Genomic DNA, 115343 nt, shown 5'->3' on the forward strand with positions numbered 1-115343 from the left:
AGACAAGCTTGCCGCCGCTTTCAGGAAAAACGCCCGTTTGCCGCACTGTTCGTGCGGCGCGCGGGCGCCGTTCCGGAACCTGCTTCCCGCCTCCTTCGCGCATCTCGCGAAGAAAACGTCTGACAAAACCACTCTGACCGCCGCGCATCGTTCGACGCGCGGCGCGCCAATCACTTCTTCTTCTTGGGCGAGAGCACCATGATCATCTGGCGCCCTTCCATCTTCGGCATCTGCTCGACCTGACCGACTTCTTCGAGGTCGGTGCGCAGGCGCTCGAGCATGCGCATGCCGATTTCCTGGTGGGCCATTTCGCGGCCGCGGAAACGCAACGTGATCTTCGTCTTGTCGCCGTCGTCGAGGAAGCGAATGAGATTACGCAGCTTGACGTTGTAATCGCCGTCGTCGGTACCCGGGCGGAATTTGACTTCCTTGACCTGGATGACCTTCTGCTTGAGCTTGGCCTCGTGCTGCTTCTTCGATTCCTGATACTTGAACTTGCCGTAGTCCATCAGGCGGCACACGGGAGGCACCGCCTGCGGGGCAATTTCAACCAGATCGACGTCCTGCTGTTCCGACATGCGGAACGCATCGGCCAGCTTTACGATGCCGAGCGGCTCGTTCTCGATTCCGACGAGACGCACCTCGGGTGCAGTGATTTCACCGTTGATGCGATGCGACTTATCCGTAGCGATGTTACGTTTCCTCTAAAAATTAAAAAAACGAGCCGCGCTGCCAAGTGGCTTACTTGAACGTCTTGACGTCTTGCGCCAGACGCTCAGCAAAGGCTTCGACGGGCATGACACCCAGATCGACGCCGCCACGGGCACGCACGGCTACCGTTTGTGCTTCACGCTCTTTGTCGCCGACAACCAGCAGGTACGGGACCTTCTCAAGCGTGTGCTCGCGTATTTTATAGCTAATTTTCTCGTTGCGCAAATCCGCCTGCACTCTAACCCCTTGTTTTTGCAACGATTGGGCCAGATTTGCCGCGTATTCGGCCTGACTTTCGGCAATATTCATCACAACTGCCTGCACCGGAGCGAGCCAGGACGGCATTGCACCCGCATGGTGCTCGATCAGAATGCCGAGGAAACGCTCCATCGAGCCGAGGATGGCGCGGTGCAGCATGATCGGGCGGCGGCGGCTGTTGTCTTCCGACACGTACTCGGCGCCAAGGCGCTCCGGCAGCACCATGTCGAGCTGCAGCGTGCCGCACTGCCACGAACGGCCCAGCGCGTCCTTGATGTGGTACTCGACCTTCGGACCGTAGAACGCGCCCTCGCCCGGCAGCTCTTCCCACTGCAGGCCGCAGGCCGTCAGCGCGTTGCGCAGGCCCTGCTCGGCGTGATCCCACGTCTCATCCGTCCCCGCGCGCGAATCGGGGCGCAGCGAGAGCTTGATGTCGATCTGATCGAACCCGAAATCCTTGTAGACGCTCATCGCGAGCGTGTTGAAGGCGATCGACTCGCTGATGATCTGGTCTTCCGTGCAGAAGATGTGCGCATCGTCCTGGACGAAGCCGCGCACGCGCATCAGGCCGTGCAGCGCGCCCGACGCCTCGTTGCGGTGGCACGAGCCGAATTCCGCGTAGCGCAGCGGCAGGTCGCGGTACGAGCGCAGGCCGTGGTTGAACACCTGGACGTGGCCCGGGCAGTTCATCGGCTTGATCGCGTAATCGCGCTTTTCCGACTCCGTCGTGAACATGTTTTCACGATAGTTCTGCCAGTGACCCGACGCTTCCCAGAGCGAGCGGTCCATGATCATCGGCGTCTTGATCTCGTCGTAGCCGGCGTCGCGCAGACGGCCGCGCATGTACTGCTCGACCTGCTGCCAGAGCGTCCAGCCCTTCGGGTGCCAGAACACCATGCCCGGCGACTCGTCCTGCATGTGGAACAGGTCGAGCTGCTTGCCGAGCTTGCGGTGGTCGCGCTTCTCGGCCTCTTCGAGCATGTGCAGGTACTGGTCCTGATCTTCCTTCTTCGTCCAGGCCGTGCCGTAGATGCGCTGCAGCTGCTCGTTCTTCGCGTCGCCGCGCCAGTAGGCGCCCGCGACCTTCATGAGCTTGAAGACCTTGAGCTTGCCCGTGGACGGCACGTGCGGGCCGCGGCACAGGTCCGTGAAGCCGCCGTGCGCGTACAGCTTGATGTCCTCGGCGCCCGGAATCGACTCGATGATCTCGGCCTTGTACTTCTCGCCGATGCTCTTGAAGTAATCGACCGCCTCGCCGCGCGAGACGACACGGCGCGTGACCGGCTCGTCCTTCTTCGCGAGCTCCTGCATGCGCTTTTCGATCTTCTCGAGATCTTCGGGCGTGAAGGGACGGTTGTAGGCGAAGTCGTAGTAAAAGCCGTTGTCGATGACCGGCCCGATCGTGACCTGCGCTTCCGGATAGAGCTCCTTCACCGCGTAGGCCAGCAAGTGCGCCGTGGAGTGACGGATGATGTCGAGGCCGTCGGCATCCTTGTCCGTGACGATGGCGAGCGACGCGTCGCGATCGATCAGCGTCGACGTATCGACCAGCTCGCCGTCGAGCTTGCCGCCGAGCGCCGCCTTGGCGAGGCCGGGGCCAATCGAAGCCGCCACTTCGGCGACCGTGACGGGATGATCGTACTGTCGAACCGAACCATCGGGCAGACGTATCGCAACCATGTTTTTCTCCAGAAGTGCCGTGGAGGCACATCGTATCGTTCGTGGGAACATCCCCGCGAAAAGCTCGCGGCGAAAAAAAATGCGGCCCCGCTTTCGAGGGGCCGCATTCACTTTTCAAACCAGATTGCAGGGCGAAAGAGGTCCTCGACTAGCGTCGCTCCGAAGTGGTTTCGGTGAACGTTCGCGGTGTCATAACCGTATTCGCCTGTTGCGCTGAGCGCTTTTACTGCACTGAAGCCTCGCCGATACGCTGACGCGGCCTCGATTTCGTTGGTAGGCTCGATTGGACTCGAACCAACGACCCCCACCATGTCAAGGTGGTGCTCTAACCAGCTGAGCTACGAGCCTGAAGAAGGAAGATTGTATGTTGCCCCTGCGGACTTGGCAAGCCTTTTTTGCGGCGGGGCACAAAACGCCGCCGCACACGGCCCACGTCTTGCGCCTGTCGGCCCTTCTGCCAGCCCGCCTCTCAGCCCTTGCGCACCGCCCTGAGCACGCCGCCCACCTCACCCAGCAGCACGCAGGCACGCTGGATCTGCGCCGAATTCGAGACCTCGACTGTGAACTGCATGAATGCGGCATTGCGGCGCGACTGCGTCTTCACGCCGATCACGTTCATCTTCTCGCGCGCGAACACTTCGGAGATGTCGCGCAGCAAGCCCTGGCGGTCGGTGGCCTCGATCGAGATATCGACCGGATAGACGGACTGGCCGCGCCCGCCCATCACGTCGGCGGACCAGGTGGTGTGCAGCACGCGCTCGGGCGCGCGGCCGGCCATGCGCAGGAAGGTCGGGCAGTCGCTGCGGTGAATCGACATGCCCTTGCCGCGCGTGACGAATCCGCAGATATCGTCGGGCGGCGCCGGCCGGCAGCAGCGCGCGAGTTGCGTGAGCAGCGCATCCACGCCCACCACGAGCACGCCCGACGAGCCGCCGTGCGTCACATTCGCACCGCTCGCGCGCTTGGTGAGCTGCTCCGGCGTCTCTTCCTCCGGCTCGGCGGCGGGCGCGTCGTGCAGTGCCTGCTCGACGTTGCGCAGGCTGAACTCTTCCTTGCCGACCACGCTGAAGAGCTCGTCCGGCGACTTGAAACCAAGCTTGGACGCGAGCTGATCGAGATTGACGGACGTGCGCCCCTCGCGCTGCAGCGTCTTTTCCACCATCGCGCGGCCGTTGGCGATGTTTTCCTCAGCGTCGATGGCGTTGAACCACGCCCGCACCTTCTGCCGCGCACGCGTGCTGTGCAGATAGCCGAGCTGCGGATTGAGCCAGTCGCGCGAGGGGCCGCCCTCTTTCACCGTGACGATCTCGACGGTCTGTCCGTTGTGCAACTGCGTGTTGAGCGGCACCATCGCACCGTCCACGCGCGCACCGCGGCAACGATGGCCGAGCTCGCTATGCAGGTGATACGCGAAGTCCAGCGGCGTCGCGCCCTGCGGCAGCGCGATCACGCGCGCCTGGGGCGTGAGCACGTAGATATGGTCGTCGTCGAGCGTCGCCTGGCGCAGCTGCTCCCACGGCTGACGGCCATCGGCTACGTCGTCCTTCCAGGCGAGCAGTTGACGCAGCCACGCGATCTTCTCGTCGTAGGCGCTGCCCGCGTTGAACTGGCCGCCGTAGCCCTTCGAGCCGGCTTCCTTGTAGCGCCAGTGCGCCGCCACGCCGTACTCCGCGAATTGATGCATGTCCTGCGTACGGATCTGCACCTCGAACGCGCGGCCGTCGTCGCCGACCACGACCGTATGCAGCGAGCGATAGCCGTTGGGCTTGGGCCGCGAGATGTAGTCGTCGAATTCCTTCGGCACCGGCTGCCAGAGGTTGTGCACGATGCCGAGCACCGTGTAGCAATCCTTGATATCGCGCACGATCACGCGAAACGCACGCACGTCGTAGAGCTCGGAGAAGTCGATCTCCTTGCCGCGCATCTTCTTCCAGATGCTGTAGATGTGCTTGGGCCGGCCGCTCACCTCGGCTTCGATATGCGCGGAGGCGAGTTCGTGCTGCAGCCGCGCGATGGCCTCGGTCACGTAGCTCTCGCGCTCGACGCGTTTTTCGTCGAGCAGCTTCGCGATGCGCTTGTAGGTGACCGGCTCCTCGAAGCGGAACGCGAGGTCTTCGAGCTCCCACTTCAGTTGCCAGATGCCGAGCCGGTTGGCGAGCGGCGCGTAGATCTCGAGCGTCTCGCGCGCGATCTCGGGCGCGGGCGTGACCTTGGCCGCCGCGTAGTAGCGCAGCGACTGCACACGCGACGCGAGCCGGATCAGCACCACGCGAATGTCTTGCGCGAACGCGAGCAGCATCTTGCGCAGCGACTCCACTTGAGCGCGGCGCGCGGCTTGGGCGTCGCGCCCTTCGCGGCCGGTTTCCGGCGCGGCGTTCTGTGCCGCCGCGCGCAGGCTCACGCTGCCAAGGCGCAGCAGCTTGCGCACATCGAATACGAGCTTCACGACCTCGGCGCCGAAGCGCGCTTCAAGCGTGCGCTCCGGATCGTCGAGGTGCGGCGCGATATTGAAGAGCGCCGCCGCCAGCACCGCCGGCGGATCGACGTTCAGGCGGCTCATGATGGCCGCTGTGCCTTGCGCGTGCTCGATGAGCGGCTCGCCGGTGGACAGGCGTGCTTCGCCCGCATGCTCGCGCACGAATGCGAGTGCGTCGTCGAGCGATGGGAGTGCGGCGCTCGCAGGAGCTTCGGCGGAAACGGGAGGTACGGTGTCGCTGCTCATGAGACGGCGCCCGCCGGCATACCGGACGGGCTGCAAACTACAACAAGACGATAGATGGCGCGTTCAATCGCGCTGCGCAGCCACCACGACGATTTCGACGAGGCATTCCGGATTGGCCAGCTTCGCTTCGACGGTCGCGCGCGGCGGCGTGGCGCCCTGTGCCACCCACTTGTCCCACTCGGCATTCATGCCCGGAAAGTCCTTCATGTCGGCGATATAGATCTGCACCGAGAGCAGCAGCGACTTGTCGCTGTTCGCTTCGCCGAGCAGACGGTCGATGTGGCCGAGCACTTCGCGCATCTGGCCACCGATGTCCTGCTTCGTGTCCTCGGCGATCTGGCCCGCCAGATAGACCGTGCCATTGTGAATGGCGGTTTCCGAAAGACGCGGGCCGACGTGGTGACGAATGACTGCCATGTGAATTCCTGTTGAGGTAAATGTCTGGATGCGCCCGGTGCGCCCGTCTCGCGATGCCATCGATGTAGCCGCGAGGCACTGGTGCACCGGAAAATCCCGATATTATGACCCGCCGACGGGCCCTCCGTCGAAGAAACGCCGCGCAATCTCGATCTGGTCGGCCGAGAGAAATGCCGGCGCATGCCCGACGCCCGCGATCTCGACGCTCGATACCTGCTGGCCGGTCTCGACCATCCTGGCCACGGTCTCGCGCGAGAGCAGATCCGAGAGCGCGCCGCGCACCGCCAGCACCGGCCCGTTGAACGCAGCGAACGAGCGCCACAGGAACTGCTCGCCCTGCTCGTTCTGTTCAGGCGTGACACCCTTGAACCCTTCGGAGATGCGCGGGTCGTAGCGGTAACGCCATGCCCCGTCCACCTCGTGCAGCAGCGGCGTGTTGATCTCGCGCCATTCCTGCGCAGTGAGCGGGCCGAACGACGCCGCGAGCAGCGCGGCATTGTCGATGCCTTCCTGCAGCGAGCCGAAACGCTGGTCCTGGCCCACGTATTCGCCGATGCGCCCGAGCGCCGCCGGTTCGATATGCGGGCCGATGTCGTTGAGCAGCATGCGACCGATGGGGGCATCGGGCAGCCCCGCCAGCGCCATGCCGATCAGGCCGCCCATCGACGTGCCGAACCAGTCCACCTGCTCGACACCCGTGCGCGCGATGAGCGTGACCATGTCCGCGACGTATTGCGCGACGCCATAGCCACGCGGATCGACGAGCCACGACGAGAGGCCGCGCCCAACGACGTCGGGGCAGACCACGCGATGCGTGCGCGACAGCACTGCCGCGAGTCTGTCGAAATCGCGGCCCGAGCGCGTGAGGCCATGCACGCACACCAGCACGCGCGGATTGGCGGGGTCGCCCCATTCGGTGTACGCCATGCGATGCAGTCCCGAAGGACTGAGGCACTGGACGTAGTGCTGACGCGGCACGGCAGAGGGTTCGGTCATCGCTCAAGTCTCGCTGGTAGTGCCCGCAGGCTGTGAGGCCATTGTAAACGGCTTTGCGGCACGGGACCGTCGCGTGCGCCGCCGCTCGAGGCGCGTTGAGACACATGGAGCGCAGGCGGCGCCCGCTTGCGATGGTCAGTGCAGCGCCCCCACCCCGGCCATCCGGCATAGGCCACCCGGCCGAGGTTTCAAATGCGCACGATCGCGCAAGAATGGATCCATCCCAAAACGCAAACGGGCGGGACCGAAGTCCCGCCCGCCGCCATCATGCTTCAGCCAACCACTACCGCGTTGCCGCGATCACTGCACCGCGCTCACGTCGAGCGGCGCGCCGGTCTTGGCCTGAATCTCGTCCGCCGTCACGCCGGTCGCGAGCTCGGTCACCTTCAGGCCCGCGTCGGTCACCTCGATCACGCCGAGGTCGGTGATGATCAGATCGACCACGCCCACGCCCGTGAGCGGCAGCGCGCACGCATCGAGAATCTTGTGCTGGTCGCCCTTGGCCACATGCTCCATCAGCACGACCACGCGCCCGACGCCCGCGACGAGGTCCATCGCGCCGCCCATGCCCTTGATCATCTTGCCGGGGATCATCCAGTTGGCCAGGTCGCCCTTCGCGCTCACCTGCATCGCACCGAGGATCGCGAGGTTGATGTGGCCGCCGCGAATCATCGCGAACGAGTCCGCCGAAGAGAAGATCGACGAGCCCGGCAGCGTCGTGACCGTCTGCTTGCCGGCGTTGATCATGTCGGCGTCCACTTCTTCTTCGGTCGGGAACGGGCCGATGCCGAGCAGGCCGTTTTCCGATTGCAGCCACACTTCCATGCCTTGCGGCACATGGTTGGCCACGAGCGTCGGCAAGCCGATGCCGAGATTCACGTAGAAGCCGTCCTGCAGTTCCTTCGCCGCGCGGGCGGCCATTTCGTCACGATTCCATGCCATGGTCGGTCTCCTTTCTTACTTGCCCGCGGGGATGCCAGAGGCGGCGCGCACGGTGCGTTGTTCGATGCGTTTCTCGGGGTGCGCATTGAGCACGATGCGCTGCACGAAGATGCCCGGCGTATGGATCGAATCCGGATCGAGTTCGCCGTTCTCGACGATCTCCTCCACCTCCACCACGGTGATCTTGCCCGCCATCGCGCACATCGGGTTGAAGTTGCGCGCCGTGCGGCGATAGATCAGGTTGCCCGACTTGTCGGCCTTCCAGGCCTTCACGAGCGCCACGTCGGCCGTGAGCGAATGCTCGAGCACGTAGTGCTTCTCGCCGAACTGGCGCGTTTCCTTGCCTTCGGCGATGAGCGTGCCGTAGCCGGTGTTGGTGAAGAACGCCGGGATGCCCGCGCCGCCCGCACGCAGCTTTTCGGCCAGCGTGCCTTGCGGCGTGAATTCAAGCTCGAGCTCGCCTGCGAGATACTGGCGCTCGAATTCCTTGTTCTCGCCCACATAGGACGAGATCATCTTCTTGATCTGGCGCGTCTCGAGCAGTTGGCCGAGGCCGAAGCCGTCCACGCCCGCGTTGTTGCTGATGCAGGTGATGCCCTTCACGCCCGAATCGCGCAGCGCGCCGATCAGCGCCTCGGGAATGCCGCAGAGCCCGAAACCGCCAACCGCAAACGTCTGTCCGTCCTTGACGATGCCTTCGAGCGCGGCAGCCGCGCTTTTATAGACCTTGTTCATCAGTGTGTCCCTTCCTCGTATGGAAATACGTCGATGCGCTTGTTCGCTGATTTTGTTCGTCGACCAAGTTCGTGCGGGCCGGCGCACAGCTGCAGCGAACGCCCGGACGCCTCATTCTAGTCGTGCCCGGGTGGCGCTGCCGTGAACCCGGCGCGGCGCCCGAGCGACCCTCCAATGGTTGCAAAGCGTACGCTGGGCGGGCATTGCGGCACAATACGCAAAACTACATAAAGCCATACCCGTATCACGTCACCTGTCATGCCCGAACCCGCTACCGCCACCACCGCGCTCGACTATCAGACCGCCTTTCACCTCGCGCCCATCGGGCTCGTGCTCGCGCGCGAGCGCATCATCGAGGACTGCAACGAGGAGGTTTGCGCCATTTTCCGCTGCCCGCGCGAGGCGCTCATCGGCCAGTCGTTTCTGGTGCTGTATCCGTCTGAGGTCGAGTTCGAGCGTATCGGCGAGCGCATTCCGCCGATCATGACGGCCCAGGGCAGCTACGCCGACGACCGCATCATGAAGCGCGCCGACGGCGAGCTCTTCTGGTGCCACGTCACGGGCCGCTCGCTCGACCGCGCGGAGCCGCACGCCGCGGGCGTCTGGACCTTCGAGGACCTGAGCGCGACGCGGCGCGTGGCGGTCGAGCTCACGCCGCGCGAGCGCGAAATCGCGGCGCAACTGGTCACGGGCAAGACAAGCAAGCAGATCGGGAAGATTCTCGACATCAGCTCGCGCACGGTGGACATCTACCGCGCGCGGCTCATGCGCAAGTACGACACCGGCAACGCCACCGAATTGCTGCAGCGGCTGCTCGGCAATTGAAACGGCATTGAAGCGGCAATAAAACGGGCTAGAAGCGGGCTCGACGCGGACTTCAGCCGGGCTAGAAGCGGTGTTGACACCGCACATTGAAGCGGCGCGCGCGGAAGGCACGTACGCCGCAGGTCGGTCAAGAAAGCTATCAGCGCGCCTTCACGAGCGGCGCATTCTCGATGGTCGCGCGCAGGCTGTCGGGAATCGGCACGGATTTACCCGCTTCATAGTCGATCCAGACGCAGCGCGCATTGCCGCGTGCGTAGACCGTCTCAGGCTCGTCCACGCGGCGCAGCTCGAAACCGGTATCGAAGCTGCTGCGGCCCGGCTGACCCACCGTCATCGTGCAGACGATGTCGCCCGGGTAATGCAGCTGCTTCAGGAAATCCATCGACGCATTGATGATGACCGGCCCCTGCCCGTTGCCGAGCTCGCGGCTCTCGCCGTACACGCCGATCTGCTCGAACCAGGAGATCCGCACCTGCTCCATGTAGCGGAAGTAGACCGTGTTGTTCACATGGCCGAACGCGTCCATGTCGCCCCAGCGGATCGGCATGGTCATCTCAAAAACGGGATGGTATTCACTCATTGCGCATTGCAGTCTTTGACTTCGACTTCGTGTTACTCGAAAGGCGCGAGTCTACGTCGCGCCGCGGATTGGCGCAGCGAAGCCGGCGCGCGCGTCCATCACCGGCGACTCACATCAGGGCGAAGCCATCGTCGGCGGTGATGATCGCTCCGTTCATGAAGGCCGATTCGTCGGCGGCCAGCAGCAGCAACAGCCCGTCGAGATCTGCGGGCGTGCCCACCCGGTGGCGCGGCAGCATCGAAATGAGCTTCTGGCCCTGCTCGGTCGCCCAGTGATGGTGATTGATCTCGGTGTCGATATAACCGGGACAGATCGCATTCACGTTGATGCCGTGCCGCCCCCACTCGAGCGCCATGGCCTTCGTCATGTGCACGACGGCCGCCTTGCTGATGGCATAAAGGCCGATCTGCGGCAGCACGCTCAAGCCCGCCACCGAAGCGATGTTGATGATGCGGTACGCCGGCTTGGAGCCGCCGCTGCCGCGCATGATCATGCGCTTGGCCACTTCCTGGGCGACGAAGAAGGCGCCTCGCGTGTTGGTGTCGAACACGTATTCGAAGTCGGCGGGCGTGACTTCCGCGAGCTTCTGGGTGGTCGAGACGCCCGAATTGTTGACGAGAATGTCGATCGTCCCGGCCTCGGTCTCCGCATGCGCGACCGCCGAGCGGATGCTCTGGTAATCCGTCACGTCGAGCGACACCACGTGCGCGGCGCCGCCGCCGGCCTCGATTTCGGCGCGCAACTCCTTGAGGCGCTCCACGCGCCGGCTCGCCAGCACGACCTTCGCGCCAGCCTGCGAGAGCACCTGGGCAAAACGCTTGCCCAGACCGCTCGAGGCGCCGGTGATCATCGCCACCTTGCCTTCCAGATTGATCGAACGGCCCATGTTCGCTTCCTGTTCAAGGATGAAAGAGCACCGGAATGCGCCACCGGCAGCACGCCGGGCATTCTGGCATAAAATAGAACGATCGTGCTAAAGTTGGCCCGTTGGGTTGCGGCCCGGGGAACGTTACCCGACAATACGAACCCGAAAAAGTATTCTAATGGCAAGAGGAGCTTTGATGACCCCCGCAAGTCTTTTGGAGCAATACGGCCCACGCGAGTCGATGGAATACGACGTGGTGATCGTAGGCGGCGGCCCGGCGGGCCTGTCCGCGGCGATCCGCCTGAAGCAGCTGGCAGCAGAGAAAGGCGTCGAGATCGGCGTATGCGTGCTGGAGAAAGGCTCGGAGATCGGAGCGCATATCCTCTCGGGCGCGGTGATGGACCCGCGTGCCATCGACGAACTCATTCCCGACTGGAAGGAACAGGGCGCGCCGCTGAACGTGCCCGTGACCGAAGATCAATTCCTGTTCCTCACGGAAAACGGCGCGAAGGCCGTGCCCAACTGGGCGCTGCCGGACAATTTCAAGAATCACGGTAACTACGTGATCAGCCTCGCGAACGTCACGCGCTGGCTGGGCCAGCAGGCCGAGGCGCTGGGCGTGGAGATCTTCCCGGGCTTTCCGGCCGCTGAAGTGCTCTACAACGACGACGGCTCGGTCAAGGGCGTGGCCACCGGCAACATGGGCGTCGGCAAGGATGGCGAGCCTACCGAGAACTTCCAGCTCGGCATGGAGCTGCACGCCAAGTACACGCTGTTTGCCGAAGGTTGCCGCGGGCACCTGGGCCGGCAGCTCAACGAAAAGCTCAAGCTGGGCAAGGATGCGGACCCGCAGGTCTACGGCATCGGCATCAAGGAGCTGTGGGAGATCGATCCGGCCAAGCACAAGCCGGGTCTGGTGATTCATACGGCGGGCTGGCCGCTCGAGAAGGACACCTACGGCGGCTCGTTCCTCTATCACATCGACAACAACCAGGTGATGGTGGGGTTTGTCGTCGGTCTCGCATACCAGAACCCCTATCTCTCGCCGTTCGAGGAGTTCCAGCGCTACAAGACGCATCCGGCGATCCGCAAGTATCTGGAAGGCGGCAAGCGCGTTTCGTATGGCGCGCGCGCGATGACGGCGGGCGGCCTGATGTCGTTGCCGAAGCTGGTGTTCCCGGGCGGTGCACTCGTTGGCGACGACGCGGGTTTCCTGAACGCGGCGCGCATCAAGGGCAGCCACGCGGCAATCAAAACCGGCATGCTGGCCGCCGAGGCAGCCTTTGAAGCAGTGCAGGCAGGCCGCCAGAGCGACGAGCTCACGGCTTACCCGGAAGCGTTCAAGCAATCGTGGCTCTACACCGAGCTCTACAAGGCGCGCAATTTCAAGCAGTGGATGAGCAAGGGCCTGTACCTGGGCACGCTGATGGTGGGCATCGAGCAGAAGCTGCTGGGCGGCAACGTGCCCTGGACGCTCCATCATCAGCATCGCGATCACGAGATGCTGCGTCCGGCGTCACAGTGCAAGCCGATCGAGTATCCGAAGCCCGACGGCAAGCTCACGTTCGACCGCCTCTCTTCCGTGTTCATCTCCAACACGAATCACGAAGAGAACCAGCCCGCGCATCTGACGCTGAAGGACGCAAGCGTGCCGGTGAACGTGAATCTGCGCACCTATGCGGGCCCTGAAGGGCGCTTCTGCCCGGCCGCGGTCTACGAATTCGTGAAGAACGACGACGGCAGCGAGCGCCTGCAGATCAACGCGCAGAACTGCGTGCACTGCAAGACCTGCGATATCAAGGACCCGACGCAGAACATCGTGTGGGTCACGCCCGAAGGTGGCGGCGGGCCGAACTATCCGAACATGTAAGCCCGGAAATCGACAAAAAAACCGCTCCTCGGAGCGGTTTTTTCATTTCATGCGTGCGCGGCAGGTGTTGCCTCCCGCGCGGCAATCAGGCGTCGCTGGCCGGGATCTTCGGCGTCGTCACGACGACATCGCCGTTTTGTGCGCGATGACGCAGCGCATGGTCGATCAGCACGAGCGCGAGCATCGCCTCGGCGATGGGCGTCGCGCGGATGCCCACGCAGGGGTCATGGCGGCCAAAGGTCTCGACCGTGGCCGACTCGCCCGCCTTGTCGATCGAGCGGCGCGGCGTGCGGATGCTCGAGGTCGGCTTGATGGCGATCGACACGGTGATGTCCTGCCCCGTCGAAATGCCGCCGAGCACGCCGCCCGCGTGATTGCTGTGAAAGCCACCGGGCATCAGTTCGTCGCCGTGCTCCGAGCCGCGCTGCGCCACGCTCGCGAAGCCCGCGCCGATCTCGACGCCCTTCACGGCATTGATGCCCATCATGGCGTGCGCGATGTCGGCGTCGAGGCGGTCGAACAGCGGCTCGCCCCAGCCCACCGGCACGCCGCTCGCCACTACGTCGATGCGCGCGCCGATCGAGTCGCCGTCCTTGCGCAAAGCGTCCATATAGGCCTCGAGCTGCGGCACGACATCCGCGTTCGGGGCGAAGAACGGGTTTTCGGGCACGTGCTTCCAGTCGACGAACGGCACGTCGATCTCGCCGAGCGCGCTCATGCAGCCGCGCACTTCCACGCCAAAGCGCTCGCGCAGCCACTTCTTCGCGACGGCACCCGCCGCGACCGTCGGCGCCGTCAGACGCGCCGACGAGCGGCCGCCGCCGCGATAGTCGCGGATGCCGTACTTCTGCCAGTAGGTGTAATCGGCGTGGCCCGGGCGGAAGGTCTCCGCGATGTTGCCGTAGTCCTTGCTGCGCTGGTCGGTATTGCGGATCAGGAGCGCGATGGGCGTGCCCGTCGTCACGCCCTCGAACACGCCCGAGAGAATCTCGACCTTGTCCTCTTCCTGGCGCTGCGTGACGTGGCGCGAGGTGCCCGGACGGCGGCGATCCAGGTCGATCTGGATGTCAGCTTCGGTGAGCGCCATGCCGGGCGGGCAGCCGTCGATGACACAGCCGATGGCCGGGCCGTGGGATTCGCCGAAGGTGGTGACGGTGAAAAGCGTACCGAGCGTGTTGCCGGACATGGCGGTCGTCCAAAGTGAATCGGGGAATCCAGCATTATGCCAGCCCGCGCGGCGGGCCGCCCGGGTCGCCCGTGCGCGGGACGCGGGTTGGCTCCGGCGGCGGGCGCACTTTGGGCCGGGCGTGGGCCACGCCTCGCCCTTCCCTGGGCCACATTCGGGGGACGCCTATGCCGCACTTGTGCCACCCGTCTGTCGCGACCGGGCACCTTTCCGACGTCCCTGAGCCGCCTCTGCGAGCGAGCGGGCGTACCTGCTGCGCTCAGCGCCGCGCGCCCCTCAGCTCGGCCACCGTGCGCTGGAGTTCGTCGACCGTTACCTCGCCGGGCGCCACCGGCTCGCCCACCGCCAGCGTGAGCCGGCTCGTCAGCCCGCGCCGCATCGGCCGCTCCTGCCCCGACGCCGCATGCCGCGAGAACACGCTGCCCCACAGGCCGCGCAGCGCCATCGGCACGACCGGCGCGGGGTGGCGCTTGAGGATTTCCGTCACGCCGTGGCGGAACGGATTCATGTCGCCGGTTTTCGTCAGCTTGCCTTCGGGAAAGATGCAAACGAGATCGCCTTCGGCGAGCGCTTGAGCGCACGTGTCGTAGGCCGTCGCGAGCATCGCCGCATCCTCGTGCGCGGGCGCGATCGGGATTGCCTTGGCGTGCCGGAACAGCCAGCCGAGCAGCGGCGAGCGGAAGATCTGGTGATCCATCACGAAGCGGATCGGCCGCGGGCTCTCGGCCATGATGACCACGGCGTCGACGTAGCTCACGTGATTGCAGACCAGCACGGCCGCGCCCTCGGCCGGAATGCGCTCGGCATGAACGAGCCGCACGCGATAGACGGTATGCACGAGCACCCACGCCACGAAGCGCAGCAGGAACTCGGGCACCAGTGTATAGATGTACGCGGCCACGACGATGTTGAGCAGCGCGGTCGTGAGAAAGATGCCTGGAATGCCGACGCCCGCGGCCGTCAGCGCCATCGCCATGAGCGCCGAGACGATCATGAACAGCGAGTTGAGAATGTTGTTCGCCGCGATGATGCGCGCGCGGTGGCTGGGCGCGCTGCGGCTCTGGATCAGCGCGTAGAGCGGCACGCTGTAGAGGCCGCCGAACATCGCGAGCAGGAACAGATCGGCGAGCACGCGCCAGTGCGCGGGCGTGCGCACGAACTCGCCCACCGAGAGCAGATGCGGCGCCGTGGGCAGCGCATGGCTCGCGAAGAACAGGTCGATGCCGAACACGCTCATGCCGATCGAGCCAAGCGGCACGAGGCCGATCTCGATGCGCCGCCGCGACAACTTCTCGCACAGGAGCGAGCCGAAGCCGATGCCGAGCGAGAACATCGCGAGCAGCAAGGTCACGACGTCGGGATTGGCCGACAGCACGTCCTTCGCGAAGTTGAAGAACGAGGCCAGAAAGGTCGCGCCGACGAACCAGAGCCACGAAATCCCGAGCAGACTCAGGAACACCGTGCGATTGCCATGCGCAAGGCGCAGGTTGCGCCAGGTCTCGGAAAACGGATTCCAGTTGATCTGCAGGTCCGGCTGCGGCGCTGCGCAGGGCGGCACGAACGCGCTGGCCACGCGGCCGATCAGCGCGATGCCGATGCACATCCCGCCGAGCCACCACGCGCCTACCGGCGGCCCGGCCAGGGCCTGGGTGGAAGCAGCATCGGACGCGCCAATGCCGGCCGCGATGCCGCCCACGATCGTCCCGATCAGGATCGCCACGAAGGTGCCCATCTCCACGAGCCCGTTGCCGCCGACGAGTTCGTCTTCCGCGAGTTTTTGCGGCAGGTACGCGTACTTGATGGGCCCGAATACGGTGGAATGCACGCCCATCAGGAAGGTGCACAGATAGAGCAGCGGCGCGCTGTGCATCCAGAAGCCCGCGGCGCCGATCAGCATCACCGCGATCTCGAAGGTCTTGACCCAGCGCGTGAGCACGGCCTTGTCGAATTTGTCGGCGATCTGTCCCGACGTAGCCGAGAAGAGCACGAACGGCACGATGAAGATGGCCGAGATCAGGAACGCCACCGTCTTCGGATCGACGCCCGAAAAGCGTGCCGCCTGATAGGTCACGAGCGACGTGAAGCCGATCTTGAAGACGTTGTCGTTCATCGCGCCGAGGAACTGCGTCCAGAAGAACGGCGCGAAGCGGCGCTGGCGCAGCAGCGCGAACTGCGAGCCATGGTTGCTTGCTTCACGGGCCGCGCGCTGCGCGACGGGCGTCGGACTTTCGCTCATCGAATCGGATTTATGCTGTAGGAATTGGAAGCCAGACGTGAAAAAGCGCGCTTGACGCGCGCTTTTCAAGCGGGTGGGTGCGGATTCGCCTCGCTGTGCGCCTCGCGCGTGCTTGCGCGCGCGGCACCAGGATCAGCGCCCCGAATGTTGCTCCTCTTCGGGCCAGTCGCGAATATAGGCCTTCAGCAGCTTGTTCTCGAAGCCCTGTGCCTCCACTACCGCCTTCGCGACGTCGTAGAACGAGATCACGCCCATCAGCGAGCGGCTTTCCATGACGGGCAGATAGCGCACGTGATGCTCGAGCATCATGCGGCGCACTTCGTCGACCTCGGTTTCGGGCGTGCAGGTAATGGGATGGTCGTCCATGACCTTGCGGATCGTGGTGGTGCCGACGCTCCCGCCGTTCGTGCGCAGCGTAAGAATGATCTCGCGGAACGTAAGCATGCCGACAAGATCGCCATACTCCATGACCACGAGCGAGCCGATATCGTGCTCGGCCATGGTGTTCACCGCGTCATGCAGCGACGTCTCGGGCGTAACGGTGTAGAGCGTATTGCCCTTGACTTTGAGAATGTCGCTCACACGCATGATGTGTCTCCTGTGCCGATGGGCCCGGTAGCGAAGCGCCGGGCCTCATCCCATGCAAAAAATGTTGTCGGCGCTAGCGCCAATCGTTGGGGGAGATGCTGAAAAGAAATTCCTGCCTGTTTTCGATGCTATCGGAAAGGCCTGCAAAAGGAAAGACGCGCCAAAGCGGGCCGAAAGGCGCGAATCTGGCCAGAAACGGCCTGCTCCAGCGCTCAAACACCGGCTTTTTCGCAAAACGGGCAGTGTCTTGCCGCCCATTTGCCCTATGTCTTGTGGCCAGCAAGCGACGCTCCCGAGCGCCCGTGCGGCGCGCCCCGCAAGCCGGAGCCCCCCGCCGCCCGCCCCGGCGACGCGTCCCCGGCGCGCACGGGCCGATGTTACGATGCCTGCACCTTTCACCCGACGCCGGTTCGCGCCGGCTGTGCTGCCACGATGTCCGATCCACGCTTCGACACGCTCGCGCTGCATGCCGGCGCCGCACCCGACCCCGTCACCGGTGCCCGCGCGACGCCGATTTATCAGACCACGTCGTTCTCGTTTCGCGACACCGACCACGCCGCGGCGCTCTTCAACATGGAGCGCGCGGGCCACGTGTACTCGCGCATCTCGAACCCCACGGTGGCCGTGTTCGAGGAGCGCGTGGCCGCGCTCGAGGGCGGCGCGGGCGCGATCGGCACCGCGAGCGGCCAGGCGGCGCTGCATCTGGCCATCGCCACGCTGATGGGCGCGGGCGCGCATATCGTGGCCTCCACGGCGCTCTACGGCGGCTCGCACAACCTGCTCGACTACACGCTGCGCCGCTTCGGCATCGAAACGACTTTCGTTAAGCCCGGCGACCTGGACGCCTGGCGCGCGGCGCTGCGCCCCAACACGCGCCTGCTGTTCGGCGAGACGCTGGGCAATCCGGGGCTCGATGTGCTCGATATCGCCGGCGTCGCGCAGATCGCGCACGAGCACCGCGTCCCGCTGCTCGTCGACTCGACCTTCACGACGCCGTATCTGCTGCGCCCGTTCGAGCACGGCGCCGATTTCGTCTACCACTCGGCCACGAAATTCCTGGGCGGCCACGGCACGACCATCGGCGGCGTGCTGGTGGACGGCGGGACCTTCGACTTCGAAGCCTCGGGCCGGTTTCCCGAATTCACCGAGCCCTATGCGGGCTTTCACGGCATGGTGTTCAGCGAGGAAAGTAGCGTCGCGCCGTTCCTGCTGCGCGCGCGCCGCGAAGGCCTGCGCGATTTCGGCGCGTGCCTGCACCCGCAGGCCGCGTGGCAACTACTGCAAGGCATCGAAACGCTGCCGCTGCGCATGGAGCGGCACGTGGCGAACACGCGGCGCATCGTCGAATTTCTCGACGCGCATGACGCCGTGCAGTCGGTGGCCTACCCCGAGCTGCCGCAGCATCCCGACCACGCACTCGCCAGGCGCCTGCTGCCGCGCGGCGCGGGCGCCGTGTTCAGCTTCGATCTGGCTGGAGGGCGCGAGGCCGGCAAGCGCTTCATCGAGTCGCTTTCGCTCTTCTCGCATCTGGCGAACGTGGGCGACGCGCGCTCGCTCGTGATCCACCCCGCTTCCACCACGCACTTCCGCATGGACGAAGCCGCGCTCGCCGCGGCGGGCATTGGCGCGGGCACGATCCGTCTGTCGATCGGCCTAGAAGACCCCGACGATTTGATCGACGATCTCAAGCGCGCGCTCAAGGCGTCGCAGAAAGCGGCCCCCGCCGCCAAAGCCGCAGCGGGCAAGGAGGCGTCATGATCGTCGACGTCGCGGGCAAAACCGTCTACGCCTACACGGGCGGGCGCCCGTTCGATCCGGCCCGGCCAGTGGCCGTGTTCGTCCACGGGGCGCAGCACGATCACAGCGTGTGGGCGCTGCAGTCGCGCTACTTAGCGCATCACGGCTTCAGCGTGCTGGCCGTCGATTTGCCGGGCCATATGCGCAGCGCGGGTCCGGCGCTCACGAGCATCGGCGCGCTCGCCGACTGGCTCGACGCCTTGCTTGCGGCGCTGAAGGTCGACAAGGCGTTCGTCGCCGGGCATAGCATGGGCTCGCTCGTGGCGCTCGAATTCGCGGCGCGCCACCCGGAGCGCGCCGCGGCCATCGCGCTGCTCGCCACCGCCATTCCGATGGCCGTCTCCCCCGCGCTGCTCGAGGCCGCGCGCGAGCGCGAGCCGGAGGCCATTGCGCTCGTGAACGCCTGGTCGCATTCGACGCTCGCGGCCAAGCCTTCGAGCCCCGGCCCCGGCTTCTGGCTGCGCGGCATGAACCGGCGGCTGATGGAGCACGTCGCGGCGTCAGGCGAGCCGCAGCTCTTTCACACCGACTTCGCGGCCTGCAATGCCTACGCGGACGGCCTCGCGAGCGCGGCCAGGGTGCGCTGCCCGGTGCGCCTGATTGTCGGCCAGCGCGACATGATGACCCCGCCGCGCGCGGCCGGCGCGCTCGCGAAGGCGCTCGCTCAGGCGGGCGTCACGGTCGATACGGTGACGCTGGACGCAGGGCACGCGCTGATGACGGAGCAGCCCGACGCAACGCTCGACGCGCTCTATGGTTTTGCGGTGCAGCATGGGCCGCGGATTGTGGGGAACGGCTGACTGGACTGCGCCGGGGCCGGCCGGCGCGAGCCGCGCGCAGCTATGGCAGCGCTTGATGCCGCGGCCTAAGCCGGAGAGTTGGGCCGCAAGGTCCATCCGGCGAGTTGGGCCGCAGGGTCGGTCCTGCAGAGCGGCCCGGCGGCCGGGCTAGCGGCAACGCGGTTGTCCCCGCACTCGTGTCAGTCCGGGTTGCACGGTCGTTCGGATCGCCGGAGAATGTGCGCATGAGCGACCCTTGCGCGGCAGGATTCGATGCGCGAAGGAGGAGACGATGAGTCACCCCATCCATACCGAGCAGCACTTCGCGAATTTCGCGCAGTTCTATCCGTTCTATCTGAGCGAGCACAGCAATCTCATGTCGCGGCGGCTGCATTTCATCGGCTCGCTGGGCGTGATCGGCTGTGTCGCCATGGCGATCGCCACGGGCGACTGGCTCTGGCTGCCCGCCGCCGTGCTATGCGGCTATGGGTTTGCCTGGATTGGCCATTTCGCGTTCGAGAAGAACCGCCCGGCCACCTTCCGCCATCCCATCTACAGCCTGATGGGCGACTGGGTCATGTTCTCGGATATCTGCCGCGGAAAGATCACGATCTAGCCGATCGTTGTGTCCAATGGCCGCCGCCCGGCTGGATCACGGGCGGCGCCCGATTCCCCTCAAGCCGCCGGATGTGGCAGCGCCGGCGACTCGCCACCCGCCTCTGCACGACGAACCAGCTCGCGCCGCGCCGCCAGCAGCGAGGCGAGCGAGATCGAGAGTTTGTCGTTTTCGAGCGCGCCGAGCAGCGTGGCCGCGTCGATATCGCTCGATTTCAGTTGATACGCCAGCTCCTTGCGATCGATCACGAAGCGCGCGTAAATGCGCTCGACCGAGATGCGTGCGGGATTCGCGACGAGCACGTAGTGCGGCTTCTCGCCGTCCTTTTCCAGCCGCCCGATCAGTTCGTCCTCTTCCAGATCCGCCACGATCCGCGTGACGGTCGCAAGTTCGCGCCGCAGCAGTTGCGCGAGCTGCTCGGCGGTGCTGCCCGGCTGGCCCGCATCGCGCGCATCCGCGAGCCCCGCGAGCAACTCGAGCGCGTCCAGCAGATCGCTGCCCGGAAAGCGCGGCCGGTTGAAGCGCCCGGTGCGGATCTCGGGCAACGCCGACGTGATCATCGCGCCCACGAGCGTGATGAACCAGCTCAGATACATCCACAACAGGAACATCGGCGCCGCCGCGAACGCGCCGTACACCGCCGTATACGTGGGGATGCGCCGCACGTACAGGCCGAAGCCCCGCTTGGCCAGCTCGAACGCGACGGCCGCCGCCACGCCGCCCACCACCGCATCGCGCCACTCCACGCGGCAGTTCGGCAGATAGACGTAGAGCATCGTGAACGCGAGCGCCGTGAGCGGCACCGAAGCGCTGATGAGCAGCCAGTCGAACAGCATCGACACATGCTGCTCGGTGGCCAGTGCGGCCGAGCGCGTGAACAGATACGACGAGATCGAGAGGCTCACGCCGATCAGGATCGGCCCGAGCGTGAGAATGGCCCAGTACACGAGCACGCGCTGCGCGAGCGGACGCGCCTTGCGCACGCGCCAGATCACGTTGAACGCCGACTCGACGGTCATCATGGTCATGACCGAGGTGACGAACAGCACGATCATGCCCATCGTCGTGAGGCCCTTGGCCTTCGACGCGAACTGGTTGAGGTACATGAAGATCTGGCTGTTGATCTGCGCCGGCATCAGATGGTCGGCGAGAAAGCCCTGCAGCGAATTCTGGAACGACGCGAAGATGGGGAACGCGGTGAACAGCGCGAACGCGACCGTGGCGAGCGGCACGAGCGAGAGCAAGGTCGTGAACGTGAGGCTGCCCGCCACCTGCGGAATGCGGTCTTCGCGGCTGCGCCGCGCCGCGAAGCGCGCGAGGCGCTTCACGATATCCAGATCGATCCGTAATGTCGACAACACGTCCATTGGCCTGCGTTCTCCAGTCGGCGCGCCCCATTTCCTGTGTAAATCTCGCGGAAAACTGGCGGCGAACCCAACCCCTATAATATCTCGTCCACCGACGAGGCCCGATGAAACCGATTCTTGTGCTCTACTACAGCCGCCATGGCGCCACCCGCGAGCTCGCACGCGCCATCGCCCAGGGCATCGACAGCGTGCCTGGCGCCGAAGCGCGCGTGCGCACGGTGCCGCCCGTATCCACGGTCTGCGAGGCCAGCGCGCCCGACATTCCCGATGACGGCCCGCCCTACGTGGAGTTGCGCGATCTCGAGGAGTGCGCCGGCCTCGCGCTCGGCTCGCCCACACGCTTCGGCAACATGGCCGCGCCGCTGAAGTATTTCCTCGACGGCACCACGCCGCAATGGCTCTCGGGCGCGCTCGCCGGCAAGCCCGCTTGCGTCTTTACATCCACCGGCAGCCTGCACGGCGGCCAGGAAAGCACGCTGCTCTCGATGATGCTGCCGCTCCTGCATCACGGCATGCTGCTCGTGGGCATTCCCTACACCGAAAGCGCGCTCACCTCGACGCAAAGCGGCGGCACGCCCTACGGCGCGTCGCATCACGCGCGCGCCGACGGCCGCAGCCACGGCCTCACCGCCGACGAAAAAGCGCTCGCCGTGGCGCTCGGGGTGCGGCTCGCGCGTGCCTCGCTGGCGCTTTCGCAAGGCGAGCGGCCGTGACTGGCGGCCCGCGCGACGCCGCCGAGCCGCAAATGGCAACGACAACTTCGCCGACACACATGCCAGCCGACATTGCCGGGCGCCGTCCCGCCGCATTGGGCGCGTTCGTCACGCTCGCCGCGCTCACGCTCCTGTGCATCGCGTGGGAATGGCGGCTCGCGCCGCTGCGTCCCGGCGGCAGCGCGCTGATCCTCAAGGCGCTGCCGCTTGCCGCGGCGCTGCCCGGCGTGCTGCGGCGCCGTCTCTACACGCTGCAATGGGCGTCGATGCTCGTGCTACTCTACTTCGCCGAAGGCATCGTGCGCGGCATGACCGACCCCGCGCCCGGCAACCTGCTCGGCTGGGTCGAAGTCGCGCTCGCACTCGGGTTCTTCGGATGCGCGCTCGCCTATGTCGCGCCCTTCAAGCGCGCCGCACGGCGCGCGAAGCGCGAAGGCGCGTGACTGCGTAGAGGCGGGCGCCGCGTGAAGGCGCTTCGCCGCGCAGTCGGACATTGGCGTCCGTCGTACGTGCCCGACTTAGGGTCTGCCGTTCGCGTTCGACTCAGGGTCCGCCGCTCGATCCGGCAAATCGAGCCGGCTCGAATCGGCAACCAATCGCAAACCCGGCCGCCCGCGCCCTCCCGCAGCCCCTGTCCGCGTCTCCCCCACCCGGTCACCCGGCGTGTCAAACTAACTGTTTAGCCACGAACGACATCCGTGTCCCGGCTGCCGAGCGCAGGCACGCTATCGCGCCGCCGCCTCGCGCCGGAGACACCTCACCCGCCATGACCGCAAGCACCGCAATCGCCCCGCAACGCTTCCTCGACGCCTGCGCCGCCGCCATCGGCGCGCAGCACGTGCTGACCGACGCCCACGATACCGCGCCCTACCTCGCCGACTGGCGCAAGCGCTACCAGGGCGCCGCGTGCGCCGTGCTCTGCCCCGCGAACGCTGAAGAAGTCGCCGCCATCGTGAAGCTCGCACACGAGCATCGCGTCGCGCTCGTGCCGCAGGGCGGCAACACGGGCCTCGCGGGCGGTGCGACGCCCGACACGAGCGGCCGCGAGGCCGTGCTCAGCCTGCGCCGCCTGAACCGCGTGCGCGAGATCGATGCGCACAACAACACGATCACCGTCGAAGCGGGTGTGATCCTCGCCGAGATCCAGGCGCGCGCCGCCGAGGCCGGTCGGCTGTTCCCGCTCTCGCTCGCCGCCGAAGGCAGTTGCACGATCGGCGGCAATCTCTCGACCAACGCGGGCGGCACCGGCGTGCTGCGCTATGGCAACACGCGCGAGCTCTGCCTCGGCCTCGAAGTCGTGACGCCGCAAGGCGAGCTCTGGGACGGCCTGCGCGGCCTGCGCAAGGACAACACGGGCTACGATCTGCGCGATCTCTTCATCGGCGCCGAGGGCACGCTCGGCATCATCACCGCCGCCGTCATGAAGCTGCACCCGCAACCGGCCGCGCGCGTCACGGCGCTCGCGGGGCTCGCATCGGCCCACGCCGCGCTCGACTTCCTCGCGCTCGCGCAACGCTTCGCGGGCCCGCTCCTCACCGGCTTCGAGCTGATGTCGGACTTCTGCATGCAACTGGTCGGCCGGCATTTCCCGCAGTTGCGCTACCCGTTCCAGCAGCGCCACGCGCAAGTCGTGCTGCTCGAACTGTCCGATAACGAGAGCGAGGAACACGGCCGCGCGCTCTTCGAGCGCCTCATGGAAACGGCGCTCGAAGAAGGACTCGTGGAGGACGCCGTCGTCGCGGAAAGCCTCGCGCAGTCGCAAGCGTTCTGGAACATCCGCGAGCACATTCCGCTCGCACAGGCGCAGGAAGGGCTGAACATCAAGCACGACATCGGCGTGCCGATCTCGCGCATCGGCCATTTCATCGAGGAAACCGACGCCGAGATCGCGCACGCGGTGCCGGGCGCCCGCATGGTCACGTTCGGCCATCTCGGCGACGGCAATCTGCATTACAACGTGCAGGCGCCCGAGGGCGGCGACCCGCAGGCGTTTCTCGCGGAAAACGAGAAAACCCTGAACCGCATCGTCTACGACAGCGTCGCGCGCCACCGCGGCACGATCAGCGCGGAGCACGGCCTCGGCCAGCTGAAGGTCGACGAGAGCGCGCACTACAAGAGCGAAGTCGAGCTCGCGCTGATGCGCGCGGTCAAGACAGCGCTCGATCCGCTGAATCTGATGAATCCGGGCAAAGTGTTGCGCTGAGCGCGCAAGGAGGCGAAGTGAAGGTCCGCGTGCTATCCGACCTGCATCTGGAATACGACGAGCCGGACACGATCCCGCACGCGCAGGCCGACCTCGTCGTGCTTGCGGGCGACATCCACAATCACGGGCTCGGCTTGCGCTGGGCCGCCGAAACGTTCGACCCGCAGGTGCCCGTGATCTATGTGCCGGGCAATCACGAGTACTACGACGGCGAACTCGGCGCGCTCGAAGCGGCCATGCGCGACGCCGCCGCGACGCTCGACAACGTGCACTATCTGAACAACGGGACTTATGTCGATCCGGCGGGCCGCTTTCGGGTGCTCGGCACGACGCTGTGGGCGGATTTCACGCTCTACGGCGCCGACGATGCGGCGCGCGATGCGGCGATCGAGGCGGCGAAGCGCGTGATGCTCGACTTTCGCGGGCTGATTCAGGTCTCGTGGCCCACAAGCCCCGAGGCCGCCGCGCGCGACTTCACGCCCGCGGACTCGATCGCCCTGTACGCGCACGCACGAGCATGGCTCGAAGCGGAGTTGGCCAAACCGTTCGCCGGCAAGACGATCGTCGTCACGCATCATGCGCCGCATCGGCTGAGCCTCGCGGCGCGCTACGCGGACGATCTGGTGTCGGCGGGATTCGTGAACGACCTGCGCGCGCTGCTGGGGGCGCCCGCCGCGCTCTGGGTGCACGGCCACACGCATACGTGCTTCGACTACACGGTGGACGGCACGCGCGTGGTGTGCAACCCGCGCGGCTATCGCGACCGGCGCACCGGCCAGCCGGAGAATCCGGCCTTCGCGTGGGACAAGGTGGTGGAGATCTGAGCGCCGCGCGGCCCGTTGGCAACGGCCTGGCAGGCGAAGCGGGCGCCGCCGGAGGCAGCGCCCGTTCAAGAAGACGATCGGCGGACGATCAGCGCTGGCCGCGCGAGCGGTCGGCGGCACGCTGCGCGCGCAGCGTGACGGGCTGAAGCTGGGCGCGGCGCATGCGCAGCAAGTCGCGTGACGCGGCGATGCCGATCAGGCCCATCATCACGGCGATGCCGAACATCAGATGCGTATCCATGGAAAACCTCGGGTTCTGGCGGATTGACGTTTCAGTTCCGCTACCTTATCAAGCCGCCGCGCTGGCGTGCGTAAGGAAGTGTTGCCATAACCCGAAGCTGTAACAGGCTGTCACAGCGCACTGCCAGCCTTGCATGCGCCGTCGGTCAGGTCCGCGCGAACTGGCGCAACTCGGCTTGATCTTCCGCCAGCGTCGCGGGCAGGTTCTCGCGCAACAGCTCGACCCACGTGCGGATCTTCGCATCGAGATACTGGCGCGACGGATACATCGCGTAGACATTCATCTCCTGCGACTTGTACTCGGGCAGGATCCATACGAGCTCGCCGCTGCGCAATCCGCTGATGGCCGAGTAGATCGGCAGCAGCCCGATGCCCATTCCCTCGCGCACCGCCACCGCCAGCGCTTCGGCGACATTCACCTGGAACGTGGCTGGGCCAAGGTCGATCGTTTCGTCCCCCGCGGGGCCCGCGAAATCCCACTGCGCCGCCGGGAACACCGGCGTCACCATCTGCAGGCAGCGATGATTCGCGAGGTCGCGCGGCGTCTGCGGCACGCCGTGGCGCTCGAGGTAGGACGGTGACGCGCACGCGATGCTGAACGCGCTCGTCAGGCGCTGCGAGACGAAGCCCGAATCCGGCAGATCGGTGGCCAGGACGAGCGCAACGTCGTAACCCTCGTCGAGCAGGTCCGGCATGCGCTGGGCGAGCGTGAGGTCCACATGAACGTCCGGATAGCGCTGCTGATACTGCCCCACCGCCGGCACCACGTAGTGCTGGCCGAAGCTCGTCATGGCATGGACCTTGAGCTTGCCCGAGGGACGCGCATGGGCGTCGCCGGCTTCGGCCTCCGCCTGGTCCACATAGGCCAGGATCTGCTCGCAACGCTGCAGATAGCGCTCGCCGGCCTCGGTGAGCGCGATGCGGCGCGTCGTGCGATTCAGGAGCCGTGTGCGCAGATGCGCCTCCAGATCGGAGACCGCGCGCGACGCGTAAGCCGTCGTCGTATTCAGGTACTGGGCGGCGCCGGTGAAACTGCCGGCCTCGACCACCCGCACGAATACCCGCATGTTCTGAAGCGTATCCATAACAATCCTCTGCTTGACGGACGAATTGTTACACATTTCGCAAAGTCGATTATCTCACATCGCGTAAGAATGCCTTGCATCTTTACCAGTTATTCGCCAATCCGGCAAAAAATATAATGTCGTACGTCAATCTACGCATGGAAAAGGAGTAAATCGTGCAGTCTCCGGTACCGAAAGGACTAGCCGCACTCACGGTTCTTACGTTCTCGTTGATAATCGCGGGCTGCGCCAGTACCGGGGGAATCGCACCGCAAGCGAAGCACACGGACGCGTCCGAACTCGACGCCGGCTCGGCCATCCGCGCCGCCAACACGGACGCCCAATGGCCCGTCAGCGACTGGTGGAAGAGCTACAACGACCCGCAACTGAACGCCTGGATCGAAGCCTCGATCGCGGGCAACCCGTCGCTCGCGGCCGCGCAGGCGCGCGTGCGTGAAGCGCGTTCGATGGCAGGCGTTGCGCAAGCGGGGCTCCTGCCCCAGATCAACGGCAGCATGTCCGTGCAGCGCCAGCAATGGGCCGACAACGTCTATTACGGACCGGGCCCGCTCGCCGGCGCGAACACCTGGAACAACACGGCCACGCTCGGCCTGTCGTACCACCTCGACCTCTGGGGCCAGGACAAGAACAATGCCGAGCGCGCGCTCGACATGGCGCACGCGAGTGCCGCCGACGCGCGCGCCGCGCAGCTCGAACTCGAAGTGAACGTGACGCGCGCGTACATCGACCTCTCGATGAACTACGCGCTGCTCGATATCGCCAAGCAGACGCTCGCCGAGCAGCAGAAGATTCTGGTGCTCGCACAAAAGCGTCTCGCGGGCGGCATCGGCACGCAGCTCGAAGTGAGCCAGGCCGAAACACCGCTGCCCGAATACGAGCGCCAGATCGACGCGCTCGAAGAAGACATCGCGCTCGGCAAGAACCAGCTCGCCGCGCTTGCGGGCAAGGGCCCCGGCGCGGGCGAGTCGATCCAGCGCCCAGCGCTCTCGCTCGCCGCGCCCGCGGGCCTGCCTTCGGCGCTGCCGGCCGAGCTGATCGGCCATCGCCCCGACGTGGTCGCGGCGCGCTGGACCGTCGCCGCGCAGGCGCGCGGCATCGACGTCGCGAAGGCCGACTTCTACCCGAACGTCAATCTGCTCGTCTCGATGGGCGGCTATGCGGCGGGCGGCCCGCTGTTCCAGTTCCTCAAGTCGATGAGCGGCAGCTACGCGGGCGGCCCCGCCCTCTCGCTGCCGATCTTCGACGGCGGACGCCTGCGCGCGCAGCTCGGCGCGCAATCGGCCGCTTATGACATCGCCGTCGAGCAGTACAACCAGACGATCGTGACCTCGCTCAAGGAGATCGCGGACCAGGTCGTGCGCATGCGTTCGCTCGCGACGCAGGAGGACGACGCGCATCGCTCGGTCGCGGCCGCGCAGCGCAACTACGACCTCTCCGAAGCGGGCTTCCGGCGCGGGCTCACCGACTACGTCAACGTGCTGATTGCACAGACCCAGCTGCTGCACGCGCAGGAAGGTGTCGCGCATATCCAGGCCGAGCGGCTGGCCGCGCATGCCACGCTCGTGGCGGCGCTGGGCGGCGGCTTGATCGACCCGGCGGGCGATCCTGCAACGGCGGGACCGACGCAAGCCGAACAGTTGCCCGCGCACGGCAAGAAGACGCGCGACGTGCCGCTGATGCCCGCTGCGCTGCTCGCGCCGAAACTGCCTGATGTGGACACAGAGGTGGATGCGGATGCAACCAGCGCCGCCAAGGCTGCCAACGCGCCGCAAGCAGGCGCGGATCGCACCGCGGCCGGCACAGGCGCCCCAGCCAACGCCGCGGCCAGCACGCACTGAGGCACGCGAAGATGCAAGCATCCTCTCCCTCCTCGGCGCAAGCGGGCGCCCAGCGCATCCTCCAGGCGTTCGCCGACTGGGCGCGCACCGACGGCCTCGTCTGGATCTATCTCATCAAGACGATCGCCGCCGCCCTGCTCGCCCTCGGCGTCGCGATGAAGCTCGATCTGCCCGGGCCCCGCACGGCCATGACGACCGTGTTCATCGTGATGCAGCCGCAAAGCGGCCCGGTGTTCGCGAAGAGCTTCTACCGGCTTTGCGGCACGCTGGTCGGCCTCGTGGTCATGCTCGCGCTGATCGGCCTGTTCGCCCAGCAGCCCGTGCTCTTCATCGCCAGCACGGCGCTGTGGGTCGGCATCTGCACGGCGGGCGCCGCACGCAACCGCAACTTCCGTTCGTACGGCTTCGTGCTCGCGGGCTATACGGCGGCGCTGATCGGCATTCCGGCCTCGCAGAACCCCGACGGCGCCTTCATGTCGGCCATGACGCGCGTGGCCGAGATCTCGATCGGCATCCTCGCCTCGGGCTTCGTGAGCGCCGTGGCGTTTCCGCAATTCACCGGCGAGGCGCTGCGCTCGACCGTGCGCCGCCGCTTCTCGTCGTTCGTCGACTACGTGTCGGCGGCACTCGGCGGCCGCGTCGATCGTTCGCAGATCGAAGCGACCAACGCGCGCTTCGTGGTCGATATCGTCGGCCTCGAGGCCAGCCGCAGCAACGCCGTGTTCGAGACGCCCGACTCGCGCATGCGCTCGGGGCGTGTCGCGCGCCTGAACACCGAGTTCATGGCCGCATCGACACGCTTTCACGCGCTGCACCAGTTGATGAACCGCCTGCGCGACCATGGCTCGACGGTCACGGTCGACGCGCTCGAACCGTACTTCCGGGAGATCGCGCCGCTCTTCGACAAGGCAGGCGAGCCCGTGCTCACCGCAGCCGATGCGGTGCATGTGTCGAAGCAACTCGAGGACTATCGCGCGACGCTGCCCAAGCGCGTGCGCGAGACGCGCGTGCAGCTCGAAGCCGATCTCGACAGGCAAGGCAAAGACGCGGACATCCGCGCCGCGCGCCTGCTCGACTTCGACACGGCCACCGAGCTCCTCTACCGCTTCGTGGCGGATATGAACGAGTACACGGCGACCTACGCCTCGCTCGCCGTCGACACCCATTCGCGCGAGAAGTGGGTCGCGCGCTACGTGCCGAAGACCGACCTGGTCGCGGCCGGCGTGTCGGGCCTGCGCGCGGCGATCGTCATCGGCCTGCTTGGCGCGTTCTGGATCGCCACCGCGTGGCCGAGCGGCACGACGCTCGTGCTCACCGCCGCGGCCACCTGCGCGCTCGCCTCCTCCTCGCCGCAGCCCGCCCGCATGGCGGCCCAGATGGCGGGCGGCACAGCGCTCGCGACGCTCGTCGGCATGATCCTCACGTTCGGCGTGTTCCCGCACATCGACGGCTTCCCGCTGCTGTGCGTCGCGCTCGCGCCGGCGCTGGCGTTCGGCGTGTTCCTCACGACGCGCCCCGCGTACGCGGGCTACGGCGTGGGCTACTGCATCTTCCTGTGCTTTCTCGCCGGCCCGGACAACGTCGTCCAGTACAACCCGATCAGCTTCATGAACGATGCGCTCGCACTCGTGCTCTCGATGATCGTCACGGCGCTCGCGTTCGGCGCGATCCTGCCGCCGTCCGCGCCGTGGCTGCGCAAGCGCCTGCTCGCGAGTCTGCGCGGCCAGGCCGTGCACGCATGCCGCGCTCGCCTCACCGGCCTCGCGGGCCTGCGCAACCGCTTCGAGAGCGGCGCGCGCGACCTCGTGTTCCAGTTGCACGCGCTCGCCGGCAACGATCAGGCCATGCGCCAGGACACGCTGCGCTGGATGTTCGCGACGCTCGAGATCGGCAATGCCGCGATCGATCTGCGCGAGGAGCTGGCCGCGGTATCGGCAGAATCGGTACACCCCGCCACGCATACGGGCACGACAGACCCGCTCGCGGCGAACACCGCATGGCGCGACGCCACCACGGCGACGCTCAAGGCCGTGAGCGCACTGTTCGCGCGCCCCGACGCGAACCGCCACGCCACCGCGCTCGCCGCGACCCGCGCGGCCATTGCGGCCTGCCAGCGCGTGCTCGAACAGATCGTGCGCGACGACGCGCCGCGCGAAACGCGCCATCGGCTGCAGCGCATCCTGAGCCATCTGCATTTCATCCGCACCGCGCTGATCGACCCGCAATCGCCGTTCGCGGCGTACGTGGACCCGCGCGCGAGCCACGGTGCGGACAACCCTCCCGACAACACGCAAGGAGCGAATCATGCCGCGTGACGTTGCGTTTCTCGACGCCTACATTCCGGCGATCGTCCTGCTCTTCATCCTGGGCGCGGCGCTCACCTGGGTGCTCGATTCCGTGCTGGCCCGAACCGGCCTCTACCGGATCGTGTGGCACCCCTCCCTCTTTCGCGTGAGCCTGCTCGTGGTCGTGTGCTGCGTGCTGGGACTCGCCGTATACCGCTGAAACACGCTGACATAGCGCTGAAAAACGCTGAACCGGATTCAAACGCATCATGACTATCCGAAACATCATTGGCTTTATCGCGACGGCCATCATCTTCGCCGTCGCCATCCTGGTCGGCCGCGTCCTGTGGGTGCACTACATGGACGAGCCCTGGACCCGCGACGGCCGCGTGCGCGCCGAAGTGGTCAACATCGCGCCCGATGTCTCGGGCGCCGTGGTCGAGCTGCCCGTGAAGGACAACCAGTTCGTGCACAAGGGCGACCTGCTGATGCAGATCGACCCGTCGCACTACCAGATCGCCGTGGAGCAGGCACAGGCGGCCGTGGCCGCGCGCAAGGCCGAGCTGACCATGCGTCAGGACGACGCGCGCCGCCGCGCCGACCTCGACAGCGAGGTCGTCTCGCAGGAAAACCGCGAAAACGCCTCGCACACCGCCAATTCGGCGCAGGCGCAGTACGAGCAGGCGCAAGCCGCGCTCGACGCCGCGAAGCTGAACCTCGAGCGCACCCGTGTGATCTCGCCAGTGGACGGCTACATCACCAACCTGCAGGTGTTCCAGGGCGACTACGCAACGGCCGGCCAGGCCAAGCTCGCGGTGGTGGACAGCCACTCGTTCTGGGTCTACGGCTACTTCGAGGAAACCAAGCTGCCGCGCGTGAAGGTGGGCAACAAGGCCGACATCAAGCTGATGAGCGGCGGCACGCTCGAAGGTCATGTGGAAAGCATCTCGCGCGGCATCTACGACCGCGACAATCCGCAAAGCCGCGAACTGCTCGCCGACGTGAACCCCACCTTCAACTGGGTGCGGCTCGCGCAACGCGTGCCGGTGCGCATCCACATCGACAAGGTGCCGGACGGCATGATCCTCTCGGCGGGCACGACCTGCACCGTGGTCGTGAAGCCGGGCGCATGAGGTCCATGAGGTCCATCAAGCCGGCAGGAGGCGGGATTACAAATTGCGCCTCCGACGACTGGCTGAAAGGCAAACGTGACTGAAAAAGAGCGCCCTGGTGGCGCTCTTTTTTATTGGTGCGTCTAAACATTGCTTGAGACTTTTAACCATATACCAGGCATTGCCTGACGGCCAATCTCTTGAACCTGCAAAACTTCTCGTTGCGCCTGGACAAATTCCTACTAACTTGACATACCTCAACACAAAAATGCGCGTCACCTAAGAGTATTCTGAGTTTTGTCTCTTTCGAAAGTGATTCGCGTGGGCTTTCTCTACGAACACGTCCCGTTTATCTTCGCGCGCTCCCTTGCAGCGCCGACCCAAGCCGCCGCGCGCACGCCCGCGCTGCCGCGCATCGTCGTGCTGGGGATCGGCAACGTGCAATGGGGCGACGACGGGTTCGGCATGCGCGCAATCGAGCGGCTCAAAGCCGGCTGGCAATGTGCGTCGCATGTGGAGTTCGTGGCGGGCGGCACGCAGGGGCTCGCGCTCCTGCCGCTCGTGGAATCGGCGCAACGCATGCTCGTCTTCAACTCGGCCGACTTCGGGCGCGCGCCCGGCACGCTATGCGTGCGCGAAGGCGACGATGCCGCACAGCATCTGCATACGCGTCCCGTGAGCCTGCATCAGATGGATTTCGCCGACGCGCTCGCCTGCGCGCAGCTCAAAGGCCACTATCCGCGCGAGCTGGTGCTGATCGGCGTGCAGCCGCTCGCGCGCGACGATTACGGCACGGGTCTCGGCGCCACGGTGAGCGCGCAGCTCGACCCCGCGGTCGCGATCGCGTGCCGCTGGCTGCGGCGCTGGCATGCGCAGCCGCGTCCGCTCGCGCAGCCCGATGCCGGCCTCGAAGCGCCGCTGCGCTCCGGATCGCACACAGACGTCCCGCGCCGTTGATGCCGCCATTCATGCACTGGGTGCGCTTGATGCGCCCGCCCCTCAGGCGCGCCCGCGCATAGTGGTGAACCCGCGTTGCCCGCGCCCGTTGCACTGCACTATCCTCGACCCTTCAGAGCCGGATCCGGCCGCCACGCGGGGCCTGCCCAACGCGCAGAAGCCCGCGACACCGCACGGGAGGATGGACGTCATGCGCCGTTATCGCGAGTTCCACCGCGAGTCGATCGATCGACCTGAAGACTTCTGGCGCCGCGAAGCCGCGCGCATTCATTGGGAGACGCCGTTCACCGAGGTCCTCGACCGCTCGAATCCGCCCTTTGCGCGCTGGTTCACGGGCGGGCGCACGAACCTGTGCTTCAACGCCGTCGACCGGCACCTCGCCACCCACGCCCAGCAGAACGCGCTCGTCTACGTGTCGACCGAAACCGGCATCGAGCGGCGCTACTCCTATGCCGATCTGCACGCCGAAGTGAACCGCATGGCCGCGGTGATGCGCTCGCTCGGCGTGAAGCGCGGCGATCGCGTGCTGATCTACCTGCCGATGATTCCCGAGGCCGTGTTCGCGGTGCTCGCCTGCGCGCGCCTGGGCGCGATTCATTCGGTCGTGTTCGGCGGGTTCGCGGCGCCCAGCCTCGCCGCGCGCATCGACGACGCCAGGCCCGCGCTGCTCGTGAGCGCCGACGCCGGCGCGCGCGGCGGCAAGGTGATCGACTACACGCCGCTCGTCGACGAGGCCATGGCGCGCGCCGAACATGCGCCGCCGCGCGTGCTGCTGATCGACCGCCAGCTCGCGCCCGAGCGCCTGAGCGCGCCGTATCTGGTCGACTACGAACCGTTGCGCGAGCAGCATTACGACGCGCAAGTGCCCTGCGAATGGCTCGAATCGAACGAGCCCTCGTACATCCTCTACACCTCGGGCACGACCGGCAAGCCCAAGGGCGTGCAGCGCGACGTGGGCGGCTACGCCGTCGCGCTCGCCGCCTCGATGGACTACATCTTCGAGGGACGCGCCGGCGACACCATGTTCACGGCATCGGATATCGGCTGGGTCGTGGGCCATAGCTACATCATCTATGCGCCGCTCATCGCGGGCATGACCACGGTGATGTACGAAGGCACGCCCATCCGGCCCGATGGCGGCATCTGGTGGCGCCTCGTCGAGCAGCACGGCATCAATCTCATGTTCACCGCGCCCACCGCGATCCGCGTGCTCAAGAAGCAGGACCCGGCGCTGCTGCGCGCGGCCGATCTCTCGAGCCTGCGCACGCTCTTTCTCGCGGGCGAGCCGCTCGACGAGCCGACGGCCGTCTGGATCGGCGACGCGCTCGGCAAGCCCATCGTCGACAACTACTGGCAGACCGAGACCGGCTGGCCGATGCTCGCGATCCAGCGCGGGGTGGAAGCGCTGCCGCAGAAGGTCGGCTCGCCTGGCGTGCCGTGCTTTGGCTACAATCTCGTGCTGCGCAACGAGCATACGGGCGAGCCGTGCGCGCAAGGCGAAAAAGGCGTGATCACGCTGTCGTACCCGTTGCCGCCGGGCTGCATGCAGACCGTCTGGGGCGACGACGCGCGCTTCGTGAAGACGTACTGGGAGAGCGTGCCGGGCCAGCAGGTGTATTCGACCTTCGACTGGGGCGTGCAGGACGAGAACGGCTACGTGACGATCCTCGGCCGCACCGACGACGTCATCAACGTGGCGGGCCACCGGCTCGGCACGCGCGAAATCGAAGAGGCGATCTCGTCGCACGCGGCGGTCGCCGAAGTGGCCGTGGTGGGCGTGAACGACGCGGTGAAGGGCCAGGCCGCGCTCGCCTTCGTGGTGCTGCGCGACGCGGCCGCGGCCGCGGACCCCGCCGCGGCGGACCAGCTCGCCGCCGCGATCGCGGCTACCGTGGACCGCCAGCTCGGCGCGATCGGACGGCCCGCGCGCGTGCACTTCGTCTCGATGCTGCCGAAGACGCGCTCGGGCAAGCTGCTGCGCCGCGCGATCGCCGCGCTCGCCGAAGGGCGCGATCCGGGCGAGCTGCCGACCATCGAGGACGCGGCGGCGCTGCAGCAGATCCGCGAGGCGGTGGCGCTGGCCAGCAAGGCCTGACGCGCCGACGCTGATCGGCTGACCGGCCGACGAGTCTCAGGCGGGCAGTTCACGGGCAGGCCCGGCGCCTTCAGGATAGCTGGGCGCCGCGATCGGCGGCTTCTCGCGCAACGGCATGCTCCTCCGCCGCCTCTCCGCCCTCGCCCGCCTCAACGCGCGCACGCGACGGCAATGCCGCGACCGCCAGCGCCGCTACGAGTCCCGTCACCGCGAAGGCCACGAAATTCCACGACCAGTCCGCGCCGACGCTCGCGATATAGCCGCCCATCAGCGGCCCGCACATTGCCCCGAAACGCGCGAAGGACAGCGCCCAGCCCGTGGCCGCGCCCCGCGCATGCGCCGGGTAGAAGTGCGTCAGGTGCCCGGTGAGGATCAGCGAAGCGGAGATGCTGCCGATGCCCGCGAGCGCCACGAGCGCATAGCTCACGAAGAGCGCGTGGCGCGTCATCAGCGCGGCGATCGCGAGCGCGCCGATGCCATAGGCCAGCACGACCGTCGCGCGCACGCCGAAGCGGTCGGCGAGCTTGCCGAGCAGCACGCCGCCGCACGCGGAAGTCAGGCTGAACACGAACAGGAAGGCGAGGCTGGAGCCGAGGGCGTAGCCCTGCTTGCGCATGATCATCGGCAGCCAGGTGTTGAGGCCGTAGACCAGCAACATGCCGCAGAACAGCGCGATCCAGAAGCAGGCCGTCGCGCGCAGGCGCCGCTGCGCAAAGATGGCCGTCACGACGTCGCGCAGGCTGGCCCGCTCGTGGGACCCGGAGCCCTGCGCCGCAGTGAGTTCGCCCGTCACGCCGAGCCGGGCGGCGAGCGCTCTCGCCTCGTTGACACGCCCACGCGCAGCCAGATAGTCGAGCGACTCGGGCAATACGCGCGCCATCGGCACCAGCGCGAGGAACGGCAGCGCGCCCACCGCCATCACGCCGCGCCAGCCCCATGCGGGCAACAGCGCCATCGCCACGAGCGCCGCGCACAGGATGCCGAGCGAGTAGCCCGAGTACATCATCCCGTAGTTGAAGCTGCGGCGCGCCAGCAGCGAATACTCGATGGTGAGCGCGGCGGCCACCGGAATCACGCCGCCGAGGCCAAGGCCGCCGAGGAAGCGGCACAGGCCGAACCAGAACGGCGTGGGCGCGAGCGCGGCGCCGGCCATCGTGAGCGAGAACAGCGCGACGCAGCCGAGCAGCATGCGCCGCCGCCCGAGCAGGTCGCCGAGCGTGCCGATCGCCATGCCGCCGAAGAACATGCCCGCGAGCGCGTAGCTGCCGAGCGCGCCGAGCTGCATCGGCGTCAAGCTCCAGTGGCGGTCGGCGGCGAGCGCGGGCAGCACCGCGCCGAGGCTGCCGACGTCGTAGCCTTCGAAGAGGACGGACAAGCCGCAGACGAGCAGGACGGCGCGCGTCGTGCGCGCGGGGATGGAGCGTGCATCGGACATGGGCAGGCACGGCGCCTTCCCGCCCGGGCATCTCCAGACGCCTCGAGGTGGCTCAAGGCGTGGGCACGGGCTTTCGGGCGCAGTCGGTCAAGGGCGGTTGAACGGCTTTGCGGACGAACGGCTCGCGCCAGATTACTTTAGACATAAATAATTTCACAGTCATTGTTAACCCGTGCCCGCGGGTTGCCTGCTGCCTGAATAGCTGCTTGGCTGCCTGCGTGACTGTCTATTGCCTATGCCCCGCCGCTCGACTGCGGGCCGGCCAGACCGGCTCCGCTCAACGCTGCGCCGGCGTCCAGGAAGCGAGAAAGCGCCGCAGAATGCCCGTCGAATAGGTCCCGGCGATCTCGGTGAGGAACGACGAGAACGACGTGCTCGCGTGCTCGTCGGCGGTATCGGAGATGGTGCGCACGACAGCGCACGGCACGTCGTACTCGTAGCAAACCTGGGCAAGCGCGGCGCCTTCCATCTCCACGGCCAGAGCATCGGGCAACGCCGCGCGCAGGTCGCCCACGGCCGCGGCGCTCGCCACGAACTGGTCGCCGCTGATCACAAGCCCGCGATGCACGCGCGGCAATGCGGTTGCGAAGCGCGGCAGCGCGGCGCTGAAGCGCGCCGCCAGCGCCGTGCCCTCTTCCTCGATGAAGCGTTCGCACGCGGCGGCCAGCGCGGCGGCCAGCGCACGGTCGGCGTCGAAGCGCGAGCGCGCGAGCAGCGGGATCTCGTGGCGCGGGAACAGCGGCTCGGCGTTCATGTCGTGCTGGAGCAGCGTCTCGCCCACCACCACGTCGCCGACATGCACGTCCGGCCCCACACCGCCCGCCACGCCCGTGAACACCACCGCTTGCACGTCGAATACGTGGATCAGCGCGCTGACCGTGGCCGCCGCGGCCACCTTGCCGACGCGCGCGAGCGTCACCACGCAGGGCACGCCGTAGACCGTGCCGATGTGATAGTCGCGCCGCCCGAGCGTGCGCGTCACCACGCCCGATTCGGCCTGCATCGCGGCGATCAGGTCGCCGAGTTCCTGGGGAAGCGCGGCGAGCACGCCAAGCGGACGCGCCGAGGTTTGGCCGGCGGCGCCGGGCTGAGTGGACGATGGGTTCATGGCTTCGAAGTCTTGCCGAATTGCGTCAATGAATTACGTGGGAGGCGTCGATGCGTTACATCAACGCGTTGCGTCGTGGCCTGCGGGCCTGGCGCCGTTCACTCCACCGCCTGCAGCTTCGCCACGGCCAGTGCGAGCCACTTCTCGCCGTGGCGCTTGAAGCGCACCTGCGCCTTGGCGTCGGTGCCGCTGCCTTCGAGCGCCGTGATCGTGCCTTCGCCGAACTTCGTGTGGAACACGGCCTGGCCCACGCGGAAGCCCGTCTCGGCCGCGCGCTGCTCGTTGGCGAACGCGGGCGCGGGGCTCTTGTCCGCGATATAGGCGTCGCGCTCGCGGCGGCCACCGCCGCCGTTGCCATCCCCCCCGCCCGGACGCGCGAACCAGTCGCGGCCCCAGCCGGCGTTGTCGGAACGGCCGCCCCAGCGCGAGCCCGCTTCGACTTTGGGCGTGAGCCACTTGAGCGTCTCCTGCGGCAGCTCGTCGAAGAAGCGCGAGCGCACGTTGTAGCGCGTCTGGCCGTGCAGCAAGCGGCTTTGCGCAAACGAGATATAGAGCCGCTCCTTCGCGCGCGTGATCGCCACGTACATCAGGCGGCGCTCCTCTTCGAGGCCATCGGCTTCCATCGCGCTGTTCTCGTGCGGGAACAGGCCCTCTTCGAGACCGGTGATGAACACCGCCGTGAACTCGAGGCCCTTCGCCGCGTGCACGGTCATCAGTTGCACGGCGTCCTGGCCCGCCTGCGCCTGGTTGTCGCCCGCCTCGAGCGACGCATGCGAGAGGAAGCCCGCGAGCGGCGTCATGAGGTCGGGGTTCTGCGCGGGATCCGTGATCGCGGGCGCGTCCAGCACTTCGATCTCGCCGTCCTGCGAAACGATCTCCGGCGCCGTGCTCGCGCCCGGGCGCAGCGGAATCGAACGCGCGGGCGTGTCCATACCGTAGCCTTGCTCGCTCACGAACGCGGTGGCCGCCGTCACGAGTTCCTGCAAGTTCTCCAGACGGTCCTGGCCCTCGCGCTCGTTCTGATAGAACTCGGCCAGGCCGCTCATGCGCACCGTGTACTCGACGGCTTCGGGCAGGCTCATCTGCGCGGTTTCGGCGCGCATCTTCGCGATCAGGTTCGCGAACGAACCGAGGCTCGAGCCGGCCTTGCCCGTAACGTAGGGAATGGCCGCCGCCATCGAGCAGTTGTAGAGGCGCGCGGCATCGGCGAGCTGCTCGATCGAGCGCGCCCCGATGCCGCGGGTCGGGAAGTTCACGACGCGCGCGAACGCGGTGTCATCGTTGGGGTTGTCGATCAGGCGCAGATACGCGAGCGCGTGCTTCACTTCCAGGCGCTCGAAGAAGCGCAGGCCGCCATACACCTTGTACGGCACGCCCGCGTTCACGAGCGTGTGCTCGATCGTGCGCGACTGCGCGTTGCTTCGGTACAGAATCGCGATCTCGTTGCGCGCGAGGCCCTGATTGATCAGCGCGCGGACTTCCTCGACGATCCAGCCCGCTTCTTGCGAGTCGGTGGCCGCCTCGTAGACGCGCACCGGCTCGCCATGGCCCGCATCGGTGCGCAGGTTCTTGCCCAGACGCCGGGAGTTATGCGCGATCAGGTAGTTCGCCGCATCGAGAATATGGCCATGCGAACGATAGTTCTGCTCCAGCTTGATCATGTGCTTCACGCGGAACTCGTTCTCGAAGTCGCGCATGTTGCCGACGTTCGCGCCGCGGAACGCGTAGATCGACTGGTCGTCGTCGCCCACGGCGAAGATCGCGTTGCCCGGACCCGCGAGCAGCTTGAGCCACGCGTACTGGAGCTTGTTGGTGTCCTGGAACTCGTCGACGAGGATGTCGCGAAAGCGCGCCTGATAGTGCGCGCGCAGCGGCGGGTTGTACGCGAGCAGCTCGTAGCAGCGCAGCAGCAGCTCCGCGAAGTCGACCACGCCCTCGCGCTGGCACTGCTGGTCGTAGGCTTCGTAGAGCTCGACGAACTTGCGGTTGAAGTCGTCCGTGACGTCGACGTCCTTCGGCCGCAGGCCTTGCTCCTTCGCGTTGTTGATGAAGTACTGCAGGTTCTTCGGCGGGTATTTCTCGTCGTCGATGTTCAGGCCCTTCATCAGACGCTTGATGGCCGAGAGCTGGTCGGCCGTGTCGAGGATCTGGAAGGTCTGCGGCAGGCCGGCGTCGCGGTAATGCGCGCGCAGCATGCGGTTGCACAGGCCGTGGAAGGTGCCGATCCACATTCCGCGCGTGTCGATGGGCATCATCGCCTGAAGGCGGCTCATCATTTCGCGCGCGGCCTTGTTCGTGAAGGTCACGGCGAGGATCGTCATCGGCGAGGCGAGGCCCTGCTGGATGAGCCACGCAATGCGCGTGATCAGCACGCGCGTCTTGCCGCTGCCGGCCCCGGCCAGAATGAGCGCCGGTTCATTCGGCAACGTGACGGCGGCGTGTTGTTCGGGGTTCAGGTTCGCGAGCAGTTCGGGCATGAAATGAGGGGCGCAAGAAGGCCGCAAGCAAGGACACAGCAGGGCCACAGGCGCGGCGGGCTTCGAAGTAGACCGTCATTATAAAGGCCATGCCGGCCATAGACGGCCGGGCGTCCTGACTTGACGGCGCTTCCCCTTATAATCGAAAGTTTTCAGCATCTTTTTTCGGCAGATTCCACCCATGAGCGACAGCACGCTAGCGAAAAGCTTCGAGCCGCAGACGATCGAAGCCCACTGGGGCCCCGAATGGGAGCGCCGCGGCTACGCCGCCGCGACCTTCACGCCCGGCCGCGCCAACTTCTCGATCCAGTTGCCGCCGCCCAATGTCACGGGCACGTTGCACATGGGGCACGCGTTCAACCAGACGATCATGGACGGCCTCGCGCGCTACCACCGCATGCTCGGCGAGAACACCCTGTGGGTGCCGGGCACGGACCACGCGGGCATCGCCACGCAGATCGTGGTCGAGCGCCAGCTCGATGCGCAGAAGGTCTCGCGCCACGACCTCGGCCGCGAGAAGTTCGTCGAGCGCGTGTGGGAATGGAAGCAGCAGTCGGGCTCGACCATCACGGGCCAGGTGCGCCGTCTGGGCGCCTCGATCGACTGGTCGCGCGAGTACTTCACGATGGACGACAAGATGTCGGCCGCCGTGCGCGACGTGTTCGTGAAGCTCTATGAACAGGGCCTGATCTACCGCGGCAAGCGCCTCGTGAACTGGGACCCGGTGCTGCTCACCGCCGTTTCGGACCTCGAAGTGGCGAGCGAAGAGGAAAGCGGCAACCTGTGGCACCTGCGCTATCCGCTCGCGGACGGCTCGGCCACGCTGACCGTCGCCACGACGCGCCCGGAAACCATGCTCGGCGACACGGCCGTGATGGTGCACCCGGAAGACGAGCGCTATGCGCACCTGATCGGCAAGATGGTCAAGCTGCCGCTCACCGACCGCGAAATCCCGGTGATCGCCGACGAATACGTGGACCGCGAATTCGGCACGGGCGTCGTGAAGGTCACGCCCGCGCACGACTTCAACGACTATCAGGTGGGCCTGCGCCACGGCCTGCCGATGATCGAGATCCTCACGCTCGACGCGAAGATCAACGACAACGCGCCCGAAAAATACCGCGGCCTCGACCGCTTCGAGGCGCGCAAGCAGGTGGTCGCCGATTTCGAGGCGCTGGGCCTGCTCGACTCGGTGCAGCCGCACAAGCTGATGGTGCCGCGCGGCGACCGCACGGGCGTGGTGATCGAGCCGATGCTCACGGACCAATGGTTCGTGGCGATGACGAAGCCCGCACCCGAGGGCACCTTCAACCCCGGCAAGTCGATCACCGAAACCTCGCTCGACGTGGTGCGCAGCGGCCAGATCAAGTTCGTGCCGGAGAACTGGACCACGACCTACTATCAGTGGCTCGAGAACATCCAGGACTGGTGCATCTCGCGCCAGCTCTGGTGGGGCCACCAGATCCCGGCGTGGTACGGCGAAAACGGCGAAATCTTCGTTGCGAAGAACGAGGAAGAAGCGCGCGCGCAGGCTGATGCAAAGGGCTACACGGGCGCGCTCAAGCGCGACGAGGACGTGCTCGACACGTGGTTCTCGTCGGCGCTCGTGCCGTTCTCGTCGCTCGGCTGGCCCGCCGAGACGCCTGAGCTGAAGGCCTTCCTGCCCTCCTCGGTGCTGGTGACGGGCTTCGACATCATCTTCTTCTGGGTGGCGCGCATGGTCATGATGACCACGCACTTCACCGGCAAGGTGCCCTTCGACACGGTCTACGTGCACGGCCTCGTGCGCGACGCCGAAGGCCAGAAGATGTCCAAGAGCAAGGGCAACACGCTCGACCCGATCGACATCGTCGACGGCATCGAGCTCGAAGCGCTCGTTGCCAAGCGCACCACGGGCCTCATGAATCCCAAGCAGGCCGCGACCATCGAAAAGAAGACGCGCAAGGAGTTCCCGGACGGCATTCCCGCCTTCGGCACCGACGCGCTGCGCTTCACGATGGCCTCGATGGCCACGCTCGGTCGCAACGTGAACTTCGACCTCGCGCGCTGCGAGGGCTATCGCAACTTCTGCAACAAGCTCTGGAACGCCACCCGTTTCGTGCTGATGAACTGCGAAGGCCACGACTGCGGCTTCTCCAAGCCCGGCGACTGCCAGCCGGGCGATTGCGGCCCGGGCGGCTACACCGACTTCTCGCAGGCCGACCGCTGGATCGTCTCGCTGTTGCAGCGCGTGGAAGCCGAAGTCGCGAAGGGCTTCGCCGACTATCGCTTCGATAATGTGGCCAATGCCCTGTACAAGTTCGTCTGGGATGAATACTGTGACTGGTATCTGGAACTGGCGAAGGTGCAGATCCAGACCGGTACGCCCGAGCAGCAGCGCGCCACGCGGCGCACGCTCTTGCGCGTGCTGGAGACGGTGCTGCGCCTCGCGCACCCGGTGATTCCGTTCATCACCGAAGCGCTGTGGCAGAAGGTGGCGCCGCTCACCGACGCGTACCCGGAAGGCGCGGCGGAAGGCGAAGCATCGATCATGATGCAGTCCTACCCGCTGGCCGAGCAGAAGAAGATTGACGAAGCCGCCGAGCAATGGGCCGCCGACCTGAAGGCCGTGATCGACGCCTGCCGCAACCTGCGTGGCGAGATGAGCCTCTCGCCCGCCACGAAGGTGCCGCTGCTGGTGACGGGCAACGCCGAACGGCTCGCCTCGTTCGCGCCGTATGCGCAGGCGCTGGCGAAGCTCTCGGAGGTCCAGATCATCGCCGACGAAGCGACGCTCGACGCCGCCTCGGCGGGCGCGCCGGTTGCTATCGTCGGGACAGACAAGCTCGTGCTGAAGGTGGAGATCGACGTGGCAGCCGAGCGCGAGCGTCTCTCCAAGGAAATCGCGCGACTGACGAATGAAGTGACGAAGTGCAATGCCAAGCTGGGAAATGACAGTTTTGTTGCAAAAGCCCCGCCGGTGGTAGTTGAGCAGGAGCAGAAGAGGCTGGCAGAATTCCAGGCAACACTGGGCAAGCTGACCGCGCAACTCGCGCGGCTGCCTGCCTGAATCGGCTAAGGTGGATTCTGGCGGCGCGCACGGCGCCTGAATCCACCAGGACCAGGACCAAAGACATGCTAAAAGTGACTAAAGCGGTATTCCCGGTGGCGGGCCTCGGCACGCGCTTCCTTCCGGCCACCAAGGCCAGCCCGAAGGAAATGCTGCCGGTCGTGGACAAGCCGCTGATCCAGTACGCGGTCGAGGAGGCCGTCGCGGCTGGCATTACCGAAATGATCTTCGTGACGGGCCGCAGCAAGCGCGCGATCGAAGATCACTTCGACAAGTCTTATGAGATCGAGGCCGAGCTCGAGGCGCGCGGCAAGGCCAAGCTGCTCGAGCTGGTGCGCAGCATCAAGCCGAACAACGTCGACTGCTTCTATGTGCGCCAGCCCGAAGCGCTGGGCCTCGGGCACGCCGTGCTGTGCGCGGAAAAGCTCGTGGGCGACAACCCGTTCGCCGTGATCCTGGCGGACGACCTGCTCTACGGCACGCCGCCGGTCATGAAGCAGATGGTCGAGGTGTTCGACCACTACCACAGCTCGGTGCTCGGCGTGGAAGAGATCCCGCCCTCGGAGACGCGCTCGTACGGCATCGTCGACGGCAAGGAATGGGAAGACGCGATCGTCAAGCTCTCGGGCATCGTCGAGAAGCCGGCCCCCGAAGTCGCGCCGTCGAACCTCGGCGTGGTGGGCCGCTACGTGCTCAAGCCGCGCATTTTCGAGCATCTGAAGTCGATCAAGCCGGGCGCGGGCGGCGAGCTTCAGCTCACCGACGCAATCCAGTCGCTGCTCGCCGACGAACAGGTGCTCGCGTACAAGTATCACGGCACGCGCTTCGACTGCGGCAGCAAGCTCGGCTACCTGAAGGCGACCGTGGAGTTCGCGCTGCGCCACCCGGAAGTGGCCGAGGACTTCGCGGAATATCTGCGTACGCGTAAGCCGGAGCTGGAGGGCTAGGCGCCCCCGACTAAGCGCCCCCGGCTGCGCCCCTGCGGCCACGCGCCCTCTCGCGAGGGCCGCTGGCCGCCTGCCGGCGCCTCACGCCGGCAATGAAAATGGCCCGCAATCTCACGATCGCGGGCCATTTTTTATGCATTGCGCTTAAGCGCGGCGCGAGCCGCTTCAGCGGCGGCGCATCAGAAACACAAAGGTCTTGTCCTGCTGCGAGCTTTCGACGATCTCGTTGCCCGTCTGCTTGGCGAAGGCGGCGAAATCGCGCTGCGAGCCGGGATCGGTCGCGAGAACCTTGAGAATCTGGCCGCTTTCCATGTCGGCGAGCGCCTTCTTGGCGCGCAGGATCGGCAGCGGGCAGTTCAGCCCGCGCGCATCCACTTCCTTGTGAACCTGAATTTGCATCGGGTTGGATCCTTCGTTGGCGCGCCGCCGCTTTCGGGCAGCGCTGGGTACGTCACGGATAGCAGCGATTTTACCGCAGCCGCATACAAGGACGCTTGCGCCCTCTTTGCGGCCGCCTTGTACCCGCTTTGTACCTGCCTCGTCCGCCTCGCTGCGCTCCGGCGCCGCCCCGCGCCTCAGAGCGTCACCGCCTGCCCCGTGCGTAGCGACTCGCGTAGCGCGAAGCCGATTCGCGTGGCCTCCAGCGCATCCTCCAGCGTCGCGCCTTGCTGCGCGTGCTCCGCCGCGCCGGCCTCGCTGCCACGGCGCGCCCACACCGCCGCGACGAACGCCTGCGCCTCGATGAGGAAGGCCTCCTCGAAGCGGTCGAAGAAGGTCGGCGTGCAAACGCTGCGCACGCCGTGCGTGTCGTAGATCTCCACGCGGTTCGCACGCGGCAGACGGCCGATCGCAAGCGCGCCGGCCGTGCCGATGACCTCGCTCGACGTATCGTTGCCATGCGCCATGGTGCGCGACGCATAGAACATCGCGAGCTTGCCGCCCTCGAATTCGCAGATCGCGACGCCGTTGTCGACATCGCCGTACTCGCGCAGGCCTTCATGCAGTGCGACCGCGCCCGCCGCAAAGACGCGCGTGGCGCGCGGCTTGCCGAGGAGCCAGCGCGCGACGTCGATGTCGTGCACGGTGCAGTCGAGAAAGATGCCGCCCGAGCCCGGCGCGAAGCGCACGAAGAAGCCATCGGGGTCATTGAGATCGCAGGTCTGCGAACGCACGAGAAACGGCCGGCCGATCGCACCCGCGCGCACCTGCGTAAATGCGTCGTGATAGCTCGGATCGAAACGGCGCATGAAGCCGATCGTCACCTGTTGGTCCGGAAAGCGGCGCGCCTCTTCGACCACGCGCTCGCATTCGGCCACGTCGAGCGAGAGTGGCTTCTCGCAGAACACGTGCTTGCCCGAACGCAATGCGTCGACGATCTGCTGCGCGTGCAGCGCCGAGGGCGTCACGAGCCAGACGGCGTCCACCGACGTGTCGGCGAGCAGTTCGGCGTAATCGCGGTAAAGCCGCGCCTCAGGTAGCGCACCGCGCGCCCATGCGAGGTCGTCTTCGAGCGGGCTGCATGCGGCCGCCAGCGTCGCGCCTGGCACGCGATACGCGAGATTGCCCGCATGCCGCCGACCGAGCCGCCCGAGTCCCGCCACGCCTACGCGCAACGGCTGGGCACGTTCATTTGCCTGCATTGTCCGTCTCCTGTGTCGATCGCGCCTGACGCTCAAGCGCATAGCGCGGTGCCATGCAAAGCCGCTACTTCCTTCGGTATCCTGCCTGATTCATAAGCGCCGCCTCGCGCGGCGCCATCTCGATCCTCACCTGCGCGGCCGGATCATGCGCCTAACTTCACCACACGGCCTTCGCGCCACGAGAGCGCCGCCGCTTCCGCAAGCTCGAGCGCCTTGAGGCCGTCGGCCACGCTCGTGCGCACCGGCGTGCCCTGCGTCACAGCCTCGTAAAAATGCGCCATCTCGCGCGCGTACGCCGCCCGGTAGCGCTCGAGGAAGAACGCCTCGGGCACGTCCTGCGCCACCGCGTGCTTCGTCCACGCCACCACTTCCGTGGGCTTCATGTTGCCCGCCTGAAGCATGCCGTCGCTGCCGAGAATCTCGAAGCGCTGGTCATAGCCATAGGCCGCGCGGCGCGCCGTGTTGATCTGGCATAGGCGGCCGCGCTTCGTGCGGATCGTGACGGCCGTCGAGTCGATGTCGCCCGCATCGGCGATGGCCGGATCGGAGAGACAACTACCCGTGGCGTGCACGGTCTCGGCTTCGTCGTCCAGAATCCAGCGGAAGATGTCGAAGTCGTGGATCAGCATGTCCTTGAAGATGCCGCCCGAGTGCTTGATGTATTCGACTGGCGGCGCGCCCGGATCGCGGCTCGTCACGATCAGCATCTCGGGCGTGCCGATCTCGCCCGCGTCGAGGCGTGCCTTGAGCGCGGCAAAGGTGGGATCGTAGCGGCGCTGGAAGCCGATCATGGCCACCACGCCCGCGCGCGCAACAGCCTCGGCGCACTCTCTCGCGCGCCCGATGGTGAGATCGACGGGCTTCTCGCAGAAGATAGACTTGCCCGCCGCCGCCGATTTCAAGATCAGTTCGGAGTGCGTATCGGTGGATGAGCAGATCACTGTCGCATCGATCGAGGCGTCGCCGAACGCGCCGTCCACGTCGGCCACCTGCGCGCCGTGCTGCGCCGCGAGCGCGGCAGCAGCCTCGCGGTTCACGTCGATCACATACTTCAGACGCACGCCGGGCTGGCGCGCGAGGTTCGCCGCATGAATGCGGCCGATGCGGCCCGCGCCGAATACCGCCACGTTCAGCGTCCTTGCTTCAGTCATCGTATCCTCCAGGGTCGGTCGATTCTTCCACGTTGAGTTCGAGCCGGTACGCGAGCGCGACGAACAGCGCCTGGCACAGGCAAAACGTGCTGGTCAGCGAGCGGAACGCGAAGGCGCTCCCCTCCTTCACATAGAGCTGCGCATCGGCGTGACGCGCGAGCGGCGAGAGCTGGCTGTCGGTGATGACGAGCGTCTTCGCCTGGTGTTGCTGCGCGACGCGCAGGCAGTACTGCGTCTCCTTGCCGTAGGGCGCGAAGCTGATGGCGATCACCACGTCGCCCTTCTTCACGCTGCGGATCTGCTCGTGATACATGCCGCCGAGACCCGAGATCAGATGCACGCGCTTTCTCGTGTGCTGCAGCGCGTAGACGATATAGCTCGCCACCGCGAACGAGCGCCGCACGCCAATCACATAGATGTTGTCCGCGTGCTCGAGCATCTTCACCGCGGCGTCGAACTGCGCGTCGTCGAGCCCGGCCTCGAGCTCGTCCAGGCCGCTGCGGCACGCGCCGATGAATTCGCGCGCCACCGCGCCGCCGAGATCCGGGCTCGCGTTGCCATCCTTCGCCTCGATCAGCTGGCGAATGCGCTGTTGATAGCTGGTGGCCGACGCCCCCTGCCCCGCGTAGGCCTGGCGGAACACCGCCTGCAGATCGGAGAAGCCCGAAAAGCCGAAGCGCTGCGCGAAACGCACCACCGCCGACGGATGCACCCCGCAGCTCGCGGCGATGTCGCTGGTGCGATCCATCATCACGCTCGCGCGGTTCTGCTCGATATAGGTCGCGACATTCTTCAACTGCCGCGGCAGCGCCTCGTACTCGTGTGCGATGCGCTGCATCAATTCGTCTACGCCTGCTACGGCGTCGCTGGTTTCATCCGCCATGATGGTTTTTCCCTGATGCTTGCCGCAGTGCCGCAAACCCTTGCCGGGCCTGCCGTCGACGGAATCGATTATAGGTAGCGCCGCACGTGATTGGAACAGATTTTCCATTTTTATTTGCAATGAAATTTTTGTTGCAACTCGCCAGGCGATCGCCTACTCTTGTCGATGAGCGAGGCAGCAAAGCGGGCCGTCACGCGCACGCTGTCAATCGCAGGTCAAAACGCGCGCCGCGCTCACCCCAAGAACGAACGACAGACCGAGAAAGGTGGAGACTATGACGCAACGCAAGGGCAAGACCATGCTCCGAAGGTTGGCCGCGGCGCTCGCGCTGGCAGCGGGACTGAGCGGCTTGAGCGTGCTGGGCGCGCAGACGGCGCAGGCTGCCGACGCGCACTTCGTGTTGATCAGCCACGCGCCCGATTCGGACTCGTGGTGGAACACCATCAAGAACGCCATCAAGCAAGCGGACGAGGACTTCAACGTCGAGACCGACTACCGCAATCCGCCCAACGGCGATATCGCCGACATGGCGCGCCTGATCGAGCAAGCCGCCGCGCGTAACTACGACGGCGTCATCGTCACCATCGCCGACTACGACGTGCTGAAGAACTCCATCGGCAAGGTCACGGAAAAGAAGATCCCGCTCGTCACGATCAACTCAGGCACCGAGGAACAGAGCGCGCAGCTCGGCGCGATCATGCACGTGGGCCAGCCCGAGTACGTGGCGGGCCACGCGGCCGGCGAAAAGGCCAAGGCCGCGGGCGTGAAGTCGTTCCTCTGCGTGAATCACTTCGCGACCAATGCCGTCTCGTTCGAACGCTGCCGTGGCTTCGCGGACGCGCTGGGCGTGGACTACAAGACCTCGACGATCGACTCGGGCCAGGACCCGACCGAGATCCAGTCGAAGGTGAGCGCGTATCTGCGCAACCATCCGAATACCGGTGCGATCCTCACGCTCGGCCCGGTGCCAGCCGCGGCCACGCTCAAGGCGATTCAGCAAATGGGCCTCGCCGGCAAGATCTACTTCTGCACCTTCGACTTCTCCGACGAGATCGCCAAGGCGATCCGCGCGGGCACGATCCAGTTCGCCATCGACCAGCAGCCGTATCTGCAGGGCTATATCCCGGTGGCCGTGCTGGCGATCGTGAAGAAAGACCATACGACCGATCCGGCCAAGATCCGCCAGATCCTCGAAGCCAATCCGAAGTTCAAGCAGCGCCTCGAGACCTATGGCCTGCAGCCGTCCTATGGCCCGAAGAACATCCGCTCGGGTCCGGGCTTCATCACCAAGGAGAACCTCGACAAGGTTGTGAAGTACGCGGGTCAGTACCGCTGATCCCGCTCGTTTAAAGCGTCTTTTCGTCAGCCACGCGCGGCGACGGCTCGCTTCGAGCGACACCGACTCGCCTCACGCCTACCGCGCCGCGCATCAATTACCGGGCACGACACGCCGCTTGCGGCCCACGCGCACCGGTTATTCTGGAGACATCATGGGTGTAGCCGGCAAACACTTCCCCTCGCATGCAACGGACGGCGCGCAAGACTCACGCGAAGGCCAACCGTCGCCGGCGGGACCTCGCGCCACCGACGAGCGCGTGCGGCGCGAATCGTGGTTCGGGCATCTGCTCGGCCGCCCCGAATTTGCCGCGATTTCCGGCACCGTGCTCGTGTTCGCCGTGTTCGCGATCGGCGCGGGCGGCTCCGGCATGTTCGACCTCGACGGCGTGATGAACTGGTCGCAGGTCGCCGCCTATTTAGGCATCCTTGCTGTTGGCGCGTGCCTGCTCATGATCGCCGGCGAATTCGACCTCTCGATCGGCTCGATGATCGGCTTCGCCGGCATGATGGTGGCCATCCCCACCATGTACTTCCACTGGCCCATCGCGCTGTCCATCCTGTTCGCGTTCGTGGGCTGCACGGCGCTCGGCGCACTGAACGGCTACCTCGTGATGCGCACGCGGCTACCCTCGTTCATCGTCACGCTCGCGTTCCTGTTCATCCTGCGCGGCCTCACGCTTGCGCTCTCGATCATGTTCGCCGACCGCACGATCGTCTCGGGCGTGGGCGACGTCGCGAAAGCCGACTACGTGACCAACCTGCTCTTTCACGGCACGGCGTTCAAGGGCCTCTTCGTGGCGCTCGCGCACATCGGCATCGGCAAGATGCTCGACAACGGCCAGCCGCTCGTGCCGGGCGTGCCGAAGGTGATCCTCTGGTGGATCGCGCTCGTGGTCATCGGCGCATTCACGCTCGCCAGGACGCGCTACGGCAACTGGATCATGGCCGTGGGCGGCGACGCCAACGCCGCGAAGAACGTAGGCGTGCCGGTCAAGCGCGTGAAGATCTCGCTCTTCATGCTGACCGCGTTCTGCTCGTGTCTCTTTGCCGTGCTGCAAGTGTGCGACATCGGCTCGGCCGCCGCGGACCGCGGCCTGCAAAAGGAATTCGAGGCGATCATCGCGGCGGTGATCGGCGGCACGCTGCTCACGGGCGGCTATGGATCGGTGATCGGCGCGGCGTTTGGCGCGCTCATCTTCGGCGTCGTGCAGATCGGCATCACCTATACGAACATCGACTCGGACTGGTTCCGCGTCTTCCTCGGCGTGATGCTGCTGATCGCCGTGCTCTTCAATCACTATGTGCGCCGCCGCGTCGCGCAATCGTAAGCCGGAGGCCGACATGACCGAATCACTCAACAGTGCAGCAAACGGCGCCGTCGAGCAGAGCGAGAGCGAGAACGGCGACACGATCCTCGCCCTGGAAAACGTCAGCAAGTACTTCGGCAAGGTGATCGCGCTCAACGGCGTCACGCTGCGCCTGAAGCGCGGCGAAGTGCATTGCCTGCTCGGCGACAACGGCGCAGGCAAGTCCACGCTGATCAAGACGCTGGCCGGCGTGCATGCGCCCACCTCGGGCGAGTATTTCGTCGATGGCAAGCCCGTGCGCTTCGAATCGCCGCGTGACGCGCTCGACCTCGGCATCGCGACCGTCTACCAGGATCTCGCGCTGGTGCCGCTGCTCTCGGTGGCGCGCAACTTCTTCATGGGCCGCGAGCCGCAGAAGAAGTTGTTCGGGTTCCTCAACGTCATGGATCTCGAGTCGAGCGCGAAAATCGCCCAGGAACGTCTCGCGGAAATGGGCATCAACGTGCGCGACCCGCATCAGGCCATCGGCACGATGTCGGGCGGCGAGCGCCAGTGCCTCGCGATCGCGCGTGCGATCCACTTTGGCGCGCGCGTGCTGATTCTCGACGAGCCGACCGCCGCGCTCGGCGTGAAGCAGAGCTTCAATGTGCTCAGGTTGATCCATAGCGCCCGCGCGAAAGGCATCTCGGTGATCTTCATCACGCACAACGTGCACCACGCCTACCCGATTGGCGACTCGTTCACGCTGCTCAATCGCGGCCGCTCGCTCGGCACGTACACGAAGGACACCATCAGCAAGAACGAGGTGCTCGACATGATGGCCGGCGGCGCGGAAATGCAGAAGATGATTGCCGAGCTCGACGGCGCGACCATTTGAGGCGCGCGTCGACTCCGGATTGAGTCTGTATAGAGACCGAACTGAGACCGCATACGACAGGAATGCTCATGGCCCTCCCCCGCACCCACCCTTCACGCTTCGCGTCCGGACGCAGCCGCGACATCGTCTGCCTCGGCCGGCTCGGCGTCGATCTCTACGCCCAGCAGGTCGGCACGCGGCTCGAAGACGTCTCCACCTTCGCCAAGTATCTCGGCGGCTCGTCGGCGAACATCGCCTTTGGCTGCGCGCGGCTCGGCCTGAGCTCGGCCATGCTCACGCGCGTCGGCGACGACCACATGGGACGCTTTCTCACCGAAACGCTCACGAAAGAAGGCTGTGACACGAGCCACGTGCGCATCGACCCGGAGCGGCTCACCGCGCTCGTGCTGCTCGGCCTGAAAGACCGCGACACGTTCCCGCTGATCTTCTATCGCGAGAACTGCGCTGACATGGCCGTCGATGCGGGCGACTTCGACGAGGCGTTCATTGCCTCGTCCAAGGCGCTGCTCATCACCGGCACGCACTTCTCGACCGAACAGGTGAATCGCGCGAGCCTTCAGGCGCTCGACTACGCGCGCCGCAACAACGTGCGCGCCGTGCTCGACATCGACTATCGTCCGGTGCTCTGGGGGCTGACCGGCAAGGCCGACGGCGAGACGCGCTTTATCGCAAGCGCAAGCGTGAGCGAGCATCTGCAGCGCATCCTGCCGCTGTTCGATCTCGTGATCGGCACCGAGGAGGAATTCCTCATTGCGGGCGGCAAGGAGACGCTCGTCGATGCGCTCAAGCGCGTGCGCGAAGTCACGCCCGCCACGCTGCTCGTGAAGCGCGGGCCGCTCGGCTGCCAGATCGTCGAAGGCGCGGTGCCCGACTCGCTCGATGACGTGCCGCTGCAGCGCGGCGTGGAGGTCGAAGTGCTCAACGTGCTCGGCGCGGGAGATGCGTTCGCCTCGGGCTTTCTTTCGGGCTGGCTGCGCGATGCGCCGCTCGAGGACTGCGCGCGCGCGGCCAATGCCTGCGGCGCGCTCGTGGTCTCGCGCCACGGCTGCGCGCCCGCGATGCCCACGCCCGCGGAGCTCGACTATTTCCTGCGCGAAGCCGCCGCGGACCCCGCGCGCATGCGCCGCCCCGACCGCGACGCCACGCTCGCCCGCCTGCACCGCGTAACACCGGCGCGCAAGCACTACGACGAGGTGCTGGGCTTCGCGTTCGACCATCGCAACCAGTTCTTCGATCTCGCCCAGCAGACCGGCGCCAGCGAAGCGCGCATCTCGTACCTGAAAAACCTGTTCGTCGACGCCGTGGCGCAGACGGAAAGCGCGCTCGGCCTGCAAGGTTGCATCGGTGTCCTGATCGACGATCGCTATGGCCAGGACGCGCTCAACGCCGCGACCGGGCGCGACTGGTGGATCGGCCGCCCGGTCGAGTTGCCGGGCTCGGTGCCGCTCGTGTTCGACCATGGCCGCTCGATCGGCACGACGCTCGCGGCCTGGCCCATCGGGCACACGGTCAAGTGTCTCGTGCAGTTCCATCCCGACGAGCCGATCGAGCAGCGCCTCGAACAGGAAGCGCAGCTACGCGCGCTCTACGACGCCGTGCAGGCAAGCGGCCACGAACTGCTGCTCGAAGTGATTCCGCCGAAGCTCGACGGCCGGCCGAATGCGCCCGACACCGTCTATCGCGCGCTCAAGCGGCTCTACAACATCGGCCTCTACCCCGAGTGGTGGAAGCTCGAGCCGATGGACGCGGCGCAGTGGCGCGACATCGACGCGCTGATTGCCGAGCGCGATCCGCATTGCCGCGGCGTGGTGCTGCTCGGTCTCTCCGCGCCCATCGAGCAGTTGACGAACGGCTTTCGCGCGGCGGCGGCTTCCCAGACGTGCCGCGGCTTCACGGTGGGCCGCACCATCTTCTACGAGCCGAGCCTCGCCTGGCTCGCCGGTGAAATCGACGACCAGGAATTGATAGCGCGCGTGCGCCGCGCCTTCGAGACGCTGATCGCCGCATGGCGCGCGGCGCGCGGCCAGGCGCAAGGCCAGACACCTCACGATGGCCATACCCCGCGCGAGGAGAAAGCAGCATGAATCAGCGCATCGCTCCCATTTCCGGTGCTTCACTCGAGGGACAGCCGAACGGCGTACCGAATCCGCCCGCCGCCACGGTGCGCCTCACCGCGGCGCAGGCGCTGGTGCGCTTTCTCGCCGCTCAGCGCGTCGCCTGCGAAGACGGCTCGGGCCGCACCGAGCCGCTCTTCGGCGGCGTGTTCGCGATCTTCGGGCACGGCAACGTGGCGGGCCTCGGCGAGGCGCTCTATCACTATCGCCACGAACTGCCCACGCTGCGCGCGCACAACGAGCAGGCGATGGCGCATAGCGCGATCGCCTACGCAAAGGCGCATTTCCGCCGCCGCATGATGGCCGTGACCACGTCGATCGGCCCCGGCGCCACCAACCTCGTGACGGCCGCCGCGCTCGCGCACGTGAATCGGCTGCCGCTCCTGCTGCTGCCCGGCGACATCTTCGTCTCGCGCGAACCCGACCCGGTGCTGCAACAGATCGAAGATCCCCATGACGGCGGCCTTTCCGCCAACGACGCGCTCAAGCCCGTGTCGCGCTACTTCGACCGCATCGTGCATCCCGCGCAATTGCTCAGCGCGTTGCCGCGCGCGCTGCGCGTGCTCACCGACGCCGCGCTGTGCGGCCCGGTCACGCTCGCGCTGCCGCAGGACGTGCAGGCCATGGCGTGGGACTATCCCGCGAGTTTCTTCACGCCGCGCCTCGTGAGCTTTCACGCCCCCGCGCCCGTGCAGAGCGAGATCGATGCGGCGCTCGCGCAACTGCATCGCGCGAAGCGTCCGCTCATCGTCGCGGGCGGCGGTGTGCTCTACTCGCGCGCCGCGCCTCAGTTGCAGGCGCTCGCCGCGGCGCGCGGCATTCCGGTAGCGGAGACCCAGGCCGGCAAAGGCGCGCTCGCGTGGGACGATCCGCTCAATGTGGGCGCGATCGGCGTGACCGGCTCGCCCGCCGCGAACGCACTGGCACGCGACGCCGACTGTATTCTTGCGGTGGGCACGCGTCTGCAGGATTTCACGACTGGCTCGAATTCGCTGTTCGCACACGCGCACGTGATCGGCGTGAACGCAAACGGCTTCGATGCGCTCAAGCACAACGGGCTCGCCGTGGAGGCTGACGCGAAGCTCGCGCTCGCGGCGCTGAGCGACGAGCTGATCAACTGGCGCGCCGACGCGAACTGGACCGCGCATGCACGGCGCCTTGCCGACGAATGGCGCGCCAGCGTCGAAGCGCTGACGCACGCGCCACAGGAACGTCACAGCCTGCCCTACGACGCCGACGTGATCGGCGCCGTGCAGCGTTCGTCTAGCCGTTCGTACACCGAAGATATCGTCGTGTGCGCGGCCGGCACGCTGCCCGCCGAGTTGCACAAGCTCTGGCGCGCCGGCCAGCCGGGCGCGTATCACGTCGAATACGGCTACTCGTGCATGGGCTACGAGATCGCGGGCGGGCTCGGCGCGAAGCTCGCGCGGCCCGATCGCGAGGTCGTCGTCATGGTCGGCGACGGCAGCTACCTGATGATGAACAGCGAGATCGCGACCTCGGTGATGCTCGGTGCCAAGCTCATCATCGTCGTGCTCGACAACCGCGGCTATGGTTGCATCAACCGGCTCCAGCAGGCCTGCGGCGGCGCGCCGTTCAACAACCTGTTCGAGGACTGCGCGCAAGGGCCGCTTGGCGCGCCGCGCATCGACTTCGCCTCGCACGCGCGCTCGCTGGGCGCGCAGGCCGAGCACGTCGCCAGCATCACCGAGCTCGAATCTGCGCTGCAACGCGCGCGCGCGGCGTCACGCACTTACCTCATCAGCATCGACACCGATCCGGCGCGCACGACCGAAGACGGCGGCTGGTGGTGGGAGGTGGCCGTGCCCGAGGTTTCGACACGCGCCACCGTGCGCGAGGCGCGCGAACGCTACGACGCGCATCTGGCGCAACGCGGGCGGCGCGGGCGCCGTGCCGACGCGCCGTCCGCGACGAAGTCAGCGCCCGACGCGGAAAATGAAAGCGGCAACGAAGGCGATGACGCGGCCGACCCAACCGAGGCATGAAGAGACACACGTTTGCAGATATCGAGGAACGCACATGAGTGCATTTGAAGTACGCATCGGCATCAATCCGCTGTCGTGGATGAACGACGACCTGCCCTCGCTCGGAGGCGAGACGCCGCTCTCCCAGGCGCTCACCGAGGGGCGCGAGATCGGCTATGAAGGCTTCGAGCTCGGCAACAAGTTTCCGCGCGAGCCGCAGGCGCTCAAGGCATTGCTCGCGCAATACGATCTTTCGCTCGTGTCCGGCTGGTACTCCGGCATGCTTGCGCGGCGCAGCGTGGCTGAAGAGATCGCGGCGGTGGACAAGCATCTCGACCTGCTCGCGCAGAACGGCGCCACCGTGATGGTGTACGGCGAAGTGGCCGATTCGATCCAGGGCGCGCCGCGCCCGCTCTATCAGCGGCCGCGCTTTTTCAGCGAGCCGCAGTGGGACGAATACGCCGCGCGCGTGGACGCGTTCGCGCGCCATACGCTCTCGCGTGGCGTGCGGCTCGCCTATCACCATCACATGGGCGCCTATGTGGAAACGCCCGCCGACGTCGACAAGCTCATGGCGCGCACCAGCGACGCCGTGGGCCTGCTGTTCGACGCGGGCCATATCACGTTCGCGGGCGGCGACCCCGTCGTGGAGCTCGACAAGCACATCGCACGCGTATGCCACGTGCACTGCAAGGACGTGCGCCCCGCCGTGGTGAAGCTCGCGCGCAACCGCAACTGGAGCTTTCTCGACGCGGTGCTCGCGGGCGCGTTCACGGTGCCCGGCGACGGCGCCGTCGATTTTCCGGCGATCATCGCGCGTCTGAAGCGGCACGGCTACCGCGGCTGGCTGGTCGTGGAAGCCGAGCAAGACCCCGTGATCGCGCCATCGTACGCGTACGCGCAGAAGGGCTATCGCACGCTGCGCTCGCTCGTCGATTCGGATAGCGTATCAAGCAATACCAGCAAGGAGGCAGCATGAGCCTGCTAGTCAAGGCCGCGCGCGAAGGCCAGACGATCGCGCGCGTCACGCCCGCCACGGCGGGCTGGCGCTATGTCGGCTTCGCCGCGTACCGCATGGACGCCGACGATGTCGTCTACGTACACGAAACGGACCGCGAGAGCTGCATCGTCGTGCTCTCGGGCGCCGTGGACATCGAGGTTGGCGGCAAGCGTTATTCGGGCCTCGGCTCGCGTGACAGCGTATTCGAGGACGCCGCGCCCTATGCGCTCTACGTGCCGCCCAGCGTGAAAGCGGTGGTGCGCGCCACGCGTGAAGCCGAGTTGGGCGTGGCGAGCGCGCCGGCGCTTGGCACGCTGCCCGTGCGGCTCATCGAGCCCGCGCACATGAAGCGCTCCACGCGCGGCAAAGGCGCGAATACGCGCTACGTCTGCGATATTCTTCCGCAGACCGAGCCGGCGGAGTCGCTGCTCGTGGTGGAAGTGCGCACGCCTTCGGGCCATTCGTCGAGCTATCCGCCGCACAAGCACGATGCCGACCGCCTGCCGCACGAGAGCGCGCTGGAAGAGACCTATTACCACCGGCTCAATCCACAGCAGGGCTTCGCGTTCCAGCGCGTCTACACCGACCTGCGCGACCTCGACGAAACCATGGCCGTGGAAGACCACGACGTCGTGATGGTGCCACGCGGCTATCATCCGGTGGTCGTGCCCTACGGCTACGACTCGTATTACCTGAACGTGATGGCGGGCCCCACGCGCGAATGGCACTTCCACAACGACCCGGCGCACGAGTGGATCATCGAGCGCGACGCGAAGTAAGGCTAAACAATTAGCACCACGTAAAACGCCGCGCTGCCCCATCAGGCAGCGCGGCGTTTTTGCATGCAGCGTGGTCGAAAATCAGGCGAGCTGGAACTTGCCCACGAGGCGCTTGAGCACCTTGGCCTGGTCGTCGAGCGATTGCGCCGCGGCCGTGGCCTCTTCCACCAGCGCCGCGTTCTGTTGCGTGCCCGCATCCATCTGCGTGACCGCGCGGCTGATCTCCTCGATGCCGGCGCGCTGCTCGCTCGATGCCGCCGAAATCTCGCCGATGATGTCGTTCACGCGCTTCACGGCCTTCACGACTTCTTCCATGGTCTGACCCGCGTCGGTGGCAAGCGTCGAGCCGTTCGCCACGCGAGCGACCGAGGCGGAGATCAACGTCTTGATCTCCTTGGCCGCCGCGGCGCTGCGCTGCGCGAGATTGCGCACCTCGCCCGCGACCACCGAGAAGCCGCGCCCCTCTTCGCCTGCCCGCGCGGCCTCGACCGCCGCATTCAGCGCCAGAATATTGGTCTGGAACGCGATCCCTTCGATCACGCCGATGATGTCGGCGATGCTCTTCGCGCTGTCGTTGATCTCGTTCATCGTGGCCACCACGCGGCCCACCACGGCGCCGCCCTTCTGCGCGATCTGCGAGGCGTTGCCGGCCAGCGTGCTCGCCTGCTGCGCGTTCTCCGCGTTCAGGCGCACGGTGGACGTCAGTTGCTCCATGCTGCTCGCGGTGCGCTCGAGCGCGACGGCCTGCTCTTCCGTGCGGTGCGAGAGGTCGAGATTGCCCGTCGAGATCTGGCCCGATGCGGCGGCAATCGCCTCGGCGCTCGCGGCGATCTCGGCCACCGTCGTCGACAATCCGTCCTGCATGTCGCGCAGCGCGCCGAGCATGCTGGCCCCGTCGCGCGCATGCACCTCGACCGGCTGCGCGAGATCGCCCGAGGCAATGCGCGCCGCAATGGCCTTCGCATGCGCGGGTTCGCCGCCGAGCTGGTGCGCGAGGCGCCGCACGACCCATTCGCTCACCACGAACGCGAGCACGAACAGCGCCAGCGTGGCCGCGGCGATCATCACGAACGACGACTTGTAGATGAACGCCGAAGCCGCGATCGTCGCCTTGGCGGCAGCGCCGCGCTGCGCGACGAGCTGATCGACGAGCTTCTCGAGCTTGCCCGTTTCCACGAGCAGCGAAACGTCCTGCATGCTGACCTGCCAGCTCATCTGCGAAAGATCGAGCGGCTGCGCCTTCATGAGCGTGACGAAGTCACGCAAATGGCCGCTCCATGTTTGCGCCAGCGCCGCGAACTGCTTTTGCTGCGCGAGCGCATCGGCGCCCGGCGCATCGGCGCCCGATTGCGACGAGTATTGCTCGAGCACTTTCATCTGGACCACGAGCGCAGCGAGGTCCTTCTCGATGTCCTCACCCAGTTCGTCGCGCTCCTTCGCCGTAGTCGCGGTGAGCAGCATCTTTTGCCCGCGGCTCGCACGCAGCACATGCCCACGCACTTCCTCCGCGGCGCGGCTGGCGATATGGCCCTGCTCGTAGATCGACTCGGTGGAATCGTTCAGGCGGCTGATCTGCGTGAGCGAGAAGGCGCCGATGGCCAGCGTGCCGACCAGCACCACCGCGAAAGCGACGCGCAGCATCGTCTTCACCGAGAGCGACCTGCCCTCTGCGCCTGCCGAACCCCTTGCGCCTTTGCTGTGCTTGCCGCCGCCCACCGCACCGTTTGCTCCGGCGACCGCCCCAAACTCCTCCTGCACGAAACTCGTGTGCCCGGCAGGTTCTTTCATTGCTCTCATCGTTATCGGTCTCCAGTGTCTGTGCACGCACCCCTTCGATCCGCCCGCAATCGACTCGTATGCGCAACGCCTCAACCCCGGTCAACGGCACGGCGCCGCGCATTCTTTAACGGCGCGCGGGCGCGGGTTGTGCTCCAGCCCGTGGCTTCGGCGTGCGCGACGGCACCCACTTGGCCGATTCTCGACAAAAGATGTCCGGACTGTTCAGTCCAGACACATTACACTGCGCTTCATAACTCCTATACATGACCTTTTCATGCCATCGCCGCGTTGGGTTCTTGATGCCTTCATGGGCCCAACGTTCGTCGCGGCGCCCGCGTGAAGCCTTTTTGCTTATCGACAATATGGAAACCAGCCTCGACAAGCGCGCCGCGCCTGGCGCCCCGTCTGTGTCCGCCGCCTCCCCGGCCTCCACCGGTGTGCAGCGCACCGTGTACTCCGTGCTCGGCGCGATCAGCTTTTCGCATCTGCTCAACGACATGATCCAGTCGTTGATCCTGGCCATCTATCCGATGCTCAAGGACAACTTCTCGCTGTCGTTCACGCAGATCGGCCTCATTACGCTCACCTACCAGATCACGGCTTCGATGCTGCAGCCGCTCGTCGGCGTCTATACCGACAAGCGTCCGCTGCCGTACTCGCTGCCCGTCGGCATGGGCTTCACGCTCTGCGGCCTGTTGCTGATGTCGGTGGCGCCGAGCTTCGCCGTGCTGCTCGTCGCGGCGGCGCTCGTCGGCTGCGGCTCCTCCGTGTTCCATCCGGAGTCCTCGCGCGTCGCGCGCATGGCCTCGGGCGGCCGCCACGGCCTCGCGCAATCGCTGTTCCAGGTGGGCGGCAACGCCGGCTCTTCGCTCGGACCGCTGCTCGCCGCCGTGATCGTCATTCCGCACGGCCAGCGCAGCATCGCGTGGTTCTCGGTGGCGGCGCTCCTCGCAATGTTCGTGCTCACGCAGATCGGCCGCTGGTACAAGGCCCATCCGGCGCTGAAGAAAAAGCGCGTCGAGACCCCGCACGTCACGCTCTCGCGCGGCCGCGTGGCCACCGCCATCGGCATTCTCGTGCTGCTCGTGTTCTCGAAGTACTTCTACCTCGCGAGCATCAACAGCTACTTCACGTTCTATCTGATCGACCGCTTCCACCTGCCCGTGCAGGCCGCCCAGGTGCACCTGTTCGTGTTCCTCGCGGCCGTTGCGGCGGGCACGATCATCGGCGGCCCGGTGGGCGACCGCATCGGCCGCAAGTACGTGATCTGGGGCTCGATTCTGGGCGTCGCGCCGTTCACGCTGCTGCTGCCCTACGCCAATCTGTTCTGGACCAGCGTGCTGACCGTGATCATTGGCGTCGTGCTCGCCTCGGCGTTCTCGGCCATCCTCGTCTACGCGCAGGAGCTGATCCCCGGCAAGGTGGGCATGGTGGCGGGCCTGTTCTTCGGCTTCGCATTCGGCCTCGGCGGCATCGGCGCGGCGGTGCTCGGCCAACTGGCGGACGCCACCAGCATCGCGTTCGTGTACAAGGTCTGCTCGTTCCTGCCGCTGATCGGCATCCTCACGGTGTTCCTGCCCGACGTCGAGGGCAAGCGCGCGGCAAAGACAGCCTGAGCGGGTGAGGCACGCCTGACCTTGCGCGCCAAAGCGCGTCAGGCATGAACAACGGCCGGTTGCCCTACGTGGCGCCGGCCGTTTTCCATTGCGACGGCCCGCGCGGCGGGCCTCGCCTTGGACGCGCCGCGACTTCGTACTAGTCTTCTTGAACCACGCCTCCGCACGCGCCTGAACGTCGAGCGACGGAGGCCATCGAGACGCCCCGCGCGAGGTCCGCCATGCAACTGTCCACGGTAGAGATCGTCAAGCCCGAAGCCACCAACTTCATCCTCGGGCAAACGCACTTCATCAAATCGGTCGAAGACCTGCACGAGGCGCTCTACGGCGCGGTGCCGGGCATCCAGTTCGGCCTCGCGTTCTGCGAGGCCTCGGGCAAGCGTCTCGTGCGCCGCTCGGGCACGAACGACGCACTCGTCGAAATGGCCACGAGCAACGCGCTGCGCATCGCGGCGGGCCACAGCTTCATCGTCTTTCTCGGCGACGGCTTCTTCCCCATCAACGTGCTCAACATCGTGAAGGCCGTGCCGGAGGTGTGCCGCATTTTTTGCGCGACCGCCAATCCGACCGAAGTGCTGATCGCCGAAACGGACAAGGGGCGCGGCATTATCGGCGTGGTGGATGGCGAGCCGCCGCTCGGCGTCGAAGCCGAAGAGGATGTGCGCTGGCGCCACGACCTGCTGCGCGCGATCGGCTACAAGGCTTGAGCGCCGATGGCCGCGACCACGCTCACGGCCCGCACGCTGCGCGACGCGATCGCGCAACGCACGCGCGACGCTTTGCAGTGCGGCGCGCTGCAGCCGATCGAAACCGCGCTCACGCACATCGACGATGGCGGTGTGCGCTTTGCCGTTCGCGAGGTGTCGAGTCTTGCGCGCAAGGAGGCGGCGCGGCGCAAGGATGAGCCTGCGCGGGACGGGCCGCAGACGCCGCGGCGCAATCCCTTCCTGCCTTACGACGACGATCTGTGCGTGGGCGAACTCTCTTCGACGCATGTCGCGCTGCTCAACAAGTACAACGTGCTCGACGAGCATCTGCTGATCGTCACGCGCCGCTTCGTGCCACAGGAGGCGCTGCTCGATCATGCCGACTTCGCGGCGCTGCTCGTCGTGCTGCACGGCTTCGATTCGCTGGGGTTTTACAACGGTGGGCCGGAGGCCGGCGCCAGCCAGGCGCACAAGCATCTGCAGGCTGTGCCGCTGCCGCTCGATGCGGCGGGGACGGCGGTGCCCGTCGAGACGCTGCTCGACGCGGCGCAGGCCGATGCCGCGGGAGCCGATGCCGGAACTGCGGATACCACGGCGGCTGATATCGCGGGAGCCGATGCCGCAGCGGCCGATACCACGGCGGCTGATATCGCGGGAGTTGATGCCGCAGCGGCCAATACCACGGCGCCCGCTGCCGCAGCGGTCGATATCGTGCGCGTGCCGGGGCTACCTTTCGCGCACGCCTTCGCGTGGCTCGATCTGGCTGGGACCTCCGTTGGAGAACGCGCAGACCGGCACGCATTGAGCGACGCACAACCCGACGCCCAACGCGCACTCGACACCTACCGGGCGCTGCTGCATGCGGCCGGTATCGGGAGCGTCGAAGTCGAAGGCGTGCCGCATCAAGCCGCGCCCTACAACCTGCTCGTCACGCGCCGCTGGATGCTCGTGGTGCCGCGCGAGGCAGAGCGCGTCGAGGGCATCTCCGTGAACGCGCTCGGCTTCGCGGGCTCGCTCTTCGTACGCGACGCCGCGCAACGGGACACACTCGCGCGCATCGGGCCGATGACGGCGCTCTCGCGCGTCGCCAAACCGCTCGCGCCGCAGGCCTCAGCCCACGCCTAGCCAGTCGCGCACGACGTCTTCGCGCTGCACGAGCGCCTGCGGCGTGCCCTCGAACACGATGCGCCCATGCCCCATCACCGCGACACGGTCCGCCAGTCCCGGCGCCAGCTCGAGCCGCTGCTCGATGAGCAGCAGCGCGACACCGCGCTCGCGCAGCGCGTGCAGGCACGCGCCCACGCGCGCGGCCATCTGCGCGGACAGCCCTTCGGCGGGCTCGTCGACGATGAGCAGATCGGGGTCGCCCACGAGCGCGCGGGCCAGCGCAAGCATCTGCTGCTCGCCGCCTGAAAGCACGCCCGCGCGTGCGCTGCGGCGCTCGAGCAGGATCGGGAAAAGCGCGTGAGCGTCGTCGATGGTGAAGCGCGGGGCGCGGCGCAGTGCACCTCGCGGCGAAGCCCGCAGCGCGCCCGCTCGTGCACCTGGACCGCGCTTTGCGAGACCGAGGCGCAAGTTCTCGTCGACGCTCAACGCCGGGAACACGTCGCGCTGCTCCGCCACATAGCCCAAGCCCAGCCGCGCGATCTCGAACGTGCGCAGCGGCGCGAGATCCACGCCGGCGAAACGGCGCGCGCCGTCGGCTTCCACCATCGACATCAGCGCCTTCGCAAGCGTCGAGCGACCGGAGCCGTTGCGGCCCGCGAGCGCGACAACCTCCCCCGCACCGACGCGCAGATCGACGCCGTGCAGCACCTGGCTCGCGCCATACCACGCGCGCAGATTTTCGATTTCGAGGAGCGCGCTCATGGCGAGCGCCTCATATGCCCTGGGGCGTTGAAACGCGCATCGAAATGCGCGCCTAGATACGCGTCGCGCACGGCGGGATCGGTGCGTATCGCCTCGGGCGTGCCCGTGGCGATCACGCGCCCCTGCACCAGCACCGAGACGCGGTCGGCCAGGCCGAACACCGCATCCATGTCGTGCTCGATCAGCAGCACCGTCTTGCCCGCGGTGGTCGCGCGAATCAGATCGACGGCGCGCGCGGCTTCGGCACGGTTCATGCCGGCCGTGGGCTCGTCGAGCAGCAGCGTGTGCGCGCCGCCCGTGAGCGCGAGGCCAAGGTCGAGCGCGCGCTGCTCGGCGTAGCTCAGCGCCGCCGCCTCGCGCGCTGCGGCGTGCGCGAGGTCGAGGGCGTCGAGCAATTCGCCCACGCGTGCGTCGGCGCGCGCCGAGCCGAACCAGCGCGCAGCCAGCCCCGCGCCACCACGCAGCGAAGCCAGCACCGCACAGCGCAAGTTCTCGCGCACCGTGAGGCGCGCGAACACGCTCGTAGTCTGGAAGCTGCGCGCGAGGCCGCGTCTTGCAAGCACGGGGCTCGCAAGGCGCGTAACGTCCTCGCCGTGCAGCACGATGCGGCCCGCGCTCGCGCGGCGCTCGCCCGCGATCACGCTGAACAGCGTGGACTTGCCCGCGCCGTTGGGGCCAATCAACGCGTGTCGCTCACCGGGGCGCACGTCGAGATCGACGCCGCGCAGCACGGCCGTCGCGCCAAAGCGCTTCTCGACGCCGATGAGCCGCAGCGCGGACGTCATGCTGCCTCCTTGCGCGGCGCGACCCGCTCCAGCCGTTCGAGCGCGCGCGCCGCTCGCCGCGCGCGCCATCCTGTCCAGGCCGCCAGGGCCGACAACGCGACGATCGCCACGGCGAGCCCCGCCGCCGCGCGGGTCGACAGCGTGCCGAGCCATGCGCCGGGATCGTCGTCGCCGAAGCGCAGGGCGTAGGCCCATTGCACCGCCAGCACGAGCGCGAACCCGCCGCACGAGGCCGCCAGCGCCGCCATCGTCCAGTACGTGCCGCAGCGCCGCCAGCCGTGCCGCGCGAGCGCCGCGCGCTGACGCGCCATCAGGCCCGAGAGCCCGTCGGGCGCCGCCAGCACCACGGCGATGAAAAAGAGCCCCACATAGAGCATCCAGGCCCGCGAGACGCTCGCCACGCCCACGCTGAACGCCACCCACACCAGCGCGCCGAGCACCGGCCCGAAAAACGACGCGGTCCCGCCCGTGACGGTCGCGATGAGCACGGCGGCCGAGCGCATCATGCCGACGCTTTCGGCCGCGGCCAGTTCCACGTTGATGAGCGTGAGCGTGCCCGCGACGCCGGCAAAGCCCGCGGCGAGGACGATCATCGTGGCCCGCACGCGCGCAGGCGATGCGCCCAGCGCCGCGGCGCGCACCGGGTTGTCGCGCACGGCGTTGGCGAGGCGCACGAATGGCGCGCGCGCAAGCACGTAGATCGCGGCGCTCGCGACGAGACACCACGCGGCGATGACCCAGTACGCCTGACGATCCGGCCCGAAGGTCCAGGCGGCCCCAGGCACGATGGCCGGCCCGCTCGTGCGGTCGATGGCGACGCCCGCCTCGCCGCCGAACCAGTCGGGCAACGCCCACGCGGCCGCGGCGACGAGCTCGCCGAGCCCGAGCGTGATCATGGCGAACGCGGTGCCCGCGCGGCGCGCGGCGACGAGCGCAATGAGCCCGCCGACCGCCGCCCCCGCGATGCCGCCCACGAACGGCAGAAGCGGCAGCGGGATCGCGTAGTGATTGAAAAGCTGCGCGGCCACTAGCGCCCCGAGCCCGGCGGGCGCCGCGTGCCCGAACGACAGCAGCCCGGTCTCGCCGAGCAGGAGGTTGTACGAGAGCGCGAAGACGATCATCGTCGCTGCCTGGGCCAGGCACGCGAGCAGCCAACCCTGCGGCACGCCCGCGGGCGAGAGCCACGCCGAAACGAGCGGCGGCAAGCCGAGGAACGCCATCAGTCCGAGCCAGGGTGCCAAGCGGAATACCGGCCAACGACGCCATTGCGTCAGCCCGCGTGACTCGGGCGCATGAGGCTCCAGGTGACGGCCAGCCGCGTCCATCTGTGCGCGAGATTTATCGGCTTTCATGGCGCGTCAGGCGTCCTCGCCGCGTTGGCCGAAGAGCCCTTGCGGGCGCACTGCGAGCATCGCGACCAGCAGCAGATACGGCAGCAGCGGCGCAATCTGCGCGAGCGTGAGCGCGCGCCACGCGGGCGCGAGCGTCACGCCGAGGCTCGTGGCCAGGCCGCCCAGCGACACATCGCTCGACACCGCGAAGGTCTGCAGCAAGCCCACCGCGAGCGAGGCAACGAACGCGCCCGAGAGCGACCCGAGGCCACCCGTCACGACCACCACGAACACGATCGAGCCGACCGACTCGGCCATCGCTGGCTCGACCACGAAGAGCGGCGCGGCAACCACGCCCGCCAGTGCGGCGAGCGCCGTGCCGAGCGCGAACACCATCGTCTGCACGCGCGGCACGTCGTGGCCGAGCGCCTCCACGGCCCCTCGATGCGTGAGCGCCGCGCGCACCACGAGGCCCGTCTGCGAGACGCGCAACATCACGTGGATCGCACCGAGCATCGCCAGCGCCACGAGCATCGCAAAGGCGCGATAGCGCGAGAACGCTGCGCCGCCGAACCGGAACAGCGCACCGTCGAGCCACGCGGGCACGGGCGCCGCGAGCGGCTGGAGTCCCCATACGAGCTTGACCAGCTCGCCGATCGCCCAGGCCGCGCCGAACGTCAGCAGCAGCGCATTGAGCGGATTGCCCGAGCCGCCCAGCCGGCCCGCGAGGGCCACATGCGTGCGGCGCAAGAGCGTGGCTTCGAACGCCGCGCCCGCAAGGCCGGCGGCAAGCGGCGCGAGCACGAGCGCGCAGCCGAAGCCCAGCGTGCCGCCAAGCGTGACGCCCATATACGCGCCGAGCATGTAGAAGCTCGCGTGCGCGAAGTTCAGCACGCCGAGCATGCTGAAGATCAGCGTGAGCCCGGCGGACAGCATGAACAGCAGCAGGCCGTAGCTTGCGCCGTTGAGCGTGTCGATCACGAAAGCCTGCACGGTGGGCGCCTTGGGGGTTGCAGCGGGTGAGCGCGCGAAAGCGAAACGCGCTCGTTCAGACCGGCGGCGCGCCAGCGCCGTCGACCACGAGCGGCACGAGCGCGGCGCGCAAGGCCTCGGGCAGCGCGCTCACGGGGCGGCGCGTCGCGCGCTCGACGTAGACGTGCACGAAGTGCCCCTGAGCGGCGGGCGCGGACTCGCCTTCGCGAAAGAGGCCGACCTCGTAGCGCACGCTCGACGCACCGAGCCTTGCCACGCGCAGCCCAGCCTCGACGCGCTCGGGAAACACGAGCGGCGCGAAGTAGTTGCACTGCGTCTCGACCACGAGCCCGATGGTCGAGCCGTGCTCGATATCGAGGGCCTGGGCGCGAATCAGATACTCGTTCACGACGGTGTCGAAGTAACTGTAGTAGACGACATTGTTGACGTGGCCGTAGACGTCATTGTCCATCCAGCGCGTGGTGATGGACAGGAAATGGCGATAGTCGGAGCGCGCAACGGCGACGGGTCGGTTCATCGGGCGGGTCGATTCATCGAATGGGCGAGCCTCGGGCGAGACTCCGGGTGACGGTCAGGATCCGACCGCGTTCAGGGCGCGCGAAGCGCCAGCAAGGCGCTCACTGCCCGGGCCGCTCGACATAGTCGAACGGCAGGCCGCGCCGGCGCATCCATTCGCCGAGCGCCGGCCCCGTGCCCGCGCGCCATGGACGCAGCTCCGCAGGCTCGACGAGCCGATACTCGAGCAGCTCCGGCGAGAGCGCAATCGTGCCCGCCGCCTTCACGTGATACGCGATGATGAGCTCGTTCTTGCGGATGAATTCGTAGACGCCCACGAGTTCGACGCTCTGCGAGTGCAACCCGGTCTCTTCGTGCACTTCGCGGGCGATGCCCTGCTCCGGCGTCTCGCCGTTTTCGAGGAAGCCGGTGATGAGCGCGAACATGCCTTCGGGCCAGGCCGCGTTGCGCGCGAGCAGGATGCGCCCCTCGTACTCCACGATCGCCGCCACGACGGGCAACGGGTTGTTCCAATGGACATAGCCGCAGGCGATGTCGGGACAGGCGAGGCGCACGCGGCCACCCTCGTGCGCGGGATCGGCGCGATCGGTGAGGCGCGAGGCGCAACGCGGACAAAACTGGTATTCGCTCATGAGTCGGTAGGAGTCGCAGGATGCGCGGCATGCCGTTCGGCGGGTCGTCCGTCAAACGGCGTGCAATGGCAGGAAACAGCACGGATGGGCTATTTTAGTGTGCCATCGCAAAAGGCGTGCAGAGCGTCCGGGCCCGAGCCGACACGCGGCCGCCCCGGCGAGAGCAGGTTGGCTTACGCGCGCGAGCGCACGGCGCGCCACACGAGCCCCGCCGCGCCCGCGAGCAAGGCCAGCGCCGCGAGCCAGAGCGAGGGTGAGAACGAGCCGCTCGAGGCCGCGAGCGGCGCGGCTACGAGCGGCCCGGCGATCTGGCCGATGCCGTAGGCGCCGGTCGCATAGCCCATCAGCGCGGCGGCGTGCTCGCCGCGCAGCAGGCGCGCCTCGCGCATGGCGAAGAGCGTGATCGCCGTGAACGGCAGGCCGATCAGCACGCTGCCGAGCGAGAAGCCCATGGCGTTCGGCCAGACGATGCCGAGCGCGATCCCGAGCGCCTGCAGCACGTAGCACGCGGCGAGCATGAGCCGGTTGTCCCAGTGCAGCGGCAGGCGCGCCGCCGAGAGCGCCCCCACGATCAGCGCGATGCCGAACATCGGCCAGAACAGGTCGGGCCACACGGAGCCCGGCAGCGCATGGCGCGCGATCACCGGCAAGAAGGTTGCCGTGATGATGTAGCCGAAGCCGGGCACGCCGTAGAGCAGGATGAGCCAGAAGGCGTCGGCGCGCACGCCGTGGGCCGGCGACACGGGCGCGGCCGTTTGAGCAGACGGCACTTCCGGCGTGTTGTGCGTATTCGATGTATCACGCGTCTGGGCTGAGGACGCGGCCACCGTTGTGGCTGCGGGTTGTGCTGCGGCTGAGGACGCGGCCGTCCTTGCGGCCGCGGGTTGCGTAGCTGCCGCCGCCGGGCGCCCGCCCGCCGAGGTGTTCGACACCGCTTCGCGGGCTTCACGCGCATCGTCGCCGAATACCGGCCACACGAGCGCGGCGATGAGCACGCAAATCAGCCCGAAGCCGATCCATCCCGCCTGCGCGCCAAGGCCGCCCGCCGCGCTCACCAGCAACCCCGTCGCGACGATGCCCACTCCCGGCCCCGTGTAGATCACGCCGCCCCACTCGTTCGCGCCCAGCTGCGCGAGGCGCCGCAGGCCCCACTGCGACGCGAACACGAAGGTCGCCGCGCTTACCGCGCCCGCCACGAAGCGCACGACGGCCCAGATCCAGAACGCGTGCGTCAGCCCCATCGCCACGGTCAGCAGCGCGGTCGCCGCGAGCCCGGCGCGCACGATGCGCGCGGGCGCGAAGCGCAACGCCACGCACCCCACCGCGCCGACGAAATAGCCCGCGTAGTTGAGCGACGCCAGCCAGCCGCCATGACGCAAGTCCAGGGCGCCGCCGTGCAGCATCAGCGGCAGGAGCGGCGTGAACGCGAAGCGCCCGATGCCGAGCGCCGCCGCCAGCGTCGCCATGCAGGCAAGCGCGGCACGCCGCGCGGCGTGCGGAAGATGGGCCGGATGAGCGGGTAACGCGCGGGGGGCGTCGGCGCGGGAAGCGATGTCGGTCATGGTCGGCGGCGGCCAAATGGGAAGCCAAGGGGGAACCAGGTGGGCAATGAGCGACAGCGCCAAGCTCAACGCCACCCTCAACATATTAGCCGCCGCAATCGTTCACGAAAAATGAATTATGATGAATGAATCCATCCCAAGGAGAGAATCATGGATCTCGCCGCGCTCGCGATCTTTCGCGCCGTCGTCCGCGAAAACGGCGTGACGCGGGCCGCCGCCAAGCTCAACCGGGTGCAGTCGAACGTCACCACGCGCATCAAGCAGCTCGAAGATCAGCTCGGCACGCCGCTCTTCACGCGCGACGGCCGCCGCCTCGTGCTCACGCCCGCGGGCGAGACGCTGCTGCCCTACGCCGAGCGCCTCCTCGCCCTCGCCGACGAGGCGCGCCACGCGCTCAAGGCGGGCGCGCCGTGCGGACGCCTGCGCCTCGGCGCGATGGAAAGCATGGCGGCCAGCCGCCTGCCTGGCGTCCTCGCGCGCTATCACCAGAAGTGGCCGGAGGTCACGCTCGAGCTGGAGACCGGCACCACGGGCCACCTGATCGAGCGCCTGCGCGAATTCGAAGTGGACGCCGCGCTGATCGCGACGCCGCTCGCCGGCCCGCCCGACGCCGAAATGTTCGACCACGTGCGCGTGTACCGCGAGGAACTCGTGATGATCACGCCGCGCGGCCATCGGCCGATCCGGGCGCCGGGCGACGTCGCGCTCTCGACGCTCGTGGCGTTCGAGCGCGGCTGCGCCTACCGCAACTATGTGGAGGCGTGGTACCTCGAGCACGGCATCCGGCCCACGCGCGTGCTGGAGCTCGGCTCGTATCACGCGATCGTCGCGTGCGTGGCGGCAGGCGCCGGCGTGGCCGTAGCGCCGCGCTCGGTGCTCGAGTTGCAGCGCAACGCCGACGAGGTGGCGCTCCACTCGCTCGGCAAGCTCGGTCAGATCGATACGTTGCTCGCGTGGCGGCGCGGGCATTTCTCGCCCGCGCTCGACGCCCTGAAAACGGCGCTGGTCGAGCATGCACAAAGCGAAGCGCGCGCTCGCGGCGATACGGCTCGAGCCGAAGGCTTGCCCACGACCGCATGACATGGGCTAACGCCACCTGATATACGCGCTGCGCCAGAGCGGCCTTGGCGCTGCGCGCGGAAATAAAAAAGGGCTGCCCGCACGGACAGCCCTTTTCGCATCAAAGCGGCCTCTCAGCCGCGTTGCTACGGTCGCGTTACAGCTTCGCTTCGACCCAGCCCTTCACGCCCGCGAGTGCGGCGCTCAGGTTGGCCGGCTCGGTGCCGCCCGCCTGCGCCATGTCCGGACGGCCGCCGCCCTTGCCGCCCACCTGCTGGGCGACGAAGTTCACGAGCTCGCCGGCCTTGACCTTCTTGCTGGCCTCGGCGGTCACGCCCGCGATCAGGCTGACCTTGCCGCCTTCCACGGCCGCCAGCACGATCGCCGCGCTCTTGAGCTTGTCCTTGAGCTTGTCCACGGTCTCGCGCAGCGTCTTCGAGTCCGCGCCTTCGAGCGTGGCGGCCAGCACGTGCACGCCGTTCACCTCGATGGCCTGGCCCGCGAGCTCGTCGCCCTGGCTCGACGCCAGCTTCGACTTGAGCGCGCCCAGTTCCTTCTCGAGCGACTTCACCTGGTCCTGCACCTGCGCGATGCGCTGCGTGAGCTCCGAGGGTTGCGCCTTGAGCGCCGCGGCCGCCGCGTTCACACGCGCGTCGAGTTCCTGCACGAAGCGCACGGCATTGTCGCCCGTGATCGCTTCCACGCGGCGGATACCCGCCGCCACGCCGCCTTCCATCACGATCTTGAAGAGGCCGATGTCGCCGCTGCGGTTCACGTGCGTGCCGCCGCACAGCTCGCGCGAGAAACCGAGGTCGAGCACGCGCACTTCGTCGCCGTACTTCTCGCCGAAGAGCGCCATCGCGCCGCCCTTCACGGCTTCGTCGTAGGGCAGCACGCGCACGATGCCGGGCGCGTTCGCGAGCACTTCCGCGTTGACGATTTCTTCGACGCGGCGAATCTCGTCATCGGTCATCGGCGCGTTGTGGGCGAAGTCGAAGCGCGTCTTGTCAGCGTCGACGAGCGAGCCCTTCTGCTGCACGTGCTGGCCCAGCACCTCGCGCAGCGCCTTGTGCATCAAGTGCGTGGCCGAGTGGTTGCGCGCCGTGCGGGCGCGGCGGATGGCGTCGATTTCCGCCTTCACGACGTCGCCCACCTTCAGCGTGCCCTGCTCCAGCGTGCCGTGGTGACCGCTCACGTCGGCCTGAACCTTGAGGGTGTCGGCCACCGCGAAGCGCACGCTCGCGTTCGAGATCACGCCCTGGTCGCCCACCTGGCCGCCCGACTCCGCGTAGAACGGCGTGTGGTCGAGCACGACCACGGCGTCCTGGCCGGTCTTCACTTCGTTGACCGAAGCGCCATCCACATAGAGCGCGACAATCTTGGCGTCGTCGAAGACGATTTCCTCGTAGCCGTGGAACGTGGTCTTCGCGCCCGAGTATTCGAGGCCCTGCGCCATCTTGAACTTGCCCGCGGCGCGCGCCTGCTCGCGCTGACGCGCCATCGCGTCGTCGAAGGCCGGTTCGTCGACCGTGACGTTGCGCTCGCGGCAAACGTCCGCCGTCAAATCGAGCGGGAAGCCGTAGGTATCGTGAAGCTTGAAGGCGAGTTCGCCGTCGAGCGTCTTGCCACCCTTGGCGTCCAGATCCGCCAGCGCGGCTTCGAGGATCGACATGCCGTGCTCGATGGTCTCGAAGAAGCGCTCTTCTTCCTGGCGCAGCACGTCGGTCACGCGCTGTTGCGCGTCCTTCAGCTCCGGATACGCCGCGCCCATTTCCGCGACGAGATCGGCCACGAGCTTATGGAAGAACCCGCTCTTGCGGCCGAGCTTGTAGCCATGACGGATCGCGCGGCGCACGATGCGGCGCAGCACATAGCCGCGGCCTTCGTTGCCGGGGATCACGCCATCGACGATCAGGAACGAGCACGCGCGGATGTGATCGGCGATCACCTTCAGCGAGTTGTTCGTGAGGTCGGCGGTGCCGGTCTCGCGGCCCGCGGCCTTGATCAGGTTCTGGAACAGGTCGATCTCATAGTTGCTGTGCACATGCTGCAGCACGGCGGCAAGGCGCTCGAGACCCATGCCCGTGTCGACGCACTGCTTGGGCAGCGGCGTCATGTTGCCCTGGGCGTCGCGGTTGAACTGCATGAACACGAGATTCCAGATCTCGATGAAGCGGTCGCCGTCTTCCTCAGGCGACCCCGGAGGGCCACCCCAGACATCCGGGCCGTGGTCGTAGAACACTTCCGAGCACGGGCCGCAGGGGCCGGTGTCGGCCATCTGCCAGAAGTTGTCCGACGCGTAGCGCGCGCCCTTGTTGTCGCCGATGCGGATGATGCGCTCCGTCGGCACGCCCACTTCCTTCGCCCAGATGTCGAAGGCCTCGTCGTCTTCCTTGTACACGGTGACCGTGAGCTTGTCGGCCGGCAGGCCGTAGACCTTGGTCAGCAGCTCCCAGCAATAGTGGATCGCGTCACGCTTGAAGTAGTCGCCGAACGAGAAGTTGCCGAGCATCTCGAAGAACGTGTGGTGGCGCGCGGTGTAGCCGACGTTCTCGAGGTCGTTGTGCTTGCCGCCCGCGCGCACGCTGCGCTGCGCGGTCGTGGCGCGCGAGTACGGGCGCGATTCGGTGCCGAGGAACACGTCCTTGAACTGCACCATGCCCGAGTTGGTGAAGAGCAGCGTGGGGTCGTTGCCCGGCACGAGGCTCGACGAGCGCACGATCGTGTGGCCCTTCGACTCGAAGAACTTGAGGAATTTCTCGCGGATTTCGGCGGCTTTCATGGCGTGCTGTATGGTCCTTCGGGGCGTTCAGTGCTGAATCTTGTGAGGTCGTCCGGATCCCGCGCATGCGCCCAGATGCACCCGGATGCGCGCGGAATCGTCGATGCTGAATCGACCGATTATACGGGATCGCCGCGCGCTCGCGGCGGCCCGCACAGGCCGTGTGCGCGCTCGCGACAGCGTGCCAGCGCGCCTGTCCGTGCACCGTTTTTGTTCCGCATAGCGGAACCTTGTACCGAAATTCACCATCTGCCGCCCGGATCGCTTAAGATGCGCAAATCGGCCGCCTCGCTTCCCGCGTAGACGGACCCCAGGCCTCAGAACGACATTGGAAGACATAGCATGGGCGCTCTCAGCCATATCCGCGTACTCGATCTGACCCGCGTCCTTGCCGGACCGTGGTGCGCACAGACCCTCGCCGACTTCGGCGCCGACGTGATCAAAGTGGAGCGCCCCGGCGCCGGCGACGACACGCGCCACTGGGGGCCTCCGTACATGAAGACTCCAGACGGCCAGGACACCGCGGAAGCCGCCTACTATCTCGCGCCGAACCGCAACAAGCGCTCGGTGACGCTCGACATCGCGACGCCCGAGGGCCAGCGCATCGTGCGCGAGCTCGCCGCGCAGAGCGACGTCGTGCTGGAGAACTACAAGGTCGGGCAGTTGAAGAAGTACGGTCTCGACTACGAGTCGCTGCGCGCCGTGAAGCCCGATCTCGTCTACTGCTCGGTGACGGGCTTCGGCCAGACCGGGCCGTACGCGCCGCGCGCGGGCTATGACTTCATCGTGCAAGGCATGGGCGGCTTCATGAGCATCACGGGCGAACGCGACAGCCTGCCGGGTGGCGGCCCGCAAAAGGCGGGCGTCGCGATCGCCGACCTCATGACCGGCATGTACGCGACCATCGCCGTGCTCACGGCGCTTGCACACCGCGACCGCACGGGCATCGGCCAGTACATCGACATGGCGCTGCTCGACGTGCAGGTGGCCATGCTCGCGAACATGAACACGAACTACCTCGCGAGCGGCACGCCGCCGGTGCGCTGGGGCAACGCGCATCCGAACATCGTGCCCTATCAGGCGTTCCAGACGAGCGACAGCTGGATCATTCTCGCGGTGGGCAACGACGGGCAGTTCCGCAAGTTCGTCGAGGTCGCGGGCCGCCCCGAGCTCGCCGACGACGAGCGCTTCGCGACCAATCCCGCGCGCGTGCGCCATCGCGAGACGCTGGTGCCGATCGTGGCCGAGCTGATCCGCACGCGCACCAAGGCCGACTGGATTGGCGCGCTCGAAGGCGCGGGCGTGCCGTGCGGGCCGATCAACAACCTCGCGGAAGTGTTCGAGAACGAGCAGGTGGTCGCGCGCGGCATGCAGGTGGACGTGCCGCACCCGTCGGGCGCGACGGCGCGGCTCGTGCGCAACCCCATCCGCATGAGCGAAACGCCGCCCGTCGTGACCAGCCATCCGCCGACTTTGGGCGAGCACACCGCGCAGGTGCTGCGCGACGTGCTCGGCTACGGCGAGGAGCAGGTAGCGGCGCTGCGGAGCCAGGGCGTGGTCTAGAGCACGGATGCCCACGCCGCGGGACGCCGCGTGGGCGTCAACCCTCCCCGCCCCTCTTCATCGCCATCAGCCACTCGTACCCCTGTGGCCAGTCCCCAAGGCCGCTCTCGGCATTGATATGCCCGCGCAAGCCGATGTCGATCCACCGGCTGCCCCACGCCTTCGCGCAGCGCTCTGAAAACGCCAACCCGCCATAAGGATCATCGCGGCTCGCGACCACGATGCTCACGAACGGCAGCACCGGCGCCGCTTCGAGCGGCACCGGATCGAAGCCGCGCGCATCGCGCGGGAACGCGGGGCCGTGCGGGTCGGGCACGGCCACCAGCAGCGCACCGGCGACCTTCGCGAGCGTCGCCGCGCTCGCGTGACGCGCCGCCCAATGCGCGACCGTGAGACAGCCGAGGCTGTGCGCCGCCAGCCGCACGCCGCCCTCGCCCGCCGGATCGGCGCGCAATGTGGCTTCGAGCGTGCGGCACCACGCGTCGCAATCGGGATGCATCCAGTCGGGCATCGAAACGCGCGCAAACCCCGCGTGCGCCGCCTCCCAGCGCGTCTGCCAGTGCCCCGGCCCCGAGTTCATGTAGCCGGGCAACACCAGCACCCGTGGTTCGTTCATCGTCATTCTTTCCCTTGCACGCAATCGGTCAAATGAGCGGCCCGCGCCACGCCCGCGAGCCGGGACTGGCAGGCCTGGTTTCGTCAGGTAGAATGGAAGGCACTACCGGGCGCCGGGTAGCGACTTTCCTTATGTACCGCGCCCTCGAACGACTTCCCTTTTCGCATGAATACCGAACGTAAAGACGCCGACCGCACGGACGCGCCTGCGGCATCCAATTTCATCCGCAACATCATCGACGACGACAACCGCTCGGGCAAGTGGGCGCAGCGTGTGGAAACGCGCTTCCCGCCGGAGCCGAACGGCTATCTGCATATCGGCCACGCGAAGAGCATCTGCCTGAACTTCGGCGTCGCGCAAAGCTATGGCGGCGTGTGCCACCTGCGCTTCGACGACACCAATCCTGAAAAGGAAAGCGTCGAGTATGTCGACTCGATCATCGACGCCGTCACCTGGCTCGGCTTCGAGTGGAAGAAAGAGCATGACGATCGCGACTACCTGTTCTACGCGAGCGACTATTACGACAAGCTCTACGAATTCGCCGAGCTGCTGATCCAGCGCGGCAAGGCCTACGTGGACAGCCAGTCGCCGGAAGAGATGCGCGCGAACCGCGGCTCGGCCACGGAAGCCGGCAAGAACTCGCCGTTCCGCGATCGTTCCGTCGACGAAAACCTCGACCTGTTCCGCCGCATGAAGGCCGGCGAGTTCGAGGAAGGCGCGCACGTGCTGCGCGCGAAGATCGACATGGCGTCGCCGAACTTCAACATGCGCGACCCCGTGATCTACCGCATCCGCTTCGCGCATCACTACCGTACCGGCGACAAATGGTGCGTGTATCCGATGTACGACTACACGCACTGCATCTCGGACGCGCTCGAGAACATCACGCACTCGCTGTGCACGCTCGAGTTCGAAGACCATCGCCCGCTCTACGACTGGGTGCTCAACGAACTAGCCGACGCCGGTGTCTTCACGCGCCCGCTGCCGCAGCAAATCGAGTTTTCGCGCCTCAACCTGACCTACGCGATCACCAGCAAGCGCAAGCTGCTGCAACTGGTGACCGAAGGCCACGTGGACGGCTGGGACGACCCGCGCATGCCCACCATCGTCGGCGTGCGCCGGCGCGGCTTCACGCCCGAAGCGATCCGCCTCTTCTGCGAGCGCATCGGCGTGACGAAGATCGATTCGTGGATCGACATGAGCGTGTTCGAAGGCGCGCTGCGCGACGACCTCGACGACAAGGCGCCGCGCACGGCCGCCGTGCTCGACCCGCTCAAGCTCATCATCGACAACTATCCGGAAGGCCAGAGCGAAGACTGCACGGCGCCCGTGCATCCGCACCATCCGGAGCGCGGCCTGCGCACGTTCCCGATCTCGCGCGAGCTGTGGATCGAGCGCGAAGACTTCAACGAGACGCCGCCCAAGGGCTATTTCCGCCTGTTCCCGGGCAACAAGGTGCGCCTGCGCTACGGCTTCGTGATCGAATGCACGGGCGCGGACAAGGACGAGAACGGCAACGTGATCGCCGTGCACTGCAACTACTACCCGGACAGCAAGTCGGGCACCGAAGGCGCGAACAACTACAAGGTCAAGGGCAACATCCACTGGGTGAGCGCGGCGCATGCGTGCCCGGCCGAAGTGCGCCTCTACGACCGCCTGTTCCGCGAAGAGCAGCCCGACGCGGGCGGCCGCGACTTCCTCGAGGCGCTCAACCCGAATTCCAAGCGCGTGGTGCAAGCGTATCTGGAGCCGGGCGCGCGCGACGCGGCGCCGGAAGACCGCTATCAGTTCGAGCGTCACGGCTACTTCGTCGCCGACCGCTACGACTCGAAGCCGGGCGCGCCGGTGTTCAACCGCATCGTGGGCCTGCGCGACAGCTGGGGCAAGTAAGCACGCCAAAGCGGCCACAGGCCGCGCCGCAACGAGCGCAAAAAGCAAAAAGCCCGCACGTTCCAATGCGGGCTTTTTCTATTTCTGCTGCCGATGCGGGCGGCTCGGCGGCGCCGCGGCAATCAACGCAGCAATCGAATGCGCCAGTCAAACGCGCTCATGCAGCGCGGCGAGCGAGAGCGTCGTGCCGAAGAGCCGCGCGAGGCTGCGGCTCGCGTACTGGTCGACGTCGGCGGGCGCGACCCATAACCAGGCATCCATCTCGGGAATCATCACGCCGTCGTACCGGCGCGGGAAAAGCGACACGCAACGGCATTGCGAGAGGTCGAGTTCCGCGGCCTGCGCGCGGGCGGCGAACAGATGCAAATCCTTGTCGCGCCGATACGCAAAGCGCCCGAGATCAACGAGCCGCGACGCGTCGATCGCAATGCCGGTCTCCTCGACCATCTCGCGCAGCGCGCTTTGCGCCTCGGTTTCGCCCGGCTCGCCCTGCCCCTTCGGAATGTCCCAGTGACCGGTGCCGGTCGCGTGCGCAAGGAGCACACGTCCGGCAGGATCAAGCAGCACGATGCCGCATGAGACGATCTTGCCGTTCACTGCGTGATCAGTGCTTCTTCTGGTAGACCCAGGCGCCATCGCCCACGCGGCAGAACTGCGGACGCAAAGTCATCGTCTGACCCTTGGCACTCACGACCACGTCCGAGTCACGGCAAGTCTTGTCGCCGTCCTGCGCCGTCTTGGTTGGCGTGATGGTGGCGTCGATCTTCACGGGGTTGCGCAGACCTTCGTTGCTCCAGTTGACGGTTTCGCCATCCTTCTTGGTGGCCACGGCGTCGCGCACGGCATGGGTGAGCGAGTCGTAGTCCGCCTGCTTCATCCAGCTGGCCGGCGTGTCGTTGAGAAAGCCCAGATTGGCGGCGTGGGCGGCCGGGCCGGCCGCAAGCAGGAACAAGCCAGCGAGGCCTGACAGGATACGGGGCGATTTCAACATTGGACGTTCTCCCTAAAGGGCAATGGGGGGCAATTGAGTGGCAATTGGGCAATCGTTATTCGCGAAAAAGGATAACACGCACCCTATTTTTACCTTGCCCTGGATGGCGGCGTATTGCCGTGCAAGGCCCGCGTGGGCAAGGACTTTCGGCTTTGCAACCCGATCGCGATTCGGATTGATCTGATAGCGACTCGGGAAAGCGTCCCATAAGCTTTTGACAGTCAATCGCTTACGCACTAATAGGCATTTTCTGTCATGACTTACGCCATCGCCCTACGGATCTTTGCCGTGGTGCTGTCGCTGCTGTGCATCGGCCTCATGGCCATGATCGCCCAGCATACCCAAAAACCACAGCTCGACTCGTCCGCGTCGCCCTACGCCATTCGCCTCGACGCCGCGCCGCGCTGGCCCGAGACCGTCGTGCGCGGCGGCTTCATCTGCCTGCTCGTCTCATTCGTCGTGCTCACCGTCACCTGCATGCTGATCGCGCGTATCTGACGGAGCGCACACGGCGCACGGCAGGCGCCCTCAATGCGCCGAAGGCTGCCAGCCGTCGGTGAGCGTGCCCAGGAACGCAATCACGTCCTTGATCTCGGCGTCGGAAAAGACCGGCGCGTCCCCTGGCTTGCGATCGAACGGCGCATCGGTATTGAGGTTCACCCAGTATCGGCGCGGCAGGTCGTCGAACTTGCGCACCTTGCCCTTCACCACCGGATAGAACTCCTCCGGATTCGTATCGCGCCGCGCGTAGAAGTGCATCACGTCCTCCAGCGAGTGGTAGATGCCGTTGTGGAAGAACGTCTTCTTGAGCGCGACGTTGCGCAGCGTCGGCGTGCGGAAGAGCCCGCAGAATTCGGCACGGCCGCCCAGGTCGGTACGCTCCGGGCCACACGCACCCAAATCGTAGAAGCGCGGATCGCGATTCACCGCGAGCGCGCGATTGCGCGGCACGCCAACCGCGATCAGGCCGAAGTCGCTGAACTGGGGCGGCGAGCCGTCTTTCGCGCGCTGACTGATATGGCAGCTCGCGCAATTGCCCTTCTTCTCGTCGTTGAACAATTGCAGGCCGCGCAGTTCCGCCGCGGTGAGCGTCGTCTTGCCCGCGAGATACGCGTCGTACTTGCTCGTGTACGGATAGAACACGTCCGGAGCCTGCTCGAAGGTCTCCAGCGACTTCAACACGGCGTTGAAGGTGGCGTCCTCGTCGTCGAAGATCTGCGCGCCGAACGCCTCGCGAAACGCGTCGGCGTAGGGCGCCGCGCGCACCGCTTCGGCCACCTTGCGCGGCGTGCTGGCCATCTCGAAGGACGAGAGCAGCGGGATGCGCGCCTGGTCCGAGCCGCGATCGACGCGGCCATCCCAGGTGAGACCGCCAGTTGGCCCCGCGTCGATGCTCTCGTCGCCTTCGTCGTCAGAGTCGTGATAGTGCTCCGTGAACGACGGGACGGCCTGCAGATACTTGAGCGTCGGCACCGCGCGCATGCCCGGGCGACGCATGTCCACGCCGCCGATCTGCACGTCGAGCGCGTTGGCCGGCGTGAAGGCGCGGTCGGGATTGTGGCAGGTCGCGCACGACATCTTGCCCGAGCCCGAAAGCGAGGGATCGAAGAACATCTGCTTGCCGAGCGCCGTCATGCGGCGCACCTGAGCGTAGACCTCGGCGCGCGACTGGCCATGCGGCTGGCCATTCGAAACGCTGTACGGCTGGCCCGCTGGGCCTGCCTGCGGGCCAGGCGAAGACACGGCGATCTTCATCGGCTTGATGTCCGTCAGGTTGTTCGTGCCGGCTGGGTTGCGGGCGTCCGCATCACGCGCACTGCCCGCGCGACTCGCTCCTTGCACAGCGCTGCCAGCGGGCTCCGTCTGGGACGTGCCGCCATCGCACGCCGCCAGCAATGCCAGCACGCCGGCCGCAACAAACAGCCGGCCATAACGGCCTGGCCCCGCTGCGGGCATGGGCGAGCGCTTCTGAGTGCGCGTCGAGCGGCGCGCCAATCTATGCAACATGAACGGATCCCCGGAGCTTGCATGTGCGGCGCGCGTTCTGCCGAACGCCTTCGCGCCGCGGTTGTCGATGCACACCATCGCGTGTCGAAATCGCGAAAGCGTATGTCAATGACATGACGAGCCGATGACCAACCGTAAGCACGGAGTCATGCAATCACAGGGCTAATAAAAGCTAAACGTAATTATTTACATATGGCTGTCAAATTCCGTTGAGACACTGCGCGTCGCCCGATGGCCGGTGTCGTTCCCGCGCTGGCCGCCAAGGGGACCCCAACGCGAGAGAGAAAAGCATGATCAACAGAAAATGGTTCTACGCAACGCCGATCGCAGCGGCTGCGGCGGCGCTGGCCGTCGCGGCATGCGGCGGCAGCGGCGACAACAAGGCCGACCTGTCGTCGGTCAAGAACATCGTCGTGATCTACGCGGAAAACCGCAGCTTCGATAACCTGTACGGCAGCTTCCCCGGCGCCAACGGCCTGCAGAACGTGAGCGCGCAAAGCACCCAGCAGCTCGACCGCGATGGCTCGGTGCTCGCCACGCTGCCGACCGTCTGGAACGGCCTCACGCAAACGGGCGTCACGCCCGTGGTGACGGCGGCGATGACCGCGAACATGCCGAACGCCCCGTTCGCCATCGACGATCCGAAGGGCTACAACGCACCGCTCTCGGTGACGACGCGCGACCTCTATCACCGTTTTTACGAGAACCAGATGCAGATCCATGGCGGCAAGAACGACATGTTCGCCGCATGGGCCGACTCGGGCGGCCTCGTGATGGGCCACTACACGTCGAGCGCCGAAAAGCTGCCGCTCTGGAAGATCGCGCAGCAATACACGCTGGCCGACAACTTCTTCATGGGCGCGTTCGGCGGTTCGTTCCTGAACCACCAGTGGCTGGTGTGCGCATGCACGCCGTTCTATGCGAACGCGGACAAGAGCCCCGCAGCCGGCTCGATCTCGGCCGTCAACGCCGATGGCGTCTCGCTCACGCTCGCGTCGAACTCGCCGGCTTCGGCGCTCACCGGCATTCCGAAGTTCGTGAAGTCGGGCAACCTGACGCCCGACTTCTACGCGATCAACACGATGCAGCCGCCCTACCAGCCAAGCGGCAACGCGCCGGCTTCCGGCGGCGACACGAAGCTTGCCGACCCGAACGCGGCTTCGACGCTGCCGCCGCAAACGGCGCAGACCATCGGCGACCTGCTCTCGAATGCGGGTGTCTCGTGGGCGTGGTATGGCGGCGCATGGGGCGCGGCCGTGAGCGCGGCGCAGAACAGCACGTCGAACGTGATCTACGGCGCGAACATGACGGCGCCGAACTTCCAGCCGCATCATCAGCCGTTCAACTACTTCGCGAACTACGCGCCGGGCACCGACGCTCGCGCGAAGCACTTGCTCGACGGCGGCATGGACGGCAGCGAGTTCATCAAGGCAATCGACGCGGGCACGCTGCCGCAAGTGGCGTTCTACAAGCCCCAGGGCAACCTCAACGAGCACGCGGGCTATACCGACGTGGCGAGCGGCGACCAGCATATCGCCGACGTCATCGCGCATCTGCAGAAGAGCCCGCAGTGGAACAACATGGTCGTGGTGGTGACGTACGACGAGAATGGCGGATTCTGGGATCACGTCGCGCCGCCCAAGGGCGACCGCTGGGGGCCGGGGTCGCGGATTCCGGCGCTTGTCATCTCGCCGTATGCGAAGAAGGGCTACGTCGATCATACGCAGTACGACACGACTTCGATCCTGCGGCTGATCACGCGGCGATTCTCGCTGCCGACGCTGTCCGGGCTCACCGCGCGCGATGCCGCGCTCAAGAGCAACGGCGCGCCGGCTATGGGCGATTTGACTAATTCGCTTGATTTGAAGCTTTAAACGATCACGTCATCCACGGCTGGATATGAGGGCGTCCAGCTTTTCGTCGGGCAGCTTGGGCTGCCCGGTTTTTTTATTGATGCGTGTATGTGGGCGGTAAAGGAAAACGGGCTACAAGCGCAAGCTTGTAGCCCGTTTTGTATCTGGCGCGACAGGAGGGGCTCGAACCCCCGACCCTCGGCTTAGAAGGCCGATGCTCTATCCAGCTGAGCTACTGTCGCTTGAGTGATCTGCGAGGCCGGCGCGCGCGATGCGCACCTGAAACGCAGCCCATCCGCGCTCGCGCCATGGGCACGGACTCAGACGGGCGTGGATTATACCGCGTTCGGCCCTCGCCGGCCCTGCCCTATAAGGCACGCACCGCCCGCAGCGCGAAGCGGCGCGCGCACCATCAAACCTGCGGATGCATCACAAACCAGCCGAGGAACACTGCGCCCGCAATCACGCAATACAACCCGAACGAAGCCAGACGGCCGCGCCCTTCGAAATAGCGCATCAGGAACTTCACGCTCAGCCACGCGGCGATGCCGGTCAGCACGCCACCCACCAGGGCCGTCACCAGCTGATCGTGTGCATGAAAGAGCTTCGGCAGTTCGAGCAAACCCGCCGCGAAGATGATCGGCGTGCCAAGCAGGAACGAGAACTCGGCGGCCTTCTCGGTCGTGAGACCCGCGGCATTGCCGGCGATCATCGTCAGGCCGCTACGCGAAAAGCCGGGAATCAGCGCACCAATCTGCGCGAGGCCCACCAGAAACGCCTGGCGGAACGTGAGCTTCTCGGGCGGGCGATGTGCGCGTGCCCGTTGCAGACGATCGCCGAACCACAGCAGTACGCCGTTCACCATCAGCGCCGCGGCAACGATCCGCAGGTCGTGGAAGATCGCCTCGATGCGCTTTTCGAGCACGAGGCCGACGAGGCCCGCCGGAATCGTCCCGATGATGAGTGCCCACATCATGTGGCCGTCATCGTTCTTGCGGCCCGCAAGCGAAGCAAAGAAGCCGCTGATGAGCGCAACCCAGCGCGCGCGGAAATACCAGAGCAGCGCGACGGCCGTACCCAGATGCAGCGCGACGAGGAATGGCAGCAGTTGCGGGGCGTGCTTGTCGATGTGCATGCCGAACAGCGGCGGCACGAGCAGGGTATGGCCGAGACTGCTGACGGGGAAAAGCTCCGTGACACCTTGCAGCACGCTCAGGAAAAACAGGAACGAGAGACTCACGCGGGGGATCCTCGGGATGGTTGGACGAGTGCCGGACCATCGCGGGGGACGGTGCGGCAAGGCGCACCGATTATGCCTGGCCCGAATTGCAGCGCCAAGCGTTGGGACTCATTTGTCTGAAAAGTTACCGCGCTGCAACAAAATAGTGCGGGGGAAAATGGGCGTCGTGGAACAGAATGACGTGCGGGTCGAGCGCGAACACGCCCGCTGGGTGGCCTGTTCGCGAGAGGGAGGATGTATGCGGAAAGCCGGCGCGAGGTCCGGCGAAAGAAATTCGAAAGGCTGGGATGCCGGTGCCCAGTTCGACTGGGCAATTAGCGGGTCAGCGGGCAACCTTGTAGAAGAAGTACGCGCTGCTCCCGATAAACAAACTGAACAGTCCCATCCCCATCGCCATAGCGAGATCCATTTTTTCGTCCTCCTTCTGTGTCGCTACGTGCGCAAACGCACGGTTGAGGCCGATTATGGGCGAGCCCAAGCTTGCGCAACACCCACGATTTCCCGACGAGGGTTTTCACGCATCTGAAAGCGGCGCACAATCCCCGGGCGCGCCGGACGCCCGCGCGGCCTCGGCTTTGGCGCAGTTTGACCCTTGCCTACTCCACCCTTTTCGACTCGACGCCCGCCCATGGAATCACGCCCCCAGCAGGACATTCTCGAACTCACCAGCGGCGCCTCGACATTGCGCCTCGCGCCGTGGGCCGGCGCGCGGCTCGTCTCATGGCATGTCGGCGGCGAGCCGGTCATCCGCTGGCCCGACAACGCAAACTGGGATCAGCCGGCGCGCGTGCGCGGCGGCAATCCGCTGCTGTTCCCGTTTCTAGGACGCCATTTCGTCGATGGCCAGATCGGCCGCTGGCGCGACGCCCAAGGCGTCGTGCGCGAACTGCCAACGCACGGCTTTGCCCGCGATCTCCCGTTCACCGCCCAGTTCGACGCCGATGGACTCGGCGTGAGCATGACGCTGGTAGATTCCGCGGCCACGCGCAGCGGCTACCCGTTCGCGTTTCGCTTCGAGGCCGCGTACCGGCTCATCGATGAACGCACGCTCGACGTCGTGCTCACGGCGACGAACACCGGCGATGCGCCGCTGCCCTGCTACGCCGGCCATCACTTCTACTTCGAGCTGCCTCATGCGCAGCGCGCGCAAAGCACGCTCGACCTGCCGCCGACGCAGCGTCGTCATCAGTTGCCCGATGGCTCGATCAGCGCGCCGGAGCCCGGCGAGCCGCAGTATCGTCTCGACGATGCGCGGATCCAGGACCGCTTCCATGTGCTCGAGCCGTCGCCGCCTGCGTCGCCGGTGCGATTCGTCGCGCCGAGTCTCAAGCATGCGGTCACGATCGACCTCGACCGCCCGGGCTCGCTTGCCTGGTACGCCGTGACGACCTGGACCGAAGCGGCCGACTCCGACTTTTATTGCATCGAGCCGTGGCTCGGCCTGCCCGACGCGATCCACAATGGTCTCGGACTGCGCTGGCTCGCGCCGGGCGCAACCGAAACCGCCGCCTTGCGTCTGCATGTCGAAGCGCTCCGATAAGCGGCACGTCGACGCCATGCGTCCTGCGCCAGAAGCGATTCACTGGCCGATTCATCTGGTGAAACCGCAGGCGCGACGCCAAACCCGCTAGAATCAAACGTTTTGCCGGTACGGCTCCCCTCCCGGGACGAGCCACCGGCAGCGTCTTGCGAGGTTCAACGTTGGCAAAGGGATTTAGACGTTTCGCGTGCGCGGCGCTCGTCGCGCTGCTCGCCGCGTGCGGATCGGCTCCGGTCGGCCCCGGTTTCTACCGTGTGGAGCGCGGCGACACGGTCAGCAAAATCGCACGCAGCAACCGTCAATCGGTTTCGAACATCGTGCGCTGGAACAATCTGCCGAACCCCGACGCAATCGAAGTCGGGCAAGTGCTGCGCGTCGCGCCGCCGGCCGGCTCGTCGGCCGGCGCGCAGCGCACCGCACCGCGCGCGAGCACGCCTGCCGCGTCGGCCGCTCCCGACGCCGCGAGCACCGCGGCAGCACCCGCTTCGTCCATTTCGCTCGTCTGGCCGACCACCGGCCAGGTGATCCGCAACTTCGACGGACGCGACTCGAAGGGCATCGACATCGTCAACAGCGCCGGCACGCCCATCGTCGCCGCAGCGCCCGGCACGGTCGTGTACGCGGGCAATGGTCTGCGCGGCTACGGCAATCTGCTGATCATCAAGCATGATGGCGAATACCTCACGGCCTACGCGCACAATCAGGCGCTGTTCGTGAAGGAAGGCGAGACCGTGACGCAGGGGCAGAAGGTTGCCGAAATGGGCAGCAGCGACAGCGATCGCGTGATGCTGCATTTCGAGCTGCGCTATCAGGGACGCTCGATCGATCCTGCTCGCGATTTGCCGCCGCGCTGATCGGCTCCCTACGAGTGGTGTCTTCAAGGCCCGTTCGTGACTTTGCATGGTGGAAAAAAAATGCCCGGCATGGAGCCGGGCTAACGGGGGTTTGGCGCATATCGGCAAAGGACCGGTTTACCATGCGCCGAATGGCAATCTATCAACGCACCTCTGACGGCGCAATCACTTAATTAGATCGAAAATGTGTCGCGGCGCACGGATTATGTGCCGCATCAATTTCCGATGACGAATCAGCGTGCCGAAGTTACGGCATTCGCGCACGAAAATGCGCATTGCAGCGCGCTTTGCGCAATCGCCGGAAAAGCGGCGCAAAGGCTTGCGGGCTGGGCGCTTCACCGTAGCGGCCGCCGCGCCGGGAGAGCCGCGGCAGGCAGCATTTTCCCGCACTGCAATACTGCGCCTCGAAAGCGGTCGCGCGCGCTCTCATTTTGTGTGTAACCGCACAAATAAGTGCAATTATTCGCGGCCGTGGACTTTCTGAAACACCGAATTCAGGACGCGCGATTGACGTCTTTATTCAGACGTTTTGCTAATTTGCCGGTTTGCGCTTTTGTCCGATTAATCATCGTTAGTCGATTTGCATATGGGCTTTCTACTGCACATTGGCGTGCTCATTTCCTGATCGCCTGCCCCACTCACGCGGATCGTGCGGGTATGCAGCACGCTCTCGATCGATACCCGGCGCCGATGCCAGTCGACAGGCCGCCCGCCCGCAACCTATCGTTTATAGTAACGGCCGCAACTCCCTACCCAAGATCATGACTACCGACGCCACGACTCCCCACGACGACGCCCCTGGCCCGCTCTACGCCAAGTTGCTCGGCGAGACCGCCAAGATCGACTGGCAGGACCTCGAACGATTCTTCGCACAGGGCAAGCTGCTCGCGGTCGCGCGCGACCTCGACCTCGTGAGCGTCGCCGAAGCCATCGCCACCGACGACAGCACGCAAGTGACGCAATGGCTCTCCGCCGGCCTCGTCGAGCGCATGCAGGCCTCGACCGCCGCCGACTACGCCGCGCGCAAGCCGGAGCTCTGGGCGGTCGTGGTATCACCGTGGGTCTGCGTGCAGGAACGCAGTTGAGCGAGAATCTGGCACTTCCGGCGCGCCGTGGCTGGCATCGGCGCGTGTTGATGCTTGCCATTCCGATCGTCCTCGCGAATCTCACGCAGCCGATTCTCGGCGCCGTAGATACCGCCGTTGCCGGTCACCTGGGCAGCGCCGCCGATCTCGGCGGTGTGGCGCTCGGCGGCCTCTTTTTCAACTGCGTCTTCTGGGGCTTCGGCTTCCTGCGCATGGGCACCACCGGGCTCGTCGCGCAAGCCTTCGGCGCCGACGATCAGCCGGCATTGCGCGCAAACGTCGTGCGAGCATTGCTGCTTGCCTTTGGCATCGGTGCGCTGATCTTGCTGTTGCAGTCGCCGCTGATCCGCTATGTCCTCGAGTTGATCGGCGGCAGCGACGAAGTGCAGCGCAACGCGCGCCTCTATTGCCATGCACGCATCGGCTCGGCGCCGTTTGCGCTGGCGAACTATGTCGTGCTCGGCTACCTGCTTGGCACACAGCGCGTGCGTATCGCTCTGATCTCGCAAGTGCTCATCAACGTCGTCAACGTGATCGCCGTGCTTGCTTACGTCTATGGATTAGGCTGGGGCATTGCGGGGATAGGCGCGGCGACGGCCACCGCCGACACAGTCGGCTTTGCGTTCGGGGCGGCGGTACTTTGGCATCTGCGGCCGCGCGGCCTCGCGCCGCTCGTGTGGCGCACGATCGTCGAACCGGCGGCGCTCAAGCGCCTCATCGCGATCAATCGCGACATCTTTCTGCGCACGATGTGCCTGCTGGGATCGTTCGGCTGGTTCGCGCATGCGGGCGCAAGACAAGGCGATACCATCCTTGCAGCCAATGCGCTGCTGCTCAACTTTCAGACATTCATGGCATACGGGCTAGACGGCTTCGCTCACGCCGCTGAAGCGCTCGTGGGCGCTGCGATCGGCGCGCGCGACCGTGACGCCTTTCGGCAAGCGGTGAAGGTGAACCTCTTCTGGGCGACGCTCGGCGCGCTCGGATTCTCGGCGGTCTACTGGGGCGCCGGTACGTGGATCATCGACAAATTGACCGATCAACCCGCCGTGCGCGCTGCCGCGCAAACCTTTTTGCCATGGGCGGCGCTTTCGCCGCTCGTTTCGGTGTGGGGCTTCCTGCTCGATGGAGTATTCATCGGGGCCACGCGCACGCGTGAGTTGATGCAAGGAATGGCTGCCTCGCTGGTCGTGTTTCTCGCCGCTTCGTGGGCCCTTGTTGGCCCCTTCGGCAATCACGGGCTCTGGATCGCGCTGCTGATCTTCATGGCGGCACGCGGTTTGACCCTCTCCCCGCTACTGCCCCGGATCACCGGCGCCATTCAAGCCACCAAAGTGCAACAGGCGCCCTGAGGCGCCTGTTCTATCCGCTGATGCTCTACTGTGCCGGCGGCGTTTCGATCATCATCGGAGGACGATCGTCGGTCGGAACGCCGTGGTAGTCAGCAGGATCGTGGGGCGGCGGCCCGTGATGTTTGCTCGCTCCATCGTCGGCGCAAGCGGAAAGCAGTGCGGCCATTGCAATGGCCAGCCAGGCACGTGACATCAACGCAAACTCCCTCAAATAATGTTGCCATGCAGCAGTCTAACGTGTGCACCACACATTCGACGGCTCGCGAACATTGCTATTTTTTTCCTGCCTGGCTCTGTTCTAAGATACTCACATGGCTGCAACCGAAGGAGGCTGCCATGGATGCCGAAACTATTGCGGGTCTGATCGGTCTTGCTGTCGGTCTGCTGGTTCTGCTCGGGCTATCGATTTTCGAATCGCGTGCCTACAAGCAGGAGCACAACGGCGAGGGCATGATGCACCACTGGCTGGCCGAGCATCACGTGCTCGATCGTATGCGTCGCAGGCACTGAGTTGGCACATGGAGGCCGCCGAACGGTCTCCATGCATCTCGGTGAGCTTTCTTCCGGCGCGGCTGGATTAGCCAGCCGCGGGGGTGTTTTTGTTGCCCTGATCTGAGGCCTGAGCCTGAAAAGCTCAGCGCGCCTCTCGCAATTCCTTGCGCGTAAACGCCAGAACCCCGGTGCTCTTTCGGAGCCACCGGGGTTCTGGACGTACTGCATAAGGAGCCTGACGATTACCTACTTTCACACGGGCAATCCGCACTATCATCGGCGTAGAGTCGTTTCACGGTCCTGTTCGGGATGGGAAGGGGTGGGACCGACTCGCTATGGTCATCAGGCTTGACGGGTTGCTGCGTCGCGATGCTCGCGCCACAGCCAATCTGGAAGAAGCGTAAAGAGGTTTTGCTGATTGGGGTTGTGTTGTTTAGATCGGCACAACACGTGATCACTCAACCATGCGTGTATAAAACACACCTGTTATAGGATCAAGCCTTACGGGCAATTAGTATCAGTTAGCTTAACGCATTACTGCGCTTCCACACCTGACCTATCAACGTCACGGTCTCGAACGACCCTTCAAGGGGATCAAAGTCCCCGGGAAGTCTCATCTTGAGGCGAGTTTCCCGCTTAGATGCTTTCAGCGGTTATCTCTTCCGAACATAGCTACCCGGCGATGCGACTGGCGTCACAACCGGTACACCAGAGGTTCGTCCACTCCGGTCCTCTCGTACTAGGAGCAGGCCCCCTCAAACTTCCAGCGCCCACGGCAGATAGGGACCAAACTGTCTCACGACGTTTTAAACCCAGCTCACGTACCTCTTTAAATGGCGAACAGCCATACCCTTGGGACCGGCTACAGCCCGGATGAGATGAGCCGACATCGAGGTGCCAAACACCGCCGTCGATATGAACTCTTGGGCGGTATCAGCCTGTTATCCCCAGAGTACCTTTTATCCGTTGAGCGATGGCCCTTCCATACAGAACCACCGGATCACTATGACCTGCTTTCGCACCTGCTCGACTTGTCAGTCTCGCAGTCAAGCACGCTTATGCCATTGCACTATCAGCACGATTTCCGACCGTACCTAGCGTACCTTCGTACTCCTCCGTTACCCTTTGGGAGGAGACCGCCCCAGTCAAACTGCCTGCCATGCACTGTCCCCGATCCGGATAACGGACCAAGGTTAGAACCTCAAACAGATCAGGGTGGTATTTCAAGGACGGCTCCATGCAGACTAGCGTCCACACTTCATAGCCTCCCACCTATCCTACACAAACCGGTTCAAAGTCCAATGCAAAGCTGCAGTAAAGGTTCATGGGGTCTTTCCGTCTAGCCGCGGGGAGATTGCATCATCACAAACACTTCAACTTCGCTGAGTCTCGGGAGGAGACAGTGTGGCCATCGTTACGCCATTCGTGCAGGTCGGAACTTACCCGACAAGGAATTTCGCTACCTTAGGACCGTTATAGTTACGGCCGCCGTTTACCGGGACTTCAATCAAGAGCTTGCACCCCATCATTTAATCTTCCGGCACCGGGCAGGCGTCACACCCTATACGTCCACTTTCGTGTTTGCAGAGTGCTGTGTTTTTATTAAACAGTCGCAGCCACCAGTTTATTGCAACCCCTTCACCCTTCTGGCGCGAGCCAGTCAAGCTAGGCGTACCTTATCCCGAAGTTACGGTACCAATTTGCCGAGTTCCTTCTCCCGAGTTCTCTCAAGCGCCTTAGAATACTCATCTCGCCCACCTGTGTCGGTTTGCGGTACGGTCACTGTTGAACTGAAGCTTAGAGGCTTTTCTTGGAACCACTTCCAGTTGCTTCTCCACCTAGGTGGATGGCCTCGCACCCTTGAATTCCGCGCCCGGATTTGCCAAAGCGCCTTCTCCAATGCAAGGACCGGGACTTCCAACACCCGGACAACCTTCCGCGATCCGTCCCCATCGCATTCAACAATGGTGCAGGAATATTGACCTGCTTCCCATCAGCTACGCATTTCTGCCTCGCCTTAGGGGCCGACTCACCCTACGCCGATGAACGTTGCGTAGGAAACCTTGGGCTTACGGCGAGGGGGCCTTTCACCCCCTTTATCGCTACTCATGTCAGCATTCGCACTTCTGATACCTCCAGCACACCTTCCGATGCACCTTCGCAGGCTTACAGAACGCTCTCCTACCATGCGAGACTAGCTCGCATCCGCAGCTTCGGTATATGACTTAGCCCCGTTACATCTTCCGCGCAGGACGACTCGATCAGTGAGCTATTACGCTTTCTTTAAAGGGTGGCTGCTTCTAAGCCAACCTCCTGACTGTTTTAGCCTTCCCACTTCGTTTCCCACTTAGTCATATTTGGGGACCTTAGCTGGCGGTCTGGGTTGTTTCCCTCTTGACACCGGACGTTAGCACCCGATGTCTGTCTCCCGTGATTGCACTCTTCGGTATTCGGAGTTTGCTATGGCGAAGTAATCCGCAATGGACCCTTCAACCATGACAGTGCTCTACCCCCGAAGGTGATACACGAGGCACTACCTAAATAGTTTTCGGAGAGAACCAGCTATTTCCAGGTTTGTTTAGCCTTTCACCCCTATCCACAGCTCATCCCTAACTTTTCAACGTTAGTGGGTTCGGTCCTCCAGCACGTGTTACCGTGCCTTCAACCTGGCCATGGATAGATCACCTGGTTTCGGGTCTACACCCAGCGACTGAACGCCCTGTTCGGACTCGCTTTCGCTACGCCTGCCCTATTCGGTTAAGCTTGCCACTGAATGTAAGTCGCTGACCCATTATACAAAAGGTACGCCGTCACCCCTTGCGAGGCTCCGACTGTTTGTATGCATGCGGTTTCAGGATCTATTTCACTCCCCCGGGGTTCTTTTCGCCTTTCCCTCACGGTACTGGTTCACTATCGGTCGATCACGAGTATTTAGCCTTGGAGGATGGTCCCCCCATCTTCAGACAGGATTTCACGTGTCCCGCCCTACTTGTCGTACACCCAGTTCTTCCATACTGCCTTCGCCTACGGGGCTATCACCCACTATGGCCGCACTTTCCAGAGCGTTCGGCTGACAATACAGATAAAGAGTACAGGCTGGTCCCATTTCGCTCGCCACTACTCTGGGAATCTCGGTTGATTTCTTTTCCTGCGGCTACTTAGATGTTTCAGTTCGCCGCGTTCGCTTCACATGGCCTATGTATTCAGCCATGGATACTCCATACGGAGTGGGTTTCCCCATTCGGACATCTACGGATCAAAGCTTGTTTGCCAGCTCCCCGTAGCTTTTCGCAGGCTACCGCGTCCTTCATCGCCTGTGATCGCCAAGGCATCCACCACATGCACTTGTTCGCTTGACCCTATAACGGGTGTGTCTTGCGGCGATTGCTCGCGTCGGACCACTCATTACAGGTTGAGTATTCGTGTTGCGCCGTATTTCAAGGCAATCTTTCGATCACTTAAAAATACATTGATACAATCACAACCCTGATTCATCTACTCGACGGTCATCTCTGCCCGCTTTCGAATGAATCTCTTTACTACTTCTTCCTGATTGTTAAAGAACGACAGCCGATATGGTTTTACTCACATCGCTCTGACTGGCTCAATCGCCAATGCGTAATACCCGGTTTGTGTTTCTACCGGACACTAGGCATTGAGGATTGGTGGAGGATGACGGGATCGAACCGACGACCCCCTGCTTGCAAAGCAGGTGCTCTCCCAGCTGAGCTAATCCCCCAGTCATGCAACTTAGGGGATTGCTCGTCAGACCAGTTGGTGGGTCTGGATGGATTCGAACCATCGACCCCCGCCTTATCAAGACGGTGCTCTAACCGACTGAGCTACAGACCCCTGAGTCTGTCTTTTCTACAGCCGACAAGTGTGAGCGCTTTAACAAGCTTAAGCGATGAGCTCTGGAAAGGAGGTGATCCAGCCGCACCTTCCGATACGGCTACCTTGTTACGACTTCACCCCAGTCATGAATCCTGCCGTGGTGACCGTCCTCCTTGCGGTTAGACTAGCCACTTCTGGCAAAACCCACTCCCATGGTGTGACGGGCGGTGTGTACAAGACCCGGGAACGTATTCACCGCGGCATGCTGATCCGCGATTACTAGCGATTCCAGCTTCACGCAGTCGAGTTGCAGACTGCGATCCGGACTACGATCGGTTTTCTGGGATTGGCTCCACCTCGCGGCTTGGCAACCCTCTGTTCCGACCATTGTATGACGTGTGAAGCCCTACCCATAAGGGCCATGAGGACTTGACGTCATCCCCACCTTCCTCCGGTTTGTCACCGGCAGTCTCCCCGGAGTGCTCTTGCGTAGCAACTGGGGACAAGGGTTGCGCTCGTTGCGGGACTTAACCCAACATCTCACGACACGAGCTGACGACAGCCATGCAGCACCTGTGTTACGGCTCCCTTTCGGGCACTCCCACCTCTCAGCAGGATTCCGTACATGTCAAGGGTAGGTAAGGTTTTTCGCGTTGCATCGAATTAATCCACATCATCCACCGCTTGTGCGGGTCCCCGTCAATTCCTTTGAGTTTTAATCTTGCGACCGTACTCCCGGGCGGTCAACTTCACGCGTTAGCTACGTTACCAAGCCAATGAAGGCCCGACAACCAGTTGACATCGTTTAGGGCGTGGACTACCAGGGTATCTAATCCTGTTTGCTCCCCACGCTTTCGTGCATGAGCGTCAGTATTGGCCCAGGGGGCTGCCTTCGCCATCGGTATTCCTCCACATCTCTACGCATTTCACTGCTACACGTGGAATTCTACCCCCCTCTGCCATACTCCAGCGATGCAGTCACCAATGCAGTTCCCAGGTTAAGCCCGGGGATTTCACATCGGTCTTACATCACCGCCTGCGCACGCTTTACGCCCAGTAATTCCGATTAACGCTCGCACCCTACGTATTACCGCGGCTGCTGGCACGTAGTTAGCCGGTGCTTATTCTTCCGGTACCGTCATCCCCCTTCGGTATTATCGAAAAGGATTTCTTTCCGGACAAAAGTGCTTTACAACCCGAAGGCCTTCTTCACACACGCGGCATTGCTGGATCAGGGTTGCCCCCATTGTCCAAAATTCCCCACTGCTGCCTCCCGTAGGAGTCTGGGCCGTGTCTCAGTCCCAGTGTGGCTGGTCGTCCTCTCAGACCAGCTACGGATCGTCGCCTTGGTAGGCCTTTACCCCACCAACTAGCTAATCCGCCATCGGCCGCCCCTATAGCGCGAGGTCTTGCGATCCCCCGCTTTCATCCGTAGATCGTATGCGGTATTAATCCGGCTTTCGCCGGGCTATCCCCCACTACAGGACACGTTCCGATGTATTACTCACCCGTTCGCCACTCGCCGCCAGGATTGCTCCCGCGCTGCCGTTCGACTTGCATGTGTAAGGCATGCCGCCAGCGTTCAATCTGAGCCAGGATCAAACTCTTCAGTTCAAACCTGTTACTGTTTTCGGTTCAGTTAAGAACCGGTCGCTCACTCAAAGCTGACAGGAATTTGAATAAATTCAAAAACCTGACTTACTTTAGTGTGAGACTCTTGATACTTTCGCTACTCCTGACCGCCCCGAAGGACCGTCAGGCCGCTGAAACTCATCAAGCGCCCACACTTATCGGCTGTAAATTTTTAAAGATCGATCGCGAAACCCACCGGCTTACTGCGTTACTGCCCGGCGTTTTCTGCGTTGCTGCGTCAGCAGCAGAGAAACGAGATTATGCAGACTCTTTCGCGTTTCGTCAACATCTTTTTTAACGTCACCGTTTAAAAACTGTCGACTCCCCGCATCCCGCCGTTTCTCGCGGCGGCCTTCGCTGCGCAAACCGCCGCAAGCGAAGGGACTGAATTCTAGTCACAGGGATGTCATCTGGCAAGGGGGTTTTTTAACCGCCCGTCCTCCCCCCCTGATACGGTCGTCGCTCAATACTACGCATAGGCGCCGATGCACCGAACAACGGCTTTTCCAGCGCCTGGGCGAAGTGCCAGGCCGCCGCTCCGTACACTCTCCTCTGGTCGCTCTGTAGGGCAAACCGATGGCCCGCGCGGAACAGACTAGAATATGAGGTTCTCTGCATCCCAACTCACGGATTTATGCGCTCGCGAATCGCCAAACGCCTCCCTCCCGATGCCGACAAGCTCGTCGGCCTGTCGCTCGCCCTGTTCGCCTCGGGCAGCCGCACCGAAGACCGCTTCTGGGAGGCCAAGCTCGACACGCTGCTCGCGAAAGTCGTGCGCAACGGCAACCAGACCACGCTCGACGCCGCGCTCGATCACCTGCAGCAAAACCACCCGGACGCCTACGGTGCGCTCGCCGATATGGCTGAGACCCACAGCGAGTCGTTCCTCGTCGAGCACGACGGCACGCAATATGAAGCGCTACTCGTCGCCGCACCCGTGCTTGCGTGGACGCGCTATGTGATTCCGTCGGGGCCGCTGAAGATGGATGCGTCAGATGCCCTGCGCACGCATCTCCAGGCACACGTGCTGGCGAATGGCACGCGCGTCGCGATGGCACCCTATCTCTATAGCATCGACCAGCTCCCGCGCCACCACGTCGAGACCTGGCGGCTTGCCCAGCAGCTTTCGCAGGCCGCACTGAGCGGCACCGCGGCAAAAATCAGCGCGGGCGAGCTGCCAGAGACTTCGCCGATCCTCGCCGATCCGCGCTTCCTGCTGGCCGTGGTCGCCGCGCCGGTCGGCGCACCGCTCTTTCGCTGGCAGGAAGAGGAGCACGGTGCCCGCATCGAGCGTGGCCAGTGCCTCGAACAGTGGACCGCGCAAGGCGGCGCCAATCTCGCCATCGTCATGCCCGGTTGCGAGTTCGAATGCCTGCTGCCGGACGCCTACTATTCGGCCTGCCGCGACGCCGACGAGCGTGTGCGCCCCCACACCATCCGTACCGCGGTGCGCTACCTGCTCGACACGATCGGCGCGAGCGCCCAGGACCTGCGCGCCGTTGTCGCCGGCTTCGGCGAACGACGCATCGACGAATATCGCGTCGGCTTCACGAAGCGCGGCAGCAATGACGTGCTGTACGGCGTAGTCTGGCCGCTCTATGGCCGCGAGAACGGCGACGCCGAGATCGACGAAGAGCCGTCCGAAGAAAATGCCGGCACCGGCCCGCTCGAAGAGATCGTCGCACTGCTGAAGGAGTCGGGCATCACCGATATCCGTCGCCATGCCGGCCGCTTCGAGCCTGAGTATTGCGACGATTGCGGCGTGCCGCTCTATGCAGACCCACTCGGTGAGATTGTTCACGCCGAAATGCCGGAAGATGCTGAGCCCGTTCAGCCACATTTCCACTAAGCAATACGGCTTATTCCTACCCTGCCCCGCCTTAGTGCGGGGCTTTTTTTTGCCCTACGTCCTACGCCATCTGGACAGGCCGCCACGACGCAAGCTTTTTGTCATCATGGTGCTGTTGGCCCGGTTTAACGCAGCGAGTGCAAGGCATGCACCGCACAACATTTCGAGAGGGGCCGTACACAACAGGAGGGCTTGGCTATGCGGTTTGCGGTATTCAATCCGGACGCCGAACGGCGCGAGGGGCTCAAGGCGCTGTTACGACAAATCGACCGGCGCGCGCGCTTTAACGACGCGCCGGACTGGCGCAGCGCCGAACGCGCGATGCAGCGCTTCACACCGAACCTGCTTGTGATCGACTGGCACGACGGCATCCGGCCGGGCGAGCTGCGCAACTTCGCGAACCGGCATCAGACGCTGCCCGTCGCCGTCCTCGTGGACCGCACCGAACCGCCCCACGCCGTACGTGCGGTGCTTTCCGAGGGCGCACGCGGCATCATCCGGCGCACCACCGACTCGATCCTCATCGTCAAGCTGCTCGAGCTCATCCTCCTTGGCGGCGATCATCTGCCCGCCGACGTATTCGGCCCTTCGTTCTGCCCACCGGGCTCGTGGCCCGTGCCGCAGCGGCGCAACAGCAAGAGCGCCGCGCATATATCCAAGGCCCATCTCAAAGTGAGCCTATCGCCGCGCCAGGAGCAGATCCTCCGCTGCGTCCACATGGGCAGCACGAACAAGATGATCGCCCGGGCGCTCGGCATCAGCGAAGGCACCGTCAAAGTCCATCTGGCGAGCATCTTCCAGCAACTCGGCGCCCCCAACCGTGCCGCTGCCGTGGCAATCTACAACGGCTTGCTGTCGAGTCAGCTACAAGTGCTGCGCACGCGCCGTGACAGCGCGCCGAGGCCAACGTATGGCGAACCCGGTCCAGTGCCGCTGCGCTCGCGTGATGATCGGTCGTTCCGCTATCCGTTGCGACAAGACGACACTGTGGAGGCACTACCGATCGCCGCGGAGCCCACCGTGCCCTACGGCGGCGCGGCACCCGCCCCCGTTACGCCACGCCCAGAAACCGACTCGAGCAACGAAGAACCGGAAGTGCCGCCCAGCTGCGCACACCTTTTGCGTTCCAACGAGTAATATGAAGCATATGGGGTTCCTGTATACGCCGCTTCCGCTGTGGGTCATCGTCGGTGCATGGATTGCAGCCGGGGGCCTGCTCGCGCTCGCGCTATGGAATAACCCGTTCAAGCGTCTGCAAGACGCGACGCTCCAGCACGTGTGGCTCGCCATCATCGTGGCCGTCTCCGTGCTGTGGGCGAGCAATGCGTGGCTCGAGGACGGCACCGTGCTGCATCTGCTCGGCGCCACCCTCATGGTCACACTATTCGACTGGGGGCTCGCGCTCATCGCCATGGCGGTGGTCGTTGCGCTGGCCGCCGTAGTCTTCGACGCGCCGTGGGACGGCGTCGCACTCACCTTCCTCGTGTTCGGCGCCTTTCCGGTGGCCCTATCGGCATTGCTGCAGCGCGCCTGCGCTGCGTGGCTGCCGCGCAATCTCTTCATGTTCATCGTCGGCCAGGGTTTCGTATCGCCGGCCATCGCGGTCAGCGCGGCCGCCTATCTGGCGCTCGGCACCCATGTCGCGCTCAACGGCGGATCGATGCTCACCGTGCCTGCGGGCTATGCCTTCAGCGTGTTCCTGCTGGCGTCCGGCGAGGCCTGGTTTACTGGCATGGCTACGGCGCTGATCGCGGTCTATCGCCCCGCATGGGTCACGACCTATGACGTGCGGCGCTATCGGCTGGGCGGCCCGCGCACCTGAGCGGCCATTGGCGCGCAACACGTGTGGTTGACGCGTAGTCGACTGTTTCCTCGGTCGCCACGCAGCAGCGCTGCGCTAGAATGACCCGGCGCCAGCGCATGCCGCGGCCACAAGCCGCAATATGCCCGCCAGCCTTACCAGAAAACGATCCCGCCATCTGGCTGCGCGAAATATTTGTCCGGCACTGGAACTCATCCATGCGACGCAGCATCTTACGGTGCCTGACGTCCCACCCCTCACCCAGAATAATCAGATGGACCGCAACAACGCATCTCGCCAGTTGCTGACTGTATTTGGCCGACTGGCCGCCTGCGCCGTGAGCCTCACATTCATTTGCACGTCGCCCGCACAAGCCGATCAGGTCGACCCGAGCGACCCGGCCGGCCAGATCGATCAGCCAGCAGATCTTGCCAGCAAGCAAGGCGATCTCGCCAACACCTTCGTTACCCAGATGCATGCCGATCCGCTGGTCGCCAGTTGCGCCGCGCATGGCAACTTCATCGCAAGCACCTCGGACGCGCTCGATCACGTCGAGTTTCCGCCCAGCTCCTTCGATAGCGCGCATGCCACCGTGACGCCCTGGAACGACTCGTTCGACGAACGCAAGCAGCGCGTGAAGGTCGATACGATCGTTACCGTCAATGGCGTCGGCATTCCGAAGGACAGTAGCCATGCGCCATACGATCTGCAGTTCCGCTGCGGCTACGTGGGCCAGCAGATCCTCGCGTTCACGTGGAACGATCCGGTACCGCCATTGCGTGCGCGCAGCGAGCCTCGCGCCACGACGGGCGGCACCACAGCCCATGTGAGCGGCAAGCACGGCACGAAGTCGAAGAAAGCCACGGGCAAGGGCCACAAGAAAGCCACTTCGGGCAAATCGAGCCACAAGTCTTCGGCGACGAGCACGAAGAGCGGCACCAAGTCGACGGCCAAATCGACGACGAAGTCAACGGCAAAGAAGTCGACGACGAAAAAGAAGTCGACCACGCAATGACGCCTTGGCGCCGCCCGCGCGGAAGGCGACACACATGACAAAGGGGGAAGCGGCTCGCACCGCTTCCCCCTTTTTTCATGCCATCGCCGCGAAGGCCTGCGGCTTTGCGTCAGGCGAACGTTTCGACGTGGCGCAAAATGGCTTGCAGCATGGCCGCGCCCAGCGCCGCGCTGCGCTCGCCGTTCCAGCCCACGCGCTCGTCGGGCAGGTTCGCGTTGTCCTTGAACGGCATTTCGAGCGTGAGCGACAGGCAGCCGTAGCGATGGCCGATGTACTTCGACGCGAGCTTGAGCGCGTCTTCACGATAGCGGCTCGCCTCGTAGCCATGCTTGTCCTGGAAGTCCGGGCTCGCAATCTTGAACGCTTCGATGAACGCCGTCTGCTCGGTGCGCTGCTGCTCGGTGAAGCCGGGCAGCATCTCCGAGCCCGCCACGAACACGTACGGCAGCGTCTCGTCGCCGTGGATGTCGAAGAACATATCGCAGCCGGTTGCCTCGATCGCGTCGCGCACGACGAGCACCTCGGGACTGCGCTGCGCATCCGGCTCCATCCATTCGCGATTCAGATTCGCGCCCACCGCGTTGGTGCGCAGGTTGCCGTGCACGCTGCCGTCCGGGTTCATGTTCGGCACGATATGGAAGATCACGCGGTCGAGCAGCTTGCGCGCGACCGGATCGCCCGCCCAGTCGCCCCAGCCCGCCAGACGCTTCACGAGCCCTTCGACGAACCACTCGGCCATCGACTCGCCCGGATGCTGGCGCGCAATGATCCAGACCGTCTTCTTGGGCTGGCCTTCAGGAGTGGTGTCGCCGGGCATGCCGAGCGAGAGCAGCGTCATCGGCCGGCCCTCGACCGTCTGCCCGAGTTCGCTGAGCGTCGCGTGCGGCAGTTGCTGCAGCGCGCCGAGAAATTCGGAATGACGCTCCTCGCTGTACGGCTCGAAATACGCGTAGTAGATGCTGTCGAAGTCGGGCGTATGGTCGATGGTGAGCGACTTGCCATCGTAAGAGGTCGGCACGCGGAACCAGTTCACGCGATCGTAGCTCGCCGCGGCCTGGTAGTCGCGCCAGCCCTCGGGGAATGCGCATGCCGAGGCGTTCTCGAATGTCATCACGCAACGCTCGCCGCGCCCGCCCGTGAGGCGGAAATAGAACCACTGCGCGAAATCGGATTGATTGTCGGCACGCACGCGCAGACGGATGTCGTCGGCTTGCTCGCACGAGAGCACTTCGATCGCGCCCGCGTCGAAATGGCTGGAAATGGAAATCGTCATGTCGGTGTCCTTCGCTGGGTCAGCAATCCGCACGGCACGCGCGGCACGTACGGCACAAGCGCCGCTTAATCGGCCAGGCGCCGGCGGAATACATAGGTCGAATCGTTCGATGCCTCTGCATCGAATGCGTAGCCTTCAATATCGAAGACCTTGAGCGCCTCGGGCTCGGCTATGCGGTTCTCGACCGCATATCGCGCCATCAATCCGCGCGCACGCTTCGCGTGGAAGCTGATGATCTTGTAACGGCCGCCCTTCCAGTCTTCGAAGACGGGCGTGATGATCGGAGCCGCGAGCTGCTTCGGCTTCACGGCCTTGAAGTACTCGTTCGATGCGCAGTTCACCAGCACACGCGCGCCCTTCCGGTTGCGTTCAAGCTGTGCGTTCAGCGCGTGCGTGATGCGCTCGCCCCAGAACGCGTACAGGTCCTTGCCGCGCGCATTCTCGAAGCGCGTGCCCATTTCCAGCCGATATGGCTGCAGCAGATCGAGCGGGCGCAGCACGCCATACAGGCCCGAAAGCACGCGCACGTGCTGTTGCGCGTAGTCGAGATCGGCGTGAGACAGCGATTTCGCGTCGAAGCCCTCGTACACGTCGCCGTTGAACGCGAGCACGGCCTGCTTCGCGTTGGTCTGGCTAAAGTGCTGCGACCAGTCGGCGTAGCGCTGGAAGTTCAGGCGCGCGAGCGGGTCCGAGATGCTCATGAGCGTGCCGATCTGCTGGGGCGAAAGACGGCGCAGGCCATCGATCAGCTCGGCAGCGTCGTCGACGAAATCGGGGATCGTGTGGGTTTCGATGTGCGCCGGCGTGTCATAGTCGAGCGATTTGGCCGGCGACAGAACGATTATCATAGAGGCTTGCAGGCACCAGCGTGCCGATATTCAAAGGCGAAAGCCCGATTGTAGCGAATTCACGAATGACCGGTTTTACGCCCCCAGACAACGCCCCTGCCGATTCCCGCGCGACACTCGCGCAAGCTGCGCTCACCGTGGTGCTCGACTCGAACGTGTGGCTCGACATTCTCGTGTTCGACGATCCGCATACGCGCCCCATTCGTGCCGCGCTCGAACGCGGCGCGCTCGCGGCGCTGATCGACGCGCGCTGCCACGCCGAGCTCGCGCACGTGCTGGACTACCCGCAATTCCAGGGGCGCGGCACCGACAAAGCGGCTGCGCTTGCCGCGCTGACAACGCTCGTGCAACAGATCGAACCACCGGCGCCACCCGCCGACGCCCGTGCGCTGCCCCAATGCCGCGACCGCGACGACCAGAAGTTTCTGGAGCTCGCGCGCGCAAGTGGCGCCACATGGCTCGTGTCGAAGGACCGTGCGGTGCTCAAGCTCGCGAAGCGCATCGCGCGCGATTTCGGCTTTCGCATTGGCACGCCCGACGCTTTCGTCGCGCAATGCGGGCTGGCCGCTGCGGAAACTTCGGCGGCCTAGCTCCACGCCCCGCACGCCGGGCGCGTAGCCAGCTGGCCGGCAGCCCTGGCGCCCAAAGCCCAGCTACGCGCGGCCCGAGTGCCCGCGGCCCGCACGATTTGCCTACAATCAAGCTTTCCCGTTCTCCCGACTTCCTTCCGCCAGCGCCATGAACGCACCGCATCCCTCGCAAGATCCGTCGCAAACCCCGCTGCTCTCGCCCTCTTTTCCCTCGCGCCTGCCCGACGTCGGCACGACGATCTTCACGGTCATGAGCGCGCTCGCCGCGGAAAAGGGCGCGGTGAACCTGGGCCAGGGCTTCCCCGACTTCAACTGCGACTCGCGCATCGTCGACGCGGTTGCGCAGGCCATGCGCGACGGTCACAACCAATATCCGCCGATGGCCGGGGTGCCCGCGCTGCGCGAGGCCATCTCGGAGAAGATCGCGAATGTCTACGGCCGGCGCTACGACGCCAATACCGAGGTCACGGTGACGGCGGGCGCCACCCAGGCGCTGCTCACGGCGATCCTCTGCACGGTGCATCCCGGCGACGAAGTGATCGTGGTGGAGCCGACCTACGACAGCTATCTGCCGTCAATCGAGCTCGCGGGCGGCAAGCCCGTGTTCGTGACGCTCGAAGCGCCCGACTATGCGATTCCGTTCGACCGCCTTGCCGCGGCCATCACGCCGAAGACGCGCCTGATCCTCATCAATACGCCGCACAACCCCACGGGCACGGTCTGGCGCGCCGAGGACATGCGCAAGCTCGAAGAGATTGTGCGCGGCACCAACGTGCTGATCCTCTCCGACGAAGTCTACGAACACATGGTCTACGACGGCCAGCCGCACGAGAGCGTCGCGCGCTATCCGGAGCTCGCCGCGCGCAGCTTCATCGTGTCGAGCTTCGGCAAGACATTTCACGTGACGGGCTGGAAAGTCGGCTACGTGGCGGCGCCCGCGCCGCTCACGGCCGAATTCCGAAAAGTGCACCAGTTCAACGTGTTCACCGTGAACACGCCGATGCAGGTGGGTCTCGCGCACTATCTGCGCGATCCCAAGCCGTATCTGGAACTGCCGGCGTTCTATCAGAAAAAACGCGACTTCTTCCGCGCCGGCCTCGCGAATTCGCGCTTCAAGCTGCTGCCGTGCGAGGGCACGTACTTCCAGTGCGTGGATTATTCGGCGATCAGCGACCTGCCCGAAGCCGAATTCTCGAAGTGGCTCACGGCGGAGATCGGCGTGGCGGCCATTCCGGTGTCGGCGTTCTATCACGAGCCGCACGAATCAGGCGTCGTGCGGTTCTGCTTCGCCAAGCAGGAAAGTACGCTCGCGACCGCGCTCGAGCGCCTCGCGCAGCTCTGACGCCCTGGAACGCGCGATGCACCCGCGAACGGCAATGCGTTCCCGAGCATCGCGCGAGGCGGTTTGGCGCGCATCCCGATGCACCGCGCCGCGCCGCCAAACCACCTATGCCATTCGGGCGTCCAGCTTACGCAGTCGCTTCGATATAGGCCTTGCGCTCAGCGGCGACCCGCTGCGCCGCGGGCCGTTCGCCCACGAGCTTCAGGTACGACTTCCAGTCCACGCCGGCTTCAGCAAGGAAATCGCGGCCGTAGATCTTCTGCGTCGCCATCGCGACGAGCGGCAGGCTCGCGAACGCGGCGATGTCCACGACCCCGAATTGCTCCCCGCACACATACGGCGCGAACTTCGCGAGCCGCTTGAAGCTGGCGATGTAACGATTCAGGCGCTTCTCGACGCTCGCTTTGACCTCTGCGCTCACCGTCCCGCCGAAGAACGCCTCGGCATACAGCTCGCGCACCACCAGCTCCAGATGCGTCTCGATCACGGTGATGAGCTCACGCTCCTTCGCCGCCTTCCAGGGATCGGCGGAGAAGATGCGCTTCTCGGGATAACGCGCCGCCAGATATTCGACGATCACTTCCGACTCGCACAGAAAGCCGTGCTCGGCCTCGAGGAACGGCACCTTGCCCGTGGGCGACTGGGCCAGCTGGGCCTCGGTGAGCGGGAGCTTCGTCATCACCTCCTCGAACGCAATGCCATATTCGAGCAACACGAACTTGACCTTGTTGTAGTAGTTCGAGAGCGCGAAACCATGCAGCTTGATCATTCTCCTTGCCTCCGTGCAAGCGGCGGTGTTCGCACTGAACCCGCCGAACCGTTTTCATGAAATTGTACGACCGTGCTATTCTAGGCCAATCATGGAGCCAGGCTTCCAATGACTTCACATTCATTCAATATTGAGACAATCGGCATCGTCGGAACCGGCGCAATGGGCCGCGGCATTGCCCAGATCGCCGCGCAAGCGGGCCTGGCGGTCCGCCTCTACGATACCAATGCGCAGGCGGTCGCGGCCGCGAGCGCGTACCTCGCCGACACCTTCGCGAAACTCGCGGCAAAAGGCAAGATCAGCGACGCCGATGCCAAAACCGCGCTCGAGCACGTCACGGGCGTGAATACGATCGACGGGCTCGCGGGCTGCGATCTCGTGGTCGAAGCGATCGTCGAGAACCTCGACGCCAAGCGCATCCTGTTTCGCGAACTCGAAACCGTGGTCAGCGGCAAGTGCCTGCTCGCTTCGAACACCTCGTCGCTGTCGATCACGGCGATTGCGGCTGCTTGCACCGATCCCACGCGCGTCGCAGGCTACCACTTCTTCAACCCCGTGCCGCTGATGAAGGTGGTCGAGGTCATCGACGGCCTGCGCAGCGACCCCGCCGCCGGCGACGCGCTCATGGCGCTCACGCGCCGCATGGGCCACACGCCCGTGCGCGCGAAGGACATGCCGGGCTTCATCGTCAATCACGCGGGCCGCGGCATGAACACCGAAGGGCTGCGCGTGGCCGGGGAAGGCGTGGCGAGCTTCGCCGACATCGACCGCATCATGCGCGAACAGGCGGGCTTTCGCCTCGGGCCCTTCGAGCTGCTAGACCTGACGGCACTCGATGTCTCGCATCCGGTGATGGAGTCGATCTATCACCAGTTCTACGAGGAGCCGCGCTTCACGCCCTCGCCCATCACCGGCGTGCGGCTCGCGGGCGGGCTCGTCGGCCGCAAGAGCGGCGAAGGTTTTTATCGCTATGTCGATGGCAAGCAGCAGGTGCCGGACGAACCCGCCGCGCCTACGACACTGCCCGCGCGCGTCTGGGTGAGCCGGCGTAATGCCGAAGCGCGTGAGGCCGTGATCGCGCTTGCCGCCCAGGCGGGAGTCGCGATCGACGAAGGCGACGCGCCCAGTGCCGACTCGCTGATCGTGGTCGCGCCGCTCGGCCTCGACGCCACCGCCGCCGCGCTCGAAGAGCAGCTCGATGCGAGCCGCGTCGTCGCCATCGACACGTTGTTCCCGCTTGCGGGCGCCAGGCGCCGCACGCTGATGACGACGCCCGCCACCACACGCGACGCGCGCGACGCGGGCCACGCGCTCTTCGCCGCCGACGGCGTGCCGGTCACGGTGATCCGCGATTCCACGGGCTTTGTCGCGCAGCGCATCGTCGCGACGATCGTGAACATCGGCTGCGAGATCGCGCAGAAGCAGATCGCCACGCCGCGCGACATCGATCTGGCCGTGACGCTCGGCCTCGGCTATCCGCACGGGCCGCTCGCGCTAGGCGACGCCCTCGGCGCCCGCACGGTCCTCACGATCCTGCGTAACATCCACGCCGTGCTCGGCGACCCACGCTATCGCCCGTCGCCATGGCTCGCGCGCCGCGCGCAACTCGGCCTTTCTCTCACCCAACCCGACGCCGCAGACGCCGGTCTTTCCAACGCATCGAACGAGGCACCGCAATGAGCGCCGAACTCCGCAGCACCCGCCCGCAAAACCACGAATCGACGCTCGTGCTGACGCTGTCGAACCCCGGCGCACGCAACGCGCTGCACCCCGACATGTACGCCGCGGCGATCGAGGCCCTTGATGCCGCCGAGCGCGACAACTCGCTGCGCGCGATCGTCCTCACGGGCGCCGACAACTTCTTCTGCGCGGGCGGCAACCTGAACCGTCTACTCGAAAACCGTTCCAGGGATCCCTCGGTGCAGGCCGCCAGCATCGACATGCTCTCGCAATGGTCCACGGCGATGCGCCAGTCGAGCAAGATCGTGATGGCTGCCGTCGAGGGCGCCGCCGCGGGTGCCGGCTTCTCGCTCGCGCTCGCCGCCGACCTGCTGGTCGCGGCCGAGGACGCGAAGTTCGTGATGGCCTACTCGCGTGTGGGCCTCACGCCCGATGGCGGCGGTTCGTGGTTCCTCGCACGCTCGCTGCCGCGCGCGCTCGCCTTCGAGGTGATGGTCGAGGGCAAGCCGATCGGCGCGCAGCGTCTTGCCGACCTGGGCGTCGTGAACCGCGTCGCCAAGCCGCAAACGGCGCTCGATACGGCACTCGCGTGGGCCGACGATCTCGCGAAGATCTCGCCGAACGCGGTCGCGCACATCAAGGGGCTGACGAACGCGGCCGTCACGCAGTCGCTCGACGACCAGCTCACCGCGGAACGGGAGAGCTTCGTGACCTCGCTGCATCACCGTGACGGGCTCGAAGGCATCACCGCGTTCCTCGAAAAGCGTCAACCGGTCTACAAATGATGAGCGAATTCAAGCTGCCCTCGCGCCGGCGCCTCTATCTGATGCGCCACGGCGACGTCACCTACTTCGACGACTCGGGGCGCGCCATCGACCCGGACACCGTGCCGCTCAACGAGCACGGCCAGGCCCAGGCCACGGCCGCGGGCGAAGCATTCGCGCAGCAAGGCGTGCGCTTCGATCGCGTGATCGTGAGCGGCCTGCGGCGCACGGTCGAGACGGCACAGCGCGTGCTCGACGCCACCGGCCAGCGCATCGAGCTCGAGGTGCAACCCGCGTGGGAGGAAATTCACGGCGGAGGCCCTGGCTCGATTCCACCCGAGCAAATCGAGGACGCGTTCCTGCGCATCTTCGACGGCGTCGTGCCCGAAGACAGGCGATTTCTCGGCGGCGAGAGCGTCGGCGAGCTGCTCGACCGTGTGCTGCCCGCGCTCGCCGCACTGCGCGCCGACACGTCATGGGACACGGCGCTGCTTGTCCTGCACGGCGGCGTGAACCGCGCGATTCTCTCGCATGCGATCACGGCGGGCGGCCGCATGTTCTTCGGCCATCTCGCGCAAACCACAGGCTGCATCAACGCGCTCGACGTGGGCGCCGCCCCCCACGACTGGGTCGTGCGCATGCTCAACTACGCGCCACCCTCGCCGCTGCACCGCGACGTGCGCAACACCACGATGGAGATGCTGTACGCGCAATATCTGCGCTATCGCCCGCAGCGCTAGCTCACGCAACGCCTATACGACGAGGGAGACGAACATGGCGCAAGCCACCCCGGATGGAGACAAAACGAACGCCGATCGCTCGACCGACTTTTCGGCGTTCGAGGGCACGCGCCCGGTTGCCGAGCGCCAGCGCTTTGACACCGAGGCGCTCGCCGCGTGGCTCGCCGCGCAAGTCGACGGTTTCGAAGGCCCGCTCACGGTCGAGCAGTTCGCAGGCGGCCAGTCGAACCCCACCTTCAAGCTCGTCACGCCCGGGCGCAGCTATGTAATGCGCGCAAAGCCCGGCCCGAAGGCGAAGCTGCTGCCTTCGGCGCACGCGATCGAGCGCGAGTACCGCGTGATGGCCGCGCTCGGCGCCACCGACGTGCCCGTCGCGAAGATGCTTGCGCTCTGCGAAGACGAGGCCGTGATCGGCCGGGCGTTCTACGTGATGGAGTTTGTCGAGGGCCGTGTGCTGTGGGACCAGGCGTTGCCCGGCATGTCGCGCGACGAGCGCAGCGCGATCTACGATGAGATGAACCGCGTGATCGCCGCGCTCCACAACGTGAAGCCCGACGCCGTCGGCCTCGCCGATTACGGCAAGCCCGGGAATTACTTCGCACGCCAGATCGATCGATGGAGCCGGCAGTATCAGGCCTCGGAAACCGAGTCGATCGACGCGATGAACCGCCTGATCGAATGGCTGCCGCAGCACCTGCCCGATGACGCGGGCTCGCGCGTGTCGGTCGTGCACGGCGACTACCGCCTCGACAATCTGATCTTCCACCCCACCGAGCCGCGCGTGCTCGCGGTGCTCGACTGGGAGCTCTCGACGCTCGGCGACCCGCTTGCCGATTTTTCGTACCACTGCATGGCCTGGCACGTCGAGCCGGGCCAGTTCCGCGGCATCGGCGGGCTCGACTGGACGGCGCTCGGCATACCCGACGAGCAGCAATACGTCCAGCGCTACTGCGAGCGCACAGGCCTCGAGATCCGCGGCGACTGGAACTTCTATCTCGCCTACAACATGTTCCGCATCGCAGCCATCTTGCAGGGCATCATGAAACGCGTCGTCGACGGCACGGCCGCGAGCGCCCAGGCGGCCGACGCGGGACGACGCGCGAAACCGATGGCCGAGCTCGCGTGGCAATACGCGCAGAAAGTGCGCTAGCGCCGCATCGCATCGCATCGCATCGATCAGCATTCCATCAGCACTCTATCCTTACGCAGTGCTCTTTATTCGCGAGGTCCCGGATGAATTTCGACTACTCCCCGAAAGTGCAGGCGCTGCGCGAGAAACTGCTCGCGTTCTTCGACGAGCACATCTACCCGAACGAGGCCGTCTATCACGAGGAAATCGAGCGCAACCGCGCCAACGGCAATCCGTGGGTGCCCACGCAGATCGTCGAGCAGCTCAAGGTGAAGGCGCGCGAAGCGGGCCTCTGGAACCTGTTCCTGCCCGAGTCGACGCGCGGCGCGGGGCTCACCAACCTCGAATACGCGCCGCTGTGCGAGATCATGGGCCGCGTGATCTGGGCGCCTGAGGTGTTCAACTGCGGCGCGCCGGACACCGGCAACATGGAAACCATCGAGCGCTACGGCACGGAGGAACACAAGCGCCAGTGGCTGGCACCGCTGCTGGAAGGCCAGATCCGCTCGGCCTTCCTGATGACGGAGCCCGAGGTCGCCTCGTCGGACGCGACCAACATCCAGACGCGCATCGAGCGTGACGGCGACGACTACGTGATCAACGGCACGAAGTGGTGGTCGTCGGGCGCGGGCGATCCGCGTTGCGCGGTCTATATCGTGATGGGTAAAACCGATCCCGATGCGCCGCGCCATGCACAGCAGTCGATGATCCTCGTGCCGGCCGACACGGCGGGCATCACGGTCAAGCGCCCGCTCACGGTGTTCGGCTACGACGACGCGCCGCACGGCCACATGGAGATCAAGCTCGAGAACGTGCGCGTGCCGGCGTCGAACATCTTGCTGGGTGAAGGCCGCGGTTTCGAGATCGCGCAGGGGCGCCTCGGGCCGGGCCGCATCCACCATTGCATGCGCCTGATCGGTCTTGCCGAGCGTGCGCTCGAGTTCATGTCGAAGCGCGCACTCTCGCGCACCGCGTTCGGCAAGACCATCGCGCAGCAGACGGTCACGCAGGAGCGCATAGCGGAAGCGCGCTGCATGATCGAGCAGGCGCGCCTGCTCACGCTCAAGACCGCCTACATGATGGACACCGTAGGCAACAAGGGCGCGCGCGGCGAGATCGCGATGATCAAGGTGGTCGCGCCGAACATGGCCTGCCAGGTGCTCGACTGGGCGATCCAGGTGCACGGCGGCGGCGGCGTGAGCGGCGACTTCCCGCTCGCCTATGCCTACGCGCAGGCGCGCACGCTGCGCTTCGCCGACGGCCCCGACGAGGTGCACCGCAACGCCATCGCCAAGCTCGAGCTCGCGCGCTACCTGGACCCGGCGGCGGCCTCGCGCGTGGAGATGCCGGTCACGCGCTCGTGAGCACGTAAGGCCGATAGCGCATCGGGCGACATTCGCTGCGCCCGATGCGCCCCTTCACCGCTGCGCCGCGAGCGCCCTCGCCACCGATGCCAGGGTGCGCCGCCTGATCCACCCGCTCGACGCACGAATCGCGATCCAGTAGGGCGTCATCATCGCTTTCGTGTGCCACGATGGGCAATGGACGAAAGTTTCGGTGATGAGCCTCGACTCACCGACCCCAAGCTCATTCACGCGAAAACGCACAACCAGCTTCGCCACATCCCTGCGCGCGAGCGCCAGAAATGCGTCAGCATTGGCGACATCGACGAGCCCGAAGTCCGGGCGCCAAAAGCGTCCCGCGAGCCCGAGCGACAGTTCGTGCTCGTCGCGATGCAGTAGCGTGAACGTCCCGAACCCGAATCGCTCGCGCGCGGCGCCGCCAATGTGCTGTGCCAGACGAGCCGGCCATTCCCGCACCCGCAAAAGCGTATCGACTACGGGATCGGAACGCATATCGAACGTAGCAACGGCATCGATAATGCGCGCCGGCGCAACCCCGGCGACCGGCGCCTCGTGCCGCTCGTAGAAAGTGCATCCGGGTAGAAAGCGTGAGAAAGGTGTCACTTGCTCGGCCATCGTGCCCCTGTGCGTATCAGTGTGTTTGTCCGGTGTTCTCCATGATGCCATTCGCCGGCGCATCGTGAGATCCCACATGGCAATTGAGGTCACTCGGGCGCGGTCTGCAGCACACGTCGAACTATGCTAATTTCCGCGAGATCCGGCGCGCCTGCGCAGCGCGCGCCATCGTCCAGGTGCCAAGGAGCCACGATGATCGACGTCTACAGCTGGGCCACGCCCAACGGCCACAAAGTCCATATCATGCTCGAGGAAACGGGCCTCGAGTACCGCGTGCATCCCATCGATATCGGAGCCGGCGACCAGTTCAAGCCCGAGTTTCTCGAGATCAGCCCGAACAACAAGATCCCCGCCATCACGGACTCCGAAGGCCCGGCGCGCGCCGACGGCAAGCCGTTCTCGCTGTTCGAGTCAGGCGCGATCCTGATCTATCTGGCCGCGAAGACCGGCAAGTTCATGCCCGAAGACCTCGCGGCGCGCTACGACGTGCTGCAGTGGGTGATGTTCCAGATGGGCGGCCTCGGCCCCATGCTCGGTCAGGCGCACCACTTCCGCCTCTACGCGCCTGAGAAGATCGAATACGCCGTGAACCGCTACACGAACGAGGCGAAGCGCCTCTACAACGTGATGGACGCGCAGCTCGACAAGACCGAGTACCTGGCCGGCGACGACTACACCATCGCCGATATCGCCGCGTTCCCGTGGACGCGCTCGTGGCAAAACCAGGGCATCGATCTCGACGCGCTGCCCAATGTGAAGCGCTGGCACGAGACGATCGCGGCACGCCCGGCGGTCAAGCGCGGCGTCGAGGTGCTGGCGAACGCGCGCAAAGCGCTCACGGACGACAAGGCGAGAGAGATCCTGTTCGGCGCGACGCAGTACGAGAAGCACACGTCGAAGGCCGCCTGACGCGCTTCGAGGGATAGAACGAAAAAGGGGCGCCCGGCTCATGGCCGGACGCCCCTTGAGTATTCTGCGCGCGCAAAGGCGCTCAGACGTTCAGAAGTAGTGCCGCGAAATGAATTCGGCTACGCACGCCGGCCGCTCGCTGCCTTCGCACTCGATGCCGATGTTCCAGACGACTTGCGCGCCACCGCCTTCCACGTCGCTCACTTCCTTCACGCCGACACGCGCACGCACCCTCGCGCCCACGGGCACCGGCGACGTGAAGCGCACGCGGTTGAGCCCATAGTTCACGCCCATGCGCTGGCGCATCGTGACGGTTGCCGCGAGCAGCGCCGGCACGAGCGAGAGCGTGAGAAAGCCGTGGGCGATCGGGCCGCCGAACGGCGACTCGCGGCGCGCACGCTCGGCGTCGACGTGAATCCATTGGTGATCGCCGGTCGCGTCGGCGAACTCCAGCACGCTCGCCTCGCTCACCGTGCGCCAGTCGCTGACGAACGGCTCGGCGCCCACGAGCGCGCGCAAGGCGTCAACGTTTGCAATTTCGACCACACCGGCCTCGCTCATGATGCGTCTCCGGAATGGCGCACACCGGGATGGCGCAACCCAAACAGCCCCTTCGAGGTCACCGTCACGACGGTCTCGCCGTGCTGATTGCGGCCTTCCCAGCGCGTCTGGACGATACCGCGATCCGGCTTGCTCTCCGAAACGCGCTTGCTCACGACGAAGTTGGTCATCGTGAGCGTGTCGCCAACGCGCACGGGCTTGATCCAGCGGATCTCGTCGATGCCGGGCGAGCCCATCGAAGTGGAGCCGTCGAGAAAATTGCGCACGAGCATGCCCATCATGACCGAGCACGTGTGCCAGCCGCTCGCGACCAGGCCGCCGAAATGCGACGCCTCGCCGCCCGCCTCGCTCAAATGAAACGGCTGCGGATCGTACTGCTGCGCGAACTGCACGATCTCTTCGCTCCCGAACGTGTGCGAGCCGATTTCATACGACTTGCCCACCTCGAGATCTTCGTAACTCACTCCCATCGATGACTCTCCGTTTCGAATTGCTTCACCACGCGCCTCAGGCGGCTGCCTGAGCAAACCCCGGCAGCGCGGCGAAACGTTCGAGATGGTAATCGACGTCTCCGAGCGTGGTCTCGATGATCGCGAGACGCTTGAACAGGTGCGCCGCCGCGACTTCGTTGGTCACACCCATGCCGCCGTGCAACTGCACGGCCTGCTGGCCGACATAACGCGCCGCCTGCCCCACGCGCACCTTCGCCGCCGAAATGGCGCGGCGCCGCTCATCGGGCGAAGCACTACTGTAACGCGCGGCCGCGAGGTACGTAAGCGAGCGCGCCTGCTCGCCATGGATCAGCATCTCGGCCATCCGGTGCTGGAGCGCCTGGAAGCGTGCGATCGGCACGCCGAACTGCTGGCGCGTCTTCGTGTACTCGACGGTCGCGTTGTTGAGCGCGTCGATGGCGCCCACGGCTTCCGCGCACAGCAGGAAAGTGGCGTAATCGGCAATCTGCTCCCACGTGGGCGCACCCGCATCGCCCAGACGGCGCGCATGTGCACCGTCGAACTTGAGCGTGGCGGCGCGCTGGCCGTCGATGGTGCGGTAGTCGCTCACCTCGACACCCTTCGCATCGCGCGCCACCACGAACAGCGCGACTTCGCCCGCGAGGCGCGCCGGCACGATCCAGTAGTCCGCTTGCGCGCCGTGCTGCACGACCGACTTGCTGCCCGTGAGCGCGAAGCCGTCGCCGGTTTCCTTCGCGAGCGTTTCGAGCGCGAACAGGTCGTAGCGCGCCTGGGGTTCGTGAAACGCCGCGGCGAGCTTGATCTCGCCCACCGCTACGCGCTCCAGCAGTTGCGCGTTTTCGGCGCTGTCCGCACCCGCGAGCTTGAGCGCCTCGATGCCCACCGCGCTCGCCCAGTACGGCTCGATCACGAGCGCGCGACCCAGCTCCTGCATGACCACCAGCATGTCGAACGGCGAGCCGTCGAAGCCGCCTTGCTCCGCCGGCACCGGCAGCGCGGTGAGCCCGAGCTCGACGAACGCCTTCCAGTGATCGGCCGACACGCCCTCGGGCGTCTTCACGATCGCCTGGCGCGCTTCGAAGCCGTAATTCTTATCGAGATAGCGACGCAGCGCGTCGGCGAGTTGCTGTTGCTCTTCGGTGAAATTGAAGTCCATTGCGCCGCTCCTCAAATCCCCAGAATCATCTGCGAGATGATGTTCTTCTGGATTTCGTTCGACCCGCCGTAAATCGACGTCTTGCGATAGTTGAAGTAGTAAGCCGCGAGCGGTGCTGCATCGTCGTCGCCGCCGGCTGCGTGAGCACGCTCGCCTTCGAGGAAGGCCGGATCGAACGGCGCGGCCAGCGGGCCGACCGCATCGACCATCAGCTCGGTGAGCGCCTGCTGGATTTCGGTGCCCTTGATCTTGAGCATCGACGCTTCGGGCCCGGGGCCGCGGCCGTTGCCGCTGCTCGCGATTACGCGCTCGGCCGTCACCTCGAGCGCCATCAGCTCGATTTCGACTGCGGCTACGCGCGCCGCGAAAACCGGATCGTGCAGCAGCGGCTTGCCGTGCTTCTTCTGTTCGAGCGCGACATGCTTGAGGAACTCGAGCTCGCGCTTGGACGCGCCCACACGCGCGATGCCCGTGCGCTCATGGCCGAGCAGATATTTCGCGTAGGTCCAGCCACGGTTTTCTTCGCCGACGAGGTTCTCGACGGGCACCTTCACGTCCTCAAGGAATACCTCGTTGACCTCGTGGTCTTCGTCGAGCGTGATGATCGGGCGCACGGTAATGCCGGGCGTCTTCATGTCGATGAGCAGGAACGAGATGCCCTCCTGCTTCTTCGCAGCGGGGTCGGTGCGCACGAGGCAGAACATCATGTCGGCGTGCTGGCCGAGCGTGGTCCAGGTCTTCTGGCCGTTCACCACATAGTGGTCGCCTTCACGGACGGCGCGCGTGCGCAGCGAGGCGAGATCCGAGCCCGAGCCCGGCTCGGAATAGCCCTGGCACCACCAGTCTTCGCCGGAGAGGATGCGCGGCAAATAGCGGCGCTTTTGCGCCTCGTTGCCGTACTTCATGATCACCGGCGCGACCATCGACACGCCGAACGGCAGGACCGGCGGCGCGCCGATGCGGCCGCACTCCTCGTCCCAGATGTGGCGTTGCGTTTCGCTCCAGGCGGGGCCGCCATATTCGGCCGGCCAGGCAGGCGCCGACCAGCCGCGCTTGCCGAGCAGCTTGTGCCAGCTGGCGATGTCGTCGCGGCTGAGGCGTTTGTGATTGAGCACTTTCTCGCGCACGGCTTGAGGCAGATTGGCCTCGAGCCAGGCGCGGACTTCGGCGCGAAACGCGTCGTCGGTGGGGGTGTAATCGAGATCCATGCGGGTTGTCTCCTGGCCGCGGCTGGTTGGGAACTCTCCCAAGCCGCAACGAAGACCCGCATGGCGTTATTGCAGCGGACCCTTCAACGCGGCCGGAACCGGCAGCGGCATCACATCGATGCCTTCTTCGACGAGAGCTTGCGCATCTTCCGCGGATGCCACCCCACGGATGTTGCGCGCCGGCGCTTCGTTGTAATGAATGCGCCGCGCCTCCTCGGCGAAACGGTCGCCTACGTTCTCTGTCTTCTCCAGGACCTCGCGCATCACGCGCATGGCATGCGCCTGCCATTGCGCCGCTGCCTGAGCCATCTGCCCGGCCGGTGACGCCTGGCCGGCAGTGGACTGCGCCTCGCTCGCCCCCGACAGATTCAGTCGGGGCGCGGACGGCACGCGGCTCACATTCGTGGCGCCGCACATCGGGCATTCGACCAGCTTGCGCGAAAGCTGCGACTCGAAGTCGTCAGCGGAAGCGAACCAGCCTTCAAACCGATGGCCGTCTGGGCACTGTAAATCGAGGACCTTCATGAGAATCGTGGCTTGCGTTGAGTGTATCGCAAAACGGAAATTTGTGAACGACCGTTCGTAAATTTTTTGATGGGCTCTGCACCTGACTTTCGAGCACCACCGTGGCACCGGACAGCCGACTGGCCGGTGGTCGATTGTAGCGCCGCGCGCCGCTGGCCGCTCGACGCAAAAATGCCATGGCCAAGTGAATACGGCGGCCTTGCGGGCCGCCGTATTTCAATGCGCACATCGTTGATCTGGCACTTTTGTGACACGCCGTCACGGCATGGCCACACTGCGGTCTCAGCCCCGCTCTGCTTGTGCGAGCGGCCAGGCGCCCGACAGCGCCTTTTCGAGCCAGAACGTGCCGATGATCGTCTTCACGTCGGTGATCTTGCCGGTACGCACCCATTCGAGCAGCTCGGGCAGTGTCGCCGTGAAGGTCTCGAGGAACTCGCCTTCGTCGAGCTCCGCCTCGCCCGAAGTCAAGCCGCGCGCCAGGTAGATGTCGATGAATTCGGTCGAGTACGAGATCACCGGATGGATCTGCGCGAGATAGATGTATTCGCGTGCGGTATAGCCCGTCTCTTCCTTCAGTTCGCGGATCGCGCAGGCCAGCGCGCCTTCCTGCGGATCGAGCTTGCCCGCCGGAAATTCGGTCATCACGCGCGAGAGCGGATAGCGGTATTGGCGCTCCATCAGCACACGGCCGTCATCGAAGAGCGGGATCACCATCACGGCGCCCGGGTGCTGGACGTATTCGCGCGTCGCGTGCTTGCCATCCGGCAAGGCGACGGTGTCGCACTTGAGCGTAAGGAATTTGCCCGCGTGGAGCGTCGTGCTCTCCACACACGTCTCGGCGAGCGCCGCCGGGTCGTGTTTTTGATGTTCAGCAGCCATGTTCAACCTCTGGGAAGCGCCTGTACGGGAAGTCGCGGAAACCCGCGATGCGATCGAATGGCATACGCCTCGTCGAGGACGAGGCGTATGCATCACGCCGGACGGCGTTTGAAGAGATATTGCCAGGTGAAGCCAGGAAACGCGAACACGACAAAGAGACTGAACGTGATGGCGTAGAACTGCCAGCCCTGGTCAAAGCGGTTGCCGGCGCGCGCCTCCAGCATGAAGCCGAACGCGCCGACCACAACATACAGCACGATCATTTCGGCAATGCGAATCCACGCGCTCTTCTTCGGTGCACGCAGCGGCAACGGCACGACGCCGAACAACCGTTGATTGAGAAACGGCAGGTTGGCGCCCGCGAGCGCCAACAACACGATAAACCACCCTGCTGCCGACATTACAGCGGCAACGTATGCGAGACGGCCTGCAGGCAGAGCGACATCAGCGGCCCCGGAATAATGCCGAGCACCAGCACGGCCGCGCCGTTGACCGTCAGCAACGCACGATTGAATGCGTGGCCCTCGATCGGTGCGGTGTCCTGCGGCGCGTCGAAGTACATCAGCTTGACAATGCGCAGGTAGTAGAACGCGCCGAACAGCGAGGTAATGACGGCAAGTATGGCAAGCCACGTGAGGCCGGCGTTCATGGTCGCTTCGAG

97 protein-coding genes, 4 tRNA genes and 3 rRNA genes (1 of these 104 only partly in view) are annotated in these 115343 nt (G+C 65.7%); 49 read left to right on the top strand and 55 right to left on the bottom strand.

Annotated features, from left to right (window positions below; translation table 11 throughout):
* Positions 1-170: 170 nt before the first annotated feature.
* From infC to E1956_RS12725, 8 genes are all read right to left on the bottom strand, one after another.
* Positions 171-692 (bottom strand): translation initiation factor IF-3, encoded by a 522-nt coding sequence (infC, locus tag E1956_RS12690; protein ID WP_083245567.1) that lies wholly within the window; start codon positions 690-692, stop codon positions 171-173.
* Positions 693-741: 49 nt separating this feature from the next.
* Positions 742-2649, bottom strand: a complete 1908-nt coding sequence (gene thrS / locus E1956_RS12695; protein WP_134749314.1) for a threonine--tRNA ligase — start codon at positions 2647-2649, stop codon at positions 742-744.
* 271 nt (positions 2650-2920) lie between these two features.
* Positions 2921-2997: transfer RNA gene (locus E1956_RS12700), tRNA-Val, on the bottom strand.
* 121 nt (positions 2998-3118) lie between these two features.
* Entirely contained in the window at positions 3119-5371 is a 2253-nt protein-coding gene (locus E1956_RS12705) for a RelA/SpoT family protein (protein ID WP_134749316.1), read from the bottom strand.
* A gap of 63 nt (positions 5372-5434) precedes the next feature.
* Entirely contained in the window at positions 5435-5788 is a 354-nt protein-coding gene (locus E1956_RS12710; protein WP_028216802.1) for a RidA family protein, read from the bottom strand.
* Positions 5789-5890: 102 nt separating this feature from the next.
* A complete protein-coding gene (locus tag E1956_RS12715) occupies positions 5891-6784 on the bottom strand; it encodes an alpha/beta fold hydrolase (RefSeq protein ID WP_134749318.1) in 894 nt (297 codons plus the stop codon).
* Positions 6785-7084: 300 nt separating this feature from the next.
* Positions 7085-7726 carry a CoA transferase subunit B gene (locus E1956_RS12720; RefSeq protein ID WP_134749320.1) on the bottom strand — a complete coding sequence of 214 codons (642 nt, stop codon included), beginning with the start codon at positions 7724-7726 and terminating at the stop codon, positions 7085-7087.
* 15 nt (positions 7727-7741) lie between these two features.
* Positions 7742-8461 carry a CoA transferase subunit A gene (locus tag E1956_RS12725; RefSeq protein ID WP_134749322.1) on the bottom strand — a complete coding sequence of 240 codons (720 nt, stop codon included), beginning with the start codon at positions 8459-8461 and terminating at the stop codon, positions 7742-7744.
* 258 nt (positions 8462-8719) lie between these two features.
* Between E1956_RS12725 and E1956_RS12730 the strand changes: the two genes are divergently transcribed.
* Positions 8720-9286 (top strand): LuxR family transcriptional regulator, encoded by a 567-nt coding sequence (locus E1956_RS12730; protein WP_134749325.1) that lies wholly within the window; start codon positions 8720-8722, stop codon positions 9284-9286.
* A 139-nt stretch (positions 9287-9425) separates the two neighbouring features.
* Here the strand turns inward: E1956_RS12730 and E1956_RS12735 are convergent, their stop codons facing one another.
* A complete protein-coding gene (locus tag E1956_RS12735) occupies positions 9426-9866 on the bottom strand; it encodes an acyl-CoA thioesterase (protein WP_134749327.1) in 441 nt (146 codons plus the stop codon).
* A 109-nt stretch (positions 9867-9975) separates the two neighbouring features.
* The gene (locus E1956_RS12740; RefSeq protein ID WP_134749329.1) at positions 9976-10752 is read right to left on the bottom strand and encodes an SDR family oxidoreductase; all 777 of its coding nucleotides are present in this window, start codon (positions 10750-10752) and stop codon (positions 9976-9978) included.
* Between the two features lie 175 nt (positions 10753-10927).
* Between E1956_RS12740 and E1956_RS12745 the strand changes: the two genes are divergently transcribed.
* Positions 10928-12601 carry an electron transfer flavoprotein-ubiquinone oxidoreductase gene (locus E1956_RS12745; RefSeq protein WP_134749331.1) on the top strand — a complete coding sequence of 558 codons (1674 nt, stop codon included), beginning with the start codon at positions 10928-10930 and terminating at the stop codon, positions 12599-12601.
* An 85-nt stretch (positions 12602-12686) separates the two neighbouring features.
* Here the strand turns inward: E1956_RS12745 and aroC are convergent, their stop codons facing one another.
* The 3 genes from aroC to E1956_RS12760 form a co-directional block, all read right to left on the bottom strand.
* On the bottom strand, positions 12687-13787 hold the full coding sequence (gene aroC / locus E1956_RS12750) for a chorismate synthase (RefSeq protein WP_134749333.1): 1101 nt from the start codon (positions 13785-13787) through the stop codon (positions 12687-12689).
* Between the two features lie 259 nt (positions 13788-14046).
* Positions 14047-16023 carry an MFS transporter gene (locus E1956_RS12755; RefSeq protein WP_134749335.1) on the bottom strand — a complete coding sequence of 659 codons (1977 nt, stop codon included), beginning with the start codon at positions 16021-16023 and terminating at the stop codon, positions 14047-14049.
* Positions 16024-16155: 132 nt separating this feature from the next.
* Positions 16156-16611 (bottom strand): CBS domain-containing protein, encoded by a 456-nt coding sequence (locus E1956_RS12760; RefSeq protein WP_028220223.1) that lies wholly within the window; start codon positions 16609-16611, stop codon positions 16156-16158.
* Between the two features lie 432 nt (positions 16612-17043).
* Here E1956_RS12760 and E1956_RS12765 point away from each other — a divergent pair, with 432 nt between their 5' ends.
* The 3 genes from E1956_RS12765 to E1956_RS12775 all read left to right on the top strand — a co-directional run bounded on the left by E1956_RS12765 (position 17044) and on the right by E1956_RS12775 (position 19803).
* Positions 17044-18369 carry an O-acetylhomoserine aminocarboxypropyltransferase gene (locus E1956_RS12765; RefSeq protein WP_028220224.1) on the top strand — a complete coding sequence of 442 codons (1326 nt, stop codon included), beginning with the start codon at positions 17044-17046 and terminating at the stop codon, positions 18367-18369.
* Positions 18366-19208 (top strand): alpha/beta fold hydrolase, encoded by an 843-nt coding sequence (locus E1956_RS12770; protein ID WP_134749338.1) that lies wholly within the window; start codon positions 18366-18368, stop codon positions 19206-19208. Before E1956_RS12765 ends, E1956_RS12770 begins: the two co-directional genes overlap by 4 nt.
* 271 nt (positions 19209-19479) lie before the next feature.
* Positions 19480-19803: an Mpo1-like protein gene (locus tag E1956_RS12775; RefSeq protein WP_134749340.1), complete on the top strand. Its 324-nt coding sequence runs from the start codon at positions 19480-19482 to the stop codon at positions 19801-19803.
* A gap of 59 nt (positions 19804-19862) precedes the next feature.
* Here the strand turns inward: E1956_RS12775 and E1956_RS12780 are convergent, their stop codons facing one another.
* Complete coding sequence (locus E1956_RS12780) at positions 19863-21170, bottom strand: YihY family inner membrane protein (protein WP_134749343.1); 1308 nt, start codon at positions 21168-21170, stop codon at positions 19863-19865.
* 104 nt (positions 21171-21274) lie between these two features.
* On the opposite strand from E1956_RS12780, the gene wrbA reads away from it, so the two are divergent.
* The 4 genes from wrbA (at position 21275) to E1956_RS12800 (ending at position 24910) form a co-directional block, all read left to right on the top strand.
* Entirely contained in the window at positions 21275-21883 is a 609-nt protein-coding gene (wrbA, locus tag E1956_RS12785) for an NAD(P)H:quinone oxidoreductase (RefSeq protein ID WP_134749345.1), read from the top strand.
* A 59-nt stretch (positions 21884-21942) separates the two neighbouring features.
* Complete coding sequence (locus E1956_RS12790; protein ID WP_134750585.1) at positions 21943-22326, top strand: DUF2069 domain-containing protein; 384 nt, start codon at positions 21943-21945, stop codon at positions 22324-22326.
* 323 nt (positions 22327-22649) lie between these two features.
* On the top strand, positions 22650-24086 hold the full coding sequence (locus tag E1956_RS12795; protein ID WP_134749346.1) for an FAD-binding oxidoreductase: 1437 nt from the start codon (positions 22650-22652) through the stop codon (positions 24084-24086).
* 17 nt (positions 24087-24103) lie between these two features.
* Entirely contained in the window at positions 24104-24910 is an 807-nt protein-coding gene (locus tag E1956_RS12800; protein ID WP_134749349.1) for a metallophosphoesterase, read from the top strand.
* Between the two features lie 88 nt (positions 24911-24998).
* On the opposite strand, the gene E1956_RS46110 is transcribed toward E1956_RS12800, so the two are convergent.
* Together E1956_RS46110 and E1956_RS12805 are read right to left on the bottom strand one after the other, a co-directional pair.
* A complete protein-coding gene (locus E1956_RS46110) occupies positions 24999-25151 on the bottom strand; it encodes a hypothetical protein (RefSeq protein WP_167338393.1) in 153 nt (50 codons plus the stop codon).
* Positions 25152-25296: 145 nt separating this feature from the next.
* Positions 25297-26235: a LysR family transcriptional regulator gene (locus tag E1956_RS12805; RefSeq protein ID WP_134749351.1), complete on the bottom strand. Its 939-nt coding sequence runs from the start codon at positions 26233-26235 to the stop codon at positions 25297-25299.
* A gap of 155 nt (positions 26236-26390) precedes the next feature.
* Between E1956_RS12805 and E1956_RS12810 the strand changes: the two genes are divergently transcribed.
* The 6 genes from E1956_RS12810 to E1956_RS12835 all read left to right on the top strand — a co-directional run bounded on the left by E1956_RS12810 (position 26391) and on the right by E1956_RS12835 (position 34522).
* Positions 26391-28073 (top strand): efflux transporter outer membrane subunit, encoded by a 1683-nt coding sequence (locus E1956_RS12810; RefSeq protein WP_134749354.1) that lies wholly within the window; start codon positions 26391-26393, stop codon positions 28071-28073.
* 11 nt (positions 28074-28084) lie between these two features.
* Positions 28085-30388 (top strand): FUSC family protein, encoded by a 2304-nt coding sequence (locus E1956_RS12815; RefSeq protein WP_134749357.1) that lies wholly within the window; start codon positions 28085-28087, stop codon positions 30386-30388.
* Positions 30375-30578: a DUF1656 domain-containing protein gene (locus tag E1956_RS12820; RefSeq protein WP_028220235.1), complete on the top strand. Its 204-nt coding sequence runs from the start codon at positions 30375-30377 to the stop codon at positions 30576-30578. The genes E1956_RS12815 and E1956_RS12820 overlap by 14 nt, the downstream gene beginning before the upstream one ends.
* 49 nt (positions 30579-30627) lie before the next feature.
* Entirely contained in the window at positions 30628-31491 is an 864-nt protein-coding gene (locus E1956_RS12825; protein ID WP_134749359.1) for an efflux RND transporter periplasmic adaptor subunit, read from the top strand.
* Between the two features lie 276 nt (positions 31492-31767).
* Entirely contained in the window at positions 31768-32427 is a 660-nt protein-coding gene (locus tag E1956_RS12830) for a HyaD/HybD family hydrogenase maturation endopeptidase (RefSeq protein ID WP_232071144.1), read from the top strand.
* A gap of 190 nt (positions 32428-32617) precedes the next feature.
* Entirely contained in the window at positions 32618-34522 is a 1905-nt protein-coding gene (locus tag E1956_RS12835; protein WP_134749362.1) for a propionate--CoA ligase, read from the top strand.
* 70 nt (positions 34523-34592) lie between these two features.
* On the opposite strand, the gene E1956_RS12840 is transcribed toward E1956_RS12835, so the two are convergent.
* From E1956_RS12840 to E1956_RS12850, 3 genes are all read right to left on the bottom strand, one after another.
* Positions 34593-35957 carry an MFS transporter gene (locus E1956_RS12840; protein ID WP_134749365.1) on the bottom strand — a complete coding sequence of 455 codons (1365 nt, stop codon included), beginning with the start codon at positions 35955-35957 and terminating at the stop codon, positions 34593-34595.
* A 277-nt stretch (positions 35958-36234) separates the two neighbouring features.
* Positions 36235-37065, bottom strand: a complete 831-nt coding sequence (locus E1956_RS12845) for a 5'-methylthioadenosine/adenosylhomocysteine nucleosidase (protein ID WP_134749368.1) — start codon at positions 37063-37065, stop codon at positions 36235-36237.
* A 98-nt stretch (positions 37066-37163) separates the two neighbouring features.
* Entirely contained in the window at positions 37164-39542 is a 2379-nt protein-coding gene (locus E1956_RS12850; RefSeq protein WP_134749370.1) for a UvrD-helicase domain-containing protein, read from the bottom strand.
* Between the two features lie 181 nt (positions 39543-39723).
* On the opposite strand from E1956_RS12850, the gene E1956_RS12855 reads away from it, so the two are divergent.
* Both E1956_RS12855 and galU read left to right on the top strand, forming a co-directional pair.
* Positions 39724-42591 (top strand): valine--tRNA ligase, encoded by a 2868-nt coding sequence (locus E1956_RS12855; RefSeq protein WP_134749373.1) that lies wholly within the window; start codon positions 39724-39726, stop codon positions 42589-42591.
* 65 nt (positions 42592-42656) lie between these two features.
* Entirely contained in the window at positions 42657-43538 is an 882-nt protein-coding gene (gene galU, locus E1956_RS12860) for a UTP--glucose-1-phosphate uridylyltransferase GalU (RefSeq protein ID WP_028220241.1), read from the top strand.
* 165 nt (positions 43539-43703) lie between these two features.
* Here the strand turns inward: galU and E1956_RS12865 are convergent, their stop codons facing one another.
* From E1956_RS12865 to E1956_RS12880, 4 genes are all read right to left on the bottom strand, one after another.
* Positions 43704-43931: a sulfurtransferase TusA family protein gene (locus E1956_RS12865; RefSeq protein ID WP_028208042.1), complete on the bottom strand. Its 228-nt coding sequence runs from the start codon at positions 43929-43931 to the stop codon at positions 43704-43706.
* A gap of 182 nt (positions 43932-44113) precedes the next feature.
* Complete coding sequence (locus E1956_RS12870) at positions 44114-45178, bottom strand: Gfo/Idh/MocA family oxidoreductase (RefSeq protein WP_134749375.1); 1065 nt, start codon at positions 45176-45178, stop codon at positions 44114-44116.
* Between the two features lie 143 nt (positions 45179-45321).
* A complete protein-coding gene (iolG, locus tag E1956_RS12875) occupies positions 45322-46329 on the bottom strand; it encodes an inositol 2-dehydrogenase (protein ID WP_134749378.1) in 1008 nt (335 codons plus the stop codon).
* The gene (locus tag E1956_RS12880) at positions 46322-47212 is read right to left on the bottom strand and encodes a MurR/RpiR family transcriptional regulator (protein WP_028220244.1); all 891 of its coding nucleotides are present in this window, start codon (positions 47210-47212) and stop codon (positions 46322-46324) included. Before E1956_RS12880 ends, iolG begins: the two co-directional genes overlap by 8 nt.
* A gap of 274 nt (positions 47213-47486) precedes the next feature.
* On the opposite strand from E1956_RS12880, the gene E1956_RS12885 reads away from it, so the two are divergent.
* The 7 genes from E1956_RS12885 (at position 47487) to iolB (ending at position 56612) form a co-directional block, all read left to right on the top strand.
* The gene (locus E1956_RS12885; protein WP_028220245.1) at positions 47487-48548 is read left to right on the top strand and encodes a sugar ABC transporter substrate-binding protein; all 1062 of its coding nucleotides are present in this window, start codon (positions 47487-47489) and stop codon (positions 48546-48548) included.
* Between the two features lie 154 nt (positions 48549-48702).
* The gene (locus E1956_RS12890; protein ID WP_134749381.1) at positions 48703-49878 is read left to right on the top strand and encodes an ABC transporter permease; all 1176 of its coding nucleotides are present in this window, start codon (positions 48703-48705) and stop codon (positions 49876-49878) included.
* Between the two features lie 13 nt (positions 49879-49891).
* On the top strand, positions 49892-50734 hold the full coding sequence (locus E1956_RS12895) for an ATP-binding cassette domain-containing protein (RefSeq protein WP_232071146.1): 843 nt from the start codon (positions 49892-49894) through the stop codon (positions 50732-50734).
* Positions 50735-50802: 68 nt separating this feature from the next.
* The gene (locus E1956_RS12900) at positions 50803-52818 is read left to right on the top strand and encodes a bifunctional 5-dehydro-2-deoxygluconokinase/5-dehydro-2-deoxyphosphogluconate aldolase (RefSeq protein ID WP_134749383.1); all 2016 of its coding nucleotides are present in this window, start codon (positions 50803-50805) and stop codon (positions 52816-52818) included.
* Entirely contained in the window at positions 52815-54854 is a 2040-nt protein-coding gene (iolD, locus tag E1956_RS12905) for a 3D-(3,5/4)-trihydroxycyclohexane-1,2-dione acylhydrolase (decyclizing) (RefSeq protein WP_134749386.1), read from the top strand. Before E1956_RS12900 ends, iolD begins: the two co-directional genes overlap by 4 nt.
* Positions 54855-54888: 34 nt before the next feature.
* Positions 54889-55812, top strand: coding sequence for a myo-inosose-2 dehydratase (gene iolE / locus E1956_RS12910; protein ID WP_134749388.1), 924 nt, complete (start codon positions 54889-54891; stop codon positions 55810-55812).
* A complete protein-coding gene (iolB, locus tag E1956_RS12915; RefSeq protein WP_134749391.1) occupies positions 55809-56612 on the top strand; it encodes a 5-deoxy-glucuronate isomerase in 804 nt (267 codons plus the stop codon). Before iolE ends, iolB begins: the two co-directional genes overlap by 4 nt.
* An 81-nt stretch (positions 56613-56693) precedes the next feature.
* On the opposite strand, the gene E1956_RS12920 is transcribed toward iolB, so the two are convergent.
* Positions 56694-58253 (bottom strand): methyl-accepting chemotaxis protein, encoded by a 1560-nt coding sequence (locus tag E1956_RS12920; protein ID WP_232071433.1) that lies wholly within the window; start codon positions 58251-58253, stop codon positions 56694-56696.
* 500 nt (positions 58254-58753) lie between these two features.
* Between E1956_RS12920 and E1956_RS12925 the strand changes: the two genes are divergently transcribed.
* The 3 genes from E1956_RS12925 to E1956_RS12935 all read left to right on the top strand — a co-directional run bounded on the left by E1956_RS12925 (position 58754) and on the right by E1956_RS12935 (position 61839).
* Complete coding sequence (locus E1956_RS12925; RefSeq protein WP_134750591.1) at positions 58754-60007, top strand: MFS transporter; 1254 nt, start codon at positions 58754-58756, stop codon at positions 60005-60007.
* Positions 60008-60228: 221 nt separating this feature from the next.
* Entirely contained in the window at positions 60229-60714 is a 486-nt protein-coding gene (locus E1956_RS12930) for an adenosine-specific kinase (RefSeq protein WP_134749397.1), read from the top strand.
* Positions 60715-60720: 6 nt separating this feature from the next.
* Positions 60721-61839, top strand: coding sequence for an ATP adenylyltransferase family protein (locus E1956_RS12935; protein ID WP_134749400.1), 1119 nt, complete (start codon positions 60721-60723; stop codon positions 61837-61839).
* Here E1956_RS12935 and E1956_RS12940 read toward each other — a convergent pair.
* The 7 genes from E1956_RS12940 to E1956_RS12970 all read right to left on the bottom strand — a co-directional run bounded on the left by E1956_RS12940 (position 61825) and on the right by E1956_RS12970 (position 68402).
* Positions 61825-62583 (bottom strand): ABC transporter ATP-binding protein, encoded by a 759-nt coding sequence (locus E1956_RS12940; RefSeq protein WP_134749403.1) that lies wholly within the window; start codon positions 62581-62583, stop codon positions 61825-61827. The genes E1956_RS12935 and E1956_RS12940 overlap by 15 nt on opposite strands.
* Positions 62580-63368, bottom strand: a complete 789-nt coding sequence (locus tag E1956_RS12945) for an ABC transporter ATP-binding protein (protein WP_134749405.1) — start codon at positions 63366-63368, stop codon at positions 62580-62582. The genes E1956_RS12940 and E1956_RS12945 overlap by 4 nt, the downstream gene beginning before the upstream one ends.
* Positions 63365-64609, bottom strand: coding sequence for a branched-chain amino acid ABC transporter permease (locus E1956_RS12950; protein ID WP_418789220.1), 1245 nt, complete (start codon positions 64607-64609; stop codon positions 63365-63367). Before E1956_RS12950 ends, E1956_RS12945 begins: the two co-directional genes overlap by 4 nt.
* Positions 64610-64726: 117 nt before the next feature.
* Positions 64727-65692: a branched-chain amino acid ABC transporter permease gene (locus E1956_RS12955; protein WP_134749408.1), complete on the bottom strand. Its 966-nt coding sequence runs from the start codon at positions 65690-65692 to the stop codon at positions 64727-64729.
* Positions 65693-65747: 55 nt separating this feature from the next.
* Positions 65748-66209: an acyl-CoA thioesterase gene (locus E1956_RS12960; protein ID WP_134749411.1), complete on the bottom strand. Its 462-nt coding sequence runs from the start codon at positions 66207-66209 to the stop codon at positions 65748-65750.
* 100 nt (positions 66210-66309) lie between these two features.
* Complete coding sequence (locus E1956_RS12965) at positions 66310-66840, bottom strand: NUDIX domain-containing protein (RefSeq protein ID WP_134749414.1); 531 nt, start codon at positions 66838-66840, stop codon at positions 66310-66312.
* 173 nt (positions 66841-67013) lie between these two features.
* Positions 67014-68402: a YbfB/YjiJ family MFS transporter gene (locus E1956_RS12970; protein WP_134749417.1), complete on the bottom strand. Its 1389-nt coding sequence runs from the start codon at positions 68400-68402 to the stop codon at positions 67014-67016.
* A gap of 150 nt (positions 68403-68552) precedes the next feature.
* On the opposite strand from E1956_RS12970, the gene E1956_RS12975 reads away from it, so the two are divergent.
* Positions 68553-69482 carry a LysR family transcriptional regulator gene (locus tag E1956_RS12975; protein ID WP_134749420.1) on the top strand — a complete coding sequence of 310 codons (930 nt, stop codon included), beginning with the start codon at positions 68553-68555 and terminating at the stop codon, positions 69480-69482.
* 136 nt (positions 69483-69618) lie between these two features.
* On the opposite strand, the gene alaS is transcribed toward E1956_RS12975, so the two are convergent.
* Positions 69619-72243 (bottom strand): alanine--tRNA ligase, encoded by a 2625-nt coding sequence (gene alaS / locus E1956_RS12980; protein ID WP_134749423.1) that lies wholly within the window; start codon positions 72241-72243, stop codon positions 69619-69621.
* 342 nt (positions 72244-72585) lie between these two features.
* On the opposite strand from alaS, the gene E1956_RS12985 reads away from it, so the two are divergent.
* Entirely contained in the window at positions 72586-73806 is a 1221-nt protein-coding gene (locus tag E1956_RS12985) for a CaiB/BaiF CoA transferase family protein (protein WP_134749426.1), read from the top strand.
* Between the two features lie 37 nt (positions 73807-73843).
* On the opposite strand, the gene E1956_RS12990 is transcribed toward E1956_RS12985, so the two are convergent.
* Positions 73844-74428 (bottom strand): RBBP9/YdeN family alpha/beta hydrolase, encoded by a 585-nt coding sequence (locus tag E1956_RS12990; protein WP_134749429.1) that lies wholly within the window; start codon positions 74426-74428, stop codon positions 73844-73846.
* Positions 74429-74587: 159 nt separating this feature from the next.
* Between E1956_RS12990 and E1956_RS12995 the strand changes: the two genes are divergently transcribed.
* Positions 74588-76312, top strand: a complete 1725-nt coding sequence (locus E1956_RS12995) for a glutamine--tRNA ligase/YqeY domain fusion protein (RefSeq protein WP_134749432.1) — start codon at positions 74588-74590, stop codon at positions 76310-76312.
* 147 nt (positions 76313-76459) lie between these two features.
* Here E1956_RS12995 and E1956_RS13000 read toward each other — a convergent pair whose 3' ends face one another.
* A complete protein-coding gene (locus E1956_RS13000) occupies positions 76460-76948 on the bottom strand; it encodes an NUDIX hydrolase (protein ID WP_134749434.1) in 489 nt (162 codons plus the stop codon).
* Positions 76917-77303, bottom strand: a complete 387-nt coding sequence (locus E1956_RS13005) for a hypothetical protein (RefSeq protein ID WP_134749437.1) — start codon at positions 77301-77303, stop codon at positions 76917-76919. The genes E1956_RS13000 and E1956_RS13005 overlap by 32 nt, the downstream gene beginning before the upstream one ends.
* Positions 77304-77558: 255 nt before the next feature.
* On the opposite strand from E1956_RS13005, the gene E1956_RS13010 reads away from it, so the two are divergent.
* Positions 77559-77801, top strand: a complete 243-nt coding sequence (locus E1956_RS13010; protein WP_134749439.1) for a hypothetical protein — start codon at positions 77559-77561, stop codon at positions 77799-77801.
* A 30-nt stretch (positions 77802-77831) separates the two neighbouring features.
* On the opposite strand, the gene E1956_RS13015 is transcribed toward E1956_RS13010, so the two are convergent.
* Positions 77832-79310 (bottom strand): cytochrome-c peroxidase, encoded by a 1479-nt coding sequence (locus E1956_RS13015; protein ID WP_418789221.1) that lies wholly within the window; start codon positions 79308-79310, stop codon positions 77832-77834.
* Positions 79311-79600: 290 nt separating this feature from the next.
* Between E1956_RS13015 and E1956_RS13020 the strand changes: the two genes are divergently transcribed.
* The gene (locus tag E1956_RS13020) at positions 79601-81184 is read left to right on the top strand and encodes an acid phosphatase (RefSeq protein WP_197732790.1); all 1584 of its coding nucleotides are present in this window, start codon (positions 79601-79603) and stop codon (positions 81182-81184) included.
* A 144-nt stretch (positions 81185-81328) separates the two neighbouring features.
* Here the strand turns inward: E1956_RS13020 and E1956_RS13025 are convergent.
* Both E1956_RS13025 and E1956_RS13030 read right to left on the bottom strand, forming a co-directional pair.
* Positions 81329-81405, bottom strand: a tRNA-Arg gene (locus E1956_RS13025).
* Between the two features lie 170 nt (positions 81406-81575).
* Complete coding sequence (locus E1956_RS13030; RefSeq protein WP_134749442.1) at positions 81576-82403, bottom strand: undecaprenyl-diphosphate phosphatase; 828 nt, start codon at positions 82401-82403, stop codon at positions 81576-81578.
* Positions 82404-83031: 628 nt separating this feature from the next.
* Between E1956_RS13030 and E1956_RS13035 the strand changes: the two genes are divergently transcribed.
* The 5 genes from E1956_RS13035 to E1956_RS46115 all read left to right on the top strand — a co-directional run bounded on the left by E1956_RS13035 (position 83032) and on the right by E1956_RS46115 (position 87744).
* Complete coding sequence (locus E1956_RS13035) at positions 83032-83943, top strand: aldose epimerase family protein (protein WP_134749444.1); 912 nt, start codon at positions 83032-83034, stop codon at positions 83941-83943.
* A gap of 161 nt (positions 83944-84104) precedes the next feature.
* On the top strand, positions 84105-84797 hold the full coding sequence (locus E1956_RS13040) for a peptidoglycan DD-metalloendopeptidase family protein (RefSeq protein WP_335929916.1): 693 nt from the start codon (positions 84105-84107) through the stop codon (positions 84795-84797).
* 761 nt (positions 84798-85558) lie between these two features.
* A complete protein-coding gene (locus tag E1956_RS13045; protein ID WP_134749450.1) occupies positions 85559-85882 on the top strand; it encodes a DUF2288 domain-containing protein in 324 nt (107 codons plus the stop codon).
* A 50-nt stretch (positions 85883-85932) separates the two neighbouring features.
* Positions 85933-87234, top strand: coding sequence for an MATE family efflux transporter (locus E1956_RS13050; RefSeq protein ID WP_232071437.1), 1302 nt, complete (start codon positions 85933-85935; stop codon positions 87232-87234).
* 336 nt (positions 87235-87570) lie between these two features.
* Entirely contained in the window at positions 87571-87744 is a 174-nt protein-coding gene (locus E1956_RS46115; RefSeq protein WP_165976554.1) for a hypothetical protein, read from the top strand.
* 215 nt (positions 87745-87959) lie between these two features.
* Here the strand turns inward: E1956_RS46115 and rrf are convergent.
* From rrf to E1956_RS13075, 5 genes are all read right to left on the bottom strand, one after another.
* Positions 87960-88073, bottom strand: a 5S ribosomal RNA gene (gene rrf / locus E1956_RS13055).
* A gap of 143 nt (positions 88074-88216) precedes the next feature.
* Positions 88217-91085, bottom strand: a 23S ribosomal RNA gene (locus E1956_RS13060).
* 304 nt (positions 91086-91389) lie between these two features.
* Positions 91390-91465: transfer RNA gene (locus E1956_RS13065), tRNA-Ala, on the bottom strand.
* A gap of 36 nt (positions 91466-91501) precedes the next feature.
* A tRNA-Ile gene (locus tag E1956_RS13070) sits at positions 91502-91578 on the bottom strand.
* Between the two features lie 66 nt (positions 91579-91644).
* Positions 91645-93174: ribosomal RNA gene (locus E1956_RS13075) — 16S ribosomal RNA — on the bottom strand.
* The 16S, 23S and 5S rRNA genes sit together here with 2 tRNA genes alongside, the layout of an rRNA operon.
* 652 nt (positions 93175-93826) lie before the next feature.
* On the opposite strand from E1956_RS13075, the gene E1956_RS13085 reads away from it, so the two are divergent.
* The 4 genes from E1956_RS13085 to E1956_RS13100 all read left to right on the top strand — a co-directional run bounded on the left by E1956_RS13085 (position 93827) and on the right by E1956_RS13100 (position 97857).
* Positions 93827-95041 (top strand): DUF2863 family protein, encoded by a 1215-nt coding sequence (locus tag E1956_RS13085; RefSeq protein WP_134749456.1) that lies wholly within the window; start codon positions 93827-93829, stop codon positions 95039-95041.
* Positions 95042-95239: 198 nt separating this feature from the next.
* Positions 95240-96178: a LuxR family transcriptional regulator gene (locus E1956_RS13090; protein WP_134749459.1), complete on the top strand. Its 939-nt coding sequence runs from the start codon at positions 95240-95242 to the stop codon at positions 96176-96178.
* Positions 96179-96188: 10 nt separating this feature from the next.
* Entirely contained in the window at positions 96189-96863 is a 675-nt protein-coding gene (locus tag E1956_RS13095) for an energy-coupling factor ABC transporter permease (RefSeq protein WP_134750599.1), read from the top strand.
* Positions 96864-97116: 253 nt separating this feature from the next.
* Complete coding sequence (locus E1956_RS13100; protein WP_134749461.1) at positions 97117-97857, top strand: BspC domain-containing protein; 741 nt, start codon at positions 97117-97119, stop codon at positions 97855-97857.
* 109 nt (positions 97858-97966) lie between these two features.
* Here the strand turns inward: E1956_RS13100 and E1956_RS13105 are convergent, their stop codons facing one another.
* Positions 97967-99130 (bottom strand): M14 family metallopeptidase, encoded by a 1164-nt coding sequence (locus E1956_RS13105; protein WP_134749464.1) that lies wholly within the window; start codon positions 99128-99130, stop codon positions 97967-97969.
* Positions 99131-99195: 65 nt separating this feature from the next.
* Entirely contained in the window at positions 99196-99978 is a 783-nt protein-coding gene (gene yaaA, locus E1956_RS13110) for a peroxide stress protein YaaA (protein ID WP_134749466.1), read from the bottom strand.
* Between the two features lie 65 nt (positions 99979-100043).
* On the opposite strand from yaaA, the gene E1956_RS13115 reads away from it, so the two are divergent.
* Both E1956_RS13115 and E1956_RS13120 read left to right on the top strand, forming a co-directional pair.
* Positions 100044-100568 carry a putative toxin-antitoxin system toxin component, PIN family gene (locus tag E1956_RS13115; protein WP_134749469.1) on the top strand — a complete coding sequence of 175 codons (525 nt, stop codon included), beginning with the start codon at positions 100044-100046 and terminating at the stop codon, positions 100566-100568.
* A 148-nt stretch (positions 100569-100716) separates the two neighbouring features.
* A complete protein-coding gene (locus E1956_RS13120) occupies positions 100717-101910 on the top strand; it encodes a pyridoxal phosphate-dependent aminotransferase (RefSeq protein WP_134749471.1) in 1194 nt (397 codons plus the stop codon).
* A gap of 127 nt (positions 101911-102037) precedes the next feature.
* Here E1956_RS13120 and E1956_RS13125 read toward each other — a convergent pair whose 3' ends face one another.
* On the bottom strand, positions 102038-102679 hold the full coding sequence (locus E1956_RS13125; RefSeq protein WP_134749474.1) for a glutathione S-transferase family protein: 642 nt from the start codon (positions 102677-102679) through the stop codon (positions 102038-102040).
* Between the two features lie 108 nt (positions 102680-102787).
* On the opposite strand from E1956_RS13125, the gene E1956_RS13130 reads away from it, so the two are divergent.
* From E1956_RS13130 to E1956_RS13150, 5 genes are all read left to right on the top strand, one after another.
* Entirely contained in the window at positions 102788-104359 is a 1572-nt protein-coding gene (locus E1956_RS13130) for a 3-hydroxyacyl-CoA dehydrogenase (RefSeq protein ID WP_134749476.1), read from the top strand.
* Positions 104356-105144: an oxepin-CoA hydrolase, alternative type gene (locus E1956_RS13135; protein ID WP_134749479.1), complete on the top strand. Its 789-nt coding sequence runs from the start codon at positions 104356-104358 to the stop codon at positions 105142-105144. The genes E1956_RS13130 and E1956_RS13135 overlap by 4 nt, the downstream gene beginning before the upstream one ends.
* Positions 105144-105863: a histidine phosphatase family protein gene (locus E1956_RS13140; protein WP_134750601.1), complete on the top strand. Its 720-nt coding sequence runs from the start codon at positions 105144-105146 to the stop codon at positions 105861-105863. The genes E1956_RS13135 and E1956_RS13140 overlap by 1 nt, the downstream gene beginning before the upstream one ends.
* A gap of 34 nt (positions 105864-105897) precedes the next feature.
* A complete protein-coding gene (locus tag E1956_RS13145; protein WP_134749483.1) occupies positions 105898-107013 on the top strand; it encodes a phosphotransferase in 1116 nt (371 codons plus the stop codon).
* A gap of 83 nt (positions 107014-107096) precedes the next feature.
* Positions 107097-108356 (top strand): acyl-CoA dehydrogenase family protein, encoded by a 1260-nt coding sequence (locus E1956_RS13150; protein WP_134749486.1) that lies wholly within the window; start codon positions 107097-107099, stop codon positions 108354-108356.
* 54 nt (positions 108357-108410) lie between these two features.
* On the opposite strand, the gene E1956_RS13155 is transcribed toward E1956_RS13150, so the two are convergent.
* On the bottom strand, positions 108411-108971 hold the full coding sequence (locus tag E1956_RS13155; RefSeq protein WP_134749489.1) for a hypothetical protein: 561 nt from the start codon (positions 108969-108971) through the stop codon (positions 108411-108413).
* Positions 108972-109163: 192 nt separating this feature from the next.
* Between E1956_RS13155 and E1956_RS13160 the strand changes: the two genes are divergently transcribed.
* Positions 109164-109880 (top strand): glutathione binding-like protein, encoded by a 717-nt coding sequence (locus E1956_RS13160; protein WP_134749492.1) that lies wholly within the window; start codon positions 109164-109166, stop codon positions 109878-109880.
* 90 nt (positions 109881-109970) lie between these two features.
* Here E1956_RS13160 and E1956_RS13165 read toward each other — a convergent pair whose 3' ends face one another.
* The 8 genes from E1956_RS13165 to nuoN form a co-directional block, all read right to left on the bottom strand.
* Positions 109971-110441: a MaoC family dehydratase gene (locus E1956_RS13165; protein ID WP_043285103.1), complete on the bottom strand. Its 471-nt coding sequence runs from the start codon at positions 110439-110441 to the stop codon at positions 109971-109973.
* Positions 110438-110911, bottom strand: coding sequence for a MaoC family dehydratase (locus tag E1956_RS13170; protein ID WP_134749496.1), 474 nt, complete (start codon positions 110909-110911; stop codon positions 110438-110440). Before E1956_RS13170 ends, E1956_RS13165 begins: the two co-directional genes overlap by 4 nt.
* A gap of 37 nt (positions 110912-110948) precedes the next feature.
* A complete protein-coding gene (locus E1956_RS13175) occupies positions 110949-112070 on the bottom strand; it encodes an acyl-CoA dehydrogenase family protein (protein WP_134749499.1) in 1122 nt (373 codons plus the stop codon).
* An 11-nt stretch (positions 112071-112081) separates the two neighbouring features.
* Positions 112082-113278: an acyl-CoA dehydrogenase family protein gene (locus E1956_RS13180; RefSeq protein WP_134749502.1), complete on the bottom strand. Its 1197-nt coding sequence runs from the start codon at positions 113276-113278 to the stop codon at positions 112082-112084.
* 66 nt (positions 113279-113344) lie between these two features.
* Positions 113345-113803 (bottom strand): DUF1178 family protein, encoded by a 459-nt coding sequence (locus E1956_RS13185; RefSeq protein WP_134749504.1) that lies wholly within the window; start codon positions 113801-113803, stop codon positions 113345-113347.
* 282 nt (positions 113804-114085) lie between these two features.
* Positions 114086-114682, bottom strand: a complete 597-nt coding sequence (locus E1956_RS13190) for an NUDIX domain-containing protein (RefSeq protein ID WP_134749506.1) — start codon at positions 114680-114682, stop codon at positions 114086-114088.
* 92 nt (positions 114683-114774) lie between these two features.
* On the bottom strand, positions 114775-115083 hold the full coding sequence (locus E1956_RS13195; protein WP_134749508.1) for a DUF2818 family protein: 309 nt from the start codon (positions 115081-115083) through the stop codon (positions 114775-114777).
* A protein-coding gene (gene nuoN, locus E1956_RS13200) for an NADH-quinone oxidoreductase subunit NuoN (RefSeq protein WP_134749510.1) crosses the window boundary here: on the bottom strand, positions 115083-115343 show its 3' end. It continues 1212 nt past the right edge of the window; the window shows 261 of its 1473 coding nt (coding positions 1213-1473); the start codon falls outside the window, past its right edge — the gene reads right to left on this strand; the stop codon is at positions 115083-115085. The genes E1956_RS13195 and nuoN overlap by 1 nt, the downstream gene beginning before the upstream one ends.

It is taken from the genome of Paraburkholderia pallida (genome assembly GCF_004524855.1).
Classification (GTDB): domain Bacteria; phylum Pseudomonadota; class Gammaproteobacteria; order Burkholderiales; family Burkholderiaceae; genus Paraburkholderia; species Paraburkholderia oxyphila.

Coding starts and splice junctions, on each gene's coding strand:
- E1956_RS12995 (WP_134749432.1), top strand. CDS start 74,588: ATGAATACCGAACGTAAAGACGCCGACCGCACGGACGCGCCTGCGGCA.
- E1956_RS12765 (WP_028220224.1), top strand. CDS start 17,044: ATGTCCGATCCACGCTTCGACACGCTCGCGCTGCATGCCGGCGCCGCA.
- E1956_RS13135 (WP_134749479.1), top strand. CDS start 104,356: ATGAGCGCCGAACTCCGCAGCACCCGCCCGCAAAACCACGAATCGACG.
- E1956_RS13165 (WP_043285103.1), bottom strand. CDS start 110,441: ATGAGCGAGGCCGGTGTGGTCGAAATTGCAAACGTTGACGCCTTGCGC.
- E1956_RS13115 (WP_134749469.1), top strand. CDS start 100,044: ATGACCGGTTTTACGCCCCCAGACAACGCCCCTGCCGATTCCCGCGCG.
- E1956_RS13000 (WP_134749434.1), bottom strand. CDS start 76,948: ATGGCGCCTGGGTCTACCAGAAGAAGCACTGATCACGCAGTGAACGGC.
- E1956_RS13125 (WP_134749474.1), bottom strand. CDS start 102,679: ATGATCAAGCTGCATGGTTTCGCGCTCTCGAACTACTACAACAAGGTC.
- E1956_RS12850 (WP_134749370.1), bottom strand. CDS start 39,542: ATGCCCGAACTGCTCGCGAACCTGAACCCCGAACAACACGCCGCCGTC.
- E1956_RS13095 (WP_134750599.1), top strand. CDS start 96,189: ATGGGGTTCCTGTATACGCCGCTTCCGCTGTGGGTCATCGTCGGTGCA.
- E1956_RS12710 (WP_028216802.1), bottom strand. CDS start 5,788: ATGGCAGTCATTCGTCACCACGTCGGCCCGCGTCTTTCGGAAACCGCC.
- E1956_RS13050 (WP_232071437.1), top strand. CDS start 85,933: ATGCTTGCCATTCCGATCGTCCTCGCGAATCTCACGCAGCCGATTCTC.
- E1956_RS13035 (WP_134749444.1), top strand. CDS start 83,032: ATGGAATCACGCCCCCAGCAGGACATTCTCGAACTCACCAGCGGCGCC.
- E1956_RS13005 (WP_134749437.1), bottom strand. CDS start 77,303: ATGTTGAAATCGCCCCGTATCCTGTCAGGCCTCGCTGGCTTGTTCCTG.
- galU (WP_028220241.1), top strand. CDS start 42,657: ATGCTAAAAGTGACTAAAGCGGTATTCCCGGTGGCGGGCCTCGGCACG.
- iolE (WP_134749388.1), top strand. CDS start 54,889: ATGAGTGCATTTGAAGTACGCATCGGCATCAATCCGCTGTCGTGGATG.
- E1956_RS12960 (WP_134749411.1), bottom strand. CDS start 66,209: ATGAACCGACCCGTCGCCGTTGCGCGCTCCGACTATCGCCATTTCCTG.
- E1956_RS12935 (WP_134749400.1), top strand. CDS start 60,721: ATGGCCGCGACCACGCTCACGGCCCGCACGCTGCGCGACGCGATCGCG.
- iolD (WP_134749386.1), top strand. CDS start 52,815: ATGAATCAGCGCATCGCTCCCATTTCCGGTGCTTCACTCGAGGGACAG.
- E1956_RS12720 (WP_134749320.1), bottom strand. CDS start 7,726: ATGGCATGGAATCGTGACGAAATGGCCGCCCGCGCGGCGAAGGAACTG.
- E1956_RS12845 (WP_134749368.1), bottom strand. CDS start 37,065: ATGAACCCATCGTCCACTCAGCCCGGCGCCGCCGGCCAAACCTCGGCG.
- E1956_RS12930 (WP_134749397.1), top strand. CDS start 60,229: ATGCAACTGTCCACGGTAGAGATCGTCAAGCCCGAAGCCACCAACTTC.
- E1956_RS12945 (WP_134749405.1), bottom strand. CDS start 63,368: ATGACGTCCGCGCTGCGGCTCATCGGCGTCGAGAAGCGCTTTGGCGCG.
- E1956_RS12725 (WP_134749322.1), bottom strand. CDS start 8,461: ATGAACAAGGTCTATAAAAGCGCGGCTGCCGCGCTCGAAGGCATCGTC.
- E1956_RS13145 (WP_134749483.1), top strand. CDS start 105,898: ATGGCGCAAGCCACCCCGGATGGAGACAAAACGAACGCCGATCGCTCG.
- E1956_RS12890 (WP_134749381.1), top strand. CDS start 48,703: ATGGGTGTAGCCGGCAAACACTTCCCCTCGCATGCAACGGACGGCGCG.
- E1956_RS12790 (WP_134750585.1), top strand. CDS start 21,943: ATGCCAGCCGACATTGCCGGGCGCCGTCCCGCCGCATTGGGCGCGTTC.
- E1956_RS12760 (WP_028220223.1), bottom strand. CDS start 16,611: ATGCGTGTGAGCGACATTCTCAAAGTCAAGGGCAATACGCTCTACACC.
- E1956_RS13090 (WP_134749459.1), top strand. CDS start 95,240: ATGCGGTTTGCGGTATTCAATCCGGACGCCGAACGGCGCGAGGGGCTC.
- E1956_RS12715 (WP_134749318.1), bottom strand. CDS start 6,784: ATGACCGAACCCTCTGCCGTGCCGCGTCAGCACTACGTCCAGTGCCTC.
- iolG (WP_134749378.1), bottom strand. CDS start 46,329: ATGACTGAAGCAAGGACGCTGAACGTGGCGGTATTCGGCGCGGGCCGC.
- E1956_RS12940 (WP_134749403.1), bottom strand. CDS start 62,583: ATGAGCGCGCTCCTCGAAATCGAAAATCTGCGCGCGTGGTATGGCGCG.
- E1956_RS12855 (WP_134749373.1), top strand. CDS start 39,724: ATGAGCGACAGCACGCTAGCGAAAAGCTTCGAGCCGCAGACGATCGAA.
- E1956_RS12990 (WP_134749429.1), bottom strand. CDS start 74,428: ATGACGATGAACGAACCACGGGTGCTGGTGTTGCCCGGCTACATGAAC.
- aroC (WP_134749333.1), bottom strand. CDS start 13,787: ATGTCCGGCAACACGCTCGGTACGCTTTTCACCGTCACCACCTTCGGC.
- E1956_RS12975 (WP_134749420.1), top strand. CDS start 68,553: ATGGATCTCGCCGCGCTCGCGATCTTTCGCGCCGTCGTCCGCGAAAAC.
- E1956_RS13085 (WP_134749456.1), top strand. CDS start 93,827: ATGCGCTCGCGAATCGCCAAACGCCTCCCTCCCGATGCCGACAAGCTC.
- E1956_RS12825 (WP_134749359.1), top strand. CDS start 30,628: ATGACTATCCGAAACATCATTGGCTTTATCGCGACGGCCATCATCTTC.
- E1956_RS12805 (WP_134749351.1), bottom strand. CDS start 26,235: ATGGATACGCTTCAGAACATGCGGGTATTCGTGCGGGTGGTCGAGGCC.
- E1956_RS12770 (WP_134749338.1), top strand. CDS start 18,366: ATGATCGTCGACGTCGCGGGCAAAACCGTCTACGCCTACACGGGCGGG.
- E1956_RS13185 (WP_134749504.1), bottom strand. CDS start 113,803: ATGAAGGTCCTCGATTTACAGTGCCCAGACGGCCATCGGTTTGAAGGC.
- E1956_RS13015 (WP_418789221.1), bottom strand. CDS start 79,310: ATGTTGCATAGATTGGCGCGCCGCTCGACGCGCACTCAGAAGCGCTCG.
- E1956_RS46115 (WP_165976554.1), top strand. CDS start 87,571: ATGGATGCCGAAACTATTGCGGGTCTGATCGGTCTTGCTGTCGGTCTG.
- E1956_RS13100 (WP_134749461.1), top strand. CDS start 97,117: ATGGACCGCAACAACGCATCTCGCCAGTTGCTGACTGTATTTGGCCGA.
- E1956_RS12895 (WP_232071146.1), top strand. CDS start 49,892: ATGACCGAATCACTCAACAGTGCAGCAAACGGCGCCGTCGAGCAGAGC.
- E1956_RS12775 (WP_134749340.1), top strand. CDS start 19,480: ATGAGTCACCCCATCCATACCGAGCAGCACTTCGCGAATTTCGCGCAG.
- E1956_RS12920 (WP_232071433.1), bottom strand. CDS start 58,253: ATGCTGCGCGTCGCTTTCGCGGTGGTGCTGGTCGGCACGCTGGCCATC.
- E1956_RS12730 (WP_134749325.1), top strand. CDS start 8,720: ATGCCCGAACCCGCTACCGCCACCACCGCGCTCGACTATCAGACCGCC.
- E1956_RS12840 (WP_134749365.1), bottom strand. CDS start 35,957: ATGTCCGATGCACGCTCCATCCCCGCGCGCACGACGCGCGCCGTCCTG.
- E1956_RS13020 (WP_197732790.1), top strand. CDS start 79,601: ATGATCAACAGAAAATGGTTCTACGCAACGCCGATCGCAGCGGCTGCG.
- thrS (WP_134749314.1), bottom strand. CDS start 2,649: ATGGTTGCGATACGTCTGCCCGATGGTTCGGTTCGACAGTACGATCAT.
- E1956_RS12755 (WP_134749335.1), bottom strand. CDS start 16,023: ATGAGCGAAAGTCCGACGCCCGTCGCGCAGCGCGCGGCCCGTGAAGCA.
- iolB (WP_134749391.1), top strand. CDS start 55,809: ATGAGCCTGCTAGTCAAGGCCGCGCGCGAAGGCCAGACGATCGCGCGC.
- E1956_RS12740 (WP_134749329.1), bottom strand. CDS start 10,752: ATGGGCCGTTCGATCAATCTGGAAGGCAAGGTGGCGATGATCACCGGC.
- E1956_RS13045 (WP_134749450.1), top strand. CDS start 85,559: ATGACTACCGACGCCACGACTCCCCACGACGACGCCCCTGGCCCGCTC.
- E1956_RS13155 (WP_134749489.1), bottom strand. CDS start 108,971: ATGGCCGAGCAAGTGACACCTTTCTCACGCTTTCTACCCGGATGCACT.
- E1956_RS46110 (WP_167338393.1), bottom strand. CDS start 25,151: ATGGATACGCATCTGATGTTCGGCATCGCCGTGATGATGGGCCTGATC.
- E1956_RS12745 (WP_134749331.1), top strand. CDS start 10,928: ATGACCCCCGCAAGTCTTTTGGAGCAATACGGCCCACGCGAGTCGATG.
- E1956_RS12900 (WP_134749383.1), top strand. CDS start 50,803: ATGGCCCTCCCCCGCACCCACCCTTCACGCTTCGCGTCCGGACGCAGC.
- E1956_RS12965 (WP_134749414.1), bottom strand. CDS start 66,840: ATGAGCGAATACCAGTTTTGTCCGCGTTGCGCCTCGCGCCTCACCGAT.
- yaaA (WP_134749466.1), bottom strand. CDS start 99,978: ATGATAATCGTTCTGTCGCCGGCCAAATCGCTCGACTATGACACGCCG.
- E1956_RS12835 (WP_134749362.1), top strand. CDS start 32,618: ATGCGCCGTTATCGCGAGTTCCACCGCGAGTCGATCGATCGACCTGAA.
- E1956_RS12735 (WP_134749327.1), bottom strand. CDS start 9,866: ATGAGTGAATACCATCCCGTTTTTGAGATGACCATGCCGATCCGCTGG.
- E1956_RS13160 (WP_134749492.1), top strand. CDS start 109,164: ATGATCGACGTCTACAGCTGGGCCACGCCCAACGGCCACAAAGTCCAT.
- E1956_RS12780 (WP_134749343.1), bottom strand. CDS start 21,170: ATGGACGTGTTGTCGACATTACGGATCGATCTGGATATCGTGAAGCGC.
- E1956_RS12880 (WP_028220244.1), bottom strand. CDS start 47,212: ATGGCGGATGAAACCAGCGACGCCGTAGCAGGCGTAGACGAATTGATG.
- E1956_RS13150 (WP_134749486.1), top strand. CDS start 107,097: ATGAATTTCGACTACTCCCCGAAAGTGCAGGCGCTGCGCGAGAAACTG.
- E1956_RS12925 (WP_134750591.1), top strand. CDS start 58,754: ATGGAAACCAGCCTCGACAAGCGCGCCGCGCCTGGCGCCCCGTCTGTG.
- E1956_RS13010 (WP_134749439.1), top strand. CDS start 77,559: ATGACTTACGCCATCGCCCTACGGATCTTTGCCGTGGTGCTGTCGCTG.
- E1956_RS12705 (WP_134749316.1), bottom strand. CDS start 5,371: ATGAGCAGCGACACCGTACCTCCCGTTTCCGCCGAAGCTCCTGCGAGC.
- E1956_RS13195 (WP_134749508.1), bottom strand. CDS start 115,083: ATGTCGGCAGCAGGGTGGTTTATCGTGTTGTTGGCGCTCGCGGGCGCC.
- E1956_RS13175 (WP_134749499.1), bottom strand. CDS start 112,070: ATGGACTTCAATTTCACCGAAGAGCAACAGCAACTCGCCGACGCGCTG.
- E1956_RS12870 (WP_134749375.1), bottom strand. CDS start 45,178: ATGCAGGCAAATGAACGTGCCCAGCCGTTGCGCGTAGGCGTGGCGGGA.
- E1956_RS13180 (WP_134749502.1), bottom strand. CDS start 113,278: ATGGATCTCGATTACACCCCCACCGACGACGCGTTTCGCGCCGAAGTC.
- alaS (WP_134749423.1), bottom strand. CDS start 72,243: ATGAAAGCCGCCGAAATCCGCGAGAAATTCCTCAAGTTCTTCGAGTCG.
- E1956_RS12795 (WP_134749346.1), top strand. CDS start 22,650: ATGACCGCAAGCACCGCAATCGCCCCGCAACGCTTCCTCGACGCCTGC.
- E1956_RS12815 (WP_134749357.1), top strand. CDS start 28,085: ATGCAAGCATCCTCTCCCTCCTCGGCGCAAGCGGGCGCCCAGCGCATC.
- E1956_RS13170 (WP_134749496.1), bottom strand. CDS start 110,911: ATGGGAGTGAGTTACGAAGATCTCGAGGTGGGCAAGTCGTATGAAATC.
- E1956_RS12970 (WP_134749417.1), bottom strand. CDS start 68,402: ATGACCGACATCGCTTCCCGCGCCGACGCCCCCCGCGCGTTACCCGCT.
- E1956_RS13130 (WP_134749476.1), top strand. CDS start 102,788: ATGACTTCACATTCATTCAATATTGAGACAATCGGCATCGTCGGAACC.
- E1956_RS12985 (WP_134749426.1), top strand. CDS start 72,586: ATGGGCGCTCTCAGCCATATCCGCGTACTCGATCTGACCCGCGTCCTT.
- wrbA (WP_134749345.1), top strand. CDS start 21,275: ATGAAACCGATTCTTGTGCTCTACTACAGCCGCCATGGCGCCACCCGC.
- E1956_RS13120 (WP_134749471.1), top strand. CDS start 100,717: ATGAACGCACCGCATCCCTCGCAAGATCCGTCGCAAACCCCGCTGCTC.
- E1956_RS13190 (WP_134749506.1), bottom strand. CDS start 114,682: ATGGCTGCTGAACATCAAAAACACGACCCGGCGGCGCTCGCCGAGACG.
- E1956_RS13140 (WP_134750601.1), top strand. CDS start 105,144: ATGAGCGAATTCAAGCTGCCCTCGCGCCGGCGCCTCTATCTGATGCGC.
- E1956_RS13105 (WP_134749464.1), bottom strand. CDS start 99,130: ATGACGATTTCCATTTCCAGCCATTTCGACGCGGGCGCGATCGAAGTG.
- E1956_RS12885 (WP_028220245.1), top strand. CDS start 47,487: ATGACGCAACGCAAGGGCAAGACCATGCTCCGAAGGTTGGCCGCGGCG.